Raw genomic sequence first — 109,326 nt, 5'->3', positions numbered from 1 at the left:
CGTTGCGCAGTTCGGCGGATTCGAGAACGTTGAGGCCCTTATAGCCGACGCCGATGTGGTCGAGAATCTGGACGACCTGGCCGGAGAACCCGCATTGCGGAAATTGCGGTGTGCCCTTCATGAACAGAACCACGTCGTTCGACTTCACTTCGTTGGCGATGAATTCCTCGATGCTCATATCCGTGTCCTTATGGGGCGGAGCCCACTCCAATCGCTTCGGGCTGGCTCCACCGATCTAACCCGATACCTGGGTATATATGTAGCCCAAACCGTTGTGCATCCAAAGTAAAATGGCGGCGAGCGGCCCCTGGGCGGACCGCTCTCGGCACCACCGGCCCATTGCATGATGCCACGAATATCATCGCCAGGGAGGACTTTCATACCGTCACGGAGCCCCTATCTAGGACGAACCCGGCGTTTTGGAACCCGGCAACGCCAACAACGTTCTCTTGTCCTGTCTGGAGAAAAACGTGACGAAACAAGCCTCCGCTACGGCCCCCGCCCCGTCACCGTCGGCCGATTTGGGCGGCCTTGCCCAGAGGCTGGAGGACGCGTTTCTCACCGTCCGCGACGAGACCGAGCGCAGGGCCGCGCCGCTGTCGCCGGAGGACCAGCAGATCCAGTCCATGCCGGACGCGAGCCCGACGAAATGGCACCGGGCGCACACCACCTGGTTCTGGGAGCAGTTCGTGCTCGGCGAGCACTGTGCGGGCTACCAGCCCTTTCACCCTGACTTCGCTTTCCTGTTCAATTCCTATTACGTCAGCGCCGGTCCGCGCCATTCCCGCAATCACCGCGGCGACATCACCCGCCCGAGCGCCGATCAGGTCGGCGCCTATCGAAAATATGTCGACGCTGCCGTCGTGGAATTCTTCCGCGACGCCGGCGAGGACAAGCTTCGCGAGATCGCGCCGCTGGTCGAGGTCGGCCTCAATCACGAGCAGCAGCATCAGGAATTAATGCTCACCGACATCCTGCACGCCTTTGCGCAGAACCCGATTCCGCCGGCCTATGATCCGGACTGGCGCTTCCCGGCCGCGACGCCGGCCAGTGAGGATTGGCTGACGCTGAACGAAGGCATCCATACCGTCGGTCACGTCGATGACAGTTTTCATTTCGACAACGAGAAGCCGGCGCATCGCGCCCTCGTCGGCCCGGTCAAGCTCGCACGCAATCTCGTCACCAATGGCGAATGGCTCGCCTTCATGCGCGACGGCGGCTACCGGACCGCAACGCTGTGGCTGATGGACGGTTTTGCAGCCGTCAACAACGAAGGCTGGGACGCCCCCGGCCATTGGCGCGAGATCGACGGCCAATGGCATGTGATGACGCTGGCCGGCCTCAAGCCGGTCGATCCCGACGCGCCCGTCTGCCACGTCAGCTATTACGAGGCTGACGCCTTTGCGCGCTGGGCCGGAAAACATCTGCCGACCGAGATGGAGTGGGAGGTCGCGGCCCGCGCGGGCCAGCTCAACGATGCCTTCGGCATCGTCTGGCAGTGGACGCGATCGTCCTACTCGCCCTACCCTGGCTATCGCGCCATCGAAGGCGCGCTCGGCGAATACAACGGCAAGTTCATGGTCAACCAGCTGGTGCTGCGCGGCTCTTCGCTTGCAACCCCGGAGGGGCACAGCCGTATTACCTATCGCAACTTCTTTTATCCGCACCACCGCTGGCAATTCACGGGACTGCGGCTCGCCGACTACGAGTAAAATTCTCATCCGACGACAAATGCGCGCCGGACAGCGCGTTCAGGAGAGTATCATGAATGTGCACGCTAGCGCTTTGGCCGAAGCCCATCTTCCCGACGAGCAGACCACCGCCTTTGCCCGCGAGGCCATCGAGGACCTCTCGCAGCAGCCTAAAAAGCTGTCGCCGAAATATTTCTACGATGCGGCCGGATCTGAACTGTTCGAAGCGATCACACGGCTGCCGGAATATTACCCGACGCGCACGGAGCTTGCGATCCTGAAGGAGCGCGGCAGCGAGATCGCAAAGCTCATTCCGGAGCACGCGGCCCTCGTCGAATTCGGCGCGGGCGCGACCACAAAGGTCCGCCTGCTGCTCAATCACTGCAAGTTCGCGGCCTATGTGCCCGTCGACATCTCCGGCGACTTCCTGACGGCGCAGGCAAACGGCCTGAAGCGGGATTTTTCGTCACTCGGCATCTACCCGGTGGCAGCCGACTTCACCACGCCGTTTGAGCTGCCCAAGGCGGTGGCGACGATGCCCAAGGTCGGGTTCTTCCCGGGCTCGACGATCGGCAATTTCGAGCCGCATGAAGCGCAGGCCTTCCTGAAGAGCGCGCGCGCCATCCTGGGCGGGGGTGCGCAGATGATCATCGGCGCCGACCTCGAGAAGGAGGAGCGTCTGCTCCACGACGCCTATAACGATGCCGCCGGCGTCACCGCGCGCTTCAACCTCAATGTGCTGGTGCGGATCAACCGCGAGCTCGGCGGCAATTTCGACCTCTCCGCCTTCACCCATCGCGCGATCTACAATCGCGAGCGGCACCGCATCGAGATGCACCTGATCAGCAAGAAGAGCCAGACCGTGCGCCTGCTCGGCACCAGCTTTTCGTTCCGCGCGGGCGAGAGCATCCACACCGAGAACAGCTACAAATACAGCCTCGAGCGTTTTGCCGCGCTGGCGCAGGGCGCGGGCTGGCGTGTGCGTGAGAGCTGGACCGATGCCGCGAAGATGTTCTCGGTGCACGCGCTGGAGGCGGCGGAGTAGAAATTCCTCCGTTTCCTGCGGCGCATCCTTCGAGACGCCCGCCTTAGGCGGGCTCCTCAGGATGAGGACGGTATCCGTGGCAGCAGTTTCGACGGGCACCGGCGCTGATTAGCCTCATCCTGAGGAGACCGCGGAGCGGTCGTCTCGAAGGACGAGGCGTTCAAGTCAGGCGCTACCGCGGTCCGTGCTCTGATGCTCCTCGGCTTCTTCCGGCGTCGATCCCAGCGAGACCGACTCCCACACCGCAACAACGATCATGATCACCGTCGCGGCGACCGACAGCCATAGCGGGGACAGCTCGGCGGCAAACCACGACAGCGCCGCGAGCGCGATGATGCCGATCCCGTGCGAGAGCTGGAGGAAGCCGCGGATCGCGTGCTTGAACAGGATGGTGCCGACCAGGAACAGCAAGGGACCGCCGATCGTGCTGACGATGGTCCTGATATCTGAATGCCCGACCGGATGCTTCAGCACGAGCTCGTCGGAGACCGCGGTCAGGATGATGCCAGCGACGATCGGCATATGCAGGTAGGTGTAGGCGAGCCGCGCCAACCGGCCGGATTCGGCGGATTTCGAGATGCGCTCGGCGCCGGCCTCGGCGCCCTTGTGGAAATAGACCCACCACATCGCGATGCTGCCGACCAACGCAGAGACGAAGGCCAGAATGTTGTCCGCGGTCCAGTCCAGCTCGGCAAAGGTCGCGCCGTTGACGACGACGGCCTCGCCAAGCGCGATGATGACGAACAGCGAGCAGCGCTCGGCCATGTGGCCGCCCTCGACTGCCCAGGCCTCGACCGACGAGAAGCCCAGCTTGGGGACCCAGAAGCGCACCGCCGGCGAGATGTATTCGATCGTCAGTGCCACGATCCAGAACCACAGCCGCGCCTCGTCATGGGTGAGGCCGCCGAGGATCCAGAAGATCGCGGAGACCGAGAGCCAGGTCAGGATGCGGATCGCATTGTGCCGGACCGCAGTTCGATGCCGCGGCGTTGCGAACATCCAGAAGGCGGTGCGGCCGACCTGCATCGTTGCGTAGGCGATCGCAAACCACAGGCCCCGCCCCTCGAAGGCGGTAGGGATCGTCGTCGACAGCACGAGGCCGCCCAGCATCATCAGGAAGATCAGGATGCGGACCGGCGTCAGCTCGGGATCGAGCCAGTTGGTGACCCAGGCCGTGTAGACCCACACCCACCATACCGCGAGAAACAGCACCGCGACATGCACCGCACCGAGCGGCGTGAAATGGTGCAGCAATGTGTGCGAGACCTGCGTGATCGCGAAGACGAAGACCAGGTCGAAGAACAGCTCGGCATTGGTGACGCGGCTGTGCTGGTTTGGCAGGATGACGCGAAACATCGCGCCGCGCGGATTGTCCGCAGCCATCGTCATCCCCCCGTCACGAGCAGATCAGGCGCCCGGCACACCGGTTTGCAGCGCCAGCGCATGCAGCACGCCGCCCATCTGGCCGCGCAGGGACTGATAGACGATCTGGTGCTGCTGGACGCGGGACTTGCCGCGGAAGGTTTCCGAGATCACGGTCGCGGCATAGTGATCGCCGTCCCCGGCGAGGTCACGGATGGTCACCTCGGCATCGGGGATCGCCGCCTTGATCATCGCCTCGATATCGTGGGCGTCCATTGGCATTCGGGTCGTGCTCCTGTCTCGGCTGCAATCAGCCTTGTCGTCGAATCGCTGCCGGGGTCCGGATCTGCAAAGCCAAACTTGCCGGCGGGCCCAAACTTAGCGTGAACGGCCTTCTACGTCACGCCTTCCGGCACTATATCGGTGATCCGATCTGGATAAAGCCACGACAAAGTGCCGCGCGCGGCAGAGTGATCGAAAAAGGCGTGAAATCATGAAGCTTCCAGGGCCCGACCACCCCATCACCATCACCCCAAATCCCCGGCGCGTCCGCGTCACGGCCGGCGATATCGTGATCGCCGAGACCACCAAGGCGCTGACGCTGAAAGAGGCGAAATATCCGGCGGTGCAATATGTGCCGCGACAGGACGCCAATATGGCGCTGCTGGAGCGCACCGACCGCGTCACACATTGCCCCTACAAAGGGGATGCGAGTTATTACAGCGTCAAGGCCGACGGCAAGACGCTGGACAACGCGATCTGGACCTATGAGGCGCCCTTCCCCGCGATGACCGAGATTTCGGGCCATCTCGCCTTCTATCCGGACAAGGTGAAGATCGAGGAAGTGGGGTAAGCCCACATAGGGCCTGCTGTCATGGCCGGGCTTGTCCCGGCCATCCACGTTCTTGGCCGCCGCGGATACAAAGGACGTGGATGCCCGGGACCCGGCTCCGCCAAGGCTTCGCCGGGCTACGGGTGTTGGGCCGGGCATGCTTCAGCGAAGACGGCAAGCCCGGGCACGACGACTGGGAATGCTGACGCGAGCCCCGCTACGCCCTGAATATCGTGAGCCCCAGGATCAGTAGCACCAGGAAAATCGCGACGAACACGTAGAACAGGAAGCGGGCGATGTCGGCGGAAGCGGCCGAGATGCCGGTGAAGCCGAGCACGCCGGCCACGATCGAGACAAGTAGGAAGATCAGCGCCCATTTCAGGATCGTCATCGCCAGCTCCGAAATTGTACCGCTTGCCGCGGTCCCAAGCCCTTTTGGCGAACGCTAACTTCGTCGCAGGGAACTGGTTCCTAGCGGTCTCGAGACCTGCGGGCGTCCCAAACGACCCTTGCTGAATCCGGTTCCCGGCGGCAAAGTCCGGCCGGGACGGAAAGCGCGACCGGGGCGGCCACGATGACGATGTCACATTCAGCGACGATCGGAGCAGAGGCGCACGCGGTGCCGAAGGCCAAGGCGCGCAATCTGTCGCTCGATCGCGCCCGCACCTTCCTCACGCTGGTGGTGCTGCTGCACCACGCCGTCATTCCCTACACCTATTTCGGGCACACCGATCCGGCGTCCTGGATCGGCTTCGACATCGTCGTGCTGGCCACCGACAGCTTCTTCATGGCGATGTTCTTCTTCCTGTCAGGACTGTTCACCTGGCCGGGCATCGCGCGCAAGGCGCCGTCAGTTTTTCTCCGCGACCGCCTGTTGCGGCTCGGGCTGCCGTTCGCGATCGCGGCGTTCACCGTGATTCCCCTCGCCTATTACGCGATCGCACTGCGGCACGATCCTGGGCTGAGCTTCACGGCGTTCTGGTGGAAGACGATCACGGTTGGCCCGTGGCCGAGCGGCCCGATCTGGTTCGTGTGGGTGCTGCTGGCGTTCGACCTGACCGCGAGCTTGCTCTACCGGGTCTCCGCGCATCTGGTCGACCCGGGCAACCGCGTGTCGCTACGCGGATTCGACCAGCCGGCCGTATTCTGGCTGCTGCTCGTCGTCGTGACGACAATCGCCTACGTGCCGGCGCTGCTCTATTTCGGCGGAAGCAAATGGTTCGAGCTCGGGCCGTTCTCGGTGCAGGCGAGCCGCATCCTGCTCTACTTCGCCTATTTCTTCATCGGCGTCAGCGTTGGAGCGGCGAACTTCGATCGCGGCATCCTCAGCGCCGGCGGCCAGTTGCCGAAACAACGCTGGCTCTGGGTGATCGCCACGCTGATCCCCTACTGCCTGATGTGGGGCATGATCTACATCAAGCGCGAAGTTCTGGGCAATCCAGACCCGCAGCCGCACTGGTATCAGGCGATCTACGGCACGTTCTTCGTGCTGTTCTCAGGCTCGATCCTGCTCGCGATCCTCGCCTTCTTCCTGCACCAGAAGTCGCCGGGCCCGAACCTGCTCGACCGCATGCAGGCGGATGCCTACGGCATCTTCCTGGTGCACTACCCGATCGCGTTGTGGATCCAGTACGCGCTGTACGACTACAGCTGGCCTGCGATCGTGAAAGCCACGATCGGCTTCGTGCTCACGGTGATCTTGAGCTGGGGACTGACTGCGGCGTTGCGGAAGATTCCGGGGGCGTCACAGGTGTTGTGAGGCACGATACCGTAGCCCGGATGAGCGTAGCGATATCCGGGAAACATCACGACAAAGACCCGGATGTCGCTTCGCTCATCCGGGCTACCGGTTCAGCGCCTCAGGCCGCCTTGCCGCCCATATACTCCGGCAGCCAGCGCTCGAACGAGGTCCGCAGCGCCTCGATCGCAACAGGCGCTTCGCCCGCGATCGCGATCGCGTCGCCGGCGGTGGTGCCGATCCGCACGCAGGGCACCTCGCAGCCGCGCATCTTGGCGAGCACGCGGCCGGCCTCGGTTTCAGGCACGGTGACGAGATAGCGCGCCTGGTCCTCACCGAACCAATAGGCCTGAGGCACCAGCGCGGTCGGCGCCGCCAGCAGCTTTGCGCCGATGCCGCTCGCCATCGCCATCTCGGCCAGCGCGATCAGAAGACCGCCGTCGGAGAGATCGTGCACGGCGGTCGCAGTGCCCGCATGGATCATGCCGCGCACGCAGTCGCCGTTGCGCTTCTCGGCTGCGAGATCGACCGGCGGCGGCGCCCCCTCCTCGCGACCGCAGATGTCGCGCAGGTAAACGGACTGACCGAGCCAGCCGTGAGTTTCGCCGATCAGGAGGATCGCCTCGCCTTCGGCCTTGAAGGCGAGCGAGGCCGACTTGGTGAAGTCGTCGAGCAGGCCGACGCCGCCGATGGAGGGCGTCGGCAGGATCGCGCGGCCGTTGGTCTCGTTGTAGAGCGAGACATTGCCGGAGACGACCGGGAAGTCGAGCGTGCGGCAGGCTTCCGAGATGCCCTTCAGGCAGCCGACGAACTGGCCCATGATCTCGGGCCGCTCGGGATTGCCGAAATTGAGATTGTCGGTGATCGCAAGCGGCTTGCCGCCGACCGCAGTGATGTTGCGCCAGGCTTCCGCCACGGCCTGCATGCCGCCTTGATAAGGATCGGCCTCGCAATAGCGCGGCGTCACGTCGACGGTCAGCGCCAGGCCCTTCGGGCCGTCCTGCACGCGCACCACCGCGGCATCGCCGCCGGGACGCTGCATGGTGTTGCCGAGAATGACGTGGTCGTACTGCTCCCAGACCCAGCGCTTGCTGCACATGTCGGGCGTGCCGATCAGCTTTTCGAGCGCGGCACCGAGACTCATCGGCGCCGCCACTTCGCGCGCATGCACGACAGGCAAAGCGGCGGAGGGGACATGCGGGCGGTCATAGAGCGGCGCCTCGTCGCCGAGTTCCTTGATCGGCAAATCGGCCATGACGTCGCCGCCATGCTTGACCACAAAGCGCTTGCTCGGCGTGGTGTAGCCGACCACGGCGAAATCGAGGCCCCACTTCTTGAAGATCGCCTCGGCCTCTTTCTCCTTCTCGGGCTTGAGCACCATGAGCATGCGCTCCTGACTCTCCGAGAGCATCATCTCGTAGGCGCTCATGCCGATCTCGCGCGTCGGCACCGCATCGAGATCGAGATCGACGCCGAGATCGCCCTTGGCGCCCATCTCGACCGCCGAACAGGTCAGACCCGCCGCGCCCATGTCCTGGATCGCGATAACGCAGCCCTTCTCCATGATCTCGAGACAGGCCTCTAACAGCAGCTTCTCGGCAAAGGGATCGCCGACCTGCACGGTCGGACGCTTCTCTTCGGACTTGTCGTCGAACTCGGCCGAGGCCATCGAGGCGCCGTGGATGCCGTCGCGGCCGGTCTTGGAGCCGAGATAGACGATCGGCATGTTCACGCCGGAGGCGGCGGCATAGAAGATCTTGTCGGTGTCGGCGAGGCCGACCGCCATCGCGTTGACGAGAATGTTGCCGTCATAGCGGGTGTGGAAGCGGACCTGACCACCGACCGTCGGCACGCCGAAGGAATTGCCATAGCCGCCGACCCCGGCGACGACGCCGGAGACGAGATGCCGCGTCCTGGCATGCTCCGGTGCGCCAAAGCTCAGCGCATTGAGGCAGGCGATCGGGCGCGCGCCCATCGTAAAGACGTCGCGCAAGATGCCGCCGACGCCGGTGGTCGCGCCCTGGTACGGCTCGATGTAGCTCGGGTGGTTGTGGCTCTCCATCTTGAAGACCACGGCCTGGCCGTCGCCGATGTCGATCACGCCGGCATTCTCGCCCGGGCCCTGGATCACCCAGGGCGCCTTGGTCGGCAGGCCCTTCAGATGGAGGCGCGAGGATTTGTACGAGCAGTGCTCGTTCCACATCGCCGAGAAGATGCCGAGCTCGGTGAAAGTTGGCTCCCGCCCGATCAGCTTCAGAATGCGCTCATACTCGTCCGGCTTGAGCCCGTGGGCGGCAATAAGCTCGGGAGTGATCTTGGGTTCGTTCTTCATGGATTCGAGGCTTTCGACGGCGGTGGGCCGTTCTTAGGAACATCGGACGGCTTGGAAAAGCCCTTTATGGCGCATTTTCCCGCTGTCCCACGTTTTGCGGCCGGGGGCTGCGGGAACAGGAATTGCACAGCGTGGACAGATCGGATTTAAGGGCAAACGACTCGCAATTGAAGGCCCATTTCCTTGCACGAATTGACCAAAGCGCCCCCGCCCCGCCGCCCCGACCTCCACGTCGCCACCGATGGGGAATTCCAGGGCTGGCGAACCTGGATTCGCGACAGTTTTGAGAGCCATATCGGCCCGTTCTGGCACAGGATCGAGGACGACGGCAGCGTCCGCTCGGCGTTCCGGGTCGAGAAGAAGCACCTCAACGGCTCCGGAAACGTCCATGGCGGCTGCTTCATGGCATTCTCCGACTATTGCCTGTTCGCGATCGCCACCCACGAGCTGGATGGGCCGGCCGTGACCACCAATTTCGCCTGCGACTTCCTCGACGCGGCACGCGAAGGCGAGCTGATCGAATGCGTCGGCGAGGTCTCCCGCGCCGGCGGCTCGTTGATCTTCCTGCGCGGCAAGCTGACATCAGGCGGGCGGCCCCTGTTCACCTTCTCCGGCACGATCAAGCGGGTGAAGCGGAAGCCGGCACCACAGCCAAACGCATAGCTCGCCGCCTTCCCTTTTGGCGCCCCGTCGCCCAGACTTGGGTCCAGCGCTGTCGCGCCGGGAGCAACACCAAGGTGCCGCAGAGCACACCGCCGACGGGTCGCGCCTCGGCCTCGCCGCTGCCGTCCATGCCCGCCACCAGCGCGCGCAACTGGCGTGACTATGCGCTGCTGGTCGCGCTGGCCTGCTGCTGGAGCTCAACCTATCCGCTGGCCAAGCTCGCGCTGGATACGATCCCGCCTGTGACCTTCATCTCGGCGCGCTCGCTGATCGCGGCCGCCTTCCTGTTCGCGATCCTGTGGATGCGCGGCGTCAGGATTCCGACCGATGCGAAGGCCTGGAAGCTGTTCGCGACCCAGCAATTGATCAACTCGACCTTTCCGTTCCTGATCATCACCTGGTCTCAGCAATATGTGCCGGCGTCGAGCACGGTGGTGCTGGCCTCGACCACGCCGATCTTCGCCTTCCTGATCACCTCGCTGATCACGCGGCACGAGCCGGCAACGCTGCTGAAGCTCTTGGGCGCGATTCTCGGACTTGCCGGTACCATCGTCATCGTCGGCCTTGATGCGCTGCGCGGCTTCGGCAGCGAGATCGTGGCGGAGATCGCCATCCTGCTCGCCACCATCTCGTTCGCCTGCGCCACGATCTTCGGCCTGCGGCTGTCCGAATACGATCCGATGGTGGTGGCGGCCGGCTCGCTGCTGTTCGGCGGCCTCGTGCTGCTGCCGCCTTCACTGATCATCGACCAGCCCTGGACGTTGCACCCGACGCCGACCGCGATCACAGCCACCATCGTCATGGGCATCGTCTCCAGCGCCCTGGGGCTGATGCTGTTCTACATGTGCCTGGGACGGCTCGGCACGCTGACCACGAACGCGCAAGGCTATTTGCGCATCCCGATCGGCGTCGGCCTCTCCGTGCTGCTGCTCGGCGAGAGCGTGCCCTCGAACCTGGCGCTGGGCCTGGTGCTGGTCATGGCGGGCGTCGCCGCGATGACGGTGCCGACGGAACGGCTGAAACGATGCTAGCTATTACTTGGCGTCGTCCGCCAGCATCTTGCGATACTTCTCGACGTCGCGCGTCACGAGCTTCTGAAGCACCTCGGGCGTGTGCTCGTCGGGATCGGGTGCCACGGTCGAAAGATCGGCGAACCGTTTCTTCACCGCGTCGGTTTCCACGGCCGTACGCGCGGCGGCATTCAGCTTGGCGATGACCGCCGGCGGGGTGCCCTTGGGCGCGAACAGGCCGTTCCAGCCCTGCGCTTCGAATTCGGGCAGGCCGGCTTCGGCTGACGTCGGCAGGCCGGGCACTGTGGCGAGCCGGACGGTCGAGCCGACCACGAGCCCGCGCGCCAGCTTCTCGTTGATCGACTGCGAGACGGAGGCTGCCGCATCGCAGACGCCGTCGATCTGGCCGCCGATCGCGTCGGTGAGCGCGGGCGCGGCGCCGCGATAGCCGACCAGCGTCGCGTCGATCCCGGCGGCTGTGACGAAGCTCTTGCAGATCAGGTAATTCGAAGAGCCGACGCCGGCATGGCCGAGATTGATCTTGCCCGGATTCGCCTTGGCGTAGGCGATGAACTCCTTCAGGTCCTTTGCCGGAAAATCTTTGCGCACGGCGATGATGCCGAACGTCTTCGCCACCATGGCGATCGGCACGAAGGAGTCCGGCGTGAACGGCAGTTTTGGATAGATCGTATAAGTCGCGGCGTTGGTACCGGCATTGCCGATCGCAATGGTGTAGCCGTCGGGCTCGGCGCGGGAGGCACGCGCCAGTGCGGTCGATCCGCCGGCGCCGGCGACGTTCTCGATCACGATGGTCTGGCCGAGCGCGATGCCCATCTGCTCGGCAACGGTGCGCGCGATCACGTCGGAGGTGCCGCCAGCCGCGAACGGCACGATCATGGTGACGGGACGCTTGGGGAAATCCTGCGCGAGCGCGGCTGTCGCGAACGCAACGACGGCGACAGCGGCCGGCAGCCGCTTCAGCACGAACGCAATCACGCGGCTTTTTCCAGATGCGCGGTGAGGCCAGCGAACAGACCGCGGCCGTCGGTGCAGCCCATGATGTCTTCGACGTGGTTTTCCGGATGCGGCATCATGCCGAGCACGTTGCCCTTGTCGTTCACGATGCCGGCGATGGATTGCGCGGCGCCATTGATGTTGCTGACATCGTCGATCGTGCCGTCGGCCGAGCAGTAGCGGTACAGCACGCGACCCTCGCCTTCGAGCCGCTTGATAGTCTCCGCGTCCGCCGCATAATTGCCCTCACCATGCGCGATGGGCACGCGGATCACCTGCCCCGCATTGTAGCCGCGCGTGAACGGCGTGTCGGAGCGCTCGACGCGGAGATGCACGTCGTGGCAGATGAATTTCAGCCGCGCATTGCGCATCAGGACGCCGGGCAAGAGACCGGACTCGCAGAGGATCTGAAATCCGTTGCAGACGCCGAGCACGAGGCCGCCCTTGGCCGCATAATCGCGCACCGCGTCCATCACCGGCGCCCGCGCCGCAATCGCGCCGCAGCGCAGGTAATCGCCATAGGAGAACCCGCCGGGCACCACCACGAGGTCGGTACCATCAGGTAGCGACGTCTCGGCATGCCAGACCATTGTGGGCTCGCTGCCCGAGATCAGCCTCAAGGCACGCGCCATGTCGCGCTCGCGGTTGATTCCGGGAAAGACGAGGATGGCGGCTTTCATGGCAGAGGTTCCGAACGAGGATTGAATGGGGCTGGCACGGCTGCCAAATCGGCAGCAGACATAACCATTTGACGGGGATTTTACCAGTGCTAGCCTTGCCCGCGAGCGTTGTGCACAGGCCATAGCCCGCCATTCGGCCGATCGATTCGCCCGGGATCAAAGCCATGAATGTCCCCTCGCTGCCCGCATCCCTCTCCGAGCCGGTGTCCACCGAGGGCGTCATCGCCGCCGGTGCCTATGTCGACGGCCGGCGCGTCGCCAATATCGCCATCAGCGAAGCCTCGAGCTGGCGGGCGAAGCCCGGCCACGTGGTCTGGATCGGGCTGCACGAGCCCGACATGGCGCTGCTCAGCGCGGTGCAGAAGCAGTTCGACCTGCACGAGCTCGCCATCGAGGACGCCAACCATGCCCATCAGCGACCGAAGATCGAGCAATATGGTGAGGCCCTGTTCATCGTGGCGCGCACGGCGCAACTGATCGAGGGCCGGATCGCCTTCGGCGAGACGCACATCTTCGTCGGCGAAGGCTATCTGGTCTCGGTGCGCCACGGCGCGTCGACGTCCTACACGCCGGTGCGCGAACGCTGCGAAAGCTGCCCGCGAGCGCTCGCGCGCGGCGAGGACTACATCCTCTACGCCATTCTCGATTTTATCGTCGACAACTACTCGCCCGTGCTCGAGAGCATTCACGAAGAGGTCGAGAGCATCGAGGATGACGTGCTCTCCAAGGCGATCAGCAAGGCGCAGATCGAGCGGCTCTATATGCTGCGCCGCGACCTCTTGCGGCTCCGGACCGCGATCGGCCCTCTGGTCGAGGTCTGCCGCCGGCTCGAGCATGACGAGCTGGCGATGGTGCGCGCGACGATGCAGCCGCTGTTCCGCGACGTCACCGACCACGTCAGGAACATCCAGGAGCGGATCGATTCGATGCGCGAGGTGCTGGCCTTCGCCTTCGAAGCGAGCCTGCTGGTCGGCCAGGCCCAGGAGACGGCGGTCTCCAAGAAACTTGCCTCCTGGCTCGCGATCATCGCGATCCCGACCGCACTTGCCGGCATCTACGGCATGAACTTCAAGCACATGCCGGAGCTGGACTGGGAGTACGGCTACTACATGCTGCTCGGCGTGATGCTGGTCTCGTGCGGGGCGCTGTACTGGCGTTTTCGTCGGGTCGGGTGGCTGTGAGCCATCCCGTTCACCCGATCAGCTCGACCCGATAATTCTCGATCACGGTGTTCGCCAGCAGCTTGTCGGCGGCGTCCTTCAACGCCGCCTCCGCCTTGGCCTTGTCCGCGCCCGCGAGCTCGATATCGAACACCTTGCCCTGGCGAACGCTGGCGACGCCGTCGACGCCGAGCGACTTCAACGCACCCTCGATCGCCTTGCCCTGCGGATCGAGGATGCCCGTTTTCAACGTCACGGTAACACGTGCCTTCACGTCAGATCCCTCTTAGCTCTTCACCAGCACCGGGCCGGAGCCCGCCGGACGCTCGTTCTCCATGAGAATGCCGAGACGCTTGGCGACTTCGGTATAGGCCTCGAGCAGCCCACCGAGATCCCTGCGGAAACGGTCCTTGTCGAGCTTCTCGTTCGACTTGATGTCCCACAGACGGCAGCTATCCGGCGAGATCTCGTCGGCGACGATAATCCGCATCATGTCGTTCTCGAACAGCCGGCCGCACTCCATCTTGAAGTCGACGAGGCGGATGCCGATGCCGAGAAAGAGACCGGTGAGGAAGTCGTTGACACGGATGGCAAGCGCCATGATGTCGTCGATCTCCTGCGGTGTCGCCCAGCCGAAAGCGGTGATGTGCTCTTCCGACACCATGGGGTCGTTGAGCTGGTCGTTCTTGTAATAGAACTCGATGATCGAACGGGGCAGCTGCGTGCCCTCCTCGATGCCGAGGCGCTGCGACAGCGAGCCGGCGGCAACGTTCCGCACTACCACTTCCAGCGGCACGATCTCGACTTCGCGAATCAACTGCTCGCGCATGTTGAGGCGGCGAATGAAATGGGTCGGCACCCCGATGTCGTTGAGGTGCTGAAACAGGTACTCCGAGATCCGGTTGTTGAGGACACCCTTGCCCTCGATCACCTGATGCTTTTTCGCATTGAACGCGGTGGCGTCATCCTTGAAGTGCTGGATCAGGGTACCGGGCTCCGGGCCTTCGTAAAGAACCTTTGCCTTGCCTTCATAAATGCGACGCCGACGGCTCATGGGGATGTACCGTGTTTTGTTGAAATCCATGTATTTGGTGTGCTCCGGTTGACGAGACTACGACCCACAGCGGAGCTGCCGTGAACGGCCCGGAACCCCTAGAAACAGAACGGGAACCCAGCCTGAGGCAACCTATCCGATTGGCTGTCCAAGCACAATCGATCCGGGCGTCCGGCATCAAACTTATACCGCCTTGCCTGCGGCTTAACGGCTCGTTGTTTTGCCGATTCGTGCCCCCTATCTAGGCATGCACCGGGGCTCTCGCAACGAGGGCCGGCCGGGTCCAGTCAGCAGGGAATTGGAAAAGGCATGAGCACGTTGGACAAGCGCGAGGAAGGCTTCGAGAAGAAGTTCGCCCTCGACGAGGAGCAGAAATTCAAGGCGGAAGCCCGCCGCAACCGCCTGCTCGGGCTGTGGGCGGCCGAAAAGCTCGGCATTACCGGCGATGCCGCCACGGCCTATGCCAAGGAGGTGGTCGCGGCCGATTTCGAGGAAGCCGGTGACGCCGACGTCCTGCGCAAGGTCATGGCCGATTTCGCCGCGAAGAACGTCGCCATCACCGAACAGGCGATTCGGGCCAAGATGAACGAGTTGATCGCGGTGGCGGCGGCCGAGGTGAAGGCCGGGAAATAAGGCGAAAGCGGCATCCGCACGCACTGTCATTCCGGGGCGGTCCGCAGGACCGAACCCGGAATCTCGAGATTCCGGATCGCCGCTATCGCGGCGTCCGGAATGACGGAGGGATCGATCACCCCTCCTTGAATCCATACTCCGGCACGTTGCCGCTGGCGCCGTAATATTTATACGGCAGGAATTTGCCGCTCATGGTGATCTTGACGCGGTCGCCCTTCGGATTGGGCAGGCGCTCCATCACCATGTCGAAATCGATCGCCGACATGATGCCGTCGCCGTACTCCTCCTCGATCAGCGCCTTCCAGGCCGGACCGTTGACCATGACCAGTTCGTAGAAGCGATAGATCAAGGGATCGGTCGGCGGCATCGGCATGCCGCGCATCGGCGTCTCGTTCAACATCGTGGTCTCGGCCTTCGTCAGGCCGAACAGTTCAGCGGCGTTCGCGGCCTGCGGCTTGGTCAATTTCATTTGGCCGAGGATCGCGCCTGTTATCAGCACCTCGGAATAGCCGCCGATCTGCTCGCAAATATGTTTCCAGGTCCAGCCCTTCTCGCGCTTGATGTCGAGCAGCTTCTCGGTGAGGTCTTCGCGTTTCATGTCAGGGTCTCCTTTTTCAAGCAGTCAGCCCGGGACTCGTCCCGGGTATCCAGGTCTGTCGTTGCTCGTCTCCACTGGACGCGACGGTCAGTCCGGGCTTGCCGATATGCACCACCGGCACATTGCGCGGATCGTGAGCGGGCGTCTCGGCCGCGAAAGTCTTGCTGCGCGTCACCAGGAAATCAACGATGTGGTTGCGCAGCGCGTAGTACAACGGGTGGCGGTGCAAATCGGTGCGGCCGCGGTCCCTCGGCAGTGGGTTCACGACCACTTCGGCCAGCACCGCGCCGGGACCGTTGGTCATCAGGAATATCTTGTCGGCGAGATAGATCGCCTCGTCGACGTCATGGGTAATCATGAACGCGGTCTGCCCGGTCTCCAGACAGATGCGCCGCACCTCGTCCTGCAGCGTGCCGCGCGTCAGCGCGTCGAGTGCCGAGAACGGCTCGTCCATCAGCATCATCTTTGGCGTAATGGAGAGCGCACGCGCGATGCCGACGCGCTGCTTCATGCCGCCGGAAAGCTCGGAAGGTCGCTTGTGTTCCGAACCCGTCAGGCCGACGAGATCGATAAAAGTCTGCGCATGCGCCTTCACCTTGGCGCGATCCCAGCTCCGCCATTTCGAGCTCACGGCGTAAGCGACGTTGCCGAGCACGGTGCGCCAGGGCAATAGCGCATGGCTCTGGAAGATGACGGCACGGTCGAGGCTGGTGCCTGAAATGGCCTGCCCGTCAACGATCACCGCGCCCTCGCTCGGCGCATCGAGGCCGGCGAGGATGTTGAGCACCGTGGTCTTGCCGCAGCCGGAATGGCCGATCACGCAGCAGAACTCGCCACGCGCCATCGACAGCCAGAGATTCTCGAAGACCGCCGTCGTCGCGCCGTCCGCGCCCGGATAGCGCTTTGCGATGGCTTCGATGGAGATGAATTTTTCGGTCACGGCCCTACTCCGGAAACGTGACCATGCGCGTGAAACGCGCGAGGATCTGGTCGAGCAGCATGCCGACGACCCCGATCAGCAGGATCGCGATGATGACGTTGGTGATCGAGAGGTTGTTCCACTCGTTCCAGACGAAATAGCCAATGCCGGTGCCGCCGACCAGCATTTCGGCCGCGACGATCACCAGCCACGCAATGCCGATCGAGATGCGCATGCCGGTCAGGATCGTCGGTGCTGCCGCCGGGAGGATCACGGTGAAGGCGCGCCTGATCGTGCCGACCTCGAGCGTTCGCGCGACGTTGATCCATTCCTTGCGTACGCTCGCGACCCCGAACACGGTGTTGAGCAGCATCGGCCAGATCGAGCAGATGAAGATCACGAAGATCGCCGAGATCGAGGAATCCTTGATAGTGTAGAGCGCGAGCGGCATCCACGCGAGCGGCGAGATCGGCTTCAGCACTTGGATGAAGGGATCGAGCGCCTGACTTAGCAGCGGCGACATGCCGATCAGGAAGCCGAGCGGGATGGCGACGAGCACGGCAAGCAGATAGCCGGTGCCGACGCGCGCGATCGAGTAGCCGAGCTGGATGCCGAGCCCCTTGTCGTTCGGCCCGTTGTCGTAGAACGGCCTCCTCACATGCTCCCAGAGTTTTGCGCCGACATCGAGCGGCCCGGGCATGGCAGATTTGCCCTGGGTCGCGGTCAGGCCCATCAGCTTGGCGTATTCCGCGCTCATCGTGGCCACCGGCGCCGTCGAGCGCACGGCGAGATGCCAGACGCCCAGGAAGGCGGCGAGCAGCACGATCGAGACCAGGCCGGCGCGGAGACGGAGGGAGGCGGTGGTCATCTCCCTCTCCCCGTTCTTACGGGGAGAGGGTCGGGGTGAAGGGCATGCTTCCGCATATTCGGTGAGCGACGAACTCGCGGAGAGTCCCCCTCACCCGGATTGCATCTAACGATGCAATCCGACCTCTCCCCGCAAGCGGGGCGAGGTGAAAAGAGAGCGCGGCCGCTCACGACGCCTTCCTGATCTTGAAGCCCGCCAAATAATCCTCGGGCTTGGCCGGATCGAAAGTCTTGCCCATCACCGCGAACGATTTGTAGCTGCCGGCTGGCGGCGCCAGGCCCATCTCGGTCATCAGCTTCCTGGTGTCGGTTGCGAGATACACCTGCTCGGCGATCGCCTTGTAGTCGACGTCGCCCTTGATCTGGCCCCAGCGCTTCATCTGCGTCAGCATCCACACCGCGAAAGACTGCCAGGGGAACGGGTCGAAATCGACGCGCTTTTCATCCGTCTTCACGCCGCCGAGGCCGTCGGCATAGGTGCCGGTCAAGACCTGTTCCAGCACCGTGACCGGCGCGTTGATGTAGTTCGCCGGCGCGATGGCTTCCGCGATCTGCTTGCGGTTCTCCGCCTTCGACGCATAGGCCGTGGCATCGACGATCGCGCGCGTCAGCGCGGCAAAGCTGTTCGGCGCCGTCGTGATGAACTCGCGGCTGGCCGCGAAGCTGCAGCAGGGATGGCCGTCCCAGATTTCCTTGGACAAGAGATGCATGAAGCCGACGCCGTCATAGATCGCGCGCTGGCAGATATTGTCGGGCGCGAGGAAGCCGTCGATGTTGTCGGCGCGCAGGTTTGCCACCATTTCCGGCGGCGGTACCGAACGCAGCTGCACATCGGTGTCGGGGTCGATCCCGTGTTCGGCGAGATAGTAGCGCAGCAGATAATTGTGCATGGAATAGTCGAAGGGGATGGCGAATTTCATGCCCTTCCAATCCTTCGGGTCGCGCTTGTCCTTGTGCTTGCTCGCCAGCACGATGCCCTGCCCGTTGATGTTCTCGATCGCGGGCACGGCAAACGGAATCGCGTTGGCACCTAGGCCAAGCGAGATCGCGAGCGGCATCGGCGCCAGCATGTGCGCGGCGTCGTATTCCTTGTTGATGGTCTTGTCGCGGATCACGGCCCAGCCGGCGGTCTTGACCACGTCGACGTTGAGGCCGTGCTTGGCATAGAAGCCCAGCGGCGCCGCCATGATGATTGGCGTGGCGCAGGTGATCGGGATGAAGCCGACCTTGAGATCCTTCTTTTCCGGCGTGCCGGCCTGCGCAAAAACCTCGGTCGCGGTCTGAAGCGGGAAGAACTGCGACAGCGCGGCCAGCGCGGTGGAGGCCCCGACCGACTTCAGGAATGCTCGCCGCGCCACGTCCTGCGGAAACATCGCGCGCATCACGGCAGAGGCGACCACGCCCTCGTAGCGCTTCTCCTCGCTCTCGACGGGATCACAGCGCAACGCGGTGGCCTGCTCATGCTCCGCCGCGGATTGATGCTGACCACAGGCACAGCCGGCTCGCAGGTTGCGATTGGGATCAAACGGATTGTCGAAAGTGGACATCGGACCTCCTGCGCGTCGTTGCGAGGAGAATTACGCAAGGAGCATGCCACCACCTTCGCGCCCACCAGTGCCTTGATGACGCAGCACTTTCGCTCACACTTGGTCATTACGAAAATTCGTGATAAACGACATTTCGTAGTTGAATAACGAGATTTCGTAATGGCAACGACGCCGATACTCGCCCACGACGATGTGGCCCCGACCATCGATCCGCGCATCGCGGCCTTCGAATCCTCGGTCGAGGCGACGCTGCTGATCGACCCCTTCGGCGACCTGATCGTCGATGCCAATCCCGCCGCCTGCGCCCTGCTCGGCTACGACCGCGCGCTGCTGCGCCAGACCAGGGCGAGCACGCTGCACGCCGGCGAGCTCCCGTCGCTGACCGTGTTCACCCAGGCCGTGCTCCACAAGGGCGCCTACTGGACCACGGCGCTCAACCCGCGCCATGCCACCGGGCAAAATCTCCGGCTCGAATATGCCGGCTGCATCCTGCCCCATGACGGGCGCACGCTGGTCCAGCTCACCCTGACCGATCTCGAAGCACGCCGCCGCCGCAATGTCGATGCCGCCGCCGAAGACCACATGCGCAGCGGCATCTCGACCTGGCAGCGGGTCGAGCGCGTGTTCCAGGACATCGAGCGCGAGAACCAGCTGATCCTGCGCGCCGCCGGCGAAGGCATTTACGGCGTCAACGCGGAAGGAAAGACCACCTTCGTGAACCCCGCCGCCGAGCGGATGCTGGGCTGGACTGCCGAGGAGCTGGTCGGCAAGGAAATCCATCCCATCATGCACCACACCCACCATGACGGGCGGCACTATCACAACCATGATTGCCCGATCTACGCGGCGTTCCGCGACGGGGCCGTGCACCAGGTCGACGGCGAGGTGTTCTGGCGCAAGGACGGCTTGCCGGCCTGGGTCGAATACACCTCCACGCCGATCCGCGACCGCGGCGTGGTGGTCGGTGCCGTCGTGGTGTTTCGCGACGTCAGCCAGCGCCGCGAGGCCGACGAGAAGCTGCACGCCGCGCTCGCCGAGGTCGATCGCCTGCGCGAACGGCTCGAGCTCGAAAACGCCTATCTCCAGGAAGAGATCCGCATCGAGACCAATCCGCGCGGCATCATCGGCGGCAGCGAGGCGATCCAGACGACGCTGCGCCAGGTCAAGCTGGTGGCGCCGACCAGCGCGGCGGTGATGATCACCGGCGAGTCCGGCACCGGCAAGGAGCTGATCGCACGCGCCATCCACGAGGATTCCACCCGCAGCGACCGGCCGCTGATCCGCGTCAATTGCGCCGCGATCCCGCGCGAATTGTTCGAGAGCGAGTTCTTCGGCCATGTCCGCGGCGCCTTCACCGGCGCGACGCGCGACCGCATCGGCCGCTTCGAGCTCGCCGATGGCGGCACGCTGTTCCTCGACGAGGTCGGCGAGATTCCACTCGAATTGCAAGGCAAGCTGCTGCGCGTGTTGCAGGAGGGCAATTTCGAGCGGGTCGGCCAGGAGCGCACCCGCGCGGTCGACGTCCGCGTCATCGCCGCGACCAACCGCGACCTCAAGCAGGAGGTGCAGCGCGGCCGTTTTCGCGAGGATCTCTATTTCCGGCTCAACGTGTTTCCGATCGAGACGGTGCCGCTGCGCGAACGGCGCGAGGACATTCCACTGCTCGCCCAGCATTTTCTGACCCGCGAGAGCAAGGCGCTGAAATCGAATCTGCGCTTGTCGGAAGGCGATGCGCGGCGGCTGACGCGCTATGACTGGCCGGGCAATGTCCGCGAACTGCAGAACGTGATCGAGCGCGCTGCGATCCTGTCGCAGAACGGCCGTTTGCGGATCGATCTGCCCGACTCCTCCGGCACGCAGGCCCCGGTTGGCGCCACGCGGCAGAAGGCTGACGCACGGCCCGCTGTGATGACGTCATCCGAAATGCGCGATCACGAGCGCGCCAACATCCTGGCCGCGCTCGAGGGCTGCGCCGGAAAAGTGTTCGGCCCCGGTGGCGCGGCCGAGATGCTGGATATCAAGCCGACCACGCTGGCCTCGCGGATCAAGGCGCTGGGAATCGCGCCCCGTCCGCGTGCCCTCGGTTAGCGGCGATCACGCCGCCTTGGTCGTCACCTCCGATGCGATCGGCAATCCCTGCTCGATCGGCAGCGACGGATCGCGCGACCATTCGTTCCAGGAGCCGAAATACATCCGCACGTCCTTCACGCCGGCGTTTTTCAGCGCCAGGAACGTGTTCGAGGCGCGCGCGCCCTTGAAGCAGTAGAGATAGACCGGCGTGGAGGGCGAGATGCCGACAGTGGCGCATTCCGCCAAAATCTCGTCCTTGGACTTGAAGCGCGGGCCCTCGGCGGTTGGCTTCATCATGCGATACCATTCCAGCCACACCGCACCGGGGATGCGACCCTTGCGCGGGCAGTAATCCTTCCCGTACGGAGACGAGCTGTCGCCGATCCATTCGTCGACGTCGCGCACGTCGAGAATGGCGACGCCCGGCTTGCCGACCGCCGCCAGCATGGTCTTGGCGTCGATCAGGATATCGCCCGCTTCAGGCACGATTCCGAACGACGCCTTCGCCGGCGCCGGCACATCCTTCGTCACCGGAAGACCTGCGGCCGCCCAGGCATCGAAGCCGCCATGCAGCACCTTGATCTTGGGATAGCCGAGCATGGTGAGCAGGTAGTAGCCGCGGCAGGACTGGCCGAAGCCGGAGTTCATCGACTGCTCGTAGATCACGGCGGTCTCCTTGCCGGACAGGCCCGCGCCGCCAAAGGCGTCGGCGAACTTGGTCTTCAGCTCGGCCATGCCCTCCGGCGTCGAGGTCGCAAGAAACGTGAATATCTCATGCACGTTCACGGCATTGGGAAGGTGCCCGGCGCCATAGGCGTCGGGGTTGCGGGTGTCGATCACGACACAGGGCTCGGTCTTCAAGAGATCGGCAAGTTCGCTGGCAGAGATCAGAACGTCCGTCATTGGCAGCCTCTCCGTTGAGGTTAGATGGTGGGTGGGCTCGTAAAACTCAGGAATCGGCAAGCATCTTGCGCAACTGCTTGGTGGCAGGCGTGACGATCGCGACGAAATAGGCCTCGCGCAGGCGGCGCTGCGCGCGGTGGGACTTGAGGTAGCCGCGCGCGCCACAATGCAGCATCGCCGCATGCGCCGCCGCGACGCTGGCCTCGCCGGCGCGAAGCCTGAGCGCGATCACCTTGCGCCAGTAGGTCTCCTCTTCATTGTAGGGATCGCGCGCCAGCGCCATGGTCTCGGCCTCGAGCTCGGCGGCGAGATCGCGGAAATGCACCGGCTGTTGCGGCAAATAGCGGTTGATGTGACCGAGGGGATTATCGACCTCGTCCATGATGTTGATGCAGTCCTTGATGAGCCCGAGCGCCATGCCGGCCTGCAGCAGGATGAACCCGGCGCGGATCTTCTTGACGAACGGCGCGGCGGGATCGGCCAGGATCAGCTCGTCCGGCACGAAGGCGTCGCGGAACTGCACGCCGTAGGTGCCGGTCCCGTCCATGGCGAGAAACGGCTTGCATGGCGTCAGCGTGATCGCGGGATCCGAGCAGTCCGCCAAAAACATCACTTGGCCGGGCTCGCCACTTGCGATGCCCGGCTCGTCTTCGCGCTCGAAGATGGTGCCGAAATAATGGTCGGGTCCGAGATTGGAGACCCAGGGCAGCGCGCCGCGCACGATGTAGCCGCCGTCGACCTTGCGCCCCTTCAGCTTGAGCTTTTCGATGCCGAAAAAGCTCTTCATCGGATTGGAGAGCCCGGTGCCGCCGAGCACGCGGCCGGTCGAGAACGCATCGCCGAAGCGCTTTGCCAGCTTCATGTTGGTCGAGTTGGCGGCGTACCAGACCAGCGTGTTCTGGCACCACGCCATGAAGGCGGTGCTGCCGCAGACCTCGCCGATCGCCGACATCGCCTGGATGGCACAGCGCAAATCGGCGGGACCTTCGTGGGGCATGTGACTGCCCCAGGCACCGACCTCGCCAAGTTTGCGCAGCACTTCGGCCGGATAGACCGAGCCGTCGTCGATGCCGGCGGCGAGCGGCGCGAGCTGCTCCCGCGCGATTCGCGCCACCTCTCCTGCAATGGACGGTGCGGGCTGATCCAAAACTTCGGTCCGTGATAAAGCCAGTGAACCCATGATCGTCTCCGCACCTTGTCCTGTTGCCGTCAGCTCAGATGCCGACCTCGAGATTGACCGGGCGGGTGAAGGTGTTGGCGACCGGCGACCATTGCTTCACATGGGCCACCAGCGCATTGATCTCGTCCGGCGAGATCCCCTCACATTCCATGTCGACCTTGACGCGGACGTCGGTGAAGCCGACCGGCTTGTCCGACATGTCGCCGGTGCCCCACACCGCGGTAATGTTGAGGTCACCCTCGAGCTCGAGCTCGAGCTTGTTGACGATCCAGCCGCGATGCACGGCGTTGGCGTGCAGGCCGACGGCAAGGCAGGAGCCGAGCGCGGCCAGCGAGGCTTCGGACGGATTGGGCGCAGTGTCGTCGCCCAGAAGCCCCGGCGGCTCGTCGACGATGTAGGGCGGCAAATTGCGGATGTAGTTGGCATGGCGGAATTTTCCTTCCGCGACCGTCTTGCACTTCAAGGTCTTGATGACCTTCGGATTGGCCTTGCCGTTGGCGATCAGTTGCTCGAGGCCATTCTTGTCGATGGGCGCGAGGCAACCCGTCAGCACTGTCTTCTGAACGACGGCAGTCATCATCTTCTCCCTGGCAGAAGTGGAAATCGGCAGGATACCGAACGGTCTGTTTCCTTGCATAGAGCGTGCCAGAGCCGGCCAAAATCAAAAGGCGAAACATTGGAGCCTCTTAGCGAACGCTGCCCGCGGATTGATCAGCGACCGTTTGCTCAAAGACAATGCAGAGGGGCTTTCCCGTGCGAATCTTTTCAGCGCGGACAGATGCGGCTTGCTGATGCAGCGCGGCTGCGATTAAGTTGCATCCATGGCCAAGCCCTTACCCAAGAAGACGTCGAAGAAGATGTCTCATTTACCGCACAGCGGCACCAGCGAAGACGATTCCGCGCGCGGACGCCTGCTCAACGCCGCGACGCATCTGTTCTGCAAGAACGGGATCAACGCCACCGGCATCGACGCAATCATCGCGGAAGCCGGCACCGCGAAGACCACGCTCTATAAACTGTTCGGCTCCAAGACCAATCTCGTCAACGCGGTGCTGGAGAGCGAAGGCAAGCAGTGGCGCGAATGGTTCATCGGCGCCATGGAAGAAGGCGGCGGCGACGCGCAAGCCAAACTCACGCGCATCTTCCCGGCCCTGAAGAGCTGGTTCGCCGAAGAGCGCTTCTACGGCTGCCCCTTCATCAACGCGGTCGGCGAGCACGACAAGGACGCCAAGCAGTTCCGCAACATCGCGCTGAAGCACAAGAAGATCGTGCTCGGCCATATCGAGAAGCTCGCCGGCGAGCTCGGATCGAACGAACCCATCGTGCTCGCGCACCAGCTCGGCCTGTTGATCGACGGCGCGATCGTCGCGGCGATGGTGTCGCGCGATCCGGGTGTGGCGGATACGGCGGCGCTGACGGCAGGTCCCCTGCTCAGCCAGTCCAAGGCAAAGAAGAAGCGCGCGGCGGATCAGCTCGAGGCGGTGTGATCGCTCCCATCCCGTAGCCCGCATGAGCGCAGCGACATGCGGGACGACCGTCCCCGGATGTCGCGTCGCTCATCCGGGCTACAGCACTCGCAGCCGCTCGCGCGGTAACGCAGCAATGAACCGCCTGATCGCCCCCAGCACCGGTCCCTGATCGCCTGCAAAGAACCAGTGATCATGGCCGTCGAGCTCGACGAATTGCGCACCTTTGATCCGGCTCGCGAGATCGCGGCCGGCCGCAATCCGTACGGCCTTGTCGTCCCGACGATGCAGCACCAATGTCGGCATGGCAATCTGCGGCAAAAGCTGCCGCACGTCGGCGTCGCGAAACGCCTCGAGCACGGCCGAGATGCCGCCGGGACTGGAGGCCGCGCGCAATAGCCCCGCCCACCAGGCGCGGGCCTGGGGATCGCCGGCAAGGCTGGGCGCGAAGGTTTCAATCTCTACCGGTCCTCCCCATTGCGCAATGAGGTGCTTGCTCCAGGCGTCGTACTGGCTGGCGCGCAACGCGTGCGGATAGTCCTGCGACCAGCAGCCCTTGGCCAATGCACCGAACAGAATGAGTCCGGCCACGAGTCGCGGCTCGTCGACCGCAAATTTGACGCAGGCCGGCCCGCACTCGGATGCGCCGAACAGCACGACACGGCGCGAATCCGTCGCCCGCAACACGGTACCGATATCCTCCGCAGTGAGGTCGATACCGGGCGCAGATCCAACCCGGTCGGACAACCCGATGCCGCGACGATCGAATACGATCAGCCGCCCCAGCTTCATCAGCGAGGCCAGAAACGTCCGGCTCGCGGGATGCTCCCAGGCGCGTTCCACATGCGACACGAAGCCGGGCATGACCAGGATATCGAGCGGACCGCTGCCATAGGTCTGATACGCCAGATGCACACCGGCGCCCTTGACGTAGCGCGTCGCTGGAACGTCGGCTGCCGCCGCAGGACTCATCAACGCCTCGGTCTCGGCCTCGGGCGCAACGCCAAGCTCGTCCTTGAGCCGCTGCGTCAGCGCCGCGTGGTGCCGCTCTGCCGCACTGCGGTCACCCGCCAGTAGCAGGCTGCGGATCAGATGCCGGCCGTAGACCTCGCTCAAAGGATCGAGCTCGACCAGACGGGTCGCATGCGTGGCCGCGGAAAAGTAGTTGCCGGCGGCGGTCTTGTCCTGCACCAGGCGCTCCAGCGCGTGAACGAGCCGTCCCCGCAGCGCCTCGCGGCGAAAGAAAGCCCAGTCGTCGAATTCCGGACAGTCCTCCGGCGAGAAGCCTGCGAGGAAATCTCCGCGATAAATATGGCAGGCCTCGTCAAAGTCACCGCGATCGCAGGCGCTCTCGAACAGATGTGCATCGACCTGCAGCGCGACTGCCGGAGACCATCGCAGACTAGTCCGATCGGTCTCGAACACCTGCTGACCCAGCGTCAGCTCGATGCGGTGAAGCAGCCGCCGCAATCGCGCAAGGCCGGTCTCGCGGTCGGCCTCGGGCCACAGCTGCGTGGCCACCACGTCGCGGGCCGCAGCGCCCTTGGCTTCCGCGAGATAGACCAGCAGCGCGAGGCCCTTGCGCAGGGCCAACTTGATCGGGCGGCCGTCGGCGTGGACCTCCGGGAACCCGAACGTCCCCAGCGAGAAAACCGTCATGAAAGTCCTCCCTCCCCTCGCGGCGCCCCCGGGGGACGCACAGGGGACGGTCCAGCGATAGCAGTCGGGGCAGATCGAGCCTGCTCGCCGGCGAGCAACTCAGGCTCCTGCATGCGGCACGGCTGCATCAGGCACAATAGGAAAAAACATGATCTCGCGCCTCCTGATCCTGCTCTACGCCATCGTGAGCTACGTCATCTTCACGGTCTCATTTCTCTATGCGCTCGGTTTCGTCGGCAATTATGTCGTGCCCAAATCGATTGATAAGTCGATCAACATGCCGATCGGCGTCGGCAGCCCGACGGACCTGAGCGTGGCCATCGTCGTCAACCTGCTGCTGATGAGCCTGTTTGCAATCCAGCACAGCGTCATGGCGCGCCCGGGTTTCAAGCGATGGCTGGTCAAATTCCTCCCCGCAGCCTGCCAGCGCAGCACCTATGTGCTGCTCTCCAGCCTGATCTTGCTGCTGCTGTTTTGGCAGTGGCGTCCGATCCCGACGCCGGTCTGGCAAACGAGCGGCATGGCGGCCTGGCTGCTGATCGGCGTGCATTGGCTTGGCTGGCTGATCGCGTTCGCCTCGACCCACATGATCGATCATTTCGATCTGTTCGGCCTCCGCCAGGCCTTCGTCGCGTTCCGCGGGCGCGAGATACCAGGTCAATCGTTCAGGACGCCGCTGCTCTACAGGCTCGTGCGGCATCCCATCATGCTCGGCTTTCTGCTCGCGTTCTGGGCCACGCCCGAGATGACTGTCGGCCACCTTCTGTTTGCGCTCGCAAACACCGCCTACATCCTGGCCGCGCTTCAGTTCGAGGAGCGCGACCTGATCGCCGAATTCGGCGCCACCTACCAGGACTACCGCCGACACGTTCCCATGCTGCTGCCGCGTCTTTTCGGAGCGCCCCGATGAAAGCGATTCTGTGCACATCGTTCACCGGCCCCGGCGATTTGCGCCTCGGCGAGATCGACGAGCCGAAGCCGGCCGGCGACGAGATCCTGATCGACGTCCATGCGGCCTCTGTCAGCTTCATGGACCAGTTGGTGGTCTCGGGCCTCTACCAGATGCGGCCGCCGACGCCCTTCGTGCCCGGCACGGAAGCGGCCGGTGTGGTCGTCGCGGTCGGCGACGAGGTCACGGCATTCGCGCCCGGCGACCGCGTGGCATGCAGCGCCTGGACCGGCGGCTACGCCGAACGGATGATAGCCAAGGACTCAAAGTGCGTGCGTCTGCCTGGCGACGTCGCGTTCGAGGCCGCGGCGACGGTCCTGCATAATTACGGCACGGCCTATTATGCGCTGGTCGAGCGGGCCCGGGCACAGCGCGGCGAAACGCTGTTCGTCACCGGTGCTGCCGGCGGAGTTGGCCTTGCTGTGGTCGATCTCGGCCGCCATCTCGGCCTGCGCGTCGTCGCCGGTATCGGCTCCGATGACAAGGCCGCCCTGGTTCGCAATTATGGGGCGAGCGACATCGTCAACTATCGCAGTGAGGATCTGCGCGACCGCATCAAGTCGATCACGTCAGGAGAAGGCATCGACATCGGCTTCGACACGATCGGCGGCGCGATTTTCGAGCAGATGGCCCGGCTGGTGAAATGGGGCGGACGGCTGATGCCGATCGGCTTCACCAGCGGCGAAATTCCACAGCTCCCGATGAACCTTCCGCTTCTGAAGAACTATTCCATCCTCGGCGTCTTCGTCGGCGCCTGGGCGGAGAAATTTCCCGCGGACGCCGCGCGTATGAATGCCACGCTGATGCAATTGCTGGCCGGCGGAAAAATCCGCCCGCATATCGATCGCGTCCTCCCTTTGGAGGAGGCCGGCGAAGCCATGCGTGCCGTGGCCAACCGAACGGTTCAGGGGCGAATTGTCCTCAAGATCAGGTAAAGTGCACGGGGAAGAGAGAACAAAACCGATGACACAGATCATCATCGACAAACGCTTTTGCGGTCCTCCCAACTCCGGCAACGGCGGCTATGTCTGTGGGCGGCTGGCCCGCCACATTGCCGGCGCCGCGGAGATAACGCTGCGCGCACCGCCGCCGCTGGACACCCCGCTTGATGCGGTCGCGACGAACGACGGCACATGGGAGCTTCACGACAGCGACAAGATCGTCGCGACCGGGCGGCCGGCAAGCGTCGAGCTTGCGCGGCTGGAGACAGCGAGCCTGGAGAAAGCACGCGCCGCCGAATTGCTGGCGCTAGTCCAGCCGCACGAGCATCCGCTGCCGAATTGCTTCGTTTGCGGTCCCGCGCGTGCGAAAGGCGACGGCCTGCGCATCTTCGCCGGGCCGCTCAGCCGTCATGCGCAGATTCCTGTCCTCGCGGCGACCTGGGCACCAGATTCGAACCTCGCCGCCGAGGACGGCCTGGTCGCACCCGAATTCCTCTGGTCGGCGCTCGATTGCCCCACCGGCTTTGCCTGCAATTACGATCAGCAGAGCGGCGGCTTCGAAAAGACACCGCTCCTGCTCGGGCGGATGTCGGCTCACATCGACGCCCGCCCGCGCCCGGGAGACCGCTGCATCATCACGGCCTGGCCAACCGCCCGCGACGGCCGCAAGCGCATGGCCGACGCCGCGGTGCATGATGGAGCCGGGAAATTGCTCGCGGTGGCGCGCACGACATGGATTGCGGTGGAGCGCGAGGTGCAGCTCGGGCGCCTTTCGTAGAGGGGATATGGGCGCCCGGTACGGAGCCAGCCAGCTTTCGGCTAGCCAAGAGAGCACTCCACCTTGCCCACCGTGCGACGCTGCCAAGCGTCGAGAAGCATTGAACCCCTATTTGATCAAAGATACCCTTGCAGCTGTCGCCAACGCAAAAAAGATCCAAGGGGGTACGCGATGATCCGCAAGTTAACGGCATTTGCAATCCTTGCTACGGGCACGTTCATCGCTGGCGTCGCAAATGCCGAGGCACAGCAGCCGGAGCTTAATGCGCCTGACCTAGTCCTCGTTAATGGCAAGGTTCTGACGTTAGACGACCGATCGACCGTCACGGAGGCAGTCGCCGTCGCGGATGGAAAGATCATCGCGACCGGAACCAGTGCTTCGATCAAGGCGCTTGCAGGCGCCCGGACCCGCGTGCTCGATGTGTCTGGCAAGACCGTCATCCCCGGATTGATCGATACACACGCTCACTTCAAAGCCGCTGGTCTGGGCGACTATGTCGTAAGCCTGGGCCGAGCCAAGACCGTTGCGGACGCGCTCGAGGCCATCAAATCATTCGCCACGAAGAAAAAGCCGGGTGAGTGGATTGTAGGTGGCGCGTGGCATCCACCCTCACAATTGGCCGAGAAGCGCTATCTGACGAGGCAGGAGATCGATAGCGTTGCTCCAGACAACCCGGTCTATCTTCGCACCGTCGGGCATTTCTCGATGGCGAACACCATGGCTCTACAAGTGGTCGGTGTCGACAAGACCACCGCGGATCCGAGTGGTGGAAAGTTTGAACGCGACGCAGCCGGTGAATTGACCGGCGTGCTCGTGGAGACGGCGATCGATCGGGTCGAGAAGGCCGTACCACCCTGGACAGAAGACGACGAAATGCGGCAATTCACCATTGCCGAAGGTGTGCTGAACAGTTTTGGCATCACCAGTGTGATCGAAGGCGCAACAGAGCCACGCGACGTCCGCACGCTGCAGAAGCTTGTCGCAGCCGGGAAGGCCACTTTGCGCACCGGCGTGATGTTTCGACCGGAGCCCCCAGCTGATCTGACTGCATGGGAAGCGATCATGTCAGGCAATGGCGCCTCATCAGGGTTCGGTGACGATTGGCTCAAGTTCGCCGGCATCAAGATCTTTTACGACGGCGGCATGACGCTGAAGACGGCGCTCATGCGTGACGTGTATCCCGATTCACACGACAACTATCACGGCATCACGCAGCAGACTCCCGAGCGGCTGAAGCAACTCATCGCCGTCAGCAACCGTTATGACTGGCGTGTCGGTGTCCACGTGGTGGGCGACCTGGGTATTGACCAGGTGCTCGATGCCTTCGAGGCAGCGGATAAAGAAAAATCGATCCGCGATCGTCGCTTCGTCCTCATCCACGCCAGCCTGATCCGGCCAGAACAGATGGAGCGTGCGCAGAGACTCGGAGTCCGCATCGATTTCCAGAACGTTTTCATGTGGGATAAGGCAGCGACCGTCGAACGATTTCTCGGGAAAGCGACCGCCGACCGCGCCGTACCGACCAGAACGTTGATCGAAAAAATGGGGCTCAACAGCCTCGGCGCCGGGACGGATTTTCCGGTCAACCCGATCAACCCCTTCCTCAACATGTACATCATGGTGACCAGGAAGGACCCCAACGGAAACGTCTACGGCTCGGCAGAAGCCATTACGCGCGAGCAGGCCCTCCGGCTCTACAGCAGCGCGGCTTCGCGCTACACGTTCGATGAAGCGCGCAAAGGGACCATCGAACCCGGAAAGCTGGCGGACATCGTGGTGCTCTCCGCCGACTACGCGGCCGTGCCGGAGGAGCAGATCAAGGACATCAAGGTGGACCTGACCCTGGTCGGCGGCAAGGTTGTCTTTCAGCGCTGAACCGGCGCTGATCGGCCAAGGTGAGCGAGACCGACAATCCGCTTTGCTTTTCGACGAAATCTAAGCGCTCTGCTGTATCATTCCCTGCAGCCGCTCCAGCTCCGCCTCGATATCGCGCTCCACATCCGCCGCCCGAATCTCCAGCACCCGATAATCGCGCGCCTCCAGCCACGCCCGCCGCGACGCACGATCCGCGACGATCGCCTCGTTCTCACCCGCGTTCACCAGCTCGATCGCGATCCGGTGCGGGAACGAGACGAAGTCCGGGATGTGCCGCCCCACCGGGGTCTGGCGCTTGAACCCTCCTGCGAAGCGGCGATCGCGTGTGAGCGCCTGCCAGAGCAGGCGTTCGGCGTCGGTTGGGTTGCGGCGGAGCAGGCGGGCGAGGCCGCGTACGGTGGAGCCACTGTCGGGCACGCCGCCGCCCTGCCCGTGCTCGGCCAAAAGCGCGCGCAGCCGCGTGGCTTGCTCGCCGTCGAGCACGCCGCCCTTGGCCGGGCCCTTGCGCCCTTCCGCGATCGCCATCACGACACCGTGCAGGGTGTGCATGTCCTGCTTGGTCGGCTCCATCCGAGTGAAGATGTTGCGCAGGTTCACCAGCATGGTGTCGCGCTTCTCGGCCGGGCGCAAAAATTCGACCCGGTCGAGCTCGCGGATCAAATTGTCGAAGAAGGCCTGCATCTGGTGCTGCGAGGCGCGCTCGGAGCGCTCCGGCATGGCGTGCGGCAGCTCGCCGGAGGTCGCGCGCTTGAACCATTCGTAGCCGACCAGCAGCACGGCCTGGGCGAGGTTGAGCGAGGCAAAGCCCGGATTGACCGGGAAGGTAATGATGCGGTTGGCAAGCCCGACCTCCTCATTGGTCAGGCCCCAGCGCTCCCGGCCGAACAGGATACCGGCCTTTCCGCCGGCGGCGACGTGCCCGGAAATCTCACTAGCTGCGGCTTCCGGCCCCACCACCGGCTTGGCCTGGTCGTGGGGGCGCGCGGTCGTGGCGAAGAGCAGGTCGAGGTCGGCCACGGCCTCGCCAACCGTGTCGAACAGTTCGACCTTATCCAGAATATAGTCGGCCCCGGCCGCGGCGCGCTGGGCGGCGATGTTCGGCCAGCCGTCGCGCGGGTTGACGATGCGCAAGGCGCCAAGCGCGAAGTTGCCCATGGCGCGCGCGGCCATGCCGATGTTTTCGCCAAGCTGCGGCTCGACCAGGATCACGATGGGACCGTCGAGGGAAAGGCCCGCCTTGCTCTTGTCAGTCCCCGACATCTCGCTTCGCTTTCACACTGGTTCTCAAGGCCTTGGACAGGCCCTCTTGATGAAATGATTCAAGGCCGGTCCTGACCTGGTCTCGACCCGGTCTTGACCTGCTCTCGGGCCGGCTGCCCGTTCGCCTGTCGTTTGCCTGTCCTGACAAAATTCTCAAGGGAAATAACGGGTTGGATTCGACTTTTGAATCTCGCCTGAAACTTCAGCCCTGCCCTCGCGACGGGGCTCCTCGAACCCCCATCTGCGGGGGCTGGATGAGCTAAAAGTGCATAATCCCTTGGCTTTCGCCCGCTGCTATCAGGTGCTAAGAGGCGGCGGATATTCCCGTGGCGCGCCAAAGCGCCGTTCCCAAGAGGCTTCCCCGATCATGGCAAAAATCAAGGTGTCCAACCCCGTCGTCGAACTCGATGGCGACGAGATGACCCGGATCATCTGGCAGTACATCAAGGACAAGCTGATTAACCCATTCCTGGATGTCGAGCTGCTCTATTTCGACCTGGGGATGGAGTACCGTGACGAGACCAACGATCAGGTGACGATCGACGCCGCCGAGGCCATCAAGAAGGTCGGCGTCGGCGTCAAGTGCGCCACGATCACCCCGGACGAGGCCCGGGTGAAGGAATTCAACCTCAAGCAGATGTGGAAGTCGCCGAACGGCACCATCCGAAACATCCTCGGCGGCTGCATCTTCCGCGAGCCGATCATCTGCAAGAACGTGCCGCGCCTCGTTCCGGGCTGGAGCAAGCCGATCATCATCGGTCGCCACGCCTATGGCGACCAGTACCGCGCCACTGACATCAAGTTCCCGGGCAAGGGCACGCTGTCGATGAAGTTCGTCGGCGAGGACGGCACCGTGATCGAGCGGGAAGTGTTCAAGGCGCCCAGCGCCGGCGTCGCCATGCAGATGTACAATCTCGACGATTCCATCATCGACTTCGCCCGCGCCTCGCTCAATTACGGCCTGCTGCGCAACTACCCGGTCTATCTCTCGACCAAGAACACCATCCTCAAGGTCTATGACGGCCGCTTCAAGGACATCTTCCAGGACATCTACGACCGCGAGTTCAAGAAGGAATTCGAGGCCAAGGGCCTGACCTACGAGCACCGCCTGATCGACGACATGGTGGCCTCGGCGCTGAAATGGTCCGGCGGCTATGTCTGGGCCTGCAAGAACTACGACGGCGACGTGCAGTCCGACACGGTGGCGCAGGGCTACGGCTCGCTCGGCCTGATGACCTCGGTCCTCCTCACCCCCGACGGCAAGACAGTGGAAGCCGAGGCCGCCCACGGCACGGTGACCCGCCATTACCGCGAGCACCAGAAGGGCAAGGAGACCTCGACCAACTCGATCGCGTCGATCTTCGCCTGGACCCGCGGCCTGTCGCACCGCGCCAAGCTCGACAACAATGCCGAGCTCGCCAAGTTCGCGAACACCCTGGAGAAGGTCTGCGTCGACACCGTCGAGGAAGGCTACATGACCAAGGACCTCGCGCTCCTGGTCGGCGCCGACCAGCGCTGGCTCTCGACCACCGGCTTCCTCGACAAGGTCGCCGAGAACCTCGGGAAGGCGCTGGCGGCGTAAGCTGCCTCCACCCCGTCATTGCGAGCGAAGCGAAGGAATCCAGACTGTCTCTGCGGAGAGATACTGGATTGCTTCGTCGCAAGAGCTCCTCGCAATGACGAGACTTTTGCCTGAGGAAGCACCATGACGACACTCAAGAGTCTTGCGTTTGCAGTTCTCGTGCTGACCAGCACGCCCGCATTCGCCGCCGACCCGCTCCCCGACGCCATCGCCGCGCCCGGCGAGAGCATCGTGCTCAGTGTCCACGCCGAGGGCGCGCAGGTCTATGAGTGCAAGGCCGGCACCGACGGCAAGCTCGCCTGGGCCTTCCGCGAGCCGATCGCGACGCTGCTCGTCGAGGGCAAGACCATCGGCCGGCACTATGCCGGGCCGAACTGGGAGCATGCCGACGGCAGCGCCGTGGCCGCCAAGGCCGCCGGCAACGCCCCGGGTACCACCGCTGGCGACATTCCCTGGCTGAAGCTGGAAGTGACGACCCACCGCGGCAGCGGTGTCCTCTCGCCCGTGACCACGGTTCAGCGCATCAACACCCGTGGCGGCAAGCTCGACGGCGCATGCGACAAGGCCGGCGACTTCAAGAGCGCGCCCTACTCGGCCGACTACGTGTTCCTGAAGAAAGGCTGAGCCCTCAACGGTCGGTGCCGTCGCGCTCCGCCTGCGCCAGCTCCGCCACGGCAAGGTCGCCGCTGCCCTCCAGCCGCGCCTTCGCCGTCTTGTGGACGTGCGCGGCGAGCGTCGGCATGCGTTCGATCAGGGCGTGAAAGTCCTGGGCGTCGAGCACGAGCAGCCGGGTCTTGCGTGTCGCCGTCACCGTGCCGCTGCGTTTTGTCTTATGCAGCAGCGCGATCTCGCCGAAGAAGGTGCCATCCGCGAGCCGCACCTGCTGGTTCGGCAGCGCGATCTCGACCTCGCCGGCGGTGATGAAGTACATCGACGAAGCCGCATCGCCCCGCCGCACCAATATCTCGCCCTGCTCGATGGTGCGCGCCCGCAGCAGCCGCATGATGTCGGCGATCTCGGATGCGCTAAGATGCGAGAACAGCGGCACCCGCGCCAGCATGCCCCAGGTGACCACGAAGTCGCGCCGCTTCACCTCTTCCGCAAAGGCCGTCGAGATGATCGCGACCGGCAGCGCGATCATGGCAAACCCGCTGATGATGGTGAAGACGGAGATGAACTTTCCGAGCGCCGTCACCGGCACGACGTCGCCATAGCCGACGGTGCCGAGCGTCACGATCGCCCACCACATCGCCTGCGGAATGGTGCCGAGCTTGTCCGGCTGCACGTCGCGCTCGATGGCGTAGAGCAGCGAGGCAAACGTCAGAACCGCGCCGATCAGGATGACGATGCAGCCGATCAGCGCCCGCCGCTCGGCGTGCACGGCCGCGAGCAGCGAACGCATCGCCGGCGAGTACCGCACCAGCTTGAAGAACGGCAGCACGCCGAGGGCTGCCAGCGTCGCATGCCGGCCGGTGGCGAGCACGATCGCAGCCGGCAGGAACGCGAGCAGGTCGATGATGCCGAGTGCGGAGAAGACATAGCCGAGCCGGTCGGACAGCGCGGACGCCGTGCGCTGGGTATGGCCCGCCACGGTCCACAGCCGCGCGGCATATTCCAGCGCGAACACGATCACGGACAGGATGGAGATGCCTGCGAACAGCGTACCGAATTGCGCGTCCAGCTCCGGCACCGAGGCAAGGATCATGGCGGCGACGTCGAGCACGATGACGCCAATGACCAGCTGGATGAAGCGCGACCCGACCGAGTAGGCCAGCGGATCGTGCTCCAGCAATTCGTAGAGGCGATCCCTCAGATTGGGATCAGTTGAGCCACGCCCTCGCGGAACGGGGCGCACCTGGCTACGCGCCGGCCGATTTTTGTTCAGTCATGGCTTTTTCGATCGCCGTGAGCGCCGCGGCCGCATTCGCACCATCGGGGCCGCCGGCCTGCGCCATGTCGGGCCGCCCGCCGCCGCCCTTGCCGCCGAGCGCCTCGGAGGCGACCTTCACCAGATTGACCGCATTGAAGCGCGAGGTGAGGTCAGCGGTGACGCCGACCACGACGCCGGCCTTGCCGTCCTCGGTGACGCCGACGATGGCGACGACGCCGGAGCCGATCTGCTTCTTGCCGTCGTCGGCAAGGCTCTTGAGATCCTTCATCTCGATGCCCTCGACCGCGCGCGCCATCAGCTTGACGTCGCCGACCTCGCGCACACCGGAGACCGCGCCGTTGCTCGCAGCCGCACCGCCGCCCATCGCGAGTTTCTTGCGGGCGTCGGAGAGTTCGCGCTCGAGCTTCTTGCGCTCCTCCATCAGGGCACTGATGCGCGCCGGGACGTCGTCGATCGAGGTGCGCAGTTCGTTGGCCGCCGTCTTCGCCAGCGCCATGGTCTCGTTGGCGTGCTTGCGCGCGTAGTTGCCGGTCAGCGCCTCGATGCGGCGCACGCCGGAGGCAACCGCGCTCTCGCCGGTCAGCGTGATCAGGCCGATATCGCCGGTGCGCTTGACATGCGTGCCGCCGCACAGTTCGACCGACCAGCCGAGCGCGTTGGTGCCGCGCTCGCGCGCGGTCCGGCCCATCGAGACGACGCGAACCTCGTCGCCATATTTCTCGCCGAACAGCGCGCGTGCGCCGGCCTCGCGGGCCTCGTCCACGCCCATGACGCGGGTCGAGACTTCGTCATTCTCCAGCACCACCTCGTTGGCGATGTCCTCGACGCGCGCGAGCTCTTCCGCCGTGATCGGCTTCGGATGCACGAAGTCGAAACGCAGCCGATCCGGCGCGACCATCGAGCCGCGCTGGGCGATGTGATCGCCGAGCACCTGGCGCAGCGCCTCGTGGATGAGGTGCGTGGCCGAGTGATGCGCGCGGATCGAAAAGCGCCTGCCGTGATCCACTTCGAGCTGCAGCGCGGTGCCGAGCTTGAGCTCGCCGCTCTCGACCGTGCCGACGTGAACGAAGAAATCGCCGAGCTTCTTCTGCGTATCGGTGACGCGGAATTTGATGCCGCCCTCGCCGGTCAGCACGCCGGTGTCGCCGACCTGGCCGCCCGACTCCGCGTAGAACGGCGTCTGGTTCAGCACGATCGCGCCAGTCTCGCCGGCCTTGAGGCTCATGGCTTCCTTGCCGTCCTTGACCAGCGCGGTCACCACGCCTTCGGCGCTCTCGGTCTCGTAACCCAGGAATTCGGTTGCGCCGAGCTTCTCACGCAGCGGGAACCAGATCGCCTCGGAAGCCGCTTCGCCCGACCCCTTCCAGGACTCGCGCGCCTTGGCCTTCTGACGCTCCATCGCGTCGGTGAAGGAAGCCTGGTCGACGCTGATGCCGCGCGACTTCAGCGCGTCCTGCGTCAAATCGAGCGGGAAGCCGTAAGTGTCGTACAGCGTGAAGGCGACGTCGCCGTCGAACATGTCGCCCTTCTTCAAGGACGCGCTCTTCTCGTCGAGAATGGCGAGGCCGCGCGTCAGCGTCTTGCGGAAGCGGGTTTCTTCCAGCCGCAGCGTTTCCTCGATCAAATTTTCCGCGCGCATCAGATCCGGATAGGCCTGGCCCATCTCGCGCACCAGCGCCCAGACCAGGCGATGCATCAGCGGTTCTTGCGCACCGAGCAGCTGCGCATGGCGCATCGCGCGGCGCATGATCCGGCGCAGCACATAGCCGCGGCCCTCGTTCGAGGGCAGCACGCCGTCGGCGACGAGGAAGGCCGACGAACGCAGATGGTCGGCGATGACGCGGAACGAGGCCACGGTCTTCTCGTCCGGTCCGCTTCCGAGCGCCGACGCCGTCGCGTCGATCAAATGACGGAACAGGTCGGTCTCGAACACGCTGTCGACGCCCTGCATGATGCAGGCCATGCGCTCCAGCCCCATGCCGGTGTCGATCGAGGGACGCGGCAGCGCCACGCGCTCCTCCTTCGTCACCTGCTCGTACTGCATGAAGACGAGATTCCAGAATTCGAGGAAGCGATCGCCATCCTCCTCAGGCGAGCCCGGAGGCCCGCCCCAGATGTGCTCGCCGCGATCGATGAAGATCTCCGAGCACGGCCCGCACGGCCCGGTGTCGCCCATCGCCCAGAAATTGTCCGAGGTCGGGATGCGGATGATGCGGTCCTCGGAGAAGCCCGCGATCTTCTTCCACAGCCCGGCCGCCTCGTCGTCGGTGTGGTAGACCGTGACGAGCAGCTTGTCTTCCTTGAGCCCGAACTCCTTCGTGATCAGCGTCCAGGCCAGCTCGATCGCGCGCTCCTTGAAATAGTCGCCGAAGGAGAAGTTGCCGAGCATCTCGAAGAAGGTGAGATGGCGCGCGGTGTAGCCGACATTGTCGAGGTCATTGTGCTTGCCGCCGGCGCGCACGCATTTCTGCGAGGTGGTGGCGCGCTGATAGGGCCGCTTCTCGACGCCGGTGAAGACGTTCTTGAACTGCACCATGCCGGCATTGGTGAACATCAACGTCGGATCGTTGCGCGGCACCAATGGCGAGGACGACACGATCTCGTGGCCGTTCTCGGCAAAGAAGTTCAGAAAGGTCGACCTGATCTCGTTGACGCCGCTCATGTTCATCCAATCGGGTGTGCTTGCACCCGCCTTCCAGCCATCCAAACCGCAAGTTTGGGCTGATATCTGCGGGTCAAAGCGCTTTTAGACAAGGCCAGCTTCGCTGTCCAGAAACTGTGCAGACAGATCAAGGCGTTGCCGCAGATGCGCAATCCCGTTGGAAAGCCGCCGATGCCGCGTTGACAGGCTTGGCCGGCCTGTGGTCTTTACCTATCTGTATCGTACGGCCACGTCGGGAGAGACCGGCACTGGTGCCGGCGCCGAAGGAGCAACCGCCCCGGAAACTCTCAGGCAAAAGGACCGCGTGGCTTTGACAGCATCTGGAAAGAGGCGCCGACCGGCTTAACCCGGATGGCGTCCGCCGACGGGATAATACTCTCAGGCACAGCGACAGATGGGGCTTCGATTGGTGTCCACGGGAAATCGTTCCCGGGGAACCGCCGAGGGCCCCCCGATGCTTGCGCGTGACGACAAAGACTCCCTGAAACGCACCCCTCTTTACGATCTTCATGTCTCGCTCGGCGGCAAGATGGTGCCGTTCGCGGGCTATGACATGCCGGTGCAATTTCCGGCCGGAGTCCTGAAGGAGCACCTTCATACCCGCAATGCGGCCGGCCTGTTCGACGTCTCTCACATGGGCCAGATCGCACTCAGGCCGAGATCGGGCAAGGTCGAGGACGCCGCCCGCGCGCTCGAACGGCTGGTGCCGCAGGATATTTTGGCGATCGCGCCGGGCCGGCAGCGCTACGCCCAGTTCACCAATGCCGAGGGCGGGATTCTGGACGATCTGATGGTCGCCAATTTCGGCGATCACCTCTTCCTGGTCGTCAACGCCGCCTGCAAGGCCGAGGACGAGGCGCATCTGCGCGCGAATCTCTCGGACGACTGCATGATCGATTCGCTTGCCGACCGCGCGCTGATCGCGCTGCAGGGGCCGAAGGCGGAATCGGCGCTGACGAAATTGTGTGCAGAAGCACCCGCCATGAAATTCATGGATTCCGGCCCGCACAGGGTTGCCGGCCTCGACTGCTTCGTCTCGCGCTCAGGCTATACCGGCGAGGACGGATTTGAGATTTCGGTTCCTGCCGGCGACGCCGAACGGCTCGCCAAGGCCCTGCTGGACAATCCGGACGTCATGCCGATCGGGCTCGGCGCCCGTGACAGCCTGCGGCTCGAGGCCGGGCTTTGTCTTTACGGCCACGACATCGACACCGCGACCACGCCGGTCGAGGCCGCACTGGAATGGTCGGTGCAGAAGAGCCGCCGCACCGGCGGCGCGCGTGCCGGGGGCTTCCCCGGCGCGGCAAAGATTCTCGCCCATTTCGACCATGGCGCATCCCGCCGCCGCGTCGGCCTGCGCACCGAGGGCCGCGCGCCGGTGCGCGAAGGCGCGCTGCTGTTTGCGGATGCGACCTCCGCCGAGCCGATCGGAAAGGTCACCTCGGGCGGTTTCGGCCCGAGCCTGAATGCGCCGGTCGCGATGGGCTGTGTGCCCACCGCATCGAGCGCGATCGACACAAAACTCTTCGCCGAGGTGCGCGGCCAACGCCTGGCCGTGCAAATCGCCGCCATGCCCTTCGTGAAAAACACCTACAAACGCTGAGGACCGAGAAAATGACCACGACGCTGTACACCTCCGACCACGAATGGCTCGCGATCGACGGCGATGTCGCCACCGTCGGCATCACCGACTACGCGCAATCGCAGCTCGGCGACGTCGTGTTCGTCGAATTGCCCAAGCTCGGCCGCACGCTGAAGAAGGCCGAACCCGCCGCGGTCGTGGAATCGGTGAAGGCCGCATCGGACGTCTACGCGCCGGTGACGGGCGAAGTGCTCGAGACCAACGCCGCGCTCGCCGCCGAGCCCGCACTGGTGAACTCGGATGCGCAAGGCGCGGCGTGGTTCTTCAAGATCAAGATGGCCGACAAGAGCGAGCTCGGCGGTCTGATGGACGAAGCGGCGTACAAGGCCCACACGGCGTGAGATGATGCGAACTCTGACCTCATATTCGGTGTCATCGTCCGCGAAGGCGGACGATCCAGTACGCCGCGGCCCATCGGCCCTAGCCGAAGCGGCTGCGTTTACTGGATGCCCCGCCCCCGTGCGCAAGTGCGCACTAGGCGGGGCATGACGGCGACAAGAACATCTGAAGCGAGGACCCATGATGACCGCACACCGCAAATCCAACGGCGACACCACCAGCTTCGTTCGCCGCCACATCGGCCCCTCCGCGCGCGACGTCACCGCGATGCTCGAGGCCGTCGGCGCGAACAGCGTCGATACGCTGATGGCGCAGACGCTGCCGGCCTCGATCCGGCAGGCCGCCCCACTCGATCTCGGCAAGCCGCTCAGCGAGACCGAAGCGATCGCGCATATGGGCGAACTCGCCGCCCAGAACCAGGTCTTCACCTCGCTGATCGGCCAAGGCTATTCCGGCACGATCCTGCCCGCGGTGATCCAGCGCAACATTTTGGAGAACCCGGCCTGGTACACGGCCTACACGCCCTACCAGCCCGAGATCAGCCAGGGCCGGCTCGAGGCGCTGCTCAACTTCCAGACCATGATCTGCGACCTCACCGGGCTCGACGTCGCCAACGCCTCGCTGCTCGACGAGGCAACCGCGGCCGCCGAAGCAATGGCGCTCGCGGAGCGGCACTCGCGGGTCGAAGCAAAGGCCTTCTTCGTCGACAAGGACGTGCATCCGCAGACACTCGCCGTGATGCGCACCCGCGCGGAGCCCCTGGGCTGGACCCTGGTCGTCGGTGATCCCCTCACCGATCTCGACAAGACGGACGTGCTTGGCGCGCTGCTGCAATACCCGGGCTCGTCAGGCGCTGTGCGCGACCTCAGGCCCGCGATCGCCAGCCTGAAGGCCAAGGGCGCGCTCGCGATCATCGCTGCCGATCTGCTGGCGCTGACAGTGCTCGCCTCGCCCGGCGAGCTCGGCGCCGACATCGCCATCGGCTCGGCGCAACGTTTTGGCGTGCCGATGGGGTATGGCGGGCCGCACGCGGCCTATATGGCGGTGCGCGATGCGCTGAAGCGTTCGCTGCCCGGCCGCATCGTCGGCCTCTCCGTGGACTCGCGCGGGATGCCTGCCTATCGCCTCGCACTGCAGACCCGTGAGCAGCACATCCGCCGCGAGAAGGCGACCTCCAACATCTGCACCGCGCAGGTGCTGCTCGCCGTGATCGCCTCGATGTATGCGGTCTATCACGGCCCCGAAGGCCTGACGCAGATCGCGCGCAATGTGCATCGCCGCACGGCGGTGCTCGCCGCGGGCCTGCGCAAGCTCGGCTTTGCGCTGCAGTCCGACAGCTTCTTCGATACGCTCAGCGTGGTTACAGGCGCGAAGCGTGCCGAGATCGTCGCGCGCGCGGCGGCCGAGAAAATCAATCTCGGTGTCGGCGACGACAGCTTGCGCATCGCGCTGGACGAGACCACCACGCCCGCGACGGTGGAAGCGGTCTGGCGCGCTTTCGGCGGCCAGCTTGCCTACGCCGAGATCGACGCGACCACGCGTGAGGCGCTGCCGGAGGCGCTCAAGCGCGCGACCTCCTTCCTCACCCACCCCGTCTTCCATGCGCATCGCTCGGAGACCGAGATGTTGCGCTACATGCGCAAGCTCAGCGATCGCGACCTCGCGCTCGACCGCGCGATGATCCCGCTCGGCTCGTGCACCATGAAGCTGAACGCGACCACCGAGATGATGCCGCTGACTTGGCCGGAATTCGGCAGCCTGCACCCGTTCGCCCCGCGCGAGCAGGCGAAGGGTTACTACGCGCTGTTCGCGCGGCTGGAAAAATGGCTGTGCGACATCACCGGCTATGACGCGATCTCGCTGCAGCCGAATTCCGGTGCGCAAGGAGAATATGCCGGGCTTTTGGCCATCCGCGGCTATCACGCGGCGCGTGGCGAGACCCACCGCAAGATCTGCCTGATCCCCTCCTCCGCCCACGGCACCAACCCGGCTTCGGCCGCGATGGTCGGCATGGACGTGGTGGTGGTCGCCTGCGAGAAGAACGGCGACGTCGACGTCAACGATCTCCGCGCCAAGGCCGAGAAGCATTCGAACGACCTCGCCGCCGTCATGATCACCTATCCCTCGACCCATGGCGTGTTCGAGGAACATATCCGCGAGATCTGCGACATCGTGCATGGCCATGGCGGGCAGGTTTATCTCGACGGCGCCAACCTCAACGCGCAGGTCGGCCTTAGCAGGCCCGGCGATTACGGCGCCGATGTCAGCCATCTCAACCTGCACAAGACCTTCTGCATCCCGCATGGCGGCGGCGGCCCGGGCATGGGCCCGATCGGCGTCAAGGCGCACCTCGCCCCGTTCCTGCCGGGGCATCCAGCGGCGAACGGGGATGCGCCGGTCGGCCCAGTCTCGGCAGCGCCGTTCGGCTCAGCCTCGATCCTGACCATCTCCTACATCTACATCCTGATGATGGGCGGCGAAGGCCTCAAGCGCGCCACCGAGATCGCGATCCTCAACGCCAACTACGTCGCAGCAAGGCTCGATGCGCACTTCCCGGTGCTCTACAAGAACGAGAAAGGCCGCGTCGCGCATGAGTGCATCGTCGATCCCCGCGCGCTGAAGACGACCTCAGGCGTCACCGTCGACGACATCGCAAAGCGCCTGATCGACTACGGCTTCCACGCGCCGACCATGAGCTTCCCGGTGCCGGGCACGCTGATGATCGAGCCGACCGAATCGGAATCCAAGGCGGAGCTCGATCGCTTCTGCGATGCCATGATCGCCATTCGGAAGGAAATCGCCGAGGTCGAAGCAGGCCGCTTCAAGATCGAGGCGTCGCCGCTCCGCCACGCCCCGCACACCGTGCATGACATCGCGGATGACGATTGGAAGCGCGCTTACACCCGCGCCGAGGGCTGCTTCCCCGCGGGCACCTCGCGCACGGACAAATATTGGTCTCCGGTCGGGCGCGTCGACAACGTCTATGGCGACCGCAATCTGGTGTGCTCCTGCCCGCCGGTGAGCGATTACGCGGAAGCGGCGGAGTGACGAATCGTAGGGTGGGTTAGCGCAGCGTAACCCACCACTTCAGCTTCAACGCAAACGACCAGTGGTTGATTACGCCTACGGTTCTAACCGTCGGGCCAACGCATGAGGCTTCCCGCTCGGGCCACAAGGCTCTCGCAATGAGTGCTCGCAACCGTGAGCGCCCAGGCCTGGGATCTATCGATCTGGTCCTGGAGATCAGCGAGCGCCTGCGCCTGCCAGTGAGCTCTTTCGCGTCCGAGGGGCAAGGATTCGGTCTCCGATGCAATTCCGACGAAAGGGGAGATATCGGGATCGTCTTCAAGGCGGGCCTTGAAGCTATGCCCTACAATTGCCCTGGCACCTTCCAACGGAGAGACGCTTCCGGAAAGTATGCCTTTCGCCGTCTCAATAACGATCTGGCGAGCAGCAATGACCTCGGATTGATTCCAACTCACGGCGATCCCGGCCTCACCAACTGATCCGGATATCTCGTGTATCACAAAACGAAACAGGCGCCGAAGACGTCGGCAACTCAACGTCCTCAGCGCCCGCTCCTCGCGAAAAACTCTACTGTTGAAGCTTACTCGTCCCCCGGCTCCTCGCCGTCGGCGTCACGCTCGGGGCTGCCGGCGAGGATCTGCTCGGCGATCAGGCCGGAGTTCTGGCGGATCGAGGTCTCGATCTTGGCGGTGATGTCGGGGTTGGCCTTCAGGAACGCTTTCGAATTCTCGCGGCCCTGGCCAAGACGCTGGCTGTCATAGGAGAACCAGGCGCCGGATTTCTCAACGATGCCGGCCTTGACGCCGAGATCGAGGATCTCGCCCATCTTGGAGACGCCCTCGCCGTACATGATGTCGAACTCGACCTGCTTGAAGGGCGGCGCCAGCTTGTTCTTGACGACCTTGACGCGCGTGGTGTTGCCGACCACTTCGTCGCGCTCCTTGATCGCGCCGATGCGGCGGATATCGAGGCGGACGGAGGCATAGAATTTCAGCGCGTTGCCGCCGGTGGTGGTTTCCGGCGAGCCATACATCACACCGATCTTCATGCGGATCTGGTTGATGAAGATCACCATGGTATTGGACTTGTTGATGGACGCCGTCAGCTTGCGCAGCGCTTGGCTCATCAGACGAGCCTGCAGACCCGGCAGCGCATCGCCCATCTCACCCTCGAGTTCGGCCTTCGGCACCAGGGCCGCGACCGAATCGATCACCAGCACGTCGACCGCGCCGGAGCGCACCAGCGTGTCGCAGATTTCCAGCGCCTGCTCGCCGGTGTCCGGCTGGGAAATCAGGAGTTCGTCGATGTTGACGCCCAGTTTGCGTGCATAGACCGGGTCGAGCGCGTGCTCGGCGTCGATGAAGGCGCAGATGCCGCCCTTCTTCTGCCCTTCCGCCACCGTGTGCAGCGCCAGCGTGGTCTTGCCCGAGGATTCCGGCCCGTAGATCTCCACGACACGCCCCTTCGGCAGGCCGCCGATCCCGAGCGCGATATCGAGCCCCAACGAACCCGAAGAGACCGCCTCGACATCCATCGAACGGTCGTTCTTGCCGAGCTTCATCACCGAGCCCTTGCCGAACTGCCGCTCGATCTGGGAGAGCGCGGCGGCCAGAGCTTTACTCTTGTCCATGGAAGATCCTTCGACGATACGCAGGGCAGTGGTGGACATTGGGTCGTGCTCCTTATGGCGAGGATTCGCTAGAGGGACAAACGGCTGGCGGGGCGGCGCGGCGATAAAATCAATGTACCCTATTTGTTCTAGGTTCGCAATATGTTCTTTTGCGGATTTGCGCTTCAAATGACGCGCATCAAAGACGGATGCCCCGCGCGCCGTCAGAATTCCGTAATCCTGCGGCACCGAACCTTTTCGCGGTCTGCGGCCTTTTCTGGGATGGGACTCTTGCATGGGAGTCTTGCATCGGACTCTTGGACGGGACCGCAACTCTGGGGACCTCAGTCATGACGAACAACACGCATCACGATACGACCCGGCGCAATCCGCTGCTGGAGGCGGCGCGGGAGGAGATGATCAAGTTCGAGCGTAAGGAAAATGAGTTCCGCAAGAAGGATCGCGAAGAGCGTGCCGCCGAGCTGCATTTGCCGCTGGACGCGATCAAGGTTCATTAGGCCGCGAGGACGAGCGCTTAGGAGCTGACCGAGGCCCGCTTGCCGACTCGGCAGGCGGCGGTGTTTGCCAGCGGCAACGCGCTGGCGACGATCCCGGAGCAGCGCCCTTTGATCTCAAAGGAGATCGGCACGGGAATCGGGATTCGGACGGCCATGGAGGCGAGTCCGAGTCCATATGGTATCTAAATACTACCAGTAAGTCATTGATTGAACGATGGAATTCGTAGGCGGGCTACTGTGCATGGGGTTGTTTTCGCGTTTTTGAAAGGCGCGCATGGGCCCTTCCACCCCGGAGCCGTCTCCCGGCACCCAACCCCGCCTACAGCAGAACCAGCAATCCGATGCCGATCACCAGCACGACGAAGCCAGCCGCCGTCGCGGCGGCGAATGACCGCTCTACGTTGTCCATGATGCCACCCCGTTGCCGGTGCGCCACGTTTCCCCCATGGCAGCACCGTCGCTGCGAAATCTCGCCTGCGGTTGTGTCCTGAGTTGTGCGAACGGATGTCGAAATTGGGACCGGTGCAGGGCCAGTGTGCGGCCCCCGAGCTCCGGCTTTCGCTGTCACCGTCGGGCCTTGTCAGGCTGTCGTAAGCTGAGCCGGCTAGGGTCGCCTGGCTATGGTGTTGCAGCCCAGCACCTCAGCCTCCAATAACCTTCTCCCCGCTTGGTTCTCCCAAGCGGGGTTTTTTCATGCTGATTTTCATTCGGATTTTCTTGCCGATTTCATACCGGCCAGCCGGTTTGCGAACCGCCCTCGTCCTGCGTCAGGCGCAGCGAGAAGGCGCGGATCACCGGCGCCGCGAGCAGCACGATCGGCAGCATCGCCGCCCATGCGATCAGCCACGACACCATCCAGTGCGCCAGGAAGTCCAGCGCGTTCCCTGCGGGAAGGCTGGCGATGCCCGCGGCGATCAGCGAGGTCAGTCCGGACTGGATGATTCCGAACACGAAATGAGAATAGCGGCGGGGAATGCCCGGCATGACGCGCCCATGTTGCTGACCGTCATCGGACCAAGCAAGGCACATGCCGCCGCGTTCCGGAAGGCGCCCTTACCCATCCCAGGAACTCTGTTCTTGGCCGGAGAACCACGGAGAGGCCTCGCGCCGCCGCTGGGCGGCAGCGCGTGCGTCTGCGAGATAGCCGTGAGCTATCCGGGACTTACCGACTGATTTGGCTTTCCCTGGATATTATGCCGCCCGGCATGTTCTCAGGGATGGGAGTGAATCGTGGGAGAAGGCCATGAATCACAGGGGCATCGAGTTCACCGTCGCCAAGACGGCACTTCCCGGCATCTGGCAGTGGCAGTTCCGGATCGGCGAGCAGATCAAGACCGGCAGGACCGAGACCAAGATCGATCTGTTGGCGATCCGGCGGGTGCAGCTGCGCATCGATCGGGAGCTGAAGGCGATCGGGCGCAACGCGACCTGAGCGGCCGGACCGAGATCGTCGGCGGCATGGCTTGCAGGGGCGCAGCCGCGTCCATGTGGGCTATTCCGTAGCCGCCCGGAATTGATCTGCCGATGGTTTGGGATTGGACTGCCCGCGAATTTGGCCGTGGGGACGGAGCCATCAGGCGCGATCGGTGCGAACCATGCCGCTCTACTTCTTTCGAATCCGGAACGGCAGCTATTCCGGCTGTGCCGACCAGGCGTCGGAATTTGCGAATCGCGATTCGGCCTGGAAGGAGATGACCAGCGTCTGCGCCGACATGGCCGCCGGCATCGCCCGCAAGCTCCAGGAAAATTCCGAATGGAACATGGAGCTGCTGGACGAGGTCAAGGAGCCCGTGTTCCGGATCCGCATCACATCCGAAACCTTCGAATAGGGGCCGGCCCTAATCCGCGCTGGGCAGCCGCCGCATCGTGAATTCGATGTCGCCGCCGGGCAGCTCGCGCCAAGTCTCGACCGCGCTCATATAGCCGGCCTTGGGGTAGCGGGCGAAGAAAGCCTGCGCCCTCTCCCGCGCCGCCGCGCGCGGCAGCGTGAAGGTCTCGCGCAGATAGCCGTCGCCGGCCGTCGCGCCGGGCTTGCCGCCCATCGTGCGCCGGCGCGCCATCCGCTCGGCGAGATCCCGCGGACGATCGGCCATGTTCCGCCTCCTTTACGCAATACGCTCTCGCGCAATGTAGGAAGCAGGCCGACCGAAGAGGAGTCCCGGCCGGAGGCATCAACCGCCTCCGATCGGGCAGATGGTCAATTGGCAGACGTGCCGGACTTCTTCTTCGGCGCACCGGTCGCGGCCGAGGCCTTTGGCGCCGCCGCCTGCTTCGGCGGGTCGGAGCGCATGCCGCCCCAGGGATCGTTGGAAGCCTTGGAATCCGGAATCTTCTTCAGCGTTTCCTTGTAGGCCTTGTCACGCTCGGCTTCCGCGGCCTTCTCCTCGGGGGTCTTGCCAGGCCCCTCCTGCAGCAAATTGAGATTGGGCATTTGCGCATAGACCGGTCCCGCCAGCACGGTCGGTCCCGCCAGAACAGCCAGCACCGCGGCCATAGGGAAAAGCTTCATCATTGGCTCCTTGATCATCCATGGCGGCGCGGGTCGCCCGCGCCTTGTCGCCCCGGCCACAACCGCAAGGGCCGCTCGGCCCGCTAGAGCCGGTCCGATTTGCACGATTTCGGCGCGTGGAGCCAGTCGTCCCAGATCGGGCCGCACTTGGTGCACCCGTTCAGCAACAGGCCGAGCCCGGCCAGACAAAACACGAGGATATACCGACGCAACATCACCCACCCCATACCCACTCCGTGGCATCATACCGGGCGAAGTCAGGCATTTTCAAGCCGACGGGACCCGCGGCAGGCCGGGTGACTTTGCCGCGCCGGTCTGCTCGGAATGCCGAACATCCGACAATACGGAGGGAACGACAGCAATGCCATCGCATCCAGAAGCCGAGTTCGGCATCACTGAGGCCCGACGCATCCTCGGCGAGGTCTTTGCGCCCTGGGTCCAGGATCTCAACCTGTCGGTCGAGCGCATCGAGCACCTGCCGCCGCCGGACGTGCCGGACTGGCAGCCGGCAGCGCTCCTGCGCATGCCGTTCTCGGAGCGCCTGTGCCGCAACGGCGGCGTGGTCTGCGGCCAAGCGCTGATGGCGCTTGCCGACACCGCGATGGTGATCGCGAACCTCGCCGCCAACCGCGGCTATCGACCGATGACGACGGTCGACCAGACCACGCATTTCATGCGCGCGGTCTCCTCGTCGGACGTGCTGGCCGACGCCCGCGTGGTGCGGCTCGGACGCAGCATGAGCTTTGGCCGGGTCACGCTGTTCTCGGCCACCGACAACAAGCCGGTTGCGATGGTGTCGAGCGCGTTCGCGATGCTGCCGGGGTGAGTATCAGCCGAAAAGAGGAAAGCCGCGTGAGCGCAAAGCGCACCGCGGCTCTCGATGGCGTCATGCCGAGACAGGAAGCGCGATCGCGCTTCGCGCCGTCACGCGGGAGACGTTACTTGCCGAGCACTTCGTCAGCCGCCGTGACGATGCTGACGTTCGGATTTTTTCCGCAATAGCTGCCGAACTGCTTGGCGTTCTCGACGAACACGTCGGTGTCGATGATCGCGTTCTCTTCGTCGCCCTTGTACCAGCCGTCCATCCAGGTCAGCACCATCTTGATGGTGTCGTCGCCGCTCTCCAAGAACTGCTTGCAGCTCATGGTCGCGAGATCGAGCTTGGTGGCGTGGGCGGGCATGGACGACAGCGAGAGCGCTGCGGCGAACAGAAGCGAAAACGTGGTCTTCATCAATATCTCCATCGGCGCGTAGCGCCACAAAGGAACGGCTTGGGGGAAAATCGGCGGAGTGACTTCCGCTTCGACGTCGTAAACGAAATCTGAAGCGCTGTGCAAGTAGCGCCAGTATTGAATTTAGTTCAACGTAATTGGCGCAGCGAGAGGCGCATCGGCCTCGCTTTCGTACAGTAGTGCATATGATGTGAATGATGGTTCGCATCGCGCGCGATGCTGCGTCATGTTCGCGCGACCTCGGCGCCGCCAGCGCAATCCTGCAACCACGAGCGCGATAATCGCGAGCGCGATCGCCGATGATGCCGCAAAAAATCGCCCACCGGGGCGATCGATGGTACGCGACCACAGCGACGGCCCTTCGCCCGGCCGTGCCAGGCGAAACGCAACGACGCTGTCGCCGATCGAGGTGCCTGCCTCGGAGTGGCCGCCGGCGCCGATCGCGACATACTGCTCGCCCTTCCAGAAATAGGTCATCGGATTAGCGACGCCTGGCACGGGCAGCCGACCCTCCCACAGCTCACTGCCGCTGCGCGCGTCGAAGGCGCGCAAATAGGCGTCCATCGCTCCGGTGAAGACGAGCCCGCCTGCCGTGACAGCGAGCCCGTTGACGAGCGGCGCACCCCACGGCAGCGGCACGCCGAGCGGGGCGAGATCCTCGGTGGTGCCGACCGTCGAACGCCAGAGGATCTTGCCCGCCTTCAGATCGACCGCGACCATCTCGCCCCAGGGCGGCTTGTTGCAAAGAAACCCGAGCGGCGACATTGCCACCGCACGCGACATCGCAAACGGCGCACCATTCTGCTGGCCGAAATCATGACCGGGCGGAGGATCGAATCCGGCCGCCTCCGCCCGCGGAATCAGCTTGATGAGATGAACGGCCCGGCTGGTGTTGGCATAGAGGACCTGGTTGACGGGATCGAAGGCTGCGCTGCCCCAGTTGACGCCGCCGCCGGTGAAGGGAAACTCCAGCGTGCCTTGCGTTGAGGGTGGCGTGTACAGGCCCTCGTTGCGTGCCTCCGCAAACTGCGTCTCGCAAGCTGAGCGGCGCAGGCCAGGAACGAGCGAGAGCGCATCCTCAGTCGAGATTTTTTGCGACATCAGCGGTGGCACATGCGTCGGGAATGGCTGCGTGGGCGACAGCCGTTCACCTTCCGCGGCCCCCTGCGGAACGCTGCGCTCCTCGACCGGCCACACCGGCTTGCCGGTATCGCGATCGAGCACAAAGACAAAGCCCTGCTTGGTCGGCTGGATCACGACATCGCGCTGACCTTCGCCGGCGTCGATGCGCGTGAGCGTCGGTTGCGCCGGAAGATCGTAGTCCCAGACGTCGTGGTGCACGGTCTGGAATGCCCATACGAGTTCGCCGGTCTCAATGCGCAGCGCGACCACCGAATTGGCATGCTCGTTGTTGCCCGGCCGCTTGCCGCCCCAAAAATCCGGCGACGGCGAGGACGTCGGCAGGAATACCAGTCCGCGCGCCGCGTCGACCGACATCGGCGCCCAGACATTGGCGTGACCGGCTTCGATGCCGTCGCGCTTGAGCGGCTCGAACGTCCAGCGCGGCTGACCGCTACGCGCATCGAACGCGCGCACCACACCGCTCGGCGCGTCGACGCGGCGGTTGTCGCCGATCGCGGAGCCGACCACGACGACCCCGCGGCCGACCGCCGGCGGCGACGTGATCTGGAATTCGCCGGGCCATTCCAGCTTCATGCCGATATCGGGCCTGACCTCACCGTCCTCCCCGAAGCCGGCACAGGGGATGCCCGTCTTCGCATCGAGCGCGATCAGGCGCACATCGTTCGTGCCCATGAAGATACGCGATCGACATGCGGCATCCGCAGGCGCCTCGTCGTCGATCCAGTAGGTGACGCCGCGGCAGACGTAGCGGTTGGCGGGACGCTGATTGATTGCGATCTTCGGATCGTAGCGCCATTTCTGCGCGCCCGTGCCGGGATCGAGCGCGATCACTTCGTTGAAAGGCGAGCAGAAGACCAGGCTGTCCTCGACGAACAGCGGCGTCGCCTGGAATTTGGTTCGCCGCATCACTCCGGGCGGCCGCGCCGCGAGATCGCCCGTCTGGAATTCGAAGGCCCGAACCAAGTTGCCGACATTGTCGGGCGTGATCTCTCGCAATGGCGAGAAGCGCGAGCCACCGGGATCGCCACCCCAGCTCTCCCAGGCGAGGCCTGGCCGCGCCGAAAACAAGAGGAGCGTGATGAGAGCTGCCAAATACCGGGGGCGGGTCGCCAGCGCCCGCCGCACCTATTTCGGCTTCTTGGCGGGTTCAGGCGGACGCGCCCCGCTCCAAGGATCGTACTTCTCTTTGGACTCGGGAATGCGCTCGAGCGCGGCCTTGTAGGCCTTCTCGTCGACCTTGGGCTTGTTGTCCGCCTTCTGGCCGCCCTCGTTAGGCTGACGCCTGCCGCCGCCCATCTGCGCCTGCGCGGAGGCAACCGCCAGCGCCAGCACGGCGGCCGCTATGACCAAAATCCTCATGGGCGCAATCCCCCTCGTCTGGGGTACAAACTAGCCGGCAATTATGGAATAGCCAATGCCGCGGGGTCCAGGGCTTCAGGAAATCTGGCTCCAGGAAATCTTGCTCCAGGAATCTTGCTCCAGGAATCTTGCTCCAGGAAATCTTGGCTTCAAGAAATCCTGGCTTCAGCAAATCTTGATTGGCCGGGTCTTCGTCGGATCGCATTCGTGCCTATATTTTGGCCCGCAGGGGACCTTCACGGATGTTACGGATTATTGCTCACGCCGCGCTGCTGGCCAGCGCGCTCGCGCTCGGGGCCTGCGGCTTTGCCGACAGCCGCGCACCGGTGCCCGAGTTCATGCGCATGAAGGAGGCCGAGCAGCCGCCGCCCGAAGCGGCCCCCGACGTCAAACGCGTCGTGCGCGAGCAGATCGAATTCGTCTTCCTCAGCACGGCCTATCCGCGTGAGGTGCATGTCGCCTCACCCCATCGTGAGGTGCGGGGACCGGGCTGGACAGCTTGCGTCCGCGCCCAGCTCACCTCGGCGACCGGATCGCCGCTCGGGCCACAGACCTACATCGTGACCATATCGGGCGGAAAGGTGGTCGATCGCCGCCGCGCCGAAGCGGACGACATCTGCGGGTCGGAAAGCTACGAGCCGATCTAGGAAGCAGATCAAGCCGACATCCGATCCGGTTCCGGGAAAAACCTGTAATTTTGCCGGAACGATCATGGCCTCCCCTTCTTGTTACCGCCGAGGGCAGTTTCGAGGAGGACATGATGAGGACATTCACGATTGCATTGCTGGCTGGTGTCGGAGCCTTGGCAGCGGTGAGCGGCGCGAAGGCCGCCGACGTCTATACGACCAGCGAATACACCAGCCCCGATCTCGTCCAGCAAGTGCGGCTGGTCTGCGACGATTCCGGCAATTGCTATCGCACCCGCGGCGGCTCGCGCGTGATCGTGCGCGACTCCTATGCGACCATGCCGCGCGACCGCTACTATGAGCGCCGCACCTATCGCGACTGGGACGATGGTCCGCGCGGCGGCGTCGGTATCCGCGCGCCCGGCGTCAGTGTTGGCGTCGGTGTCGGCGGGGACCGCTGGTAATCAATGATGACATGACAGGCGGGACCGAACGAGACAACTCGTCCGGTCCCGCCCATGCGATTCGTATCGCAGACGTCAGGCGGCAACTGTCTGCTGCTGGAACTGCTCGTAGGCCGCGATCGCATCCGCGGCATACATCAGCGACGGCCCGCCGCCCATGTAGACGGCCATGCCGAGCGTCTCCTCGACCTCCTCGCGCGTTGCACCGAGCTTGACCAGGGCTTCGGTATGGAAGCCGATGCAGCCGTCGCAATGCGCGGCAACGCCGAGCGCGAGCGCAATCATTTCCTTGGTCTTCTTGTCCAGCGCGCCGTCGCGCGTGGCGGCCTGTGCAAGCGCGGAAAATCCCTTCATGGTGTCGGGAATGTCGCTGCGCAGCTTGCGCATGTTGGCGGAGATTTGGCGGGTGATCTCGGGGTAATTCTTGTCCATGACTTACTCTCTGCGTTTACTCTAGGTGTCGAACGGATCGGCCGGCGTGACGAAGCGCGTCAATGACGGCAGGTGAGCGACGAAGCGGGCGAGCGCCATGCCGGCACTCATCGCAACGACGAAGATGACGGCAGACACGGAGCCAAATCCGAGCGCGGTCAGCGCCGGCCCCGGACAGAAGCCCGCCAGTCCCCAACCCACACCGAAGATCGCGGGGCCTGCGATGATCCTGGGATCGATGTCGTTGCGCGTCGGAAGATAAAATCGTTCGGCGAAGTAGGGCCGCGCGAGCTTCAGGACGCGTTTGAAGCCGGTGAAAGTCACGGCCACAGCGCCCGCCATCACGAAGGCAAGGCTCGCATCCCACGTCCCCGCCGGGATGCCGCCGACGTCGAGGAAGTTCAGGACCTTCGCCGGATTCGCCATGCCCGAGACGATCAGGCCCAGGCCGAAAATCACGCCGATCAAGAATTGAACCGGTATAGCCATCGCCATCAGTTCCAGTGCCGCATCACGAGGACCGTCGCCATGCCGGTCGCCATGAAGGTCATGGTCGCGACCAGCGAGCGCGCCGAGAGCCGCGACAGGCCGCAGACGCCGTGGCCGGAGGTGCAGCCACTGCCCCAGACCGAACCGAAGCCCGTAAGCAAGCCGCCGACAATCAAAACGACCGGATTCGCCTCGATTGTCTGCGCCGGCAGAGTTCCGGTGACGAGCAGCACGAGCACGGGCGCGGCGACGAGGCCTGCGATGAAGGCAAGCCGGCCAGGAAATTGGCGGTCCTCGTAAGGGGGAAACAGCCGCGCCGCGATGCCGCTGACGCCGGCGATCCGCCCCGTCGCCCACATCAGCAGAACGGCAGACAAGCCGATCAGCGCACCGCCAACAAGCGAGGCGATTGGCGTAAATGATGTCGAGACCATGCGACCTCCGGATCGAGCACGCCCGGCGCGGGCGGATACCTTTACTTTAGTTCTTTCGTATTTTCGAATATACTAATATATATGTCGGCCATGAAACGCAAGCTCCGCAATCAAGAGTTGGTCGCGCTTGAGGAGAAGGCCGAGGAGGCTTCCCGCCTCCTCACGGCCATGGGCAATCCGAAGCGACTGCTGGTCCTCTGCAACATGCTGGACGGCGAGAAGTCGGTCGGCGAACTCGCCGACATCGCGGGCCTGTCGTCGGCCGCACTATCTCAGCATCTCGGCAAGATGCGCGCATTGAGCCTGGTCAAACCCAGAAGGGATGGTCAGACGATATACTACAGTATCGCGAGCCAGGAAGTCCGCGCGTTGCTGGAGACGCTGTACCGCCTCTTCTGCACTCCCGGATAGGCCTCTCGCTTGCGCTAGACGCGAGGAGCGCAGGATGACCGACGACACCATTATCGAGGGACCGCTCTACGAGAAGCGGAAGAAGGTCTACCCGCAATCGGTCCACGGGCCGTTCCGTCGCATCAAATGGGCGATCCTCTGCGTCACGCTCGGGACCTATTATCTGCTGCCCTTCATTCGCTGGAACCGCGGACCCGGCCTGGCGAACCAGGCTGTCCTGGTCGACTTGCCGCATCGCCGGTTCCATTTCTTCTTCATCGAACTGTGGCCGCAGGAGGTCTATTACTTCACGGGCCTGCTCATCATTGCCGCCATGGTGCTGTTCCTGATGAACGCGGTGGCCGGTCGTATCTGGTGCGGCTACATGTGCCCACAGACGTTATGGACCGATTTGTTCTATGCAGTGGAACGCTGGGTCGAGGGCGACCGGCGCGAGCGCATGCTGGGCGACAAGCGCTACTGGACCTTTGGTCACATCCGGAAGGTCGCAACCAAGCACTTTCTCTGGATCATGATCGCCTGGTGGACCGGCGGCGCCTGGGTGCTCTATTTCGCCGACGCGCCGACGCTGGTGAAGGAGCTCGCCACCTTCCAGGCGCCGTTCATCGCCTATCTCTGGATTGGCATCCTGACCGCAACGACCTACGTCTTTGCAGGTCACGCCCGCGAGCAGATGTGCATCTACATGTGTCCCTGGCCGCGCATCCAGGCGGCGCTGACCGACGAATGGGCGCTCAACGTCACGTATCGCCGCGACCGTGGCGAGCCACGCATGTCGGTGAAGAAGGCGCAGGTCGCCCGCACCCATGGCGACATCGCGGGCGACTGCATCGACTGCCACCAGTGCATCAATGTCTGCCCGACCGGCGTCGACATCCGGCACGGCATCCAGCTCGGCTGCATCCAATGCGGCCTGTGCATCGACGCCTGCGACAACGTGATGCGGGAGATCGGCCGGCCCGCCGGCCTGATCGGCTACGATACCGACATCAACATGCAGCGCCGGAGCGAGGGCAAGGCGCCGATTTACCGCATCATCCGCGCGCGCACCCTGATCTATACCGCGGCCATTGCCATCGCTGGCGGCATCATGCTCTACGCGCTCGCCACGCGTGCGACGATGGACGTCAACGTGCTACACGAGCGCAATCCACTCTTCGTTCAGCTCGCCGGTGGCGGCGTCCGCAACGACTACACCCTGCGCATCCTCAACAAGGGCGAGCAGCGGTCGTTTGCGCTCGAGGTCACCGGCCTGCCGGGCGCGACAATTCGCGTCGCCGGCATCGAGGTTGGAGCTGACGGCAAGCCCGTCGTCGAGGTCGGGCAGGATCAGACCCGCGAGGTCCGGCTGTCGGTGCAGGTCGGCCCGGCCCAGCTGCCGCAGACCTCGCGCGACATCGACATCGGGATCACCGACACTGCCGGCGGCGGACGAGCAAGCGCGCGCGACCATTTCGTGCCGGGTGACCGATAGCCAGCTGTCTCCCGCTGCATGCCAGGCCTATCGCAGCTGAAAGATGCGGCGGAAAGCTTGCTTGCGGCCATCCTTCGAGACGCCCGCCTGGGGCGGGCCCTCAGGATGAGGTCGCGGTTTGCGGCGAGATTTCAGACCCTCATGGTGAGGAGCCCGCCCAAGCGGGCGTCTCGAACCATGCAGGGCCGAGGTCGTCCGGCAGCCTTCTGCCACCCTATGCAATCGCCATGCGGCGGCTCGTGGCCGCATGCTCAACGGGACGTTAATATTACCACTCGAATTGAAGCGGCGTCCCAACGGTATTTTCCAATCTTTGCGCTAAGCATGGCCTCCTGAACGGGGACGACGGGACGTGGTCGATATCGCGCACCAGGCTGCGATCAATCCGGCATCGGCAAAGCATGCCGCGGCGGCGCGCGCGCGTGTCCCGCTTACGGCGATCGAACCCAGCCAGTGGCGCGCACTCGCGCAGCGCGCGATCGAGCCGAACGGATATTACCTGCCGGGCTGGGAGCTCGCTGTCAGCGCAACCGCGCGCGGCCGCACCGATGCCTCGGCGCTTTCCGCATGCGATGGATCGCGGCTGATCGGGCTGATGCCGGTGATCTCGCTCTGGCGGGCATGGAAGATCCCCCTGCCCGCGCTGGTGAGCGCGCATCCCTATGGTACGCTGTGCAGCCCGCTGATCGACCGCGATGCCCCGATCGAGGCAGCGGCGCGCCTGTTGCAGCAGGCCCGCGCGGCCGGAGCGCATGCGCTCGTGCTGAACGATGTCGCGCTCGATGGGGCGGCAATGACCGCCCTCAACCAGGTTCTGAATCGCGACGGCCTGAAGCCGCGCCTCCTCAACTCCTACATCCGCGCCAGCCTCGACGCGACCCAGGACGGTGAGACGCTGCTTCGCGATGCGCTCGGCACCAAAAAGCTCAAGGAGCTACGCCGCCAGCGCCATCGTCTCGAAGAACACGGCGCGGCCGTGTTCGACGTCGCGCGCAGCCTCGACGAGATCAGGCCGGCGCTCGAGACATTTTTGCAGCTCGAAGCCAGTGGCTGGAAGGGCAAGCGCGGAACCGCGCTGGTCCAGCATGCCGGCGATGCAACCTTCATCCGCCGCGCCGTTCCCGCGCTGGCAGAAACCGCGCAATGCGAGATCGTCACCCTTCGCGCCGGCGCGACGCCGGTGGCCGCCGGCATCGTACTGCGCCATCTGGACCGCGCCTTCTTCTTCAAGCTCGGCATCGACGAGCGCTTCGCAAGATATTCGCCGGGCGTGCAGCTTACGCTCGAGCTCACCCGCCGCCTCTGCGCCGATCCGGCCATTGCCAGCGCGGATTCCACCGCGAGCGCCGATCACCCCATGATCAACCCGATCTGGCGCGGGCGCTTCGCCGTCGGCGACGTGCTGATACCGTTGCGGCGGAACGACCCCATCGTGGCGCTCGTTCACGGAGCGCTCGCGGCGCACGGCATCGCCTACGCGGCGGCGCGCCGCGCAGTTCGCCTGCTTCGTAAATAGGATAGCTCCTACTCAGCCGCCTGGGCGTTGATCTCCGCCGAGACCTCGCGGATGGCGCGCGCGAGCATGTTGGGATCCTGCGCACCGGAGACGGCGTATTTTTGCGCGAACACGTAGGTCGGCACGCCGGAGATGCCCTTCTCGGCGGCTTCCTGCGCGTCCGCCGATACGCGCGCGACGTCCTCGTCGGTGGCGAGGCGCTTGCGCACGTCGTCGGGATCGAGGCCGACATCGGCAGCCGCCTGCACAAGCACGTTCACATCGGTGAGGTCGCCGCCGTCGCGGAAGTAGAGCTCCATCAGGCGCTGCTTCATCTCGGGCGCCTTGCCGATCGCCTCGGCCCAGAGGATCAGGCGGTGGCAGTCGGTGGTGTTGGGCTGACGCGCGACCAGCTCTGGCCGATAGACGAGCCCCTCTTCGCCCGCGGCCGCAACGACGCGTCCCGCAATGCCCTTATAGGCCTCGACCGAGCCGAACTTCTTGGTGAGATACTCCTCCCGGCTGATGCCCTCGGACGGCACCCAGGGATTGAGGAAGAAGGGACGGAAATTGAGCTTGACCGGAACGTCGGGCACCAGCGCCAGCGCGCTCTCGATCCGGTGCTTGCCGATATAGCACCAGGGGCATACCACGTCGGAGACGACGTCAATCTGGAGCGGCTTTAGGGTGCTCATGAGCGCCTCCTTCGGGCGTTGCGGGTTGTGCCCAAAGATAAGCCGAACCCATTCCGAGGCAAGGCCGCTAGCTCATGGCTGCTGCCATTTGTCGGAGCCGCTCGGCAGTGCGCTCGTCGGCCGGGAAGAAGGTTTCCAGGGCCAGCTCCGACAGCGTGATATCGACCGGCGTACCAAACACCATGGTGGTGGAGAAGAAACTGAGTATCTCCCCGTCATGTCGCAGCTTGAAAGGGATCGCGACATTGTCGCTCGACAGCGGCGCCGCGCGCGCCGGGATCGGATAGCTCTTCAGGTCGTTGTACAGCTTGATCAGCTCGGGATCGGCCGTCGCCTCGCATTGCCGGTGCAACCGCTCCAGGAGATGCCCGCACCATTCCGCGAGATTGACCGTGCGTGGCGCCAGCGCCTCGGGATGGAAGGCAAGCCGCAGCACGTTGAAGGGCTGACCGAGCAGTCGCTGCGGAATGCCGGCGAGCAGCGGCGCCAGCATGCGGTTGGCGGAGACCAGATTCCAGTGCCGGTCATAGGCCAGCGCCGGATTGGGCTCATGCGCCCTAAGGACGAGGTCGATCGCCTGACGGGCTGATTTCAAGGCGGGATCCTCCAGCGGGCGCTGCGGAAAGGCCGGGGCATAGCCGGCGGCGACCAGCAGCACGTTGCGTTCGCGCAAGGGCACGTCGAGGCGCTCGGCTAATCTGAGCACCATGTCGCGAGAGGGTGCGGCACGGCCAGTCTCGACGAAGCTCAAATGCCGCGCCGAGATTTCGGCCTCGCCGGCGAGATCGAGCTGGCTCATGCGGCGGCGCTGCCGCCATTCGCGCAGATGGTCGCCGATATGGACCGGCTGGCTGCGTTCGGCCTGTGCCGTGGATGCATGTGCGTTCATGGTCGAAAACCTAGCACGCAGATTTCGGCCCTTCCATTACGTCGGAGGTAATCGAATTGGGCCTCGGGCCGGCGCATCTTGGGTCGCAACAGGAGACGACCATGATCGCACTGCTGCTCTACCGGACCGTCGCAGACTACCTTGTTCCCTGGGCCATGGCACTCGCAACCCGGATGCTGGCGCGCGGCCTCAACATGCCGGAGCCGCTGGTGCATTCGACTGGCGACTATGTCGTCGCGCAAGTCACAGCCTTCGAGCACGGCGTCGGCAGGAGCCTTTGCCCGTTCCGTCTCGCCCGCCTGCTCCGCGCCTGGTGGCGCGGATTGCACTGACTTTCACCTCGAGCCCAACCCAACCATGGAGACCACGATGATTGACGCATCCACCTTGCTTCGCCGCGCGCTTCTTGCCGACGCGATCTTCAGCGGCGTCGCCGCTCTCGGTTTCACTTTCGGCGCCAGCGCGTTCGCGTCGCTGTTCAACCTGCCCGAAGCGCTGCTGCGCGAGACCGGCCTGTTCCTGATCGCCTACACCGCGCTCGTCGGCTGGCTCGCCTCGCGCGGCTCCGTGGCAAAGCCGCTCGTGCTGCTGATCGTGGTCGGCAACGCGGCCTGGACGGTCGGCAGCATCGCGCTGCTGCTCTCGGGCGCGGTGTCGCCGAATCTTGCCGGCGAGCTCATGGTCGTGGCGCAGGCGATCGCGACCGGCGTGTTTGCCGAACTGCAATATGTGGGATTGCGCAGGAGCGGGAGTATGCTGGCTGCGTGAGGCCGCATCACTCGCTGTCGTCGCCCGGCTTGACCGGGCGACCCAGTATTCCAGAGGCAGTCGTCGCATACGAAAAGGCCGCGGCGTACTGGATGCCCCGCTTTCGCGGGGCATGACAGTTGTGCCAGAAGCTCGAACTCAGGCTACGCCCGCGCGCGCCCGTTGGCTTTGCCAACAGCGACGCCGTTGAGCTTCTTCTTTTTGGCGGGCTTTGCCCCCGCCTTCTGCGCTTTACGCTCCGCGCGCGCCCTCACCTTGGCGCGCTCGGTCCGCGCTTCGGCGCGCAGCTTCTTGCGCTTCTTCTCGCAAGATTCGCACTTGCAGCCGATCGGCTTCAGATAGGCTTTGAAATAATCAGTGCCGTAGTCGTAATTGATCTCGTCGCCCGGCTCGATGTTCTTGATAGCGCGGATGAAGACCTTGCGCTCGCGCGGCCGGACGTCGGATTCGGCGTTGGGCCGGCACGAATGGTTGATGTAGCGCGCGAGGTTCTTGCGCACCGAGCCGTCGATCGTCCAGCGGCCGTTGAGCTCGAACAGGTACTTGTTCTCGATGTCGTCGTGCTCGGGAATCCGGGAGTCCAGGATCGGTCCGTAATAACGGATGATCCGGGTGCCCTTCTTGATCGGCTTGGTGGCGAAGAGGCCGAGCCCGGTCTTCGAGCGGCCGACGCGATAAGGTTTGTTCGACGAGGTGGCTGGCATGATCACGAAAAACGAGGACGCGAATGAGGCTGAAAGAGCCCAAGCGAAGCCGCCCTTCTAGAACGATTCCGCGCCGCTGTCAGGTGTCTGTCGAGACTGTTTGAACCTTGCCCACAATCAAGACGTCTGATGGTACGGAGTTCCCGCTCGATCAAAGGCGTCGTCATGTTCCGCATCACCACCGCAGGCTTGGCCATACTGCTCCTGGCCATGTTGCTGATGTGCAGCGGTCTCGACCGCGCCGACGCCCAATCCGTGGGCAGCCAATATACCTCGACGGCCCCGAAGGATTGCCACCAGATCGGCAAGCCCAGCGAGCTCGACGGCAGCACCACGCGGGTCTGCAAAGGCAAGGATGGCCTCGAGATCCTGATCGCCGAGGACGATCTTCGCGAAATCGTCTCCGTCGGCCGCAATCGCAGGGCCGCGGCCGAGGAACCGGCGGCAAAAGTCTGGTTCGCCCCGTTCAACTCGTCCGAGACCACCGTCGAATGGCGCACCGCGGCCGCCAGGCCGTTTGCGATCATCCAGCGCTGGCACATCGCCGATGGCACCGATCCCGACAAGGAGGGGCGGCCGAACACCAAGGCCATGCTCATCGTGACCCGACTGCCGCCCGGCCCCGTCTGCCACGTCGCCTATGTCGACGCGATCGCCAACCCGAACGCCAATGAGCTCGCGCGCAAGGCCGCGGACGAGTTCGCCCGCAGTTTTACCTGCGGCAAGGACGAGGTGAAGATCGTCGGCGCGCGCGGCCGAGCCGTCGAGCTCGCGACGATGCGCTAGGCGCTCGCGGCGAGCCATCAAGGGCCCGGCGGCTTCCCCGTCACGGGGGACATCAGCATGGCCTCGAGCAGGCGTTCGGGAGTCGTGCCCTCGGGCAGGCGCCCCAGAATATCCTCCAGCCGCCCATCGAGCAGCAGCATGGTAAAACCATGTACCATCGACCACGCGCGCGCGATCGCGGCGCCCTGATTGAGCGTCAGCGCGTCGCCGCTGATCTGCTCCTGCCGCATCATGCCGACGGCATTGGCGAGCCCGGCAAAGGACGCCTCGGCGGCCTCGTGCAGCGACGGCCTGGAATAGTCGAGGCGCTCGGTGCGGAACATGATGCCGTACATGCCGGGATGAGCCTGGGCATAGGCAACATAGGCTTTCGGCCGCGCCAGCGCGCGCTCGAGCGGGGTGGTGGCGGAGTCGGAGGACGACGCCATCGCCGCATTGAACTGGCGGAAGCCAACCGCCGCGAGCTCACTGAGAAGCCCGGTGAGGTCGCCGAAATGATGGGTGGGCGCGGCATGCGAGACGCCCGCCTCGCGCGCCACGGCGCGCAATGTCAGGCCGGCGAGCCCGTCACGCTCCAGCACCCGTTCGGCGGCCTGGAGCAGCGCCTCGCGCAGCGCGCCATGGTGATAGGGCGCCTCGGCCTTGACGCTCGCCGTCCGTCGCGCGAGGCGCGCCGGGGCGCTCGCCTTCTTTGGGGTGCGCGCACCGCGCGCGGTTGCTGTCCTGATTTCGCTCTTGCCCATAGGCCAGCTATAAGACGCAATATTTACAGTGTAAAGATTTCACTTGACCAGAACTCCTCGTACGACTATTTGATCTTTACGATGTAAAGATGAGGGAGGATACGCCGTGCAGCAGGACGCCGTTGCCGAACGCCGCCACAATCTCGGTCCGATTCCGTTCGAGGCCGACGCGCCCTTCCTGAAAATCATCGGTGAATTGCCGCGCGAGCTGAACGGCACGCTCTATCGCAACGGCCCCAATCCGCAGTTCGAGTCGCCCGGCGCGCACTGGTTCGTCGGCGACGGCATGCTGCACGCCTTTCATCTCGAGAACGGGCGCGCCAGCCATCGCAACCGCTGGATCCGCACGTCGAAATGGCTGGCCGAGCACGATGCCGGCCGCGCGTTGTTCGGCGGCTTTGGCCGCAAGCTGCCGGATGCCCCGGCGAACCTGACCGACGGCGGCGTTGCAAATACCAACATCATCTTCCATGCCGGCAAGCTGCTTGCGCTGGAGGAGTTGCATCTGCCGACTGAGATCGAGCCCGGTAAGCTGGCGACGCGCGGCTATCACAATTATCAGGGCCGGATCGCCGGCACCTTCACCGCGCACCCGAAGATCGATCCCGTCACCGGCGAGCTGGTGTTCTTCGGCTACAATGCGGCGGGTCCGCTGACGCCTGCCCTCTCCTACGGATCGATCGATGCGTCCGGCAAGGCGACGCGCTTCGAACGCTTCGAGGCGCCTTATGCCAGCATGGTGCACGACTTCATCGTCACGGAAAACCACCTGCTGTTTCCGATCCTGCCCCTCACCGGCAGCATGGAGCGCGCGATGAGCGGGCGGCCGCCCTATGCCTGGGAGCCGGACAAGGGCGCCTATGTCGGCGTGATCAAGCGCAAGGGCAGCGCGAAGGACATCGTCTGGTTTCGCGCTGAGGCCTGCTACGTCTTCCACGTCATGAATGCGTGGGAGGAAGGTGACCGCATCATCGCCGACGTCATGCAGTTCGAGGAAGCACCACTGTTCACGCATCCCGACGGCACGCCCACCAATCCCGAGAAATCCTTCGCCCGCCATTGCCGCTGGACGTTTGATCTTGCCGGGAATACCGACCGCTTCCAGCAGACCTATCTCGACGATCTCACCGGCGAATTCCCGCGCATCGACGACCGCCGCGCCGGATTGAAGAGCGGTCACGGCTGGTACGCCTGCGCCAATCCGACGCTGCCGATGTTCGGCGCGTTGTCCGGCGTCGTCCATGTCGATGGCAAGGGCAAGCGCCTCGGCCATTATCTGCTGCCGGCCGGCGACACCATTTCTGAACCGGTCTTCGTCGAGCGGTCGAAAGATGCGGCAGAAGGCGATGGCTGGCTGCTGGCGGCGGTCTGGCGCGCGCGGGAGAACCGGAGCGACCTCGCCGTGTTCAACGCTGGAGATATCGAGGCCGGTCCCGTGGCGCTGGTGCAGCTCGGACATCGCGTGCCCGACGGTTTTCACGGCAATTGGGTCGGCGCGCAGTAGCTGTTCCTCCTCATCACGGATGCCACCAAAGAGGTCTCTGATGCACATACAATCGATCACTGCGGGCTACCTCGTCGTCCTGGTCCTGATCTGCGCCGCGCTCACACTTCAGATGATCCAGCCGCGGCGGAGCGGCCAAACCGTCTTCAACGGCGGTATCTTGCTCGCCTTCGTCCTCTCGGTCGCCTGTGCGTTACCTGCGCTGCCCTACCTGCCCTGGGCCGGATTCATCGACGAAATGGCCGACCAAGCCGTTGCAGCAATTCAATTTTTGGAAGTCGCTTACGTCATTTTGACACTGTAAAGATTTTGCTTGACCCCGCTCCGCCCGTGACTTATTGATCTTTACATCGTAAAGATAAGGCCTGACCGAGGCGGACCATGGCGATTTTCCTGATCCTCGCGCCCTACGGCGCCTTCACCTTCCTGATGCTGATGACATCGGCCACGATCAGCGTATTCGTGGCCTCGGCAATCTGTCTCGCCACCGTCGCGATCGATGTCGTGCGCGGTCGATCGGTGAAGATCCTGGCGATGGGCTCGGCGCTGCTATTCGCCGCAATCGGCATCCACCTCGCGCTGTTCGATCCGGCGCTCGGCACACTCGGTGTCAAGCTGTCGGTCGACATCGGCATCTTCGTCATCTCGCTCGGCTCGATGCTGGTCCGCCGTCCATTCACGCTGCAATACGCGCTGGAGGCCGTGCCGGCCGAGACCGCGGCAATGCCCGGCTTTCTCTACGCCAATTACATCATCACCGGCGCATGGACCGCGGCTGCGCTGCTGATGGCGGCCGCCAATCTCGTGCTGCTCTATGTCCCCGGCCTGCCGCTCTGGTCGAGCCTTGCGGTCGCCTTCGCCGCCCGCAACAGCGCGATGTACTTCACAAAATGGTATCCCGAATATCGGCAGATCAAGTACGGTCCGCCGGCCAGCGCATTGCCCAACTCCCGCTGAAGGATCGACGATGAAGGACGTATTCGCCCGCCTCGCCTCCGACCTCTTCTCCGCCATCGTCTTCCTGGTCATCTATCTCGTGACCGACAACGTCGTCCTGGCAACGTCGGTGGCGATTGCCGGAGCGATCGCGCAGCTGATCTATGCGCGCGTCAAGGGGCAGCAGGTCAATTACATGACCTATGCGAGCGTCGCGCTCGTCGTCGTGCTCGGCACGGTCACGCTGCTGACCCACGATCCCCGCTTCATGCTCGCAAAGCCCTCGATCGCGCATTTCGCGATCGGCGCCATCATGCTCAAGCGCGGCTGGATGCTGCGCTACATGCCGCCGATCGTCGTCGAGACCGTTCCGGAATATGTGACGGCTGCAGGTTATGCCTGGGCCGCGCTGATGTTCGTGATCGGCGCCGGCACGATCGCCATCGCCTCCACAGGCGATCTGAAGCTGTGGGCGTTCTACATCACGGTGGTCGCGGGCGGCGCCAAGATCCTCGCCTTCGCCGTGCAATATGTCGTGCTCCGTCTCATCGTCACCAGCCGACGGCGCGCCGCCGCCCGCGCCTAAATGCCTCCGACGGAGCGTTAGGCGCGGGCGGCGAGTTGCGCTATACGCTCGGCCGGGACTGGCCCGCGGATCGTCGCGGTCCGCCGGGATCTTGGGAGACGCGAATGGCCGTCGACGGCAACTGGACTCTGACCCTGACAACCCCCATGGGCGAGCGCAAGGCGACGCTGAGCCTGACGGCTGCCGGCGGCACGCTCACAGGGACGCAGGGTGCGGAAGGCGATACAGCCGAGATATTCGACGGCACCGTCAGCGGCGATGCCGTCAACTGGAAGGTCTCGATCACCAATCCGATGCCGTTGACGCTCGAATTCATCGGAACCGTCTCGGGCGACAGCATGAGCGGTGAGATGGGCATCGGCCCGATGGGCAGCTTCCCGTTCACCGGCACGCGCGCCTAAGCCGCGCGGCAACCGTGCGCGCGCTCGGTCTCATCGCGGCGACGATCCTGTGTGTCGCGACACAAGCGGCGCGCGCGGACGACGCCGAACCGGCGTGGCGGGCAAGCGCGCTCGCCATGCTACCGGCAGGCTATGTTGCCGGCACGGCCTATCGAACCGAAGGTTCGACGGGCTACCTCGCCGTCTATCCGATCTCGTCGAACGATCCGAAGTCGCCTGCAAGCGTTTTCGGCGCGCGCCAGGCTCTCGTGGTCGCGCTGACGCCGGATGCGACGCGCGCAATCTCGGCCGCATTGAAGCCGCGTAGCGGGCCGGATCCTGACAACGATGACGCCGATTTCGCAAAGCTGCATGCCGATCTCGCCGCCAAGCGCTCGACGCTTCCCGACGGTACCGAGCCCTGCGATTTCGGCGCATGGTCCGTCGACAAGGATCCTGATGGCCTCAACGTGCGTGCCGAACCATCGACCAAGGCGCGTGTGCTCGGCACGCTTCCGCCGCCCTACCTGCTCAAGCTCGGCGGCAGCGAGAACACGCCGGATGGCGGCTGGCTCACCGAATTCCGCATCATCGGCTTCAAGAACGGCTGGTTTCTGATCGAAGGCGCCAAGCCGCCGGGCAAGGACTACGAGGACGACAAGAAATATCCGCGCCGCGCGCCAAAGCCCTATGCCGGACGCGGCTGGGTCGCCTCCAACAAGGTCGGCGCGGCCTACGCCAATGGCGCGACCCGCATGGGCGGCCTGTTCCAGGCGCCCTTCGTCGATGCGAAATGGATGCCGGCCCAGCGCGAGCTCGGCGGTCCGATCGACACCGATGGCGGGCCGAAGCACATCTTTGCTTGCAGCGGCCTCTGGGGCCTCGTCGAGAGCGAGGACGGCGTCCGCGGCTGGTGGCGCGGGCTGTGCTCCAATCAGGTCACGAATTGCAGTTAGCCTGCGGCCCATCCTTCGAGACGCCCGCCTCCGGCGGGCCCTCAGGATGAGGTCATGTTTCGCGGCGAGATATCAGACCCTCATGGTGAGGAGCCCGCCAAAGCGGGCGTCTCGAACCATGCAGGCCGAGCTCTTCCGGCACTCCGGAGCGAGGCGAAGAGCTAGCCCAGATTCAGCTCCTTGAAGAAGTCGTTGCCCTTGTCGTCGATGATGATGAACGCCGGGAAGTCGACGACCTCGATGCGCCAGATCGCTTCCATGCCGAGTTCGGGATATTCGAGCACCTCGACTTTCTTGATGCAGTGCTCGGCAAGATTCGCCGCGGCACCGCCGATCGAGCCGAGATAGAAGCCGCCATATTTCTTGCAAGCCTCACGCACGGCCGGCGCCCGGTTGCCCTTGGCGACCATCACCATCGAGCCGCCGGCGGCCTGGAACTGATCGACGAAGGAATCCATGCGGCCAGCGGTGGTGGGGCCGAACGCACCGGAGGCGTAGCCCTCGGGCGTCTTGGCGGGGCCGGCGTAATAGACGGGATGGTTCTTGAAATAGTCCGGCAGCGGCTCGCCCTTGTCGAGCCGCTCGCGCAGCTTGGCATGCGCGGAATCGCGCGCGACGATCATGGTGCCGGTCATCGAGACCCGCGTCTTGGTCGGGTACTTCGAGAAGGTGGCCAGGATATCCTTCATCGGCTGGTTGAGATCGATCTTGACGACCTCGCCGCCCAGCGACTGCTCGACCTCAGGCAAATACTGCGCCGGGTTGTGCTCGAGCTCTTCGAGATAGACGCCGTCCTTGGTGATCTTGCCGAGCACCTGGCGATCGGCCGAGCAGGACACGCCGAGCCCGATGGGGAGCGAGGCGCCATGACGCGGCATGCGGATCACGCGGACGTCGTGGCAGAAGTATTTTCCGCCGAACTGCGCGCCGACGCCGAGCGACTGCGTCATCTTGAGAATTTCCTGCTCCATCTCGAGATCGCGAAACGCGTTGCCGTCGGGCGAGCCGTGGGTCGGCAGTGCGTCGAGATAGCGAGCCGACGCCAGCTTCACCGTCTTCATGCAAAGCTCGGCCGAAGTGCCGCCGATCACGATCGCGAGGTGATAGGGCGGGCACGCCGCGGTGCCCAGCGTCAAGACCTTCTCCTTCAGGAAGGCGAGCAGCCGGTCCTTGGTCAGCACCGAGGGCGTGGCCTGGAACAGGAAGCTCTTGTTGGCGGAGCCGCCGCCCTTTGCCATGAACATGAACTTGTAGGCGTCATCACCCTCGGCGTAGATCTCGCACTGCGCCGGCATGTTGTTGGCGGTGTTCTTCTCCTCGTACATCGACAGCGGCGCGACCTGCGAGTAGCGCAGATTGCGGCGCAGGTAAGCATCGCGCGCGCCTTCCGACAGCGCCGCCTCGTCGTCACCGTCGGTGATGACGTTGCAGCCCTTCTTGCCCATGATGATCGCGGTGCCGGTGTCCTGGCACATCGGCAGCACGCCGCCGGCGGCGATGTTGGCGTTCTTGAGGAAGTCCAGCGCGACGAACTTGTCGTTCGGGCTCGCCTCGCCATCCTCCAGGATCGCGCGGAGCTGCTTCAGATGCCCCGGCCGCAGATAGTGGTTGATGTCGCCAAAGGCCGCTTCCGACAGGGCCCGCAGCGCCTCACGCGATACCACGAGCATGTCCCGGCCCAAGACCTTCTCGACTCGCACGCCCTCGGCCGTGACCTTCTTGTACGGCGTCTCGTCCTTGCCCAGCGGAAACAGCGGCGTGTGCTTGTAGGGCGGAACGGGTTTTGCGGGGTCGGGGAAGGCGGTGGGAGCGTTCATGGGCTGGAATCTCGGGGTTTTGGGGTCCTCGCATGGATCCCTTTCATAGAAGCGTTCTAAGCTTTTTTGCCGCAAAGGGAAGGCGCTCTGGTGCGGTCAGGGCATCCGGATTGGGCGGCATGGAGACCCTTTTCGGTGGCTCTCAGGCGGACATGTGTCCCTCATGATGCCGGTGAAGACCCGGGATGCACCCCTTGCGCTACGCGCGCGACGACGGTTGAATGCGCCCGCTAAGGGGCTTTTCGTCATGACATTGAACTTGCACGTCCGCGGCGCGATCCTGGTCGCCGCCGCCATCACCGGCCTTGTGACCCTCGCCGCACCCGCGCGCGCCGACCGCTGCGATGACAGCGCCAAGGAGCTGGCGAACCAGGTCGACCGCCTCAAGGTGAATTTCCGCGCCGCCAATGTGGTCTACCTGACGCACCCCGCGGCCAAGGAATTGTCCGTGGCTTGCCGTGGCGACAAATATTCGATCGAGCTCTATGCCAAGGGCGATCGCAAGCCCAAGCCGGAGTTCTTTGCGCTGGTGGGGTCGATGGCGGCGATCGTCTTCACCGTGACCAAGGACGATACGACGACGGGCGCGACACGCTGCCTGAAGCGGATGGGGCTCTTGCGCGGCGACAAGATCAGCATGCGTTACCGGCGTCTCAACATGGAATGCACCCGCACCAAGACGGATGCGTCCATCGCAATCACGCGCGGCAAGGACGAATAGGCGGCTCCCGCGCGGTGTGCGTCTGACAGCACACCGCACACTACAGACTCCGTCATTGCGAGCGTAGCGAAGCAATCCAGAATCCCTCTGCGGAGACAGACTGGATTGCTTCGCTGCGCTCGCAATGACGAGGAGAGGTCTGTCCTCTCGCGGAAACAGCATTTATGGCGGCGCGAAAGCGGCCTCCTCCACCGCACCGGATCCCTTGCATTTTAACGATTGGCTTGAAGGAAATTTCGCGTCTCGCGGCGCAGGGTCAATTGTTTCCATATGTGAGGATTTGTGGATGAGCGTTTCTACCGTTTCGCCGCCGCCGATCGCGATCGTGGTGCCGAGCTACGACACGACCAAGCAGCAGGACGATCAGATCAAGACCAAAGACAACGACCCGACCTATAAGCCGCCGCCGCCCGCGCCGCTGCCGCCGGGTCAGGGTACGCGGATCGATCAGCTCGCCTGATCAGCCGCGTCGAAGATGAAATGCCCGATCCGGTCGATCGGGCTTTTCGCGTGTCCGGCCGCAACTTCGCCGGATAGCGGGACCAATATCGTGCGCGGCTAGCCTGAGACCTGCGCATGATCGCAAGACTCCTGTTGCAGAACACGATCACCACCGCCGCCATGGGCGCGCTGCTGTTCGCGTCCGCCGGCACGCTGCATTGGCCGTCGGCCGGGGTGTTCCTCGCGACCTCCGCCCTGCTCGGCCCGCTCTGCGGGTGGTGGCTTTACCGGGTCGACCCCGCACTGCTCGCCGAACGCCTGCGGCCGGTCCTGCAAAAGGACCAGCCCGCCGCCGACAAAATGTTCATGACCGTCTTCGTCGTCGCGATGCTGGTCTGGCTGGCGGCGATCGGGCTCGACCGGCGTACGCTGTCCTCCGACGTGCCGATGGCGCTGCAGATGCTCGGCTTCGCCCTGTTCCTACTCTCGACGCTGTTCATCCTCTGGGTTTTCCGCGAGAACTCGTTCGCGGCGCCCGTGGTGAAGCTGCAGGCCGAGCGCGCGCAGCACGTGATCTCGACGGGGCCTTATGCCCATGTGCGCCATCCCATGTACAGCGGCATGATCCTGTTCTTCGCCGGCGTGCCGCTGCTTCTGGGCTCGTGGTGGGGACTTATTATGGTGCCGCTATTCCTCGTCTTGCTTGCGATCCGCATTCGCATCGAGGAGCGCACGCTGCGCGAGGGCCTACCGGGCTATGCCGACTATGTGACGCGCGTGCGCTATCGGCTGGTTCCTGGCGTATGGTGAGCGCGCATCACCCTCTCGGCACATCCGGACCGGCTAACCATCCAACTCGCGGTAGCGGCGGAAGATGCCCTGCTCGTTGAAGGCAATGCGGCGCGGTCTTTCGAGATAGGCTTTGATGTTCCGCCGCTCCGCGACGCGGTCGTGCAGGCCAACGAGGCCTGGGATATCTGTCTCGAACGCCTTCATCCGCTTCGGAAACGCATAGCGTAGTCCCGCGACGAGCTGGAACAGCGAGAGATCGACATAGGTCAGCCTGCGGCCCGTGACGTAGGCGCCGCCATTGTCCTCAAGGAGCTGCTCGAAATAGCCGAGATATTTCGGCACGCGCTCGCCCCAGAAGTCGGCGGTGCGCTTCTTTGCCGGCGGTTTCTGATCTTCGTAGTAAAGCGAGGGCCCCAGCGGATGATGGGTGTCGTGAATCTCGACCACGAAATCGGTGATCGTGAGCTGGAGCTGATGGACCCAGAGTTGACCGGCCTCCGACTTCGGGGCGAGGGCGTGGCGGGCGCCCAGATAGAGCAGGATGTTCGCGGTCTGGCCGATGACGAGCTTACCGGCTTTGAGGAACGGCGGCGCAAAAGGCGGCGTGCCCTTGTGCGCGTCCATCATCTTCATCATCGCAGCTGTGCCGCGTGGGCCACGCGCCACGTCGACATAACCCGCGCCCGCCTCCTCCAGCGCCAGCCGCACATATTCACCGCGGCCCTGGATCTCGGGCCAATAATAGAGCTCGTATTTCATGGAAGGGGTCCGTGAGCGTGGAAGCGACAGGACCAATTTATCACGCGCGACAAGGTTCCGTAAGGATGAGGCTGAACGGCGGCACCACACGCTCCGTCATTGCGAGCGCAGCGAAGCAATCCAGACTGTCACCCTGGAGCGACTCTGGATTGCTTCGTCGCTGCGCTCCTCGCAATGACGGCAGCCTCAATTCGATGCGAAGCAATACAGCAGCCCGTCGCCGCCGGTGCTCTTCAGATCGGCCTGCGAGCAGCCGCCATCGGGGCCGCGCGAGGGATGCGAGCTGTTCCACGATTTCGACGGCTCGTCATCACGCAGGCCTTGACGATCGGCGTGGCCGACAACCGCCGCGCCTTGCGTGCTCGACGTCCAGTTCTTGCAGGTCTTGTCGTCACCCGCGGGAAATGCGCTGCCGTCGGCTTGCGAACCCGTGAGGATGTCGTGCCGGTTCGGCGTGTCGCCGCGGCCGTTGATGACCTCGCCCTTCTCGCTGAGCGCGGTCTGCTTGGTGAGGTTGTTGGCCGCCCCGTGCAGGTCGGCAACGTCCTTGGCGATCACAGCACCCTTGGCGTTCTGCCACGGTCCCTTGCCGATGCGGTCGCGCGCGTTGACGGCCGGCTTGCCGTCGGCGGCCTGCGTGGAGAGATAAGCGCGCCAGGTTTTGCTGCCGGCGCCGCCGGTCTGGGCCAGCTTCTGGCACTGCGCATCCGCCCCCTCCAGGCCGCCGAGATCGGCGCCTTTGCCAGGACCGTTGGAGGTCACGAAGAACGTCATGTCGGCCGACTGCGCCTGCGCCGATGGCGCCGCAAGCAAGGCCGCAGCGAGCGCGAGGCCTGAAATCGTCACGGATCTCTCAATGCGGGTCATCCTGTCCTCCCTTTGTGTTGTCGTTGGCCGCCAGATTTCAACCCGACGCAGGCCCGCTTATTCCGATGTCGCAATGCGAGACGCCCAAAAGAACAAGGCCCCATGCAAGAAGCACGATGCCCTGGCTTTTCATGTCGTCTGCGATCTGTTGGTCAGCGGGATCGCCGACGATTCCCAGCCGCTTCCCGACTGCCATGTCGATTAATTGCTTCCCGGGACAAGGGTGCCGGGCGAGCATACCAAATGGGCCGATCCTCAAGTGATCGTCCAGGGGAGGACGCGGGGGACTGTGGCGGGACCGTTCAGGGCGGTATCCGCGACCACATCGGGGCTGCGCAGGGACGCGGCGCAAGGGGGAGACCGTCATGCACCGGACCACCATCCGCCCAATCACGACAATTGCCGGCCGTGCCACCCTTTGCTGCCTTGCCGTCGGTCTTGCCATCGGTCCGAACTGCGCCTTGGCCGCGGAACTGCTCAAAGCCCGACTTGCGCAAAACCTCGGACCGATCTCCGGCATTGCGATCGTCGCCAAATCGAAGGGGATTTTCGAAAAGCACGGACTGGACATCACGGTCTCGAACTTCACCTCCGGGAAGCAGTGCCTCGACACCGTGATCGGAGGCGGTGCCGATGTCGCGACGACGGCGGAGGCACCTGTCACCGCTTCAGCGATGGCTAACCAGCCCATCGCCTTCGTCGCCGGGATGGAATATTCCGACCTCAAGACGCTCGTCGCGGCCAAGGCCGGCGTCAAGACCAAGGCAGATCTTCGCGGCAAGCGAATCGGATTCACGGCTGGCACCGGCAGCGAGGTTTACACGGCGACCTTGCTGAAGTCGGTGGGATTGACGCCCAAGGATGTCACCCTCGTCAATCTGCGGCCGCAGGAGATGCTGCCGGCACTTGCAGCCGGAAGCATCGACGCGTTCGACACCTGGGAGCCCCACGTCGCCAACGCGAAGAAAGCCCTGGGCGAAGCCGTCGCTGAGGTCGATACAAAGGGCACCTATTCCGAGACGTTCAATATTGTCGTCATGAAGCCCTATCTCGACGCCAATTCAGCGCTGGTCGAGAAATTCATCGCCGCACTGATTGATGCCGAGGTCTGGATGAAGGAACACCCGGATGAAGCGATCACGACAGTGGCGGACGCGGTTGGAATGAAGCGGGACGAACTCGCGCCCATCTGGGCCGACTATGTTTACCGGGTGCGTCTCGACGACCGGCTGATCGAGATTCTCAAGACCCACTCCGCATGGCGCCTCGAGAGCGGCAACCATCCTCCGGGAGCGGCGATGCCCGACTTCAGCAAATTCGTCGTCACCGAGCCACTGAAAAAGGTCGATCCCGCACGCGTCACCCTGTCGTGGAAATAGGCACCCGCGCGGCCATGCAGGAAGCCACTTCAGCGGGACGCGATATTGCCATCCGCACTGGCGGTCGCGCTCGGCGGCCGAATTCAGTTCGGCTTCGCCGTCTCAATATTCTGGTCGGGGCGCTTTCGCTTCCCTTGTTCATTGGGCTCTGGGAACTTGTCTCCCGTTCCGGAACCGTCAACATGGTGCTGTTTCCGCCGCCCACGGTGGTTGCTGCGGCCGTGCTTGAATGGATCCGAAGCGGACAGTTCTTTAGCGATCTGTTGGCCAGCCTCTTTCGCGTCACCACGGGATTCATCATAGGCGGCGCGCTCGGCATCCTGCTCGGTGTTCTCACCGGCCAATTCCCCGTTATCTCGAGCTTGCTGTCCCCGCTATTCCATATCTTGCGGCCAATTCCGCCGATTGCGTTCGTGCCGATCGTCATCCTCTGGTTCGGCCTGTCGGAGGCGGGAAAATTGTTCCTCGTCGTATGGGGCGTATTCTTCACGGTATGGCTTTCGACTCACATCGGCGTGCAGAAGGTCGACCGTGGCCTGATTCGGGCGGCGTTGATGCTCGGCACGCCCCGACGGCAGATGCTGCAGGAGATCGTGCTGCTGGGCGCGCTTCCCTACATTGTGGTCGGGTTGCGCACCGCCGTCAGCATCTCCTTCTATACGCTTGTCGCGGCTGAACTGGCCGGCGCTTTCGCCGGCATCGTCTACAGGATCGAGATTGCGCAGCAGAATTTGCAAACGGGCCAGGTCATGGGCGGGCTCGCAGCGCTCGGGTTGATGTCGTTCATCGCCGACCGGCTGTTTGCGGCTCTTGCCGAACGTATCGTCTGGTGGCGCTGATGTCGGGATCTCGATCGGGCATGAAACTGGCGCTGGCAAGTTCGCCTGCCTCCGTCGAATCGGCGCGGAAACAACCGGCCATTCAAGTCTCGAACCTGAGCATCGTCTTCGACACCAAGCGCGGGCAAGTCATCGCGGTCGATCGCGTTTCCTTTGACGTGGCGCCTGGCGAATTCGTTTGCATCGCCGGACCCTCCGGCTGCGGCAAGTCGACGGTGCTCAATACGATCGCCGGGTTGGAAGTGCCGTTCGAAGGCGAGATCCTAGTCGAGAGCGCACCCGTCTACAGTCCGCGTCCCGATGTCGGTATGGTGTTCCAGCAGCCGCATCTCTTTCCCTGGAAGTCCGTCCGCAGCAACATCGCCCACGGCCCCAGGATGCTCGGGAAGTCCAAGACGGAAGCGTATGCCATCGCCGACGATCTGATCGCGATGGTTGGCCTCAAGCGTTTCGCCGACGCTTATCCGAACACGCTGTCCGGCGGCATGCAACAGCGCGTGGCGATCGCGCGAGCGCTGGCCAATCAGCCCCGTGTGCTGCTGATGGACGAGCCCTTCGGGGCGCTCGACGCGCAGACCCGCGCGGTGATGCAAGACAATCTGCTGGCGCTGCGCGACCGGATCAAGGCGACAATCGTATTCGTGACGCATGATATCGATGAAGCCATCGTGCTGGCCGACCGCGTTCTCATCATGAGCGCGGGACCCGGCCGCATCCTGCGCGAAGTCGCGGTCAAGCTGCCGCGCCCACGGTCGAGTTCTGTCATGGTCGAGCCAGCTTATCTGTCGCTCAAGAAGGATTGTCTCGACGTCATCCGCGTAGAAGGGTTGCGGGCTTTCAATCAGTCGGACGCGGACTGATGACCCGGAGCCCGCGGGTCTGAGGCGGACGCAGCGGGCTGGCATGGTTCTTGAATATTCGATGCCGGGTCTCACATGCGGAGCCGGCCATGCACAGGGCGAACAGCGCGATAGCGGCAGGTGTGATGCTCGCGGAGTCGGACGATCTCGTCAGACCGCTGCCCGGCTTGCTGGATGGTCTCAACCGGGCTGATTGCAATCGCTTGCGTGCGATCGGACGCGAAAAGATCCTGGAAGCCGGCCAACTGGTTTGGTCTCAGGGCGACGCACAGGCCGGGATCTACCTGATCAGCGAGGGACGCATACGCAGCTACTATGCTGCACCGTCGGGGCGCGAAGTCACGCTCGCCTATTGGTTTCCCGGCAACTTCGTCGGCGGGCCCGACATATTCGGGACGGGCCCGCACATGTGGACATCGGTTGCAGCCGAGCGCAGCCGGTTGACGTTCATGCCCGGACCGGCGCTGCGGCGGCTTGCGCTGGAATCGCCGACGATTGCCGTCGCCTTGCTGGATGCCCTCGCATTCAAGGCGCGATGCTATTCGGCGATGGCCCAGATGCTTGGGACGCGCTCGGTGACCGAGCGGCTGCACAGCCTGCTGATCTTCCTGTCGCACGTCTACGGCGTGAAGCGCGACAACGAGGTCGTCGTCGGCATGCCGTTCACCCACGGGGATCTCGCCAACCTCATCGGATCCACCCGCCAATGGGTGACCGTGCAACTCGCGCGGCTCCAGGACGAAGGCGTGATCAGATACGAAAGATCCGTGATTTCGATCCTGGATATTTCTACGCTCGGGCAGGCGATGGGATAATGTCCGCCCTTTAGCCGCCAGACTTCAATTCGAACGCCGATCCGTCTGCGCCTGCCTCGAACCGCCGCGCCAGTCCGATCAGCGCGCGATCGTGCCAGGCCGGCGCTAGCAGGGTCACGCCCATGGGCATGCCGTTTGACAATTTCGCATTCGGAACGGCGACGCCGCAGAGATCGAGTAAATTGGCAAAGTACGAGTAGTAGCCCAGACGATTGTTGAGGGTGATCGGATCACGATGCATCTCCTCCAGTGTGAACGGCCGCGGTGCAGTCGGAACCACGAGAGCATCGATGCCGGCAAAGATTGCTTCGGCGTCGCGGCGAAGCCGGTGCAGCCGGTGAATGGCGCCAAACGTGTCGATCGCCGAATAGCCGGCGGCTGAGCCCAGCACGGTCCTCGTGACATCAAGCAAGGAGCCGGATTCGACATCGATGAGAGAAGCGATGGCGGAGCGCCGCTCAGCGACCCAGGGACCGCTGAACATCAACTCCCCCGCTTGGCGGAATGGGGCAAAGTCCACCTCGATCGCCGTCCCTCCGATATGAGCAAGACGTTCGCAGGCGCTCTCGTAGAGTTCGCCGCATTCCGACATGCCGAAGCATTCGATATCTGCCGGCGCAACGCGGCCGAACCGGAATGATGCCGCCGCCCCGTTGGCGGAGAAAAAGGTTCTGGGCAGGCGGCTGTAGGGATCTTCGAAATCAAACCCTTCGATGATGTCGAGGATTGCTTCGCCGTCGCTGACGGTATTGCAGAATACCGACACGCAATCGATCGTCGGACAATTCGGCACCAGGCCACGTGATGACACCAGCCCAACGGTCGGCTTGATTCCGACGATGTTGTTGAACCCGGCAGGTATGCGCCCCGAGCCGCCGGTATCGGTGCCGAGCGCAAAGGCGACGTGCCCGGCCGCCACGGCGACCGCGGACCCGGAACTGGAGCCGCCCGCAACATAGCGCGCATCGGCAATCGACGCGCAGGGGCCATGGGGCGAGCGCGCGCCGGACAGGCCTGTGGCGAACTGATCGAGATTGGTCTTTCCGAGGCAAATTGCGCCGGCTGCGGTGAGGCGTTCGACGCTATGCGCGGAATGCCAGGGCGTGTAGCTGAACGCCGGACATGCGGCAGTGGTCGGCATTCCCGCAACGTCGATATTGTCCTTCACACCAAAGGGAATGCCGAGCAGCGGAAGATTTTCGCCCGTCCGCGCGCGCGCCACCAGCTTATGGCATTCTTCGAGTGCCTCCTGCCGTGGGCGAAGATAGATCCAGCAATTGCGGTCGCGCTCGGCCTCGATCCGGTCATACGCCGTTCCGATCGCCTCCAGCAGCAGGGACGAACTCCTGGCAATGCCTTCGTAGTTTGTCCTGAGGCGCGCGACACACTGGCTCACGGAATATCTCCTCATCCAACCGGCAGGCGCGAAATTGCGGCAGCTCTGCGCGGCCAACAAGCAATTAAGTGCTTCGCCCAAATGGCCGCCTGACCGAAACGCGCAGCTCAAACAAAAAGGGCGCCGTGCCGAAGCACGACGCCCTCGTTTGTCGCTATACGCGCGATCAGTTGGTCTGCTGGATTGCCGACAATTCCCAGGCGCCGCCTGGACGTCGGGCAAAGGTCCAGACTTCGGTGGCCTCGCCCGGCTGCTCGCTGCCGGCGACAATTGCGCCGGTATTGCGGTCGAGCGTCTTGTCGGTGAGCGCGAAGCGCAGCGCCACCGTCGCGTAATCGGTCTCGCCTTCGCGCCAGGATTCCGCGAGGTCGCCCTGCAACAGCTTCACGCCGCTGACCTTGTTGACGACATTGCGCGCGCGGTTCTGGCCGAGGTCCTGCTCGAAATAGGAGACCATTTCCGGCGTCGCTAACGTGTGCAGCTTGGCCACGTCCTCATTCGACCACGCGGTCTGGACATCGCCGAGCAGGCGCTCGAACGCTTCATAGTCGTCCGGCTTGATCTCGAGCGGGGCGTTGTTGGCGCCGAAGCCGAAGCCGCCGCCAAGACCGCCACCAAGACGGTTATTCGCCTGCGGTCCCGGACCGGCACCGGCGTCAGCGTTGGCATAGGCCGCCTGCGGGGTGTGCCGGCGCTGCCACCAGGACATCGCCAGCCGAACCACGAGCACCACGAGCACGATCTGGATGATCAGGCCGATGATCGACGACAGGCCGCCGAGGCCGCCGAACAGGCCACCGCCGAACAGCATGCCGAGCAGGCCGGCGCCGAGGAACCCGGCCGCAAGGCCGCCCAGGAAACCGCCACCGCGGCCGAACAGGCCGCCACGCGCGGGTGCGGCGGCAGCCGAATTCATGCCTGTGCCCGGCTGGGTGTAGGTCCGATTGAACTGCGAGGTCGAACCCGGCGCGGTCGTGGTCGACGGCGGGGCCGAATAGGTGCGCGAACCGCGCGAACCAGACGACATGCCGCCGCCAACGCGCGCGTCGGCGGACGAGATCGCCAGCGCAGTCGGCAGCGCAAGCGCCAGCACGACGGCAATCGTCTTGAAGAGGCTGCGGGAGCGTTGCGAGAAATTCATGTTGGTTTCCCAGATCCCCGGCATGGGGACGTGCCCCTAAGATGGGCAGCCTTCCGTAAAAAGGAAGCCACTATCGGAACTTATGGCTGCGGCCCTCAGTCGCGGGGATGTGGCAAAAGCCCATCTTTGGCGGCAGCTTGGCCGGGCGTGCGAAGGAGCCGCGGTCGCGGGTTACCGGTCACTTGTGCGACGGGAGTTCCGGTTTCCCGTCGTCATGGCGTCGAGGCCCTCACCCCGCCTTCGCCATCGTCTCCTTCACGGCCGCCACGAGCTGGCTGAGCGTGAACGGCTTGGGCAGGAAGTCGAACTGCTGGCCTTCGGGCAGGCTCTTCTCGAATGCGTCTTCCGCGTAGCCGGAGACGAAGATGAACTTGATGTCGGGATTCTTCTCGCGCATCGCCTTGAGCAGTGTCGGGCCGTCCATCTCCGGCATCACGACGTCGGACACGACGAGATCGATTCCGCCGCTCTGCTCTTCCAGTACCTCCAGCGCCTCGACACCGTTCTCGGCCTCGACCACTGTGTAGCCGCGCGAGCGCAGACCGCGCGCGTTGAGCGCGCGCAGGCCCTCTTCGTCCTCGACCAGGAGGATGGTGCCCTGTCCGGTGAGATCGGTGCGGGGCTTGGCGTCCGTCACGGACCCGGCTTCCTTCGCGGCACCATTGCTGGCGCCAACGACCGGCGCCGGCTGCTCGACCTGCACCTCCGGCTCGGCATGATGGCGCGGCAGGAATATCTGGAACGAGGTGCCCTGCCCCGGCTCGGAGTCCACGTAAATGAAGCCACCGGTCTGCTTGACGATGCCATAGACGGTGGAGAGCCCGAGGCCGGTGCCCTTGCCGACTTCCTTGGTCGAGAAGAACGGCTCGAAGATCTTGTCGCGGATGTCGGCGGGGATGCCGGTACCGGTGTCGGCGACCTCGATCCGCACGTAATCCGCTGCCGGCATGCCCTTGTAGGCCAGCCTGGCCGCTTCTTCGGTGGTGACGTTGGCGGTCCGAATGATCAGCTTGCCGCCGTCGGGCATGGCGTCGCGCGCGTTGACCGCGAGGTTGACGATGACCTGTTCGAACTGGGAGACGTCGACCTTGACCGGCCAGAGATCGCGACCGTGGATGGTCTCGTGCTTGACCTTCTCGCCGATCAGGCGGCGCAGCAGCATGGCGAGGTCGGAGAGCGCATCGCCGAGGTCGAGCACCTGCGGCCGCAGCGTCTGGCGGCGCGAGAACGCCAGCAACTGCCGCACCAGCGTGGCGGCCCGCGTCGCGTTCTGCTTGATCTGCATGATGTCCTGGAACGACGGGTCGGTCGGCTTGTGCGCGTTCAGCAGGAAGTCGTTCGCCATCATGATGGCGGAGAGCACGTTGTTGAAGTCGTGGGCGATGCCGCCGGCGAGCTGGCCGACGGTCTCCATCTTCTGCGACTGATTGATCTGGTTCTCCAGCGCGCGCCGCTCGGTGGTCTCGAGCATGTGCACGATGGCGACTTCGGCGTCGTTCTCGGCCGCGTCCACCGGCGTGACGAAGAACTGGCCCCAGCGCTCTCTGGTTCCTTCGAGCGCCACTTCGACCGGCGCGACGTCGGCCTGGCCCTCCGCGGCCTGGTTGATGGCCGCGATCAAAAGGTGCTGGTCGCGCGAATTGACCGCGCGGAAGATCGACTTGCTGGTGCTGTCGAGCCCTAGCGCCTGCCCGAGCTTGGCGTAGCGCGCATTGGCGCGCACGACGTTGCCGCCGCGGTCGACGGTGGCGATCGCCATCGGGGTATGGTCGAAGAAGCGCATGAAGCGCACTTCGGCGGCACGGTCCGGATCGCTGCGCTCGTCGCGGGCACGGCTGATCACCAGCGTGCGCGACGGGCCCGGCGCGCCGTCGGCGCCGAAGGCGAGCTTGTGATAGAGCCGCACCGGCATGGTCTTGCCGGTACGCATGCGCAGGTCGATGTCGAAGACCTCGGTCTTCACCTCGCCCGGCACCGACACGATCGCGGTCAGCAGCGAAGCGCCATCGCCGGAGACAATGTCGGTGAGCTTCAGCCCGCCCGAGCCGATCTCGGCAAGGTCGTAGTCGAGCCAGTTCGCCAGCGTCGCGTTGACATAAGCGAGCTCGCCGGCCGGATTGACCGAGAAAAAACCGCAGGGCGCGTGATCGAGATATTCGATCGCGTGCTGGAGTTCCTGGAACACGTCCTCCTGGCGCTCGCGGTCGCGGGTGATGTCGGCGATCGACCACACCGCATATCTCGTCTCGCGCTTGCCGGTGCCGAGAGGCCGCACCCGCATGCGTAGCCAGCGGCCCTGGCTGCCGTCATTGCCGGAGATGCGCACCTCTTCCTGCTGCCGCTTGCCTTCGCGCGCGGCTTTCAACAGGCGGAACACCGCCTCGGAGACGTCGGGGTTGCCGATGAAGACGCGCTCCACGGGACGCACGTCCTGTGGGCCGGCGGCGCCGGTCAGCGTCAGATAGGCCGCATTGGAATAGACCACATGGCCCCGCGGGTCGGTCACGGCGAGGCCGTCGAAGGCGTGGTCGGCGATGCGCCCCATCACGGGATCGTCGAGATTGCGATCGACGAAGCGGATGATGCCGGCGGCGAAGGCGAACAGGTTGAACAGGCCGACCATCGCCAGCACGGCGAGGATGCCGAGGATATAGGGCTGGGCCTGCGCGCGCCCGAGCGTCATCAACCCGACGGCAACGGCGACGAGGCCGGCGGCCACCAGCAGCACCAGCGCAATGCTGCCCGAGCGCGGCGACGGCTCGTGCGCCGCAACGGGCTCGCGTGTGAGGTCGTGGTCGGTCTCGGCAGTCATCTCAAGCTGGCACAGCCTGTCGGCAGAGAATCAACGCGCTACAGGGCGCGCAGGGTCCTCCCTGCCTGAATCGGACCCGCAGACGCAAGGGCAGCAGGGGCGAAAGGTACGCTGATTCCCAGATTACGGCCATTTCCAGTACTTTTCAGGGGTATTATTGCCGGCTGGCACCGAATCCGCTCTTCAGACGCATGACGTAGCCGATCACTTCGGCGACCGCATGGTAGTGCTCGGTCGGGATTTCCTCGTCGATCTCGACGGTGGCGTAGAGGGCGCGGGCGAGCGGCACGTTCTCGACGATCGGGATGTCGTGCTCGCGCGCGATCTCCCGGATCTTGAAAGCGAGGTTGTCGACGCCCTTGGCGACGCAGATCGGCGCCGACATGCCGCGCTCGTAGGACAGCGCGATCGAGTAGTGGGTCGGGTTGGTGATGATCACGGAAGCCTTGGGAACCGCCGCCATCATGCGCTTCTTGGAGCGCTGCTGGCGCAGCTGCCTGAGCTTGCCCTTGATGTGCGGGTCGCCTTCGGACTGCTTGAACTCTTCCTTGATCTCCTGGAGCGACATCTTCTGCCGCTGGAACCAGCTGCGATACTGGAAGAAATAGTCGCCGATGGCGATGATCGCGAGCGCCGCGACCACCGCGCCGAGCAGATGAATGGTCAGGCTGGTGGAGGCGCCGAGCAGGGCGGCCGGATCGAGCCTGACCATCGCCTCCATGCGATGCCGCTCCGGCCACAGGATCATGGTCATGACCGCGCCGAGCACGATCAGCTTGCCGAGACCCTTGAGGAAGTTCGCCGCCGCTTGCTTGCCGAAGATGCGCTTGAGGCCCTCGGCCGGCGACAGCTTGCTGAACTTGGGCTTGAGGGATTCGGCCGACCAGACCAGGCGGTGCTGCAGCACGTTGCCGGCAATTGCCGCCAGTACGAGCATCAGCAGCGGCACGCCCACCGCCGCGAGCACAGCGACTTCGATCTGCTGCATCAGAGCGAGCAGAGCCCTGCCGTCGGTCTTGATCATCCAGGAATTGGCGAGCAGGTTGCGCATCGGCGCCAATAGCCCGCTACCGACCGATCCTGAGAAGCTCGAGACCACCAGCGTGGCGCCCGCAATCATGAACCAGGTGTTGATCTCCTGGCTCTTGGCGACGTCACCGCGTTCGAGCGCCTCTTCGAGACGTTTTTGCGTCGGGTCTTCTGTTTGACTCTCTGGATCGTTGTCTTCCGCCATCGATCACCCGGTCACTTGAGTGGCATCATCTGGTGCATGACACCGATGAAATAGTCGAGATAGGTGCCCATCATCGCCGTGAGCACCACGGCGAGCACCAGGAAGCCGGCGAAGATCGAGAGCGGCACGCCGACGAAATAGACCTGCATCTGCGGCATCAGCCGCGCCAGCACGCCGAGCCCGATGTTGAAGACGAGGCCGAACACCAGGAACGGGCCGGAAAGTTGCAAGCCCAGGCGGAATGCGGCGGCAAAGGCGCGCGTCGCCAGCGCCGCGACATCGCCGCTCGACACCGTCTCGCCCGGCGCGAAGATGGTATAGCTGTCGTTCAGTGCCGCGATCACCAGATGATGGCTGTCGGTGGCGAACAGCAGCGTCACCCCCAATATCGTCAGGAAGTTGCCGACCAGCACGCCCTGCTGTCCCTGCGTCGGATCGACCGAGGTGACGAAGCCGAGCCCCATCTGCTGCGCGATCACGGCACCGGCAACCTGCAGCGCCGACAACGTCACCCGCGCAGTCGCCCCCAGAACGATGCCGATCACGATCTCATGCAGCATCAGGACCAGCAGCGGCGCGATCGAACCCATGTCGACCTGATAGGCGTTGCGATGCAGCGGCAGGATGATCAGCGTGAGCAGCAGCGCGATCGACAATTTGATCCGTGTCGGGATATTGGTCTCGCCCAGGCCCGGCAACAGCATCACCATCGCGCCGACCCGGGCAAAGGCGAGCATGAAGGAGGCGGCAAGCGCCGGCAGCAGCGAGACGTCGATGCGCATGATGGGCGCATAGTGCCTCAGCCGCCGATGATTCGCGACGATATCCGCAGCATGTGGGAATGCAGTGCGTCGGCCATGAACGGCAAGGCCAACAGCATTGTGGCAAAGATGGCCAGGATCTTCGGCACGTAGATCAGTGTCTGCTCCTGGATCTGCGTCAGCGCCTGGAACAGCGACACGACGACGCCGACCACGAGGCCGACCAACATCAGGGGCGACGACACGATCACGATGGTCCAGATCGCATCACGCGCGACGTCGAGGGTTTCCGGTCCGGTCATTGCACAATTCCTTTGTCTTATCCCTCGCCTCCCACCGCTCTTGCGAGCGATGCGAAGGCCTATCCCCCCGTCATTGCGAGCGTAGCGAAGCAATCCAGACTGCCGCTTCGGAAAGACTCTGGATTGCTTCGCTGCGCTCGCAATGACGGTTGGGGCGGGCGCGAGCGCCAAAAATCAGATCGGCATCTTCATGATGTCTTCATAGGCCGCGATCACACGGTCGCGGACCGAGACCAGCGTCGACACGGCGACGTCGGTGTCTGCGACCGCCGTCACCACGTCCATCACATTGGCCTTGCCGGCGGCCATCGCCACCGTCTGCGCATCGGATTTTCGGCCGGACTCCAGGACGCTGCCGACAGTGTCTTTCAGAAGAGAGGCGAAGGACTGCCCGCTCGGCTCGCTGCCCTTGCTGGCACCGCTGTTCTCCAGCACGCGAGCGAGGTTTGCATAGGCGTTGGCGGCAATTGTCGGTGTTGCCATGGTTCAAATGTCCTGTTCAGCTCTTGAGGATGTCGAGGGTGCGCTGGATCATCCGGCGTGTCGCGCTGATGATGTTGAGATTGGCCTCGTACGACCGCTGCGCGTCGCGCATGTCGGTCATCTCGACCACCGAGTTTACGTTCGGATATTTGACGTTACCGGTCGCATCCGCCGCCGGATTGTTCGGCTCGTATTTGGTGCGGAAATTGGACTGGTCGGGCTTGATCCTGCCGAGGGTGACGACCTGCGCGTCGAGTGTACGGTCGAGCGCCGAGGAGAAGGTCGGCACCTTGCGCCGGTAAGGATCGCCGCCGGCGGTCTGCGACGTCGAATCCGCATTTGCGATGTTCTCCGAGATCACCCGCATGCGCCCGGCCTGCGCCCGCAGACCGGAGGTCGCGATCGCCATCGAGCGGGCAAAGTCGCTGCTGTCATTCGCCATGATGCGCTTCCTCTAGCTCTAGCCTTTGCCGATCGCGGTCTTGAGCAGATGCAGGCTCTTCGAATAGAGCGAGGTCACCGCCGCATAATCCATCTGGTTGCTGGCGGCCTTCATCATCTCCTCTTCGAGATTGACGGCGTTGCCCGCGGGGCGGGTCTCAAAACCCGCATTCTTGTTCTGGTCGAATCCGGAGGCCGCGCCTGACGGCGCCATGTGGGAACCGCTGGTGCGGGTGAGCGCCAAGGGGCCCATCGAACCCGTGACGGCACCGCTCTTGTCCAGCTTCGGCTCGACCAGGTCGCGCGGCCGGAATTTGGGCGTGTCGGAATTGGAGACGTTCTCGGAAAGGACGCGCTGGCGCTCCTGGTGCCATTGCATCTTGGTGCGAAGTGCCGATAGCACCGGAAGATCGTTGATGGACATCGTTGCGGCTCCTTCCGCCTCGCAGGACCCATGGGTCCGAAGCTAGGCAGAATTTGCCGCCTGTATGGTTAACAGCTGGTTAAGGAGGTCGCAGGCAGTTGTCCCCCGCCGGGACACGAATGCGCACGCCCCGTGATTCTACGCCTCCAAAAGCGGCATTAACCCAACCGCTTGGCGGCGCATGCACAGGCCAAGAAGTCGTTTTGGATCGAGCGATTCATGGGTTATTAAGAGTTGGGGACGGCAAAACTTGCCGTGGGACGTTAAGAAATCGCAGTTTGGGGCAACGTAAGCCAGTGGTTGGCGCATCTGACCACGGGCCCGAGACAAGCGCCATTTGTCGGGGACAAGTATGCAAGGCAGTCCTATCACCTTCATCGTCGCGTTCATCGTCGTTCTGGCGTTGATCGGCGTCGCTGCATGGCTGGTTCGCCGATTCGCCACCAGCCGGCTCGGCGCCAACACCCAGCGCGGCCGGATGCCCCGGCTCGCCGTGATCGATGCCGCCGCAGTCGACGGCCGCCGCCGTCTGGTGCTGGTCCGGCGTGACAATGTCGAGCATCTTCTGATGATCGGCGGCCCCACGGACATCGTCGTCGAACCCAACATCGTGCGCGCAGCGCCCGGCCGCGACCAGCTCCCGCAGCGCTCCAATGCTGCCGAGCCGCCGCGTCTCGCGCCGATGCATGATAGCAGCAGCTGGGCCGACGAAGCACCGCGGCCCGAGCTGCTCGATCATCCCGAGCCGCACATGCCCGAGCCGCCACCGCGGCCCGCGCGCCCGTCCTTTGCCGACGAAGTGCGCCGGCCCGCTCCCGCGCTGGCCGAACGCCGCAACGAGCCGCCACCGGCCGGCTTCACCTCCGAGCCGATCGCGCCGCGCCCCGAGCGCGAGCTTCGTCCCGAACCTGTTCCGCCGCGCGTTGCGCGCAACGAACCCCCTCTGATGCCGCGTCCGCCGCGCCAGAGCGAGCCGGTGAAGGCGCCGCCAGTGCGCGCCGAGCGCGTCGCCGCACCACCTCCGCCCGTACCGCAGGCTCCGCCCGTTCCGCCGCCAGCGCCCGCTCCTGCGGCGCCATCGAGCGCCGAGCAAAATCTCGCGGAGATGGCGCAGCGACTCGAAGCAGCACTCCGCCGCCCCGCCGGCGAGACGCTTGCCCCTCCGGTCGCCCCGGAGCCCCCGGCCGCTCCTCCGCGTGTGGCCCGCAGCGAGCCGCCGGCACCCCCGGCCCCTCCCGCAAAGCCGGCTCCGGAAAAGACCAGCTTTGAAAATCTCGAAGACGAGATGGCCTCGTTGCTCGGCCGTCCGAAGCCGTCTTCGTGAGGCTGCCGGCCCTCCCGCGTAGAGTTTTTCTTCTTTCTGTCCTGATCGGCGCGGCTTCGCTCGCGATGCCGGCGCATGCGCAGGATATCAGCATCAATCTCGGCGGAGGAGGCGCTGGCGGTGGCGGCGTCACCGAGCGCGCGATCCAGCTGATCGCGCTGCTGACGGTGCTGTCGATCGCACCGTCGATCCTGATCATGATGACGTCGTTCACGCGCATCGTGGTCGTGCTGTCGCTGCTGCGCACCGCGATGGGCACCGCGACCGCCCCGCCGAACTCGGTGATCATCGCGCTGGCGATGTTCCTCACCTTCTTCGTGATGGGACCCGTCCTGCAAAAATCCTACGACGAAGGCATCCGTCCGCTGGTCGCCAATCAGCTCGGCGTTGAAGACGCGCTTCAGCGCGCCTCCGTCCCCCTGCGCGGCTTCATGCAGAAGAACGTGCGCGAGAAGGACCTCAAGCTCTTCCTGGATCTCTCCGGCGAGCCGCCGCCGGCAACCCCCGACGAGCTCGGCTTACGCATCCTCGTCCCCGCCTTTATGATCTCGGAGCTGAAACGTGCCTTCGAGATCGGCTTTCTGCTGTTCCTTCCCTTCCTGATCATCGACCTCGTCGTCGCGTCCGTGCTGATGTCGATGGGCATGATGATGCTGCCGCCCGCAACCATCTCGCTGCCGTTCAAGCTGATCTTCTTCGTGCTCGTCGACGGCTGGTCGCTGGTGGCAGGGAGTCTGGTACAGAGTTACGGAGGTTAGCGGGCGCGTGCCCAGGGGCGAACTGCGGAGCCGGCCTTGCATCCCTCCCGCACTCGACTTGGCCCTGCTATCTCCCCGTCATTGCGAGGAGCTCTTGCGACGAAGCAATCCAGGCTGCCGCCGCGGACAGACGCTGGATTGCTTCGCTGCGCTCGCGATGACGGAGAATGGGGCGACCAGCAGCGCTTCCCGCGATACGGCAGCGCCCGTCCTCCCCCTACACGTCGTGCTGCTTGCTGAACTGATCGCCAATCAGCACCAGCATGCGGTGAGGTCGCATTGACCTGCATCACGCTGCCGAAAGCCTCACATGCATCTTGCTGCCTGTCGCCTCGGCGAAGCGCAGAAGCGTTTTGGTGCTGGGCAGGGTCTGGCCATTTTCGAGCCGGGCAATCGTAGATTGACTGGTGCCCATCCGAGCCGCGAGTTCCGCTTGCGAAAGACCAGCACGCAAGCGGGCCCTGAGCAGTTCGGCAGCGATCTCGAACTCGGGCGCCAGCGCGTCATACTCCGCCTTCACCTTCGGGTTGGCGAGCAGACGCGCCTTCAGCTTCTCAAAAGCGATCGTCATGAGACGTCCTTTGCTCTTCGCAGCGCGAGCTCGATCTCGGAACGCGGCGTCTTCTGTGTCTTTTTCACAAACGCGCGCACAACGATCACTCTGCGTCCGATCGCAGTCACGTATAATGCGCGGGCAATTCCATCGCGACCGGCCAAGCGCAGTTCCCAGAGCTTCCCCTCTAGATGTTTCACGTGTGGCTCGCTAAGGCTCTCCAGCCTGCTGAAGCGATGCGCTCTGCGAGCCGCAGAAAACGTGCCTGCATATCGGCCGGCAGAGCCGCAATCTCTGCGGCGACGGCCTCATCGAGAATTTCAACCCGCCAGGACACGGATCGACATTATCTCATTTTTGAGATTTTGAAAAGCGCAAAGAACCGACGCCGTGGCGGATCCGCTGTGCTGCTGGCTAACGATCTTGCAAACTACCGCGTCATCTTGATCTGCCGCACGACGGGAATCGTGGGCAACGAGCCGGTGTGGTCGGACTCGTCCTTGGCCTGCGGAGAGGCCGGCGCGCGGGCGGTGGCGTCGGGGAAGCGCTGCTTCATCTCGCGCAGGAAGCCGTCGAGCGTGTCGACACTGGCAGCCAGCTTCGCGATATCGGCAAACTCTGCGCTGGAGGCGCCGGTCGGTTTGCTCGCGATGTCGAAGGCGAGCCGATCGGCGCTCTCGCTCATCAGCGGCGCATATTTCTCGCGGAAGCGCGACATGCCGATCGAGTCGTCGGCGAGCGCATAACCGACAGCCGCGCGGATGATGTCGCTTTTCTCCACACTGTTGAGCGGCTTGAAGTCACGGAAGCGCTCGCCGTAATAGAGCTCGATCTGCTCGGCGGATTCACGCCAGCGCCGCGCCGCCCAGAAGATGTCCGAGCGCAGCCGCAGCACCTCGCGTCCTGTAACGTTGGAGACGATGTCGAGCGCGAGATCGTGGCGGCCGACGTCGCTCTGGGCACGCGCCTCCAGCAGCAGCCGTTGCTGCCTGAGCTCGCCTGAGAGGTCGCTGATACGGCTCGCGCGCAACGCCGTGATCGCCATGTCGGGTCGGCGGTTGGCGAGATAGATCATGGAGAGGCGCGCGGCGACTTGCGCACGCGCCGCGCCTTCGAGGCGGTGGTCGACCTGGTATTGCAGGAGCTCGGCGGCCTGGTCGAGCAGATCGATCGAGGCGAGACGGTCCGAGAGGCGCCGGATCAGTTCGTCGCCGCGGCGGCCGATCGGCGTCAGCTCGCGGAACTCGTAGAACATCCCCAGCGCTTCGATCGGCGGCAGCTCGTCGCCCTTGGGCCCCAGGAATATCTGCGTGAACAGGTCGGAGGCGAGGTCCTGCGCCTGGCGCGAGGCTTCCGCGTTCGGCTGCAGCTTTGTCGCGGTACGCGCCGCGGTGAGCGCATCCCGGTAGCGCCCGTTCTCGGCAAACATCTGGGACAACATCTGGAGCGTCTTGACCTCGATCGAGTCGCCGCGCCAGGTCATCGCGAGCGTTTCGAGCTCGCGCAGCGCGTCTTCCTTGCCGATCTCGTCGCGCTTCTGCCGCAGCGCGACTTCGAGCTGCTTGGCCTCGGCCGCGGCCGGCCGGTCGGACGAGCCGACCGCGAATTTGTAGTCGTCGAGCGCGTCCTTGTCGTGGCCGAGCGCTTCGGCGAGCCGGCCGCGCAGCACCGCGAAGCCGGGCGCTGCCTCGGGCGAGACGCCGACCACCTCGAGCTCGCTGCGGCGCTTGGAGGCACCGGCATAATCCTTCACCTCGAGCGAAGCGCGCATCGCCTCCATCGTTACGATGCGCTGGATGTCGAGCGGCAGCGAGGCGATGGCGAATTCGACGTTCTTGAACTTCTCGCGCGCGTCCGCCCATTTGCCCTGGCGCGCATAGGCGAGCGCCTTCCAAAGCTGAGAATCGTGACTGTTGCCGATCACGGGGTTGGCGAGGTCCTTCAGGCCCTGTGCCGGCCGGCCGATCAGGATGCTCGCGATCGCATGCATGATCAGCGCACCGCTCTCCTCCTTGTTGAGGGGATCGGCCAGCATCAATTCGGTGACGGCCTTGGCTTCGTGATACATCGCGCGCGACATGTAGAATTGCGCGAGGTCGAGCCGCGGCAGCGAACGCATCGCCGGTTCGACGTTGGAGATCGCCGTGATCAGCTCGTTCTGGCGCGCTATGAAATTTTCCGACTGGCCCTTGCGCCAGGCTTCGGGGCTGAAGACCGGCCGCACTGCGGTGGGCGCGCGCTCGGCCGAGATGTCGACCGGCGACAGCGTCAGCCCGCCCTTCTTGCCGAGGATGACCTTGTCGGCTCCCACCTCGACGCCGACCTCGTCGGAATTCGGCCGGATCGCGATGCCATGCGCGGACTCCAGCAGCGCGAGATCGACGAGGTCCTGCCGCTTGATGAAGCCGCGCACCGGCCGCTGCGCGGTGACGACATAGAGCGTATCGCCGGCATCGGGATCGGTGAGCTTGTGCAGGAGGCCCGGATTGGCGAAGGGGATCGCGATGTTGGCAAGCGCTGGGTCGGTGATGTTGCGCGAGATCATCAGCGGCAACGGCGTCGCCTGGATCTTGTCGGCGAGGGTCAAGAGCCAGTTGGTCTGCTTGCCGACCTCCTCGCTCGTCAGCGAATAGACCAGCGGCCGGGTGAGACGGATGCGCACCGCCTGTCCCTTCTCGAGCGGGACGCGGCCGACCTCGCCGATCATCGCACCGCCCTTGGTGCGGATCGCCTCGACGTCGATCGGCTTCGTCGTATCGAACACCAGCCAGACGGTGTCGCCGCGGCGAAACGCTGCCGCAGGCGTTGCGACCTGAAGCGGGAAGGTCACGCGCAGGCCGTCGCTGTCGCGGCGGACATCGACGCTGGCAACACTCGGCTGTGGTGGCGCGGCGGGCGCCTCTGCTGGCGCGGCCTTGACGGCTTCCTTGACCGGCTCCTTGACGGGCTCCTTGGCAGCTTCCTTCACGACCTCTTGAGGCGCTTCGGCCATGACCGGCTTGGCAGGCGCGACCGCAGTTTCGGCAACTGGCGCGACCGTCTTTGAAACTTCCTTGGGCTCGTCCTTGGGCGGTTGCGCAGCGTGCGCGGCTTCGGACGCCGGAGCCGGCACCGATTTCGGCGCTTCAGCGGGCGGCATGGCGGCGGGCGCTTCCGCCTTCAACTCGGGCTTGACGTCGATCCTGGCTTCGCGCGCGATCGCCTCGGAGGTCGGCGGCGCGATCTCGCGCTGCGCGTCCTTCGGCTTCTCGGCCGGCTTTTCAGGCGCAGGCGCCGGTCCATGAGCGGCGGGCTTGGCCTGCGCGATCGCAGCCTCGGCCGAATTGGCCATCTTGCTCTTGTCCGGCTGGAAGGAGATGTCGACGACGTAGTTCTTCTCGTCGCGGAACGAATGCACGTCGGAATCGCCGATCAGCGCGATCTCGACACTGGTCTGGTCGATGTCGGCCTTCTGCTTGATCGAGGCGACGTTCGGCGGCGCTGCGACGACTGCGTCCGCCAGATCGAAATTCAGGTTGGCGTTGAAGGCGAGCGTGAGCTTCTGCTCGTTGAGCACGGAGGATACGCCGACGCCGTCCGGCATCTCGAACACGAAGCGGACGAAGGTCGGCTGCACCGAGGCGCGCACGCGGATCTGCGGACGCTTCTTGCTCTCCGCCGCGGCGCGTTGGGCGCGCAGCGCCCGTTCGGCAACGCGCGCGCGTTCGGCGAGCTCCTTGACCACGTCCATCGGCAGGCTCGGCGGCGGTCCCTTCCAACCCTCCGGCAAGAGGTCGATGAAGGTTCGTTCGCCGGCATTCATGGTGTTGACGGTAACGCGCCGCGCCAGCGACAGGCGGATGGCGCCGCCATCGGGATCGCGGCGGGCGGAGTTGACGTAGTCGGGCGCGCCTTCCGGGACGCGGTCGACGGGCACGTCGACCGCCCGGTCGAAGCGGATGACGAGAATGGAGCCGGCCGTCGTCACCTCAGAGGGGACGTCCTCCCCGAGCTTGATCACGAGACGGGCAAAGCCGCCGCTGGCCGAGAAAGTCGCCTCGCCCCTGACAGCATCGGCCGCCCGGACAGGCGCCGTGAAGCCGATCAGCAGGCTGGCTGCCAGCAGCGGCGCCGCGCGGACATGACGCGACAGCCTCCGCGCCAGGGCGCGGGCTCGCGACACAAATCCAGCGGCAGCCTCTCGCGCCATTGGCGGCATTTCTTCCGGTTCGACGGTCCACGCCGGCATTGGTGCCGGCCCCTGCCCCAGACTGTAGATTTTGGCAATTAAGGACTTCTTAAGTATGAGCCCTCAATTCGGCTTTTGCGTCGGCTTGCCGTCGATCTTGGGCAGCTCGCCGGCCGAAGCGGACTGATCGCCGCCGCCATTGGCCCGGCGGGCCATCTCGACCGTCAGCCGCTCGGCGGCCTCCGGGGACATCAATCCCATGATGTCCGACATTTTTCGCGGCGCGATCTGCGAGGCGATCTCGATCAGCACGCCCATCTCGAGCCGGTCAAAGACCCGCGCGGCGTCCTTGGGCTTCATGCCCTCATACATGGTCACGAGGCCCTTCATGCGCTGGGCTTCGGCGGCCTTCTGCTCGGCCTGTGTCGCGGAGATACGGGTTTCTACCGCCTTCATCTCCTCGACCTTGTTTTCGATGCGCTTCTCGGCGGATTTCAACAGGCTCTCGCGGATGTCGATCTCGCGCTGGCGGGCCTCGATCTCCTGGCGGCGCGACTGCAAGCGTTCCAGGATCGCGCGCTCCGAGGCGGAGATCTGCGACTGGGCTTCCTCCTTGACGGCGGCGCCTTCGGACTTGGTGTCGGGTGCGGCCGGCTTCGGCGCCTCCTTCGGCGCGCCATGGGTCGAGCCCGTGATGTCGGGATCCTCACGGCTGGCCGGGAAGTTCAGATTCTCCTGCGCCCAGGACTTCTTGGTCTGGCTCGGCTTGTAGTCGAAGACATAGCCGCCATTGATCACAAGACCCGTGACCTTCAGCGTGGCGAGGCCAGCAACGGCAACCAGCACGATCGGAATGACGCGGATGTTGCGAAAAGACTTCATACCCTGACTTTATGCGGCAAGACCGTTGGATCGTCGGCGCTCGGAGAAGGCTTCGGCCGCAGCCGCCACCGCCTTCGCCGACGAGGGCTTGGCTGCGGGCGCGGCGACCGTCTCCGGGTTCGTCACGGGGCGCGCGGCGATCGCGATCTTGGACAGGCGCCGCACCACATTATCGGCTTCGCCGAGCTGCTTGTAGAGCTGCTCGGACATCTGGGTCGCCGACGCGAGCTGGCTGCCGAGGTTCTCGTTGACGTCGCGCACGGCGAGCTTCAGCCCGCCGATCGCGCGCTCGGCGATCTCGGTTGCGGTGATCAGCTCGCCGATGACCGCCTTCAGCGAATGCTCGTCCGCCTTCAGCCGCGTCAGCCGCTTGTTGAGCGTGACGCAGTAGACGATGGTCAGCATCAGCAGGATAGCCACCAGCGTCTCGATCGCCATTCCTAGGGAGTGGTTCATGGGGCCTCCATCATCTTGTTCTGCTCGTCGACCTTTTCGAACATCGCAAGTGTCGTACTTGGCTTGCGCAAGGGTTTCGTCACCCGTATCGCGACGCGATCGCCGACCCGGCCCATGCGTCCTTCGGTGATTGTGACGTCGCCGCAGCGAACGGTGACGTTGGCATCCGCGCGCATGTCCAGCGGCAGCGTGTCGCCGACCTTCAGCCGCATCAACTGCTTGAGCGGAATGTCGGCTTCGTAGAGCACGGCGTCGACGGAGATCTCGGCCTGGACGATCTCGGTGGCGAAATGGCCTTCCCAGATCTGGTCGCGGCCGAACTTTTCGCCCATGAACATCTGGAGCAGGACGCCCCGGATCGGCTCGATGGTCGCGTAAGGCAGCAACAGCTCGATGTTGCCGCCGCGATCTTCCATGTCGATGCGCAGGCGCACCAGGATCGCGGCGTTGGCAGGACGGCTGATCGCGGCGAAACGCGGGTTGGTCTCGAGCCGGTCGATGGTGAAGGTCACCGGCGACAGCGGCCGGAACGCCTGTTCGGCATCGGTCATGACGACTTCGACCAGCCGCTTGACCAACTCCGTCTCGATCGTGGTGTAGGGCCGGCCCTCGATGCGCAGCTGGCTCGAGCCGCGGCGGCCGCCGAGCAGCACGTCGATCATCGAGTAGATCAGGCTGGAATCGACCACGGCCATGCCGAAATTGTCCCACTCTTCGGCCTTGAAGACGGTGAGGACGGCGGGCAGCGGAATCGAATTCATGTAGTCGCCGAAGCGCACCGAGGTGATGCGGTCGAGCGAGACTTCGACGTTGTCGGAGGTGAAATTGCGTAACGAGGTCGTCAGCAACCGCACCAGGCGGTCGAAGACGATTTCGAGCATCGGCAGACGCTCGTAGGAGACCATCGCCGAATCGATGATGGCGCGAATGCCGGAATGGTCGTCGAGCGTGACGTCGCCGACCGCGAAGCCGAGGAGGTTGTCGATCTCCTCCTGCGACAGCACCCGTTCGCCGGAATTCTTGCCGGCGCCGAGATCGCGGCTGCCATCCTCGACCATGGCCGCCCATTGCAGGGCCATGGTCTCGGACAGTTCGTTTTCGGCAGCAGCCTTCGCGGCCTCGGCGGGATCCTCGGAATCGAGCGAGGCCTCCCATTGGGCGGCAATTGCATCCTGGTCTGGTTGGTCGGTGCCTGCCATGATCCCTAGCCCGTCATGCTCACTGGATCACGACTTCCTTGAACAGCACCGCGCTGACCTGGACCGGAGCGACCGCCGCGTTGACGCGCTTGGTCAACTCTTCCTTGAGGCGGAAGATGCCGGCGGAACCGTTGAGGTCAGAGGAGCGCAGCTCGCGCGCATAGGTCTGGAAGATGTCGGTGATGCGCGGCATCGTCGGCTTGATCGCCTCGACCTGCTTCTCTTCCTTCAGCTCCAGCACGATCTTGAGCTTCAGATATTGCACGCGCTCGCCCGGCGCGCCGGCGAGGTTGACCATGATGTCGGGAACCTCAACAAAAGCCGGCGGCTTCGGCGGAGGCGCCGCCTCGGCGTGATGCTCGTCGTCGCCGTGACGGAAAAAGAAGAACCAGGTCGCGGCGCCGCCGCCGAGAACGGCGAGCAGGCCCACCACCATGATCATCAGCTTGAACTTGTTCTTGGGCGGAGCGGCTTCCGCGCCCTCAGCGGCTCCGCCGCCTTCCGCTTCATTCTCTGCCATGATCGCCGCGCTCGCTCATCTCTCAAATGGGTCGAAAGAGCGAAGCTCCTGGCAGACAGTGACGCGATACAAATGCCCCAGCGCAGTGCTCCTCTTACGCGCAAACGCTACGGTAATAATGGTTAACGGAACCTTTCGATTGGGCCTTCACTAGGAAAAATCTGCCGGGCAAACATGGCTAACAGACCCTTTCTGCCGCCTCCCCGCGCCCTCGAAAAACAGACAAGAGACTGAAACAACACAATTTTCCAGCTTGGCACGAGTTTCGCTGAGAAAGGATCGAGACCCAGGGTTTGGGAGAACCCGAGGTCTCGTTCACGGGATCGGCCAAGGCGCTTGGGAGAGCGAGCTGGCAGATCTCACTCAGGGGAGATTTCCGATGCAGAACGCGCTTCTGATCGGCTTGTCACGACAGATGACGTTGGAACGGCAGATGGATGTCATCGCCAACAACGTCGCCAACGCCAACACCAATGGCTTCAAGGCCGACCATTCGCTGTTCGAGGAGTACCTCAACTCGAACGCGCGTGAGGACAATTTCGTCGGCTCCGACCGCCGGGTCTCCTATGTGCAGGACCGCGGCACTTTCCGCGACGTCGGCCAGGGGCCGATGGAGCCGACCAAGAATCCACTCGACATGGCGATCAGCGGCAACGCCTATTTCGCGGTTCAGGCCAATGGCGCCGAGCGCTACACCCGCGACGGCAAATTCTCGCTCAACAACACCGGCCAGCTCGTCACCTCCGACGGCAACCTCGTGCTGGGCACCAGCGGCCCGATCACCTTCCAGCCGACCGACCACGACATCAACGTCGCGCCGGACGGCACCGTCACGGTACTCGAGGGCACGGCCAAGAACGACTCGATCCGCGGCAAGATCCGCATGGCCTCGTTCGACGATCCGGCCAAGCTGACCAAGCTCGGCGCCAACCTTTACGACATCGGCTCCGCGGTCCCGCAGACCGACACCAAGTCGACCGTGCAGCAGGGCTATGTCGAGAAGTCGAACGTGAACTCGGTCGGTGAGATGAGCCGCATGGTCGAAGTCATGCGCAGCTACACCGCCATCGCCAACCTGCTCCAGCAGCAGAGTGACATGCACAAGTCGGCGATCGAGAAGCTCGCCGACGTTCCGGCCTGATTGAGGGAGAACTGACATGCAGGCGCTTCACACCGCAGCAACCGGAATGGCGGCACAGGAACTCAACGTTCAGGTGATCTCCAACAACATCGCGAACCTGCGCACCACCGGCTTCAAAAAGCAGACCGCGGCGTTCCAGGACCTGATCTACGAACACGTCCGCCGCGTCGGCGCCCAATCGTCCGACCAGGGCACCATCCTGCCGGTCGGCGTCGACATCGGCGGCGGCGTCAAGACCGTCGGCACGCCGCGCAGCATGACCCAGGGCACGCTGTCGCAGACCGGCAACGACCTCGACATGGCCATCACGGGCGAAGGCTTCTTCAAGATCCTGATGCCCGACGGCAGCTACCAGTACACCCGCGACGGCACCTTCCAGATGGACAATCAGGGGCGCATCGTCACCGCGCAGGGCAACCCGGTACAACCGACGATCACGATCCCGAACAACGCTTCGGGCCTCACCATCAACGTGCAGGGCCAGGTCTCCGTGACGCTGCCAGGTTCCTCGACCTCGGCCGTCCAGGGCCAGATCGGCCTGACCCGATTCATCAACAAGGCGGGCCTCCAGCCGGTCGGCAACAATCAGTTCACCGAGACGCCCTCCTCCGGCCCGCCGCAGGACGGTACCGCGAGCTCCGAAGGTTTCGGCAACATCACGCAGAGCAGCCTCGAGCAAGCCAATGTCGACGTCGTCTCGGAGATGAGCGACCTGATCGCCGCCCAGCGCGCCTACGAGATGAACGCCAAGGTGATCAGCGCCGCCGACCAGATGATGCAGTCGACCACGGCGTTGTTCCGCTGAGGTGATGACGATGATCCGCACCACCCTCGCCACGATCTCCGCTCTCCTCGTGCTGGCGCTGCCCGCACGGGCCGCCGACGATTTCATCGCGACGCCGACGCTGCGCGCGAGCATCACCGTGACCTCGGACGTGGTGCGGGTCGGCGATCTCATCGACAATGCCGGCTCGGCCGCGCTGATCCCGGTCTACCGCTCGCCCGATCTCGGCACCACTGGTGCGCTGCCGGTCGCCCAGGTGCTGGCGGTGTTGCGCGCAAAGCAGGTGATCGGCGTGATGACCGGCGACATCAAGGAGGTCCAGGTCACCCGTCTCGCCCGCACGCTCGTGAACAAGGACCTCGAAACCGCGGTCGCCTCAGCGCTCGAGCGCCGCTTTGGACTTGGCGATGCTGCCAACATCACCGTCACGTTCGACCGCGGCATTGCCGACATGCGGTTGGATGCCTCCAATACCGGCGTGCTGCAGCCGGTGGCAACCCGCTACGACGCCCGCAGCGGGCGTTTCGACATCGCCTTCGAGATCAACAACGACAACAATCCGGCACCGACCAAGCTGCGTTTCACCGGCACCGCGATCGAGACGGTGGAAGTGGCCGTGCTGACGCGCGATATCGATCGCGTCGATCTCCTGAAGGCGTCCGACGTCGCCATGGAGCGCCGGCCGAAGGCCGAGGTCACCGGTGAGGCCGCCTCGCGCGATCGCACGCTCGGCATGCAACTCCGCCGGCCGATGCGGGCGGGCACTCCCATCCGCGTCGCCGACATCGTCAAGCCCGACTTCGTGCAGCGCGACCAGAACGTCACCGTCATCTACCAGGTCCCCGGAATCTACCTCACCACGCGCGGCAAGGCGATCGAGAGCGGCGCCGAGGGCGACACCATCAGCGTGCTCAATCTGCAGACCAAGCGCACGCTGAGCGGCGTCGTCACCGGCCGCGGCCAGGTGACAGTCCAGGGCGCCAGCCAGGCCGCGCCAATGCCGGCCGCGGTCGAGCAGACCTCCTCGCTCAAGCGCGACGAGGCGCCCGCCCCCGTCGATACCGCAGCCCTCGTCCGGAACCTGGTCCAGACCCCGGCATCCCCGGCCCAGATCGCACAAGCCCAGATCCCGCAAGTTCGCGTCTCGCAAGCTCCAGCCAAGTCAGAGTAAGTCATGTCCACGTTCAGTTCGGCTTTTCCTCTTCGTCGCATCGCGATCTCCGCCCTGCTGCTGGCGACTTGCGCGTTGGCGAGCGGCTGCTCCTCGATCGACCGTTTGTCGCAGATCGGCGAGCAGCCGAAATTGTCGGCGATCGACAATCCGACGACGCAGCCCGGCTACAAGCCGGTGCAGATGCCGATGCCGAAGCCGGAAGTCGCCTCCTACAATCCGAACTCGCTGTGGCGCAACGGCAGCCGTGCCTTCTTCAAGGACCAGCGCGCCCATCAGGTCGGCGATCTCCTGACGGTGGCCGTGAACATCACCGACAAGGCAAATATCGAAAACGACACCCAGCGCAGCCGCACCAACAAGGAAGATTCCGGAATCACCGACTTCATCGGCGCCAAGACATTGGGCGCCCAAGCGCAGAAGGTGTTGCCCGGCCGCATCCTCACCGCCGACTCGACCGCGTCCAGCGAGGGCAAAGGAAGCGTGGACCGCAAGGAAGCGTTGCAGACCAACGTCGCGGCCGTCGTCACCCAGGTCCTGCCCAACGGCAACCTCGTGGTCGAAGGCAAGCAGGAGATCCGCGTCAACTACGAAATCCGCGAGCTCATCGTCGCCGGCATCGTCCGTCCCGAAGACATCCAGAGCGACAACACCATCGATTCCACCAAGATCGCGCAGGCCCGCATCGCCTACGGCGGCCGCGGCCAGATCATGGACGTGCAGCAACCGCGCTACGGCCAGCAAGTCATGGACGTGCTGCTACCCTTCTAGCTTCTCCCGAGCTCCCACATCGTGTTCGCGAACCTAGGCGCGGACGACGATGTACGACGCGGCCCTCGCTAGCTCCCCTGGCGAGGGCCGCATGTATTTTGCGACGGCTGCATACAGCGCGTCGGGCACGCGCGATTGCAGCGACGCCGCTCTCCCTATCCGCCCTCTCAACTGTCATCGCCCGCGAAGGCGGGCGATCCAGTATTTCGAGACGTCAGTGATGAACCGAGAAGCCGCGGCGTACTGGATTCCCCGCCTTCGCGGGGCATGACAACGTAGTGCCCGCAGCGCGCCCGCAGCGCCTACGTAAACTCCGCCTCCACCGTCCCCAGCCCGTCCAGCTCCATTCGCACCTTGTCGCCGCGTTTCAGCCACAGCGTCTTGACCAGGCTCCCCGTCAGCACGAGCTGTCCCGCGTGCAGACCCTTGCCCTCGGCGGCGAGATGGTTGGCAAGCCAGGCGAGTGCGTTGTGGGGATGGCCGAGCACGTCGGCGCCGGTGCCGTGGCTGACCTCTTCGCCGTTGACGATGGCGCGGCCTTTGACCGCCTTCAGGTCCGGCACCGACGAGCGCGGCACGACCTCACCCAGCACGCAGCCGGCGGCGAAGAAATCGTCGGCGATCAGCGTCGGCGCCCCCATCGTTTCCCACTTCACATAGCGGTCGTCGACGATCTCGATCGCGGGATGATAGCCCTCGACGGCTTCGCCGACCCATTCGGCCGTGAACGGCGCCTCGCCGGCGGCGAGATTGCGCTTCAGCCGCACCGCGATCTCGCATTCGACGCCGACGCGGACATAGTCGGCAGCCGCGAGCCGCACACCGCTGTCGTGGACGCCCTTCTGGAACACGCCGCCGCCGCAAGGATGCGGAATGCCGATGTATTCCTGCATCACCTGGCTGGTGCAGCCGATCTTGTAACCGACCAGCGGGCCGATATGCGGCAGCAGTAGATCGTGCAGCGCGCGCTGGACCTGATAGCCCTCGGCTTCATCGGCCGGAGGAACTTCGAGCGCCGCGAGCGGTGCATGGTTGCGGCGCGCCAGCGCGATCGCCTTTGCGGCTGCGAGAATTCTGTCCATCGGCGCCGCCTCCTACACACCACAATCGAGGGCGGCACTTCAGCATCCCCGCCGGGGCGTGACAAGCGCAAGAGACCCCACGGCAGCACGTCATCGCCAACCCAAGCTGGATGAGCTGCGAACGCTGATCGGGCACATCATGGCAAGCCACACGGGCTGTGCCGGCGTTTAAGGAAATATTGAGCTGGTCCGGGCTTTATCGGGATGCGCGCCTTGTAGCGTCGCATCAGGCCTGATTGCAGCAATGCGTGAAGCTGCTGGATCGGTGCCTCAGCATTCGAGTCGATGTCCTTGATGCGACTCGCAAAACCTCCCGCACCTGAAGTGAAGGCTGTTTCTCATCCGAACTCACGTGAGCTCGGAGGAGTTGAGTCTAGCCCATTGATCGCGATTCACTTTTCGCGATTGCGCTCGCGCGCCGAATGCGCGGTTGCAAGCGACAGGCAAAATGCTGATCACGGCGCGAAAAGGCGCGCCTTGCGTTCAAAAACAAAGAGCCGCATCGCTGCGGCTCGGACTCTATTCGTCGCGATAGACCTTCTCGCGTTTCTCGTGGCGCTCCTGCGCCTCCACCGAGAGCGTCGCGATGGGACGGGCCTCGAGCCGCTTCAACGAGATCGGCTCGCCGGTGTCCTCGCAATAGCCGTAGGTGTTGTCCTCGATACGCTGGAGCGCGGCGTCGATCTTGGCGATCAACTTGCGCTGGCGGTCGCGGGCACGGAGTTCGATGGCGCGGTCGGTTTCGGACGATGCCCGATCGGCGAGGTCGGGGTGGTTCACGTTCTCCTCCTGCAGGGCCTGCAGGGTGAGTTTGGACTCTTTGAGGATCTCATCCTTCCAGGCGAGGAGCTTCAGGCGGAAGTACTCCTTCTGCCTGTCGTTCATGAAAGGCTCTTTTTCGGTCGGTCGGTAGTTTTTCAACTTTTCCAAGGGCGGCCTATCTGTCTAAGCAACGACTCGTACGCGGACGGGGTCCGCTGAGCGGGGCGTTATATAGCGGCCTCCTGTGACAGACAATGTTTCCCTGATCGCCCGACCGGCGCCCCCAAGCCCTTGCACAGGAAAGGTTTATCCTGGAGGACCCGGGGGCGGCCGATGGCCTAGTAGCCGACCGTGAAACGCTGCCTCTCATGGGCCGGCCGCTCGATCTCGTCGGCGAGCGCGATGGCGTAATCCGCGAAACTGATCCAGCTCTTTCCGTTCGCATCTGCGAGAAGCTGATCGGTCCCAAGCCGGAACTTGCCGGTGCGCTCTCCCTCGACGAACAGGGCGGACGGCGAGATGAAGGTCCAGTTCAGCTCCTTTTCCTGCCGCAGCAGGTCGAGAAAGGCCGAACCCGCCTCCGCCTCAGCCTTGTACTGAGCCGGAAAGCCGGGAGTTATCACCAGTTTGACGCCCGGAGCGACCTCCAGGCTGCCGGCACCGCCGACGACGAGGTAACGACCGACCTTCGAATCCTTGGCCGCGCCGATCAGCTTGAGCGCGTCGCTGGCCAGGAAGTGCACGGAACTCACGGCGACGTCGTGCCCGGCCCACAGCTTGGCAAGGCCTGACTGGTCGAGCACGTCCCCCTTGGTGGGGGTGACGTTCGGCAGGGCCGCGATCTTCTCGGGGTTGCGGGCGATGGCCGTAACCGCGTGCCCGCGGCGGGACAATTCCTTGGTGATCTCCGACCCGGCCCGGCCCGAGGCGCCGGCAACTGCGATTTTCATGGAAGGCTCCTTTGCTTCTGTAGTAACCAATGGTGACTAGATATCGCAAAGAGCGCTGGTGTTAAGAGAGCACTTTGTGCTTACCTGATTACACAGGAGTAACCGGCGGCGGCCGGCAAATGAGCGGAATGGATCGTGAGGACCCGACGATGAAGCCAGACGTCTATGCAGCGAACTGCCCCACGCGACAGATCCTCGACCGCGTCGGTGACAAATGGGCGGTGCTGATCCTGCTGCTGCTGCGCGAGAAGCCGATGCGCTTCAATCAGTTGCGCCGCACGATCGAAGGCATTTCGCAGAAGATGCTGAGCCAGGTTCTCAAGTCGCTCGAGCGCGACGGATTGATCAAGCGTCACGCCATCGCAACCGTGCCGGTGACCGTGGAATATTCGATCACGCAGCTCGGCGTGACGCTCGCCGCCGCCGTCGATCCGCTGCGCGATTGGGCCGAACAGAATCTGAAAGACGTGCTCGCCGCTCAGCGCCGTTATGACGTGCAGTTGAAGGATGAAGCGGCGTAAGACGCTAGGCCTGCCCGGCCTTGGCGAGCTCGACCTCGACGCGCAGCTCGATCTCGGACAGCACCGAATCCAGGCCGGCCTCGCCGGAGGACGATTTCAGGTTCGCCGCAGCGTCACGCAGCCGCATCACGGTCGAGGCGTCGAGCTTGCCGGAGAGAAGTCCCATCTTGAGATCGTCGAGCACGTCGAGCGCGGTCTTTCCGCGCACGACCGAGCGCTTGCGACGCTCGACGGGATCCTCCTCGATGCCTTGCAGCGCGAGCAGCCCGTCGATGTTGGCGGCGGCCTTCGGTGCGGCGGCGCCCCGCATCTCCGGCGCCGACGAGGTGTCGGGTAGCACGAAGGTGCCGGAGCTCGTCCGCCTGGCCTGGCTGGCCGGCGTTCCAAGCGTGGTGCCGTTCGGTCCGTAGATGCGCATCGGAAGCAATCCGGGTGATCGATGCGCCACATTCGCCGTTTTATGGTTAACGGCCCGTAAACAGCCCGGCAAAATCTGCCGACAGGCGGCAGTTTCGCTCCTCAGGGACAACACAGGCTGAGGTCGCTCGAAACAGATTTATTCAACCTATTCAGCTACCTACCCCCGCTGCCCCGAGTTGGCACAGCGCTCGCAAGGACAGCGTCGGACCAGCTCGTCATGGGAGTGTCGCGATGGTTCTTTGATTTGAGGAGCCTCGGGGAGCAGAGGATGCCAAGCGTTCGTTGGGTGAGACTTGTGGGGGTGGCCTGCGCCGCGCTGTCAGCGCTGGTGCTCTCGGCCAATTCTGCAAGCGCGACATCGCGCATCAAGGATCTCGCCAACATCGAAGGCGTGCGGCAGAACCAGCTCATCGGCTATGGCCTCGTCGTCGGCCTCAACGGCACCGGCGACACCCTCAACAACATCCCCTTCACCAAGCAGTCGCTGCAAGCGATGCTCGAGCGCATGGGCGTCAACATCCGCGGCGCCACCATCCGCACCGGCAACGTCGCCGCCGTGATGGTGACAGGCAATCTGCCGGCCTTCGCCACCCAGGGCACGCGCATGGACGTCACCGTCTCCGCGCTCGGCGACGCCAAGAATCTCCAGGGCGGCACCCTGCTCGTCACCCCACTCCTCGGTGCCGACGGCAACGTCTATTCGGTCGCACAGGGCTCGCTCGCGATATCCGGCTTCCAGGCCGAGGGTGAGGCGGCGAAAATCGTGCGTGGCGTGCCGACCGTCGGACGCATCGTCAACGGTGCCATCATCGAGCGGGAGATCGAGTTCGCGCTCAATCGCCTGCCGAACGTCCGTCTTGCGCTGCGCAATGCCGACTTCACCACGGCCAAGCGGATCGCCGCCGCGATCAACGACTATCTCGGCGTCAAGACCGCCGAGCCGATCGACCCATCGACCGTGCAGCTTGCGATCCCACCGGAGTTCAAGGGCAACGTCGTCGCCTTTCTCACCGAGATCGAGCAGCTCCAGGTCGATCCGGATCTCGCCGCCAAGATCATCATCGACGAACGCAGCGGCATCATCGTGATGGGCCGCGACGTCCGCGTCGCCACCGTTGCGGTCGCACAGGGCAACCTCACCGTCACGATCTCCGAGAGCCCGCAGGTCAGCCAGCCCAACCCGCTGTCGCGGGGGCGGACCGTGGTCGCGCCGCGCAGCAGCGTCAGCGTCACCGAGGACGGCAAGAAGTTCGCCGTCGTCAAGGACGGCGTCTCGCTTCAGCAGCTCGTCGACGGCCTCAACGGCCTCGGCATCGGCCCGCGCGATCTCATCAGCATCCTGCAGGCGATCAAGGCCGCCGGTGCGATCGAAGCCGACATCGAGGTGATGTGATGCAGGCCGGCATGGTCAACACCGCACGCGTCTCCAGCTCCGCCTTCTCGGTGGAGAGCCGCAACGGCCGCCCGGACTTCGATCTCGCCGCGGCACTGCAGAAGGTCTCGCCGAAGCAGCAGGCCAAGGCGCAGAAGATCGCCACCGACTTCGAGGCGATGTTCCTCAACAGCATGTTCTCGCAGATGACCTCGGGTCTGAAGGGCGAAGGCCCGTTCGGCGACACCCCTGGCACCGGCGTGTGGCGCTCAATGCTGACCGAGCAATATTCCAAGAACTTCGCCAACGCCGGCGGCGTCGGCATCGCCACCGACGTCTATCGCACCCTGATCATGCAGCAGGCAAAAACGATCCGCACGGCATAAGGTCAAACGAGATGAACCACTTCAACGCCTCGCGTCAGCCGGTGCAAGCGCAGCGCCCGAACACCGCACCCGGCAGCGCCGAGGCGCGCAAGATCGCCGAGCAGTTGATGGATGCGATGAGTGCCCTGCTCGGCCTGATCGAGCGCGAGACCGAGCTGGTACGTGCCGGCCAGGTCCGTGAGGCGATGACCCTCGAGAGCAAGAAGCAGGAGCTGTCGCGAAACTATGTCGGCGCCGTCACCCAGTTGAAGGCGAACCAGGCCCAGCTCGCCAAATCCGCGCCCGAGCTGCTCTCGACGCTGCACCGGCACCACGATGCATTCCGCGCGATGCTCCAGGTCAATCTCACCGTGCTCGCAACCGCTCACGCGGTGTCGGAGAGCGTCGTGCGCGGCGTCAACGCCGAGATCCAGAAGCGCAACGTGCCGAACACCTACACGGCCGCGGGACGCCGCGCCACGCCGGGCCCACGCCACATCACGCCGCTCGCGGTCAGCCGCTCGCTCTGAGCGCGCGCAGTAACAAACGACAATTTTACGAAAAACCGCGGGGCAACATCGTCGCGCGGTTAGGCACGTTTCCTTACCGGATGTTCAATCCCGGTGTTCCATGGTTGCGTATTGAGAGGGGTTGGGATTTGACTCACGTGAGGCAACCAGGAGGCTGCCATGAGTACAGATTTCAGCATCAGGCCGGTGGGGATACCGGTTGCCGTGCAGATCGTAACGACGTCGAATGCGGCGGCGAACGAGGCCGTGCAAACCGATCTGCCCGTGAGTCAGACAGTGGCCGCTGGCGATGCGAGCGCGCCTGCACGCAATGATTTGCGAAGCAACGAGAACATCTCACGCCAGGTCGTGTTCGACCAGGCGGCGGCGTCGTTCGTCTTCCAGGTCGTCAACGACAGGACCGACGCGGTGGTGAACCAGTTCCCCGACGAAGCAATGCTGCGCCGGCGGGCCTATTTCCATGCGCAGGATTTGAAATCCGAGCCCTCGCGTCCGGCCAGCACGGACCGCAGCGCCTGACCATCAGGCGTCGAGCGTCGGAACGGCAACATCGAGATCGCTCGAACGGTCGCGGGACCGGTGACGACGTTGTTGATCTGCGCCTTGCCGCTATCCGTCACTTGAACTTGATATTGCCGCCGCGGAACGAGCCGTGCTCGATCACGGACGGCCGGACAGACCAGCGGCGATATTGCGGTTGATCTCGATCAGGGGACGGAAGTGATCGAACTGCGGGCTCATCTGCAGCGCGGCGGTCTGGCTCAGCACGAACACGCTGATGTTGGCGATCTTCTGCCGGACCTCGATCGGCTGCGGATTGTTCTCGCGCATGGCCTCGCCCAGAAAGATCGTCCAGAGCTTGCGATTGAACATCAGGGCCTGCGTGGTCTGCTCGCTGAACGGCTCGGCGCTGTTGATCGCATCCTGAAGCTTGTTCGCGGCCTTGAGCAGGGTCTGCGCTTCGATGTCGCGAGGAGATGCGGTGGTCGTTGCAACACGCGCGTAGGCCGAGGCAGCGGAATTCGACATCAATCACACCCTGGAGGTTACCTAGCCCGTTGAACGCGCTTAAGGATTTCTTTCCCGACCCTAGGCAGCACCGCTTAAGATTTGCTTACATGTGTGCTTGGAAGCACTCCGGATTATTACGGGTCTCGGAGTTCTTCGTCATCGTGAAGCTAGACGCGCATGTGCACGCTGTAAACACGTCACGCGCGGTGTGCGTCGATCTCAGCTAATCCTGCCTTAGCGATCTCCGTAAAATGAACGGCGGAGCCTTAGCCCCGCCGCGAAATCGATGAGCGAGCTTGCGCCGCGAAATTAGCGGAGCAGCTGCAGCACGCTCTGTTGCGACTGGTTGGCCAGCGACAGCGCGGACACCGCGATCGACTGGCGGGTCGACAGCGCCTGGCTGTTGGCCGCTTCCTCGTTGGTGTCGGCGAGCGTCAGGTTGGACGAGCCGGTCTGCAGAACGTTGATCAGGTTCTTGGAGAAGTCCTGACGCACCTGCACGATCGACAGGTTGGAGCCGAGCGCAGAACCTTCCGAGCGCAGCGTACTCGAGGCCGCGTTCAGGCTGGTCAGCACCCTGTTGGTGGCGCCGTTGTCGATGAAGTCGATACCGTTGACGAGGTTGCTGAGGCCGAGGCCCGCCGCGTTGAAGACCACGCCGTTGATGCCGAGCGTGGAGCTGCCGGTCTCGTTGAAGATCAGCTTCAGCGTGTCGCCGTTGAGCAGGTTCACGCCGTTGAATGAGGCATCCTGCGACGTCGTATCGATCTGCGCCAGGATGTTGTTGAACTGGTTGACCAGGTTTGAGCGCGCCGTCTGCGCGACCGGATCCTGGATCGGCGGCTGGGCGGTCGTGAAAGCGATCACACCCGTGATGGTGCCGGCGACCGCGCCCCCGGCAGTTATCGAGCCCAGCGTCGAAGAGGCATACTCGTTGACGGTGGTGATCGTGAGCACGCCGTTGGCGTCGATCGTCGCCGTCAGGTGGTTCGCCTGCAGCTGAGAGTTCAGTTGATCAAGCGTCTTGACAGTCCCGTTGGTGCCATCGCCAAAGGTCACGTTGACCGGCGTGCCGCCGTTGAACGAGGTAAAGGTCAAGGTCTTGCCCGAGATGCTGCCCGCTCCGGGCGCGCGGCCCGCGGTGAAGGCCGTGCCGGTGCCGGTCGGACCGGTCAGTCCGAACGAGGACAACGCATTGCCGGTTCCCGTGATCGATAGATCCGCCGTGGTGCCGGTGCTGAGCTTGAGCGCGCCGTTGACGACGGTGGACAGAGACGAACCGCTGGCCGCAACCACGGCGGCGCCGCTGACGATGCCGGCACCCGACGCCAGGTCGATCGCGTTCAGCGAATCCTGAACGCTGGCGCCCTGGAGATAGACGACGGAGTTGCCGTTGTTGTCGGTTACGATGTTGCCGATCTTGGTGGAGCCCGTCGGAGCGGCAGCAGGAACCGCAGCGTTCTTGAACGAGACGGTCTTGCCATCAACGTTCAGCGTGGAGCCGTCATTGATGAGCGTGCCCAGCGTCGTGGGGCTCGTCAGACGCGCCTTGCTCACATTGACATTGCCGGAGCCGGTCGCGGTCGTAAGGCCAAGCGCCTTGAGGAAGTCGGCCTTGCCGGTGATGCTGAGGTCGGCGCCCGTGCCGGTGGTGAGGGTGAGCTGACCGACGGCGATGGAGGCGACGGCGCCCGACGAGAGCGATAATGTCGCGGTGCCGCCGGTGATGGCTGCCTTTTGCACGCCGGTCGCGAGATCGATCGCGTCCATCACGTCCTGGACTTTTGCAGCCGGGACGGCGCTTGTCCCGAGGTAAACGGTGGAATTGCCATTGCCGTCGGTGACAACGTTGTTGTTCCTGCCGGAACCGGCGGGAACGCTGGCCGCCGCAGGTGCAGCGCCGGCCCTGAAGGTGATGGTCTTGCCGTCGACGATCACGACATCGCCGTCCGTCGGTGCACCATTGGCCGCAATGGTGCTAGCGCTGGACGGACCGAGAAGGGTGAGGTTTGCAGCAAGGCTTGCCGGAGTGGGGACACCGTCGGGAGCGGCAAGCCCCGTCAGGGATTGCGAAATGCCGCCGAGCGTGGTCGTGCCCGTAATCGGAGTCGTACCGCCAGCAGTACCGTCGGTGACGACGTTGCCGGTTGCGGTGGCGTAGGTGTAGCTCGTGGTGCCGCGCAGATCCGCCGGCGTCGCGCCCGGAATCGTCGTCGTGATGTTCGACTTGGTCGAATAGCCGACCGTGGTCTGCAGCGCCTGGTTGGCGATCGACTTGGCGCTGTCGATCAGCTTTTGCAGCGAGGTGATGCCGGTATTGGCCGCCTGCAGCACCTGCACACCGTTGTTGATGCCGTCGAGCAGGTTGCTGATGTCGCTCGCCCGGTTGTCCAACCCTTGCGCGGTGAAGAAGTTGGTGGGGTTGTCGAGCGCCGTGTTGACCTTCTTGCCGGTCGAGAGGCGCTGCTGTGTCGTGGCCAGCAGGTCGGCCGTCGACTGCAGTGACAACAGGTTCTGGCGAACGGACGCCGAGAGAACGATGTTGGACATTGGCGGGTCTTCCTCTTGAACCGGGTACGAATCGGGGCTCGCCGATCTGGAAAGCGGGCTTTTGTCCACTCTTAGGGGCTGTCCTTTAAAGTATGGTTAACGACGGTTTAAGGGATACGGTTAATGCCGGGTTAGCGTCCCTTCCCGGCCTCGGCTGCAGCATCTGCACGGTCTCCGCACACGCAAAAAAGCGGCGGAGCCGAGGCCCCGCCGCCGTATTTTTCTTGTGATTTCAGTTGCTTATTAGCGGAGCAGCTGGAGCACACCCTGCTGTGACTGGTTGGCCAGCGACAACGCCGAGACCGCGATCGACTGGCGGGTCGACAGCGCCTGGCTGTTGGCCGCTTCCTCGTTGGTGTCGGCCAGCGTCAGGTTGGACGAGCCGGTCTGGAGCACGTTGATCAGGTTCTTGTTGAAGTCTTGCCGGATCTGCACGACCGAGAGGTTCGAACCGAGGGTCGAAGCTTCCGACCGGAGCGTGCTCGAGGCCGCGTTCAGGCTGACGAGCACCTTGTTGGTCGCGGCGTTGTCGATGAAGTCGGTGCCCTGGAGCAGGCCGGCCAGACCCAGACCCTTCGAATTGAAGGTCACTCCGGTGATGCTCAGGCTCGACTTCGCAGTCTCGTCGAACACCAGCTTGAGCTGGTCGCCGTTGAGCAGGTTGACGCCATTGAAGGACGCGTCGACCGACGTGGTGTCGATCTGCGACAGGATGTTGTTGTACTGGGCGACCAGGTTGGAACGGGTAGCCTGAGCAACGGCATCGACGGTCGGCGTGGTCGCGTTCGTCCAGGTCAGCGACGCTGTGATCGTGCCGCCAATCGCACCACCAGCGACGGCCGAGCCGATCGTCGACGAGGCATAGTCGTTGGTCGCGGAGATTGTGAGCAGGCCATTGGCATCGATTGTCGCCGCAAGATTGTTCGCCTGCAGCTGCGTGTTGAGCTGATCGAGCGTCTTGACCGTGCCGTTGGTGCCATCGCCGAAGGTGACGTTGACCGCCGTGGCGCCATTGAAGGAGGCGAAGGTCAAGGTCTTGCCCGAGATGCTGCCCGACGCTGCGGACCGGCTCGCCGTGAAGGCGGTGCCGGTGCCGGTGGAGCCGGTGAGACCGAGGGCCGACAACGCATTGCCCGACCCGGTGACCGACAGATCCGCGTTCGCACCGGTCGAGAGGTTGAGCGCGCCGGCCACGATCGACGAGTTCTTGGCGCCTGCGGTCGTCTGCAGGGCACCGGAAG

116 protein-coding genes and 1 riboswitch (1 of these 117 only partly in view) are annotated in these 109,326 nt (G+C 64.3%); of the genes, 56 read left to right on the top strand and 60 right to left on the bottom strand.

Going from position 1 to position 109,326, the window contains the following annotated elements; all coding sequences use genetic code 11:
- On the bottom strand, positions 1–178 hold the 5' portion of the coding sequence (grxD, locus tag ABIB90_RS34490; protein ID WP_007602294.1) for a Grx4 family monothiol glutaredoxin. The gene continues 149 nt to the left of window position 1, outside the view; 178 of the gene's 327 nt are visible here — the first part of the coding sequence; it begins with the start codon at positions 176–178; its stop codon lies beyond the left edge, outside the window.
- A 241-nt stretch (positions 179–419) separates the two neighbouring features.
- Here grxD and egtB point away from each other — a divergent pair, with 241 nt between their 5' ends.
- Both egtB and egtD read left to right on the top strand, forming a co-directional pair.
- Positions 420–1,712 (top strand): ergothioneine biosynthesis protein EgtB, encoded by a 1,293-nt coding sequence (egtB, locus tag ABIB90_RS34485; RefSeq protein ID WP_354202294.1) that lies wholly within the window; start codon positions 420–422, stop codon positions 1,710–1,712.
- A 52-nt stretch (positions 1,713–1,764) separates the two neighbouring features.
- Positions 1,765–2,736 (top strand): L-histidine N(alpha)-methyltransferase, encoded by a 972-nt coding sequence (gene egtD, locus ABIB90_RS34480; protein ID WP_354159128.1) that lies wholly within the window; start codon positions 1,765–1,767, stop codon positions 2,734–2,736.
- 165 nt (positions 2,737–2,901) lie between these two features.
- Here the strand turns inward: egtD and ABIB90_RS34475 are convergent, their stop codons facing one another.
- Positions 2,902–4,119: a low temperature requirement protein A gene (locus tag ABIB90_RS34475; protein ID WP_354159303.1), complete on the bottom strand. Its 1,218-nt coding sequence runs from the start codon at positions 4,117–4,119 to the stop codon at positions 2,902–2,904.
- Between the two features lie 24 nt (positions 4,120–4,143).
- On the bottom strand, positions 4,144–4,380 hold the full coding sequence (locus ABIB90_RS34470; protein ID WP_007602284.1) for a BolA/IbaG family iron-sulfur metabolism protein: 237 nt from the start codon (positions 4,378–4,380) through the stop codon (positions 4,144–4,146).
- 211 nt (positions 4,381–4,591) lie between these two features.
- On the opposite strand from ABIB90_RS34470, the gene ABIB90_RS34465 reads away from it, so the two are divergent.
- Positions 4,592–4,951, top strand: coding sequence for a DUF427 domain-containing protein (locus ABIB90_RS34465; RefSeq protein WP_027567668.1), 360 nt, complete (start codon positions 4,592–4,594; stop codon positions 4,949–4,951).
- Between the two features lie 196 nt (positions 4,952–5,147).
- Here the strand turns inward: ABIB90_RS34465 and ABIB90_RS34460 are convergent, their stop codons facing one another.
- Positions 5,148–5,321 carry a DUF1328 domain-containing protein gene (locus ABIB90_RS34460; RefSeq protein WP_007602280.1) on the bottom strand — a complete coding sequence of 58 codons (174 nt, stop codon included), beginning with the start codon at positions 5,319–5,321 and terminating at the stop codon, positions 5,148–5,150.
- Positions 5,322–5,510: 189 nt separating this feature from the next.
- Between ABIB90_RS34460 and ABIB90_RS34455 the strand changes: the two genes are divergently transcribed.
- Positions 5,511–6,689 (top strand): acyltransferase family protein, encoded by a 1,179-nt coding sequence (locus ABIB90_RS34455; protein WP_354202303.1) that lies wholly within the window; start codon positions 5,511–5,513, stop codon positions 6,687–6,689.
- 100 nt (positions 6,690–6,789) lie between these two features.
- Here ABIB90_RS34455 and purL read toward each other — a convergent pair whose 3' ends face one another.
- A complete protein-coding gene (gene purL / locus ABIB90_RS34450; protein ID WP_354202293.1) occupies positions 6,790–9,000 on the bottom strand; it encodes a phosphoribosylformylglycinamidine synthase subunit PurL in 2,211 nt (736 codons plus the stop codon).
- A 183-nt stretch (positions 9,001–9,183) separates the two neighbouring features.
- Between purL and ABIB90_RS34445 the strand changes: the two genes are divergently transcribed.
- Both ABIB90_RS34445 and ABIB90_RS34440 read left to right on the top strand, forming a co-directional pair.
- A complete protein-coding gene (locus ABIB90_RS34445) occupies positions 9,184–9,663 on the top strand; it encodes a PaaI family thioesterase (RefSeq protein WP_007602274.1) in 480 nt (159 codons plus the stop codon).
- Between the two features lie 74 nt (positions 9,664–9,737).
- Positions 9,738–10,694, top strand: a complete 957-nt coding sequence (locus tag ABIB90_RS34440; RefSeq protein WP_354202292.1) for a DMT family transporter — start codon at positions 9,738–9,740, stop codon at positions 10,692–10,694.
- A 3-nt stretch (positions 10,695–10,697) separates the two neighbouring features.
- On the opposite strand, the gene ABIB90_RS34435 is transcribed toward ABIB90_RS34440, so the two are convergent.
- Both ABIB90_RS34435 and purQ read right to left on the bottom strand, forming a co-directional pair.
- Positions 10,698–11,669: a tripartite tricarboxylate transporter substrate binding protein BugD gene (locus ABIB90_RS34435; RefSeq protein WP_354202291.1), complete on the bottom strand. Its 972-nt coding sequence runs from the start codon at positions 11,667–11,669 to the stop codon at positions 10,698–10,700.
- Positions 11,666–12,367, bottom strand: coding sequence for a phosphoribosylformylglycinamidine synthase subunit PurQ (purQ, locus tag ABIB90_RS34430; RefSeq protein WP_219684989.1), 702 nt, complete (start codon positions 12,365–12,367; stop codon positions 11,666–11,668). The genes ABIB90_RS34435 and purQ overlap by 4 nt, the downstream gene beginning before the upstream one ends.
- A gap of 164 nt (positions 12,368–12,531) precedes the next feature.
- Here purQ and ABIB90_RS34425 point away from each other — a divergent pair, with 164 nt between their 5' ends.
- Positions 12,532–13,548, top strand: coding sequence for a magnesium and cobalt transport protein CorA (locus ABIB90_RS34425; RefSeq protein WP_007602266.1), 1,017 nt, complete (start codon positions 12,532–12,534; stop codon positions 13,546–13,548).
- Positions 13,549–13,558: 10 nt separating this feature from the next.
- Here the strand turns inward: ABIB90_RS34425 and purS are convergent, their stop codons facing one another.
- Together purS and purC are read right to left on the bottom strand one after the other, a co-directional pair.
- Positions 13,559–13,801: a phosphoribosylformylglycinamidine synthase subunit PurS gene (gene purS, locus ABIB90_RS34420; protein WP_007602264.1), complete on the bottom strand. Its 243-nt coding sequence runs from the start codon at positions 13,799–13,801 to the stop codon at positions 13,559–13,561.
- Positions 13,802–13,813: 12 nt separating this feature from the next.
- Positions 13,814–14,581, bottom strand: a complete 768-nt coding sequence (gene purC / locus ABIB90_RS34415) for a phosphoribosylaminoimidazolesuccinocarboxamide synthase (protein WP_171944915.1) — start codon at positions 14,579–14,581, stop codon at positions 13,814–13,816.
- A gap of 309 nt (positions 14,582–14,890) precedes the next feature.
- Between purC and ABIB90_RS34410 the strand changes: the two genes are divergently transcribed.
- Entirely contained in the window at positions 14,891–15,214 is a 324-nt protein-coding gene (locus ABIB90_RS34410) for a DUF1476 domain-containing protein (RefSeq protein ID WP_007602260.1), read from the top strand.
- A gap of 115 nt (positions 15,215–15,329) precedes the next feature.
- Here ABIB90_RS34410 and cynS read toward each other — a convergent pair whose 3' ends face one another.
- From cynS to ABIB90_RS34390, 4 genes are all read right to left on the bottom strand, one after another.
- Entirely contained in the window at positions 15,330–15,812 is a 483-nt protein-coding gene (gene cynS / locus ABIB90_RS34405; protein WP_219684992.1) for a cyanase, read from the bottom strand.
- A 16-nt stretch (positions 15,813–15,828) separates the two neighbouring features.
- Positions 15,829–16,752, bottom strand: a complete 924-nt coding sequence (locus ABIB90_RS34400; RefSeq protein ID WP_219684993.1) for an ABC transporter ATP-binding protein — start codon at positions 16,750–16,752, stop codon at positions 15,829–15,831.
- A gap of 4 nt (positions 16,753–16,756) precedes the next feature.
- Entirely contained in the window at positions 16,757–17,599 is an 843-nt protein-coding gene (gene ntrB, locus ABIB90_RS34395; protein ID WP_354202290.1) for a nitrate ABC transporter permease, read from the bottom strand.
- 166 nt (positions 17,600–17,765) lie between these two features.
- Positions 17,766–19,145 (bottom strand): CmpA/NrtA family ABC transporter substrate-binding protein, encoded by a 1,380-nt coding sequence (locus ABIB90_RS34390; protein WP_354159142.1) that lies wholly within the window; start codon positions 19,143–19,145, stop codon positions 17,766–17,768.
- Positions 19,146–19,304: 159 nt separating this feature from the next.
- On the opposite strand from ABIB90_RS34390, the gene ABIB90_RS34385 reads away from it, so the two are divergent.
- Positions 19,305–21,233: a sigma 54-interacting transcriptional regulator gene (locus tag ABIB90_RS34385; RefSeq protein WP_354202289.1), complete on the top strand. Its 1,929-nt coding sequence runs from the start codon at positions 19,305–19,307 to the stop codon at positions 21,231–21,233.
- A gap of 6 nt (positions 21,234–21,239) precedes the next feature.
- Here ABIB90_RS34385 and ABIB90_RS34380 read toward each other — a convergent pair whose 3' ends face one another.
- From ABIB90_RS34380 to ABIB90_RS34370, 3 genes are read right to left on the bottom strand one after another with little or no spacing between them, the layout of a single operon-like run.
- Positions 21,240–22,118 (bottom strand): sulfurtransferase, encoded by an 879-nt coding sequence (locus ABIB90_RS34380; protein ID WP_007602248.1) that lies wholly within the window; start codon positions 22,116–22,118, stop codon positions 21,240–21,242.
- Positions 22,119–22,164: 46 nt separating this feature from the next.
- Positions 22,165–23,298 carry an acyl-CoA dehydrogenase family protein gene (locus tag ABIB90_RS34375; protein ID WP_354202288.1) on the bottom strand — a complete coding sequence of 378 codons (1,134 nt, stop codon included), beginning with the start codon at positions 23,296–23,298 and terminating at the stop codon, positions 22,165–22,167.
- A gap of 34 nt (positions 23,299–23,332) precedes the next feature.
- Complete coding sequence (locus ABIB90_RS34370) at positions 23,333–23,875, bottom strand: OsmC family protein (protein ID WP_007602244.1); 543 nt, start codon at positions 23,873–23,875, stop codon at positions 23,333–23,335.
- 244 nt (positions 23,876–24,119) lie between these two features.
- Between ABIB90_RS34370 and ABIB90_RS34365 the strand changes: the two genes are divergently transcribed.
- Positions 24,120–24,785: a TetR/AcrR family transcriptional regulator gene (locus ABIB90_RS34365; RefSeq protein WP_354159149.1), complete on the top strand. Its 666-nt coding sequence runs from the start codon at positions 24,120–24,122 to the stop codon at positions 24,783–24,785.
- A gap of 78 nt (positions 24,786–24,863) precedes the next feature.
- On the opposite strand, the gene ABIB90_RS34360 is transcribed toward ABIB90_RS34365, so the two are convergent.
- On the bottom strand, positions 24,864–26,423 hold the full coding sequence (locus tag ABIB90_RS34360; RefSeq protein ID WP_354202287.1) for a bifunctional AfsR/SARP family transcriptional regulator/alpha/beta hydrolase: 1,560 nt from the start codon (positions 26,421–26,423) through the stop codon (positions 24,864–24,866).
- A gap of 148 nt (positions 26,424–26,571) precedes the next feature.
- Here ABIB90_RS34360 and mddA point away from each other — a divergent pair, with 148 nt between their 5' ends.
- The 4 genes from mddA (at position 26,572) to ABIB90_RS34340 (ending at position 30,966) form a co-directional block, all read left to right on the top strand.
- Entirely contained in the window at positions 26,572–27,333 is a 762-nt protein-coding gene (mddA, locus tag ABIB90_RS34355) for a methanethiol S-methyltransferase (RefSeq protein WP_354159153.1), read from the top strand.
- Positions 27,330–28,307 (top strand): NADPH:quinone oxidoreductase family protein, encoded by a 978-nt coding sequence (locus ABIB90_RS34350; RefSeq protein WP_354159155.1) that lies wholly within the window; start codon positions 27,330–27,332, stop codon positions 28,305–28,307. The genes mddA and ABIB90_RS34350 overlap by 4 nt, the downstream gene beginning before the upstream one ends.
- 28 nt (positions 28,308–28,335) lie before the next feature.
- The gene (locus ABIB90_RS34345) at positions 28,336–29,091 is read left to right on the top strand and encodes a PaaI family thioesterase (RefSeq protein ID WP_219685002.1); all 756 of its coding nucleotides are present in this window, start codon (positions 28,336–28,338) and stop codon (positions 29,089–29,091) included.
- 171 nt (positions 29,092–29,262) lie between these two features.
- Positions 29,263–30,966 (top strand): amidohydrolase, encoded by a 1,704-nt coding sequence (locus ABIB90_RS34340; RefSeq protein ID WP_354202286.1) that lies wholly within the window; start codon positions 29,263–29,265, stop codon positions 30,964–30,966.
- Positions 30,967–31,026: 60 nt separating this feature from the next.
- Here the strand turns inward: ABIB90_RS34340 and ABIB90_RS34335 are convergent, their stop codons facing one another.
- Positions 31,027–32,226 (bottom strand): TrmJ/YjtD family RNA methyltransferase, encoded by a 1,200-nt coding sequence (locus tag ABIB90_RS34335; protein WP_354202285.1) that lies wholly within the window; start codon positions 32,224–32,226, stop codon positions 31,027–31,029.
- Between the two features lie 367 nt (positions 32,227–32,593).
- Here ABIB90_RS34335 and ABIB90_RS34330 point away from each other — a divergent pair, with 367 nt between their 5' ends.
- Positions 32,594–33,808 carry an NADP-dependent isocitrate dehydrogenase gene (locus tag ABIB90_RS34330; protein ID WP_219685006.1) on the top strand — a complete coding sequence of 405 codons (1,215 nt, stop codon included), beginning with the start codon at positions 32,594–32,596 and terminating at the stop codon, positions 33,806–33,808.
- A gap of 123 nt (positions 33,809–33,931) precedes the next feature.
- Positions 33,932–34,432, top strand: a complete 501-nt coding sequence (locus ABIB90_RS34325) for a DUF3455 domain-containing protein (RefSeq protein WP_354202284.1) — start codon at positions 33,932–33,934, stop codon at positions 34,430–34,432.
- 4 nt (positions 34,433–34,436) lie between these two features.
- Here ABIB90_RS34325 and ABIB90_RS34320 read toward each other — a convergent pair whose 3' ends face one another.
- Positions 34,437–35,663: a cyclic nucleotide-gated ion channel gene (locus ABIB90_RS34320; protein WP_354202283.1), complete on the bottom strand. Its 1,227-nt coding sequence runs from the start codon at positions 35,661–35,663 to the stop codon at positions 34,437–34,439.
- A gap of 4 nt (positions 35,664–35,667) precedes the next feature.
- A complete protein-coding gene (alaS, locus tag ABIB90_RS34315) occupies positions 35,668–38,361 on the bottom strand; it encodes an alanine--tRNA ligase (protein ID WP_354202282.1) in 2,694 nt (897 codons plus the stop codon).
- Positions 38,362–38,584: 223 nt separating this feature from the next.
- A riboswitch (glycine riboswitch) is annotated at positions 38,585–38,673 on the top strand.
- Between the two features lie 142 nt (positions 38,674–38,815).
- Between alaS and gcvT the strand changes: the two genes are divergently transcribed.
- The 4 genes from gcvT (at position 38,816) to ABIB90_RS34295 (ending at position 43,848) form a co-directional block, all read left to right on the top strand.
- Entirely contained in the window at positions 38,816–39,964 is a 1,149-nt protein-coding gene (gcvT, locus tag ABIB90_RS34310; protein WP_354202281.1) for a glycine cleavage system aminomethyltransferase GcvT, read from the top strand.
- Positions 39,965–39,975: 11 nt separating this feature from the next.
- Positions 39,976–40,344 (top strand): glycine cleavage system protein GcvH, encoded by a 369-nt coding sequence (gene gcvH / locus ABIB90_RS34305; protein ID WP_354202279.1) that lies wholly within the window; start codon positions 39,976–39,978, stop codon positions 40,342–40,344.
- A 181-nt stretch (positions 40,345–40,525) separates the two neighbouring features.
- Entirely contained in the window at positions 40,526–43,390 is a 2,865-nt protein-coding gene (gcvP, locus tag ABIB90_RS34300; protein ID WP_354202302.1) for an aminomethyl-transferring glycine dehydrogenase, read from the top strand.
- Between the two features lie 137 nt (positions 43,391–43,527).
- Positions 43,528–43,848, top strand: a complete 321-nt coding sequence (locus ABIB90_RS34295) for a hypothetical protein (RefSeq protein WP_219685011.1) — start codon at positions 43,528–43,530, stop codon at positions 43,846–43,848.
- Positions 43,849–43,949: 101 nt separating this feature from the next.
- On the opposite strand, the gene recA is transcribed toward ABIB90_RS34295, so the two are convergent.
- The gene (recA, locus tag ABIB90_RS34290) at positions 43,950–45,038 is read right to left on the bottom strand and encodes a recombinase RecA (protein WP_007602214.1); all 1,089 of its coding nucleotides are present in this window, start codon (positions 45,036–45,038) and stop codon (positions 43,950–43,952) included.
- A 290-nt stretch (positions 45,039–45,328) separates the two neighbouring features.
- Between recA and ABIB90_RS34285 the strand changes: the two genes are divergently transcribed.
- On the top strand, positions 45,329–45,496 hold the full coding sequence (locus ABIB90_RS34285; RefSeq protein WP_219685012.1) for a hypothetical protein: 168 nt from the start codon (positions 45,329–45,331) through the stop codon (positions 45,494–45,496).
- Positions 45,497–46,222: 726 nt separating this feature from the next.
- Here ABIB90_RS34285 and ABIB90_RS34280 read toward each other — a convergent pair.
- A complete protein-coding gene (locus tag ABIB90_RS34280) occupies positions 46,223–46,480 on the bottom strand; it encodes a DUF2798 domain-containing protein (RefSeq protein WP_354202277.1) in 258 nt (85 codons plus the stop codon).
- Between the two features lie 259 nt (positions 46,481–46,739).
- Between ABIB90_RS34280 and ABIB90_RS34275 the strand changes: the two genes are divergently transcribed.
- On the top strand, positions 46,740–46,928 hold the full coding sequence (locus ABIB90_RS34275) for a hypothetical protein (RefSeq protein ID WP_007602208.1): 189 nt from the start codon (positions 46,740–46,742) through the stop codon (positions 46,926–46,928).
- A 163-nt stretch (positions 46,929–47,091) separates the two neighbouring features.
- Positions 47,092–47,325, top strand: a complete 234-nt coding sequence (locus tag ABIB90_RS34270; RefSeq protein WP_354159180.1) for a DUF6894 family protein — start codon at positions 47,092–47,094, stop codon at positions 47,323–47,325.
- A gap of 9 nt (positions 47,326–47,334) precedes the next feature.
- Here ABIB90_RS34270 and ABIB90_RS34265 read toward each other — a convergent pair whose 3' ends face one another.
- Positions 47,335–47,589, bottom strand: a complete 255-nt coding sequence (locus ABIB90_RS34265; protein WP_219685014.1) for a hypothetical protein — start codon at positions 47,587–47,589, stop codon at positions 47,335–47,337.
- Between the two features lie 104 nt (positions 47,590–47,693).
- The gene (locus tag ABIB90_RS34260) at positions 47,694–48,005 is read right to left on the bottom strand and encodes a hypothetical protein (protein WP_219685015.1); all 312 of its coding nucleotides are present in this window, start codon (positions 48,003–48,005) and stop codon (positions 47,694–47,696) included.
- A gap of 361 nt (positions 48,006–48,366) precedes the next feature.
- Between ABIB90_RS34260 and ABIB90_RS34255 the strand changes: the two genes are divergently transcribed.
- Positions 48,367–48,831: a PaaI family thioesterase gene (locus tag ABIB90_RS34255; protein WP_354202276.1), complete on the top strand. Its 465-nt coding sequence runs from the start codon at positions 48,367–48,369 to the stop codon at positions 48,829–48,831.
- Positions 48,832–48,943: 112 nt separating this feature from the next.
- Here the strand turns inward: ABIB90_RS34255 and ABIB90_RS34250 are convergent, their stop codons facing one another.
- The 3 genes from ABIB90_RS34250 to ABIB90_RS34240 form a co-directional block, all read right to left on the bottom strand.
- Positions 48,944–49,237 carry an HdeA/HdeB family chaperone gene (locus tag ABIB90_RS34250; RefSeq protein ID WP_007602202.1) on the bottom strand — a complete coding sequence of 98 codons (294 nt, stop codon included), beginning with the start codon at positions 49,235–49,237 and terminating at the stop codon, positions 48,944–48,946.
- Positions 49,238–49,360: 123 nt separating this feature from the next.
- Positions 49,361–51,472, bottom strand: a complete 2,112-nt coding sequence (locus ABIB90_RS34245; RefSeq protein WP_354202275.1) for a pyrroloquinoline quinone-dependent dehydrogenase — start codon at positions 51,470–51,472, stop codon at positions 49,361–49,363.
- A gap of 33 nt (positions 51,473–51,505) precedes the next feature.
- Entirely contained in the window at positions 51,506–51,739 is a 234-nt protein-coding gene (locus ABIB90_RS34240) for a hypothetical protein (protein WP_007602200.1), read from the bottom strand.
- A gap of 242 nt (positions 51,740–51,981) precedes the next feature.
- Here ABIB90_RS34240 and ABIB90_RS34235 point away from each other — a divergent pair, with 242 nt between their 5' ends.
- Positions 51,982–52,386 (top strand): hypothetical protein, encoded by a 405-nt coding sequence (locus ABIB90_RS34235; RefSeq protein ID WP_007602199.1) that lies wholly within the window; start codon positions 51,982–51,984, stop codon positions 52,384–52,386.
- Positions 52,387–52,496: 110 nt separating this feature from the next.
- Entirely contained in the window at positions 52,497–52,829 is a 333-nt protein-coding gene (locus ABIB90_RS34230) for a hypothetical protein (protein ID WP_035994586.1), read from the top strand.
- Between the two features lie 75 nt (positions 52,830–52,904).
- On the opposite strand, the gene ABIB90_RS34225 is transcribed toward ABIB90_RS34230, so the two are convergent.
- Genes ABIB90_RS34225 through ABIB90_RS34215 form a run of 3 tightly spaced genes read right to left on the bottom strand, consistent with a single transcriptional unit; the run spans position 52,905 to position 54,184 of the window.
- Complete coding sequence (locus ABIB90_RS34225; protein WP_007602197.1) at positions 52,905–53,261, bottom strand: carboxymuconolactone decarboxylase family protein; 357 nt, start codon at positions 53,259–53,261, stop codon at positions 52,905–52,907.
- Positions 53,262–53,282: 21 nt separating this feature from the next.
- Positions 53,283–53,750 (bottom strand): DUF6691 family protein, encoded by a 468-nt coding sequence (locus ABIB90_RS34220; protein ID WP_354202274.1) that lies wholly within the window; start codon positions 53,748–53,750, stop codon positions 53,283–53,285.
- Between the two features lie 5 nt (positions 53,751–53,755).
- On the bottom strand, positions 53,756–54,184 hold the full coding sequence (locus ABIB90_RS34215; protein ID WP_354202273.1) for a YeeE/YedE family protein: 429 nt from the start codon (positions 54,182–54,184) through the stop codon (positions 53,756–53,758).
- Positions 54,185–54,274: 90 nt separating this feature from the next.
- Here ABIB90_RS34215 and ABIB90_RS34210 point away from each other — a divergent pair, with 90 nt between their 5' ends.
- The 3 genes from ABIB90_RS34210 (at position 54,275) to ABIB90_RS34200 (ending at position 57,585) form a co-directional block, all read left to right on the top strand.
- Positions 54,275–54,595 (top strand): ArsR/SmtB family transcription factor, encoded by a 321-nt coding sequence (locus ABIB90_RS34210; protein ID WP_007602193.1) that lies wholly within the window; start codon positions 54,275–54,277, stop codon positions 54,593–54,595.
- 34 nt (positions 54,596–54,629) lie between these two features.
- Positions 54,630–56,069 (top strand): cytochrome c oxidase accessory protein CcoG, encoded by a 1,440-nt coding sequence (gene ccoG / locus ABIB90_RS34205; protein WP_354202272.1) that lies wholly within the window; start codon positions 54,630–54,632, stop codon positions 56,067–56,069.
- A gap of 352 nt (positions 56,070–56,421) precedes the next feature.
- Complete coding sequence (locus ABIB90_RS34200) at positions 56,422–57,585, top strand: GNAT family N-acetyltransferase (RefSeq protein WP_354202271.1); 1,164 nt, start codon at positions 56,422–56,424, stop codon at positions 57,583–57,585.
- 8 nt (positions 57,586–57,593) lie between these two features.
- On the opposite strand, the gene ABIB90_RS34195 is transcribed toward ABIB90_RS34200, so the two are convergent.
- Together ABIB90_RS34195 and ABIB90_RS34190 are read right to left on the bottom strand one after the other, a co-directional pair.
- Positions 57,594–58,259, bottom strand: a complete 666-nt coding sequence (locus tag ABIB90_RS34195; protein ID WP_354128052.1) for a DsbA family oxidoreductase — start codon at positions 58,257–58,259, stop codon at positions 57,594–57,596.
- 67 nt (positions 58,260–58,326) lie between these two features.
- Entirely contained in the window at positions 58,327–59,148 is an 822-nt protein-coding gene (locus tag ABIB90_RS34190; RefSeq protein WP_063995739.1) for a helix-turn-helix domain-containing protein, read from the bottom strand.
- Positions 59,149–59,249: 101 nt separating this feature from the next.
- On the opposite strand from ABIB90_RS34190, the gene ABIB90_RS34185 reads away from it, so the two are divergent.
- Positions 59,250–59,480 carry a hypothetical protein gene (locus tag ABIB90_RS34185; RefSeq protein WP_354202270.1) on the top strand — a complete coding sequence of 77 codons (231 nt, stop codon included), beginning with the start codon at positions 59,250–59,252 and terminating at the stop codon, positions 59,478–59,480.
- A 37-nt stretch (positions 59,481–59,517) separates the two neighbouring features.
- Complete coding sequence (locus ABIB90_RS34180; RefSeq protein ID WP_354202269.1) at positions 59,518–59,916, top strand: hypothetical protein; 399 nt, start codon at positions 59,518–59,520, stop codon at positions 59,914–59,916.
- A 143-nt stretch (positions 59,917–60,059) separates the two neighbouring features.
- Here the strand turns inward: ABIB90_RS34180 and ABIB90_RS34175 are convergent, their stop codons facing one another.
- Positions 60,060–60,620: an SET domain-containing protein gene (locus ABIB90_RS34175; RefSeq protein WP_007602184.1), complete on the bottom strand. Its 561-nt coding sequence runs from the start codon at positions 60,618–60,620 to the stop codon at positions 60,060–60,062.
- 165 nt (positions 60,621–60,785) lie between these two features.
- Between ABIB90_RS34175 and ABIB90_RS34170 the strand changes: the two genes are divergently transcribed.
- The gene (locus tag ABIB90_RS34170; RefSeq protein ID WP_354202301.1) at positions 60,786–61,406 is read left to right on the top strand and encodes a hypothetical protein; all 621 of its coding nucleotides are present in this window, start codon (positions 60,786–60,788) and stop codon (positions 61,404–61,406) included.
- 17 nt (positions 61,407–61,423) lie between these two features.
- Here ABIB90_RS34170 and ABIB90_RS34165 read toward each other — a convergent pair whose 3' ends face one another.
- Entirely contained in the window at positions 61,424–62,149 is a 726-nt protein-coding gene (locus ABIB90_RS34165) for a TetR/AcrR family transcriptional regulator (RefSeq protein WP_354202268.1), read from the bottom strand.
- A gap of 106 nt (positions 62,150–62,255) precedes the next feature.
- Here ABIB90_RS34165 and ABIB90_RS34160 point away from each other — a divergent pair, with 106 nt between their 5' ends.
- The 6 genes from ABIB90_RS34160 to ABIB90_RS34135 all read left to right on the top strand — a co-directional run bounded on the left by ABIB90_RS34160 (position 62,256) and on the right by ABIB90_RS34135 (position 66,511).
- Positions 62,256–63,653, top strand: a complete 1,398-nt coding sequence (locus ABIB90_RS34160) for a carotenoid oxygenase family protein (protein ID WP_354202267.1) — start codon at positions 62,256–62,258, stop codon at positions 63,651–63,653.
- 40 nt (positions 63,654–63,693) lie between these two features.
- Positions 63,694–63,957, top strand: coding sequence for a hypothetical protein (locus tag ABIB90_RS34155; RefSeq protein ID WP_354159209.1), 264 nt, complete (start codon positions 63,694–63,696; stop codon positions 63,955–63,957).
- A 77-nt stretch (positions 63,958–64,034) separates the two neighbouring features.
- A complete protein-coding gene (locus ABIB90_RS34150; RefSeq protein WP_354202266.1) occupies positions 64,035–64,610 on the top strand; it encodes a hypothetical protein in 576 nt (191 codons plus the stop codon).
- 10 nt (positions 64,611–64,620) lie between these two features.
- Positions 64,621–65,175, top strand: a complete 555-nt coding sequence (locus ABIB90_RS34145) for an inner membrane-spanning protein YciB (RefSeq protein ID WP_354159213.1) — start codon at positions 64,621–64,623, stop codon at positions 65,173–65,175.
- 104 nt (positions 65,176–65,279) lie between these two features.
- Positions 65,280–65,576 carry a hypothetical protein gene (locus ABIB90_RS34140; protein WP_007602176.1) on the top strand — a complete coding sequence of 99 codons (297 nt, stop codon included), beginning with the start codon at positions 65,280–65,282 and terminating at the stop codon, positions 65,574–65,576.
- 14 nt (positions 65,577–65,590) lie between these two features.
- Positions 65,591–66,511 (top strand): SH3 domain-containing protein, encoded by a 921-nt coding sequence (locus ABIB90_RS34135; RefSeq protein ID WP_354202265.1) that lies wholly within the window; start codon positions 65,591–65,593, stop codon positions 66,509–66,511.
- Positions 66,512–66,672: 161 nt separating this feature from the next.
- Here ABIB90_RS34135 and ABIB90_RS34130 read toward each other — a convergent pair whose 3' ends face one another.
- On the bottom strand, positions 66,673–68,328 hold the full coding sequence (locus ABIB90_RS34130) for a fumarate hydratase (RefSeq protein ID WP_354202263.1): 1,656 nt from the start codon (positions 68,326–68,328) through the stop codon (positions 66,673–66,675).
- Positions 68,329–68,575: 247 nt separating this feature from the next.
- Between ABIB90_RS34130 and ABIB90_RS34125 the strand changes: the two genes are divergently transcribed.
- The 3 genes from ABIB90_RS34125 (at position 68,576) to ABIB90_RS34115 (ending at position 70,300) form a co-directional block, all read left to right on the top strand.
- Positions 68,576–69,049 (top strand): hypothetical protein, encoded by a 474-nt coding sequence (locus ABIB90_RS34125; protein WP_007602170.1) that lies wholly within the window; start codon positions 68,576–68,578, stop codon positions 69,047–69,049.
- Between the two features lie 286 nt (positions 69,050–69,335).
- The gene (locus ABIB90_RS34120) at positions 69,336–69,509 is read left to right on the top strand and encodes a hypothetical protein (protein ID WP_007612258.1); all 174 of its coding nucleotides are present in this window, start codon (positions 69,336–69,338) and stop codon (positions 69,507–69,509) included.
- 116 nt (positions 69,510–69,625) lie between these two features.
- A complete protein-coding gene (locus tag ABIB90_RS34115) occupies positions 69,626–70,300 on the top strand; it encodes a methyltransferase family protein (protein WP_354202262.1) in 675 nt (224 codons plus the stop codon).
- A gap of 33 nt (positions 70,301–70,333) precedes the next feature.
- Here ABIB90_RS34115 and ABIB90_RS34110 read toward each other — a convergent pair whose 3' ends face one another.
- Both ABIB90_RS34110 and ABIB90_RS34105 read right to left on the bottom strand, forming a co-directional pair.
- Entirely contained in the window at positions 70,334–71,041 is a 708-nt protein-coding gene (locus ABIB90_RS34110; protein WP_354202261.1) for a glutathione S-transferase, read from the bottom strand.
- 186 nt (positions 71,042–71,227) lie between these two features.
- Positions 71,228–71,908: a lectin gene (locus tag ABIB90_RS34105; protein ID WP_219685040.1), complete on the bottom strand. Its 681-nt coding sequence runs from the start codon at positions 71,906–71,908 to the stop codon at positions 71,228–71,230.
- Positions 71,909–72,273: 365 nt separating this feature from the next.
- On the opposite strand from ABIB90_RS34105, the gene ABIB90_RS34100 reads away from it, so the two are divergent.
- From ABIB90_RS34100 to ABIB90_RS34085, 4 genes are all read left to right on the top strand, one after another.
- Positions 72,274–73,287: an NrtA/SsuA/CpmA family ABC transporter substrate-binding protein gene (locus ABIB90_RS34100; RefSeq protein ID WP_354202260.1), complete on the top strand. Its 1,014-nt coding sequence runs from the start codon at positions 72,274–72,276 to the stop codon at positions 73,285–73,287.
- 14 nt (positions 73,288–73,301) lie between these two features.
- On the top strand, positions 73,302–74,126 hold the full coding sequence (locus ABIB90_RS34095; protein WP_354202300.1) for an ABC transporter permease: 825 nt from the start codon (positions 73,302–73,304) through the stop codon (positions 74,124–74,126).
- Positions 74,127–74,146: 20 nt separating this feature from the next.
- Positions 74,147–74,986, top strand: a complete 840-nt coding sequence (locus tag ABIB90_RS34090; protein ID WP_354159311.1) for an ABC transporter ATP-binding protein — start codon at positions 74,147–74,149, stop codon at positions 74,984–74,986.
- A gap of 89 nt (positions 74,987–75,075) precedes the next feature.
- A complete protein-coding gene (locus tag ABIB90_RS34085) occupies positions 75,076–75,801 on the top strand; it encodes a Crp/Fnr family transcriptional regulator (RefSeq protein ID WP_354159229.1) in 726 nt (241 codons plus the stop codon).
- 10 nt (positions 75,802–75,811) lie between these two features.
- Here the strand turns inward: ABIB90_RS34085 and atzF are convergent, their stop codons facing one another.
- The 9 genes from atzF to flgB all read right to left on the bottom strand — a co-directional run bounded on the left by atzF (position 75,812) and on the right by flgB (position 84,795).
- Positions 75,812–77,197, bottom strand: a complete 1,386-nt coding sequence (gene atzF, locus ABIB90_RS34080; protein ID WP_354159231.1) for an allophanate hydrolase — start codon at positions 77,195–77,197, stop codon at positions 75,812–75,814.
- A 166-nt stretch (positions 77,198–77,363) separates the two neighbouring features.
- Positions 77,364–78,362, bottom strand: coding sequence for a Tim44 domain-containing protein (locus tag ABIB90_RS34075; protein ID WP_354202259.1), 999 nt, complete (start codon positions 78,360–78,362; stop codon positions 77,364–77,366).
- A gap of 205 nt (positions 78,363–78,567) precedes the next feature.
- Positions 78,568–81,150, bottom strand: a complete 2,583-nt coding sequence (gene cckA, locus ABIB90_RS34070) for a cell cycle histidine kinase CckA (RefSeq protein ID WP_354202258.1) — start codon at positions 81,148–81,150, stop codon at positions 78,568–78,570.
- Between the two features lie 154 nt (positions 81,151–81,304).
- Positions 81,305–82,384 (bottom strand): flagellar biosynthesis protein FlhB, encoded by a 1,080-nt coding sequence (gene flhB / locus ABIB90_RS34065; RefSeq protein WP_007602156.1) that lies wholly within the window; start codon positions 82,382–82,384, stop codon positions 81,305–81,307.
- An 11-nt stretch (positions 82,385–82,395) separates the two neighbouring features.
- Positions 82,396–83,166, bottom strand: coding sequence for a flagellar biosynthetic protein FliR (gene fliR, locus ABIB90_RS34060; protein WP_007602155.1), 771 nt, complete (start codon positions 83,164–83,166; stop codon positions 82,396–82,398).
- A gap of 17 nt (positions 83,167–83,183) precedes the next feature.
- The gene (gene fliQ, locus ABIB90_RS34055) at positions 83,184–83,447 is read right to left on the bottom strand and encodes a flagellar biosynthesis protein FliQ (protein WP_007602153.1); all 264 of its coding nucleotides are present in this window, start codon (positions 83,445–83,447) and stop codon (positions 83,184–83,186) included.
- 174 nt (positions 83,448–83,621) lie between these two features.
- Positions 83,622–83,930, bottom strand: a complete 309-nt coding sequence (gene fliE, locus ABIB90_RS34050; RefSeq protein ID WP_247459505.1) for a flagellar hook-basal body complex protein FliE — start codon at positions 83,928–83,930, stop codon at positions 83,622–83,624.
- A 16-nt stretch (positions 83,931–83,946) separates the two neighbouring features.
- The gene (gene flgC / locus ABIB90_RS34045) at positions 83,947–84,372 is read right to left on the bottom strand and encodes a flagellar basal body rod protein FlgC (protein WP_007602149.1); all 426 of its coding nucleotides are present in this window, start codon (positions 84,370–84,372) and stop codon (positions 83,947–83,949) included.
- An 18-nt stretch (positions 84,373–84,390) separates the two neighbouring features.
- Positions 84,391–84,795 (bottom strand): flagellar basal body rod protein FlgB, encoded by a 405-nt coding sequence (gene flgB / locus ABIB90_RS34040; protein ID WP_007602147.1) that lies wholly within the window; start codon positions 84,793–84,795, stop codon positions 84,391–84,393.
- Positions 84,796–85,147: 352 nt separating this feature from the next.
- Between flgB and ABIB90_RS34035 the strand changes: the two genes are divergently transcribed.
- The gene (locus ABIB90_RS34035; protein ID WP_354159239.1) at positions 85,148–86,119 is read left to right on the top strand and encodes a flagellar biosynthetic protein FliO; all 972 of its coding nucleotides are present in this window, start codon (positions 85,148–85,150) and stop codon (positions 86,117–86,119) included.
- Positions 86,116–86,877: a flagellar type III secretion system pore protein FliP gene (fliP, locus tag ABIB90_RS34030; protein WP_035994574.1), complete on the top strand. Its 762-nt coding sequence runs from the start codon at positions 86,116–86,118 to the stop codon at positions 86,875–86,877. The genes ABIB90_RS34035 and fliP overlap by 4 nt, the downstream gene beginning before the upstream one ends.
- Positions 86,878–87,166: 289 nt before the next feature.
- Here the strand turns inward: fliP and ABIB90_RS34025 are convergent, their stop codons facing one another.
- The 7 genes from ABIB90_RS34025 to fliL all read right to left on the bottom strand — a co-directional run bounded on the left by ABIB90_RS34025 (position 87,167) and on the right by fliL (position 94,655).
- A complete protein-coding gene (locus ABIB90_RS34025; RefSeq protein ID WP_354202257.1) occupies positions 87,167–87,448 on the bottom strand; it encodes a helix-turn-helix domain-containing protein in 282 nt (93 codons plus the stop codon).
- On the bottom strand, positions 87,445–87,630 hold the full coding sequence (locus ABIB90_RS34020) for a type II toxin-antitoxin system RelE/ParE family toxin (protein ID WP_354202256.1): 186 nt from the start codon (positions 87,628–87,630) through the stop codon (positions 87,445–87,447). Before ABIB90_RS34020 ends, ABIB90_RS34025 begins: the two co-directional genes overlap by 4 nt.
- Positions 87,631–87,860: 230 nt before the next feature.
- A complete protein-coding gene (locus tag ABIB90_RS34015) occupies positions 87,861–91,658 on the bottom strand; it encodes a tetratricopeptide repeat protein (RefSeq protein WP_354202255.1) in 3,798 nt (1,265 codons plus the stop codon).
- 63 nt (positions 91,659–91,721) lie between these two features.
- On the bottom strand, positions 91,722–92,480 hold the full coding sequence (locus ABIB90_RS34010) for a MotE family protein (RefSeq protein ID WP_219685048.1): 759 nt from the start codon (positions 92,478–92,480) through the stop codon (positions 91,722–91,724).
- A 9-nt stretch (positions 92,481–92,489) separates the two neighbouring features.
- A complete protein-coding gene (locus tag ABIB90_RS34005) occupies positions 92,490–92,936 on the bottom strand; it encodes a DUF6468 domain-containing protein (protein WP_007612299.1) in 447 nt (148 codons plus the stop codon).
- On the bottom strand, positions 92,933–94,135 hold the full coding sequence (fliM, locus tag ABIB90_RS34000) for a flagellar motor switch protein FliM (RefSeq protein WP_007602134.1): 1,203 nt from the start codon (positions 94,133–94,135) through the stop codon (positions 92,933–92,935). The genes ABIB90_RS34005 and fliM overlap by 4 nt, the downstream gene beginning before the upstream one ends.
- Before the next feature lie 19 nt (positions 94,136–94,154).
- On the bottom strand, positions 94,155–94,655 hold the full coding sequence (gene fliL, locus ABIB90_RS33995) for a flagellar basal body-associated protein FliL (RefSeq protein WP_007602133.1): 501 nt from the start codon (positions 94,653–94,655) through the stop codon (positions 94,155–94,157).
- Positions 94,656–95,034: 379 nt separating this feature from the next.
- Here fliL and flgF point away from each other — a divergent pair, with 379 nt between their 5' ends.
- Genes flgF through flgH form a run of 4 tightly spaced genes read left to right on the top strand, consistent with a single transcriptional unit; the run spans position 95,035 to position 98,522 of the window.
- Positions 95,035–95,796 (top strand): flagellar basal-body rod protein FlgF, encoded by a 762-nt coding sequence (gene flgF / locus ABIB90_RS33990; RefSeq protein WP_354202254.1) that lies wholly within the window; start codon positions 95,035–95,037, stop codon positions 95,794–95,796.
- A 16-nt stretch (positions 95,797–95,812) separates the two neighbouring features.
- Positions 95,813–96,601 carry a flagellar basal-body rod protein FlgG gene (gene flgG / locus ABIB90_RS33985; protein ID WP_007602131.1) on the top strand — a complete coding sequence of 263 codons (789 nt, stop codon included), beginning with the start codon at positions 95,813–95,815 and terminating at the stop codon, positions 96,599–96,601.
- A gap of 10 nt (positions 96,602–96,611) precedes the next feature.
- Positions 96,612–97,751, top strand: coding sequence for a flagellar basal body P-ring formation chaperone FlgA (gene flgA, locus ABIB90_RS33980; protein WP_007602130.1), 1,140 nt, complete (start codon positions 96,612–96,614; stop codon positions 97,749–97,751).
- A 3-nt stretch (positions 97,752–97,754) separates the two neighbouring features.
- Positions 97,755–98,522 carry a flagellar basal body L-ring protein FlgH gene (flgH, locus tag ABIB90_RS33975; protein ID WP_007602129.1) on the top strand — a complete coding sequence of 256 codons (768 nt, stop codon included), beginning with the start codon at positions 97,755–97,757 and terminating at the stop codon, positions 98,520–98,522.
- Between the two features lie 302 nt (positions 98,523–98,824).
- Here the strand turns inward: flgH and ABIB90_RS33970 are convergent, their stop codons facing one another.
- From ABIB90_RS33970 to ABIB90_RS33960, 3 genes are all read right to left on the bottom strand, one after another.
- Complete coding sequence (locus ABIB90_RS33970) at positions 98,825–99,604, bottom strand: 2-keto-4-pentenoate hydratase (protein WP_354202252.1); 780 nt, start codon at positions 99,602–99,604, stop codon at positions 98,825–98,827.
- 519 nt (positions 99,605–100,123) lie between these two features.
- Positions 100,124–100,489, bottom strand: a complete 366-nt coding sequence (gene dksA, locus ABIB90_RS33965) for an RNA polymerase-binding protein DksA (protein ID WP_008554760.1) — start codon at positions 100,487–100,489, stop codon at positions 100,124–100,126.
- A gap of 215 nt (positions 100,490–100,704) precedes the next feature.
- A complete protein-coding gene (locus ABIB90_RS33960) occupies positions 100,705–101,316 on the bottom strand; it encodes an NAD(P)-dependent oxidoreductase (protein WP_354128038.1) in 612 nt (203 codons plus the stop codon).
- A gap of 149 nt (positions 101,317–101,465) precedes the next feature.
- Here ABIB90_RS33960 and ABIB90_RS33955 point away from each other — a divergent pair, with 149 nt between their 5' ends.
- A complete protein-coding gene (locus tag ABIB90_RS33955; RefSeq protein WP_354128037.1) occupies positions 101,466–101,837 on the top strand; it encodes a winged helix-turn-helix transcriptional regulator in 372 nt (123 codons plus the stop codon).
- Between the two features lie 4 nt (positions 101,838–101,841).
- Here the strand turns inward: ABIB90_RS33955 and ABIB90_RS33950 are convergent, their stop codons facing one another.
- The gene (locus ABIB90_RS33950) at positions 101,842–102,255 is read right to left on the bottom strand and encodes a flagellar assembly protein FliX (protein ID WP_354202251.1); all 414 of its coding nucleotides are present in this window, start codon (positions 102,253–102,255) and stop codon (positions 101,842–101,844) included.
- Between the two features lie 270 nt (positions 102,256–102,525).
- Between ABIB90_RS33950 and ABIB90_RS33945 the strand changes: the two genes are divergently transcribed.
- The 4 genes from ABIB90_RS33945 (at position 102,526) to ABIB90_RS33930 (ending at position 105,043) form a co-directional block, all read left to right on the top strand.
- Positions 102,526–103,650 (top strand): flagellar basal body P-ring protein FlgI, encoded by a 1,125-nt coding sequence (locus tag ABIB90_RS33945; protein WP_219685064.1) that lies wholly within the window; start codon positions 102,526–102,528, stop codon positions 103,648–103,650.
- Positions 103,650–104,015: a flagellar assembly peptidoglycan hydrolase FlgJ gene (gene flgJ, locus ABIB90_RS33940; RefSeq protein ID WP_354202250.1), complete on the top strand. Its 366-nt coding sequence runs from the start codon at positions 103,650–103,652 to the stop codon at positions 104,013–104,015. The genes ABIB90_RS33945 and flgJ overlap by 1 nt, the downstream gene beginning before the upstream one ends.
- Before the next feature lie 11 nt (positions 104,016–104,026).
- Positions 104,027–104,524, top strand: a complete 498-nt coding sequence (locus ABIB90_RS33935; RefSeq protein WP_027518929.1) for a hypothetical protein — start codon at positions 104,027–104,029, stop codon at positions 104,522–104,524.
- Between the two features lie 159 nt (positions 104,525–104,683).
- Entirely contained in the window at positions 104,684–105,043 is a 360-nt protein-coding gene (locus ABIB90_RS33930) for a hypothetical protein (RefSeq protein WP_007602114.1), read from the top strand.
- Between the two features lie 141 nt (positions 105,044–105,184).
- Here the strand turns inward: ABIB90_RS33930 and flaF are convergent, their stop codons facing one another.
- The 3 genes from flaF to ABIB90_RS33915 form a co-directional block, all read right to left on the bottom strand.
- Positions 105,185–105,553, bottom strand: coding sequence for a flagellar biosynthesis regulator FlaF (flaF, locus tag ABIB90_RS33925; protein ID WP_007602113.1), 369 nt, complete (start codon positions 105,551–105,553; stop codon positions 105,185–105,187).
- Positions 105,554–105,844: 291 nt separating this feature from the next.
- Positions 105,845–108,085, bottom strand: coding sequence for a DUF1522 domain-containing protein (locus ABIB90_RS33920; RefSeq protein WP_354202249.1), 2,241 nt, complete (start codon positions 108,083–108,085; stop codon positions 105,845–105,847).
- Between the two features lie 243 nt (positions 108,086–108,328).
- The coding region (locus ABIB90_RS33915) for a DUF1522 domain-containing protein (protein WP_354202248.1) at positions 108,329–109,326 on the bottom strand (998 nt) is incomplete at its 5' end.

It is taken from the genome of Bradyrhizobium sp. JR4.1 (genome assembly GCF_040548605.1).
GTDB classification, from domain to species: domain Bacteria; phylum Pseudomonadota; class Alphaproteobacteria; order Rhizobiales; family Xanthobacteraceae; genus Bradyrhizobium; species Bradyrhizobium canariense.
This window is presented reverse-complemented; position numbering and strand designations above follow the sequence as displayed.

Coding starts and splice junctions, on each gene's coding strand:
- ABIB90_RS33960 (WP_354128038.1), bottom strand. CDS start 101,316: ATGAAAATCGCAGTTGCCGGCGCCTCGGGCCGGGCCGGGTCGGAGATC.
- ABIB90_RS34015 (WP_354202255.1), bottom strand. CDS start 91,658: ATGCCGGCGTGGACCGTCGAACCGGAAGAAATGCCGCCAATGGCGCGA.
- cynS (WP_219684992.1), bottom strand. CDS start 15,812: ATGAAACGCGAAGACCTCACCGAGAAGCTGCTCGACATCAAGCGCGAG.
- flgH (WP_007602129.1), top strand. CDS start 97,755: ATGTCCACGTTCAGTTCGGCTTTTCCTCTTCGTCGCATCGCGATCTCC.
- ABIB90_RS34170 (WP_354202301.1), top strand. CDS start 60,786: ATGTTCCGCATCACCACCGCAGGCTTGGCCATACTGCTCCTGGCCATG.
- ABIB90_RS34165 (WP_354202268.1), bottom strand. CDS start 62,149: ATGGGCAAGAGCGAAATCAGGACAGCAACCGCGCGCGGTGCGCGCACC.
- mddA (WP_354159153.1), top strand. CDS start 26,572: ATGATCTCGCGCCTCCTGATCCTGCTCTACGCCATCGTGAGCTACGTC.
- ABIB90_RS34260 (WP_219685015.1), bottom strand. CDS start 48,005: ATGAAGCTTTTCCCTATGGCCGCGGTGCTGGCTGTTCTGGCGGGACCG.
- ABIB90_RS34365 (WP_354159149.1), top strand. CDS start 24,120: ATGGCCAAGCCCTTACCCAAGAAGACGTCGAAGAAGATGTCTCATTTA.
- fliE (WP_247459505.1), bottom strand. CDS start 83,930: ATGGCAACACCGACAATTGCCGCCAACGCCTATGCAAACCTCGCTCGC.
- ABIB90_RS34215 (WP_354202273.1), bottom strand. CDS start 54,184: ATGGTCTCGACATCATTTACGCCAATCGCCTCGCTTGTTGGCGGTGCG.
- ABIB90_RS34195 (WP_354128052.1), bottom strand. CDS start 58,259: ATGAGCACCCTAAAGCCGCTCCAGATTGACGTCGTCTCCGACGTGGTA.
- ABIB90_RS34250 (WP_007602202.1), bottom strand. CDS start 49,237: ATGAAGACCACGTTTTCGCTTCTGTTCGCCGCAGCGCTCTCGCTGTCG.
- flhB (WP_007602156.1), bottom strand. CDS start 82,384: ATGGCGGAAGACAACGATCCAGAGAGTCAAACAGAAGACCCGACGCAA.
- ABIB90_RS34125 (WP_007602170.1), top strand. CDS start 68,576: ATGACATTGAACTTGCACGTCCGCGGCGCGATCCTGGTCGCCGCCGCC.
- ABIB90_RS34455 (WP_354202303.1), top strand. CDS start 5,511: ATGTCACATTCAGCGACGATCGGAGCAGAGGCGCACGCGGTGCCGAAG.
- ABIB90_RS34175 (WP_007602184.1), bottom strand. CDS start 60,620: ATGCCAGCCACCTCGTCGAACAAACCTTATCGCGTCGGCCGCTCGAAG.
- ABIB90_RS34150 (WP_354202266.1), top strand. CDS start 64,035: ATGGCGATTTTCCTGATCCTCGCGCCCTACGGCGCCTTCACCTTCCTG.
- ABIB90_RS34465 (WP_027567668.1), top strand. CDS start 4,592: ATGAAGCTTCCAGGGCCCGACCACCCCATCACCATCACCCCAAATCCC.
- gcvT (WP_354202281.1), top strand. CDS start 38,816: ATGCTTGCGCGTGACGACAAAGACTCCCTGAAACGCACCCCTCTTTAC.
- ABIB90_RS33930 (WP_007602114.1), top strand. CDS start 104,684: ATGAGTACAGATTTCAGCATCAGGCCGGTGGGGATACCGGTTGCCGTG.
- fliR (WP_007602155.1), bottom strand. CDS start 83,166: ATGCGCATCGACGTCTCGCTGCTGCCGGCGCTTGCCGCCTCCTTCATG.
- fliQ (WP_007602153.1), bottom strand. CDS start 83,447: ATGACCGGACCGGAAACCCTCGACGTCGCGCGTGATGCGATCTGGACC.
- ntrB (WP_354202290.1), bottom strand. CDS start 17,599: ATGACCACCGCCTCCCTCCGTCTCCGCGCCGGCCTGGTCTCGATCGTG.
- ABIB90_RS34220 (WP_354202274.1), bottom strand. CDS start 53,750: ATGGCTATACCGGTTCAATTCTTGATCGGCGTGATTTTCGGCCTGGGC.
- ABIB90_RS34095 (WP_354202300.1), top strand. CDS start 73,302: ATGCAGGAAGCCACTTCAGCGGGACGCGATATTGCCATCCGCACTGGC.
- ABIB90_RS34470 (WP_007602284.1), bottom strand. CDS start 4,380: ATGCCAATGGACGCCCACGATATCGAGGCGATGATCAAGGCGGCGATC.
- ABIB90_RS34185 (WP_354202270.1), top strand. CDS start 59,250: ATGATCGCACTGCTGCTCTACCGGACCGTCGCAGACTACCTTGTTCCC.
- ABIB90_RS34345 (WP_219685002.1), top strand. CDS start 28,336: ATGACACAGATCATCATCGACAAACGCTTTTGCGGTCCTCCCAACTCC.
- ABIB90_RS33935 (WP_027518929.1), top strand. CDS start 104,027: ATGAACCACTTCAACGCCTCGCGTCAGCCGGTGCAAGCGCAGCGCCCG.
- ABIB90_RS34075 (WP_354202259.1), bottom strand. CDS start 78,362: ATGCCGGGGATCTGGGAAACCAACATGAATTTCTCGCAACGCTCCCGC.
- flgB (WP_007602147.1), bottom strand. CDS start 84,795: ATGTCCATCAACGATCTTCCGGTGCTATCGGCACTTCGCACCAAGATG.
- flgG (WP_007602131.1), top strand. CDS start 95,813: ATGCAGGCGCTTCACACCGCAGCAACCGGAATGGCGGCACAGGAACTC.
- ABIB90_RS34130 (WP_354202263.1), bottom strand. CDS start 68,328: ATGAACGCTCCCACCGCCTTCCCCGACCCCGCAAAACCCGTTCCGCCC.
- ABIB90_RS34410 (WP_007602260.1), top strand. CDS start 14,891: ATGAGCACGTTGGACAAGCGCGAGGAAGGCTTCGAGAAGAAGTTCGCC.
- ABIB90_RS34330 (WP_219685006.1), top strand. CDS start 32,594: ATGGCAAAAATCAAGGTGTCCAACCCCGTCGTCGAACTCGATGGCGAC.
- flaF (WP_007602113.1), bottom strand. CDS start 105,553: ATGTCGAATTCCGCTGCCTCGGCCTACGCGCGTGTTGCAACGACCACC.
- purQ (WP_219684989.1), bottom strand. CDS start 12,367: ATGAAAGCCGCCATCCTCGTCTTTCCCGGAATCAACCGCGAGCGCGAC.
- ABIB90_RS34390 (WP_354159142.1), bottom strand. CDS start 19,145: ATGTCCACTTTCGACAATCCGTTTGATCCCAATCGCAACCTGCGAGCC.
- ABIB90_RS34265 (WP_219685014.1), bottom strand. CDS start 47,589: ATGGCCGATCGTCCGCGGGATCTCGCCGAGCGGATGGCGCGCCGGCGC.
- ABIB90_RS34180 (WP_354202269.1), top strand. CDS start 59,518: ATGATTGACGCATCCACCTTGCTTCGCCGCGCGCTTCTTGCCGACGCG.
- ABIB90_RS34370 (WP_007602244.1), bottom strand. CDS start 23,875: ATGACTGCCGTCGTTCAGAAGACAGTGCTGACGGGTTGCCTCGCGCCC.
- purC (WP_171944915.1), bottom strand. CDS start 14,581: ATGAGCCGTCGGCGTCGCATTTATGAAGGCAAGGCAAAGGTTCTTTAC.
- ABIB90_RS34100 (WP_354202260.1), top strand. CDS start 72,274: ATGCACCGGACCACCATCCGCCCAATCACGACAATTGCCGGCCGTGCC.
- ABIB90_RS34190 (WP_063995739.1), bottom strand. CDS start 59,148: ATGAACGCACATGCATCCACGGCACAGGCCGAACGCAGCCAGCCGGTC.
- flgF (WP_354202254.1), top strand. CDS start 95,035: ATGCAGAACGCGCTTCTGATCGGCTTGTCACGACAGATGACGTTGGAA.
- ABIB90_RS34240 (WP_007602200.1), bottom strand. CDS start 51,739: ATGAGGATTTTGGTCATAGCGGCCGCCGTGCTGGCGCTGGCGGTTGCC.
- gcvP (WP_354202302.1), top strand. CDS start 40,526: ATGACCGCACACCGCAAATCCAACGGCGACACCACCAGCTTCGTTCGC.
- ABIB90_RS33945 (WP_219685064.1), top strand. CDS start 102,526: ATGCCAAGCGTTCGTTGGGTGAGACTTGTGGGGGTGGCCTGCGCCGCG.
- ABIB90_RS34120 (WP_007612258.1), top strand. CDS start 69,336: ATGAGCGTTTCTACCGTTTCGCCGCCGCCGATCGCGATCGTGGTGCCG.
- ABIB90_RS34380 (WP_007602248.1), bottom strand. CDS start 22,118: ATGACGGACGTTCTGATCTCTGCCAGCGAACTTGCCGATCTCTTGAAG.
- ABIB90_RS34475 (WP_354159303.1), bottom strand. CDS start 4,119: ATGGCTGCGGACAATCCGCGCGGCGCGATGTTTCGCGTCATCCTGCCA.
- fliM (WP_007602134.1), bottom strand. CDS start 94,135: ATGGCAGGCACCGACCAACCAGACCAGGATGCAATTGCCGCCCAATGG.
- ABIB90_RS34115 (WP_354202262.1), top strand. CDS start 69,626: ATGATCGCAAGACTCCTGTTGCAGAACACGATCACCACCGCCGCCATG.
- ABIB90_RS34350 (WP_354159155.1), top strand. CDS start 27,330: ATGAAAGCGATTCTGTGCACATCGTTCACCGGCCCCGGCGATTTGCGC.
- ABIB90_RS34035 (WP_354159239.1), top strand. CDS start 85,148: ATGCAAGGCAGTCCTATCACCTTCATCGTCGCGTTCATCGTCGTTCTG.
- ABIB90_RS34140 (WP_007602176.1), top strand. CDS start 65,280: ATGGCCGTCGACGGCAACTGGACTCTGACCCTGACAACCCCCATGGGC.
- fliL (WP_007602133.1), bottom strand. CDS start 94,655: ATGGCAGAGAATGAAGCGGAAGGCGGCGGAGCCGCTGAGGGCGCGGAA.
- ABIB90_RS34275 (WP_007602208.1), top strand. CDS start 46,740: ATGAATCACAGGGGCATCGAGTTCACCGTCGCCAAGACGGCACTTCCC.
- ABIB90_RS33950 (WP_354202251.1), bottom strand. CDS start 102,255: ATGCGCATCTACGGACCGAACGGCACCACGCTTGGAACGCCGGCCAGC.
- ABIB90_RS34280 (WP_354202277.1), bottom strand. CDS start 46,480: ATGCCGGGCATTCCCCGCCGCTATTCTCATTTCGTGTTCGGAATCATC.
- ABIB90_RS34105 (WP_219685040.1), bottom strand. CDS start 71,908: ATGACCCGCATTGAGAGATCCGTGACGATTTCAGGCCTCGCGCTCGCT.
- ABIB90_RS34285 (WP_219685012.1), top strand. CDS start 45,329: ATGACGAACAACACGCATCACGATACGACCCGGCGCAATCCGCTGCTG.
- flgC (WP_007602149.1), bottom strand. CDS start 84,372: ATGGCGAATGACAGCAGCGACTTTGCCCGCTCGATGGCGATCGCGACC.
- ABIB90_RS34325 (WP_354202284.1), top strand. CDS start 33,932: ATGACGACACTCAAGAGTCTTGCGTTTGCAGTTCTCGTGCTGACCAGC.
- alaS (WP_354202282.1), bottom strand. CDS start 38,361: ATGAGCGGCGTCAACGAGATCAGGTCGACCTTTCTGAACTTCTTTGCC.
- ABIB90_RS34010 (WP_219685048.1), bottom strand. CDS start 92,480: ATGAAGTCTTTTCGCAACATCCGCGTCATTCCGATCGTGCTGGTTGCC.
- ABIB90_RS34375 (WP_354202288.1), bottom strand. CDS start 23,298: ATGGGTTCACTGGCTTTATCACGGACCGAAGTTTTGGATCAGCCCGCA.
- ABIB90_RS34025 (WP_354202257.1), bottom strand. CDS start 87,448: ATGACGATCGCTTTTGAGAAGCTGAAGGCGCGTCTGCTCGCCAACCCG.
- ABIB90_RS34360 (WP_354202287.1), bottom strand. CDS start 26,423: ATGACGGTTTTCTCGCTGGGGACGTTCGGGTTCCCGGAGGTCCACGCC.
- ABIB90_RS34460 (WP_007602280.1), bottom strand. CDS start 5,321: ATGACGATCCTGAAATGGGCGCTGATCTTCCTACTTGTCTCGATCGTG.
- ABIB90_RS34425 (WP_007602266.1), top strand. CDS start 12,532: ATGAATGTCCCCTCGCTGCCCGCATCCCTCTCCGAGCCGGTGTCCACC.
- flgJ (WP_354202250.1), top strand. CDS start 103,650: ATGCAGGCCGGCATGGTCAACACCGCACGCGTCTCCAGCTCCGCCTTC.
- ABIB90_RS34335 (WP_354202285.1), bottom strand. CDS start 32,226: ATGTCGGGGACTGACAAGAGCAAGGCGGGCCTTTCCCTCGACGGTCCC.
- ABIB90_RS34005 (WP_007612299.1), bottom strand. CDS start 92,936: ATGAACCACTCCCTAGGAATGGCGATCGAGACGCTGGTGGCTATCCTG.
- ABIB90_RS34295 (WP_219685011.1), top strand. CDS start 43,528: ATGAGTGCTCGCAACCGTGAGCGCCCAGGCCTGGGATCTATCGATCTG.
- ABIB90_RS34210 (WP_007602193.1), top strand. CDS start 54,275: ATGAAACGCAAGCTCCGCAATCAAGAGTTGGTCGCGCTTGAGGAGAAG.
- ABIB90_RS33955 (WP_354128037.1), top strand. CDS start 101,466: ATGAAGCCAGACGTCTATGCAGCGAACTGCCCCACGCGACAGATCCTC.
- flgA (WP_007602130.1), top strand. CDS start 96,612: ATGATCCGCACCACCCTCGCCACGATCTCCGCTCTCCTCGTGCTGGCG.
- gcvH (WP_354202279.1), top strand. CDS start 39,976: ATGACCACGACGCTGTACACCTCCGACCACGAATGGCTCGCGATCGAC.
- ABIB90_RS33970 (WP_354202252.1), bottom strand. CDS start 99,604: ATGGACAGAATTCTCGCAGCCGCAAAGGCGATCGCGCTGGCGCGCCGC.
- ABIB90_RS34270 (WP_354159180.1), top strand. CDS start 47,092: ATGCCGCTCTACTTCTTTCGAATCCGGAACGGCAGCTATTCCGGCTGT.
- ABIB90_RS34225 (WP_007602197.1), bottom strand. CDS start 53,261: ATGGACAAGAATTACCCCGAGATCACCCGCCAAATCTCCGCCAACATG.
- ccoG (WP_354202272.1), top strand. CDS start 54,630: ATGACCGACGACACCATTATCGAGGGACCGCTCTACGAGAAGCGGAAG.
- ABIB90_RS34145 (WP_354159213.1), top strand. CDS start 64,621: ATGAAGGACGTATTCGCCCGCCTCGCCTCCGACCTCTTCTCCGCCATC.
- ABIB90_RS34085 (WP_354159229.1), top strand. CDS start 75,076: ATGCACAGGGCGAACAGCGCGATAGCGGCAGGTGTGATGCTCGCGGAG.
- ABIB90_RS34385 (WP_354202289.1), top strand. CDS start 19,305: ATGGCAACGACGCCGATACTCGCCCACGACGATGTGGCCCCGACCATC.
- ABIB90_RS33920 (WP_354202249.1), bottom strand. CDS start 108,085: ATGTCCAACATCGTTCTCTCGGCGTCCGTTCGCCAGAACCTGTTGTCA.
- cckA (WP_354202258.1), bottom strand. CDS start 81,150: ATGACTGCCGAGACCGACCACGACCTCACACGCGAGCCCGTTGCGGCG.
- purL (WP_354202293.1), bottom strand. CDS start 9,000: ATGAAGAACGAACCCAAGATCACTCCCGAGCTTATTGCCGCCCACGGG.
- dksA (WP_008554760.1), bottom strand. CDS start 100,489: ATGAACGACAGGCAGAAGGAGTACTTCCGCCTGAAGCTCCTCGCCTGG.
- ABIB90_RS34340 (WP_354202286.1), top strand. CDS start 29,263: ATGATCCGCAAGTTAACGGCATTTGCAATCCTTGCTACGGGCACGTTC.
- egtD (WP_354159128.1), top strand. CDS start 1,765: ATGAATGTGCACGCTAGCGCTTTGGCCGAAGCCCATCTTCCCGACGAG.
- ABIB90_RS34230 (WP_035994586.1), top strand. CDS start 52,497: ATGATGAGGACATTCACGATTGCATTGCTGGCTGGTGTCGGAGCCTTG.
- ABIB90_RS34090 (WP_354159311.1), top strand. CDS start 74,147: ATGAAACTGGCGCTGGCAAGTTCGCCTGCCTCCGTCGAATCGGCGCGG.
- ABIB90_RS34110 (WP_354202261.1), bottom strand. CDS start 71,041: ATGAAATACGAGCTCTATTATTGGCCCGAGATCCAGGGCCGCGGTGAA.
- ABIB90_RS34255 (WP_354202276.1), top strand. CDS start 48,367: ATGCCATCGCATCCAGAAGCCGAGTTCGGCATCACTGAGGCCCGACGC.
- ABIB90_RS34235 (WP_007602199.1), top strand. CDS start 51,982: ATGTTACGGATTATTGCTCACGCCGCGCTGCTGGCCAGCGCGCTCGCG.
- recA (WP_007602214.1), bottom strand. CDS start 45,038: ATGTCCACCACTGCCCTGCGTATCGTCGAAGGATCTTCCATGGACAAG.
- ABIB90_RS34155 (WP_354159209.1), top strand. CDS start 63,694: ATGCACATACAATCGATCACTGCGGGCTACCTCGTCGTCCTGGTCCTG.